This is a genomic window from Marinilactibacillus piezotolerans (assembly GCF_900169305.1).
Lineage (GTDB): Bacteria > Bacillota > Bacilli > Lactobacillales > Carnobacteriaceae_A > Marinilactibacillus > Marinilactibacillus piezotolerans_A.
In genome coordinates, this window is the sequence record NZ_FWDP01000004.1 from 57,672 (window position 1) to 173,014 (window position 115,343).

115 protein-coding genes, 1 other RNA gene and 4 other annotated features (2 of these 120 cut by a window edge) are annotated in these 115,343 nt (G+C 39.0%); of the genes, 101 read left to right on the forward strand and 15 right to left on the reverse strand.

Annotated features, from left to right (window positions below; translation table 11 throughout):
- The 12 genes from thrS to pepF all read left to right on the forward strand — a co-directional run.
- Positions 1–1,210 carry the 3' portion of a threonine--tRNA ligase gene (thrS, locus tag B6F02_RS04260; protein WP_080146134.1) on the forward strand. It extends 719 nt beyond the left edge of the window, so 1,210 of the gene's 1,929 nt are visible here — the last part of the coding sequence; the start codon falls outside the window, past its left edge; its stop codon occupies positions 1,208–1,210.
- 59 nt (positions 1,211–1,269) lie between these two features.
- Positions 1,270–1,450 (forward strand) — a sequence feature (ribosomal protein L20 leader region).
- A gap of 47 nt (positions 1,451–1,497) precedes the next feature.
- Positions 1,498–2,001 carry a translation initiation factor IF-3 gene (gene infC, locus B6F02_RS04265; RefSeq protein ID WP_080146135.1) on the forward strand — a complete coding sequence of 168 codons (504 nt, stop codon included), beginning with the start codon at positions 1,498–1,500 and terminating at the stop codon, positions 1,999–2,001.
- Between the two features lie 24 nt (positions 2,002–2,025).
- Positions 2,026–2,226, forward strand: a complete 201-nt coding sequence (rpmI, locus tag B6F02_RS04270) for a 50S ribosomal protein L35 (RefSeq protein WP_080146136.1) — start codon at positions 2,026–2,028, stop codon at positions 2,224–2,226.
- Between the two features lie 55 nt (positions 2,227–2,281).
- A complete protein-coding gene (gene rplT / locus B6F02_RS04275) occupies positions 2,282–2,641 on the forward strand; it encodes a 50S ribosomal protein L20 (RefSeq protein ID WP_080146137.1) in 360 nt (119 codons plus the stop codon).
- Between the two features lie 218 nt (positions 2,642–2,859).
- Positions 2,860–3,390: a GNAT family N-acetyltransferase gene (locus tag B6F02_RS04280; protein ID WP_080146138.1), complete on the forward strand. Its 531-nt coding sequence runs from the start codon at positions 2,860–2,862 to the stop codon at positions 3,388–3,390.
- A gap of 446 nt (positions 3,391–3,836) precedes the next feature.
- Positions 3,837–5,243, forward strand: coding sequence for a protoporphyrinogen oxidase (gene hemG / locus B6F02_RS04290; RefSeq protein ID WP_080146140.1), 1,407 nt, complete (start codon positions 3,837–3,839; stop codon positions 5,241–5,243).
- 107 nt (positions 5,244–5,350) lie between these two features.
- Positions 5,351–6,094: an MBL fold metallo-hydrolase gene (locus B6F02_RS04295; protein WP_080146141.1), complete on the forward strand. Its 744-nt coding sequence runs from the start codon at positions 5,351–5,353 to the stop codon at positions 6,092–6,094.
- Between the two features lie 15 nt (positions 6,095–6,109).
- A complete protein-coding gene (locus B6F02_RS04300; RefSeq protein ID WP_080146142.1) occupies positions 6,110–7,129 on the forward strand; it encodes a lipoate--protein ligase in 1,020 nt (339 codons plus the stop codon).
- Between the two features lie 382 nt (positions 7,130–7,511).
- On the forward strand, positions 7,512–7,919 hold the full coding sequence (spxA, locus tag B6F02_RS04305; protein WP_143745214.1) for a transcriptional regulator SpxA: 408 nt from the start codon (positions 7,512–7,514) through the stop codon (positions 7,917–7,919).
- Between the two features lie 298 nt (positions 7,920–8,217).
- On the forward strand, positions 8,218–8,877 hold the full coding sequence (locus B6F02_RS04310; protein WP_080146144.1) for an adaptor protein MecA: 660 nt from the start codon (positions 8,218–8,220) through the stop codon (positions 8,875–8,877).
- A 99-nt stretch (positions 8,878–8,976) separates the two neighbouring features.
- Positions 8,977–10,122 carry a competence protein CoiA gene (locus B6F02_RS04315; protein WP_179128521.1) on the forward strand — a complete coding sequence of 382 codons (1,146 nt, stop codon included), beginning with the start codon at positions 8,977–8,979 and terminating at the stop codon, positions 10,120–10,122.
- An 86-nt stretch (positions 10,123–10,208) separates the two neighbouring features.
- A complete protein-coding gene (gene pepF, locus B6F02_RS04320; RefSeq protein ID WP_080146146.1) occupies positions 10,209–12,026 on the forward strand; it encodes an oligoendopeptidase F in 1,818 nt (605 codons plus the stop codon).
- A gap of 53 nt (positions 12,027–12,079) precedes the next feature.
- On the opposite strand, the gene B6F02_RS04325 is transcribed toward pepF, so the two are convergent.
- A complete protein-coding gene (locus tag B6F02_RS04325; protein ID WP_080146147.1) occupies positions 12,080–12,709 on the reverse strand; it encodes a DsbA family protein in 630 nt (209 codons plus the stop codon).
- 223 nt (positions 12,710–12,932) lie between these two features.
- Complete coding sequence (locus B6F02_RS04330) at positions 12,933–13,520, reverse strand: CYTH domain-containing protein (RefSeq protein ID WP_080146148.1); 588 nt, start codon at positions 13,518–13,520, stop codon at positions 12,933–12,935.
- Between the two features lie 101 nt (positions 13,521–13,621).
- Between B6F02_RS04330 and B6F02_RS04335 the strand changes: the two genes are divergently transcribed.
- The 3 genes from B6F02_RS04335 to B6F02_RS04345 all read left to right on the forward strand — a co-directional run bounded on the left by B6F02_RS04335 (position 13,622) and on the right by B6F02_RS04345 (position 16,237).
- On the forward strand, positions 13,622–14,275 hold the full coding sequence (locus B6F02_RS04335; RefSeq protein WP_080146149.1) for a GTP pyrophosphokinase: 654 nt from the start codon (positions 13,622–13,624) through the stop codon (positions 14,273–14,275).
- Between the two features lie 5 nt (positions 14,276–14,280).
- On the forward strand, positions 14,281–15,090 hold the full coding sequence (locus B6F02_RS04340; protein ID WP_080146150.1) for an NAD kinase: 810 nt from the start codon (positions 14,281–14,283) through the stop codon (positions 15,088–15,090).
- 244 nt (positions 15,091–15,334) lie between these two features.
- Positions 15,335–16,237, forward strand: a complete 903-nt coding sequence (locus tag B6F02_RS04345) for an RluA family pseudouridine synthase (RefSeq protein WP_080146151.1) — start codon at positions 15,335–15,337, stop codon at positions 16,235–16,237.
- A 117-nt stretch (positions 16,238–16,354) separates the two neighbouring features.
- Here the strand turns inward: B6F02_RS04345 and B6F02_RS04350 are convergent, their stop codons facing one another.
- The gene (locus tag B6F02_RS04350) at positions 16,355–16,789 is read right to left on the reverse strand and encodes a GNAT family N-acetyltransferase (protein ID WP_080146152.1); all 435 of its coding nucleotides are present in this window, start codon (positions 16,787–16,789) and stop codon (positions 16,355–16,357) included.
- A 155-nt stretch (positions 16,790–16,944) separates the two neighbouring features.
- Here B6F02_RS04350 and B6F02_RS04355 point away from each other — a divergent pair, with 155 nt between their 5' ends.
- Together B6F02_RS04355 and B6F02_RS04360 are read left to right on the forward strand one after the other, a co-directional pair.
- Positions 16,945–18,039 carry an AI-2E family transporter gene (locus B6F02_RS04355; protein ID WP_179128522.1) on the forward strand — a complete coding sequence of 365 codons (1,095 nt, stop codon included), beginning with the start codon at positions 16,945–16,947 and terminating at the stop codon, positions 18,037–18,039.
- A gap of 103 nt (positions 18,040–18,142) precedes the next feature.
- The gene (locus B6F02_RS04360; protein WP_080146154.1) at positions 18,143–19,741 is read left to right on the forward strand and encodes a peptide chain release factor 3; all 1,599 of its coding nucleotides are present in this window, start codon (positions 18,143–18,145) and stop codon (positions 19,739–19,741) included.
- A gap of 73 nt (positions 19,742–19,814) precedes the next feature.
- On the opposite strand, the gene B6F02_RS04365 is transcribed toward B6F02_RS04360, so the two are convergent.
- On the reverse strand, positions 19,815–22,085 hold the full coding sequence (locus tag B6F02_RS04365; RefSeq protein WP_080146155.1) for an ATP-dependent Clp protease ATP-binding subunit: 2,271 nt from the start codon (positions 22,083–22,085) through the stop codon (positions 19,815–19,817).
- 372 nt (positions 22,086–22,457) lie between these two features.
- Here B6F02_RS04365 and B6F02_RS04370 point away from each other — a divergent pair, with 372 nt between their 5' ends.
- The 3 genes from B6F02_RS04370 to B6F02_RS04380 all read left to right on the forward strand — a co-directional run bounded on the left by B6F02_RS04370 (position 22,458) and on the right by B6F02_RS04380 (position 25,437).
- Positions 22,458–22,724, forward strand: coding sequence for a phosphocarrier protein HPr (locus B6F02_RS04370; RefSeq protein WP_080146156.1), 267 nt, complete (start codon positions 22,458–22,460; stop codon positions 22,722–22,724).
- The gene (ptsP, locus tag B6F02_RS04375; protein ID WP_080146157.1) at positions 22,724–24,448 is read left to right on the forward strand and encodes a phosphoenolpyruvate--protein phosphotransferase; all 1,725 of its coding nucleotides are present in this window, start codon (positions 22,724–22,726) and stop codon (positions 24,446–24,448) included. Before B6F02_RS04370 ends, ptsP begins: the two co-directional genes overlap by 1 nt.
- Before the next feature lie 122 nt (positions 24,449–24,570).
- Positions 24,571–25,437 (forward strand): NAD(P)-dependent oxidoreductase, encoded by an 867-nt coding sequence (locus B6F02_RS04380; protein WP_080146158.1) that lies wholly within the window; start codon positions 24,571–24,573, stop codon positions 25,435–25,437.
- Positions 25,438–25,482: 45 nt separating this feature from the next.
- On the opposite strand, the gene B6F02_RS04385 is transcribed toward B6F02_RS04380, so the two are convergent.
- Positions 25,483–26,673, reverse strand: a complete 1,191-nt coding sequence (locus B6F02_RS04385) for a pyridoxal phosphate-dependent aminotransferase (RefSeq protein ID WP_143745217.1) — start codon at positions 26,671–26,673, stop codon at positions 25,483–25,485.
- 189 nt (positions 26,674–26,862) lie between these two features.
- On the opposite strand from B6F02_RS04385, the gene B6F02_RS04390 reads away from it, so the two are divergent.
- From B6F02_RS04390 to B6F02_RS04525, 28 genes are all read left to right on the forward strand, one after another.
- The gene (locus B6F02_RS04390; protein WP_080146159.1) at positions 26,863–27,114 is read left to right on the forward strand and encodes a YkuJ family protein; all 252 of its coding nucleotides are present in this window, start codon (positions 26,863–26,865) and stop codon (positions 27,112–27,114) included.
- A gap of 134 nt (positions 27,115–27,248) precedes the next feature.
- The gene (locus B6F02_RS04395; protein WP_080146160.1) at positions 27,249–27,791 is read left to right on the forward strand and encodes a YqeG family HAD IIIA-type phosphatase; all 543 of its coding nucleotides are present in this window, start codon (positions 27,249–27,251) and stop codon (positions 27,789–27,791) included.
- Entirely contained in the window at positions 27,772–28,902 is a 1,131-nt protein-coding gene (yqeH, locus tag B6F02_RS04400) for a ribosome biogenesis GTPase YqeH (RefSeq protein WP_080146161.1), read from the forward strand. Before B6F02_RS04395 ends, yqeH begins: the two co-directional genes overlap by 20 nt.
- 32 nt (positions 28,903–28,934) lie before the next feature.
- On the forward strand, positions 28,935–29,243 hold the full coding sequence (yhbY, locus tag B6F02_RS04405; protein WP_080146162.1) for a ribosome assembly RNA-binding protein YhbY: 309 nt from the start codon (positions 28,935–28,937) through the stop codon (positions 29,241–29,243).
- A 45-nt stretch (positions 29,244–29,288) separates the two neighbouring features.
- The gene (locus B6F02_RS04410; RefSeq protein WP_306293713.1) at positions 29,289–29,930 is read left to right on the forward strand and encodes a nicotinate-nucleotide adenylyltransferase; all 642 of its coding nucleotides are present in this window, start codon (positions 29,289–29,291) and stop codon (positions 29,928–29,930) included.
- Complete coding sequence (gene yqeK / locus B6F02_RS04415; RefSeq protein WP_080146163.1) at positions 29,920–30,525, forward strand: bis(5'-nucleosyl)-tetraphosphatase (symmetrical) YqeK; 606 nt, start codon at positions 29,920–29,922, stop codon at positions 30,523–30,525. Before B6F02_RS04410 ends, yqeK begins: the two co-directional genes overlap by 11 nt.
- A gap of 14 nt (positions 30,526–30,539) precedes the next feature.
- On the forward strand, positions 30,540–30,902 hold the full coding sequence (rsfS, locus tag B6F02_RS04420; protein WP_080146164.1) for a ribosome silencing factor: 363 nt from the start codon (positions 30,540–30,542) through the stop codon (positions 30,900–30,902).
- A 35-nt stretch (positions 30,903–30,937) separates the two neighbouring features.
- On the forward strand, positions 30,938–31,621 hold the full coding sequence (locus tag B6F02_RS04425; protein WP_179128579.1) for a class I SAM-dependent DNA methyltransferase: 684 nt from the start codon (positions 30,938–30,940) through the stop codon (positions 31,619–31,621).
- Positions 31,622–31,631: 10 nt separating this feature from the next.
- Positions 31,632–32,834: a nucleotidyltransferase gene (locus tag B6F02_RS04430; protein WP_080146165.1), complete on the forward strand. Its 1,203-nt coding sequence runs from the start codon at positions 31,632–31,634 to the stop codon at positions 32,832–32,834.
- A 139-nt stretch (positions 32,835–32,973) separates the two neighbouring features.
- A complete protein-coding gene (locus B6F02_RS04435) occupies positions 32,974–33,537 on the forward strand; it encodes a YceD family protein (protein ID WP_080146166.1) in 564 nt (187 codons plus the stop codon).
- A gap of 99 nt (positions 33,538–33,636) precedes the next feature.
- The gene (gene rpmF / locus B6F02_RS04440; RefSeq protein WP_080146167.1) at positions 33,637–33,807 is read left to right on the forward strand and encodes a 50S ribosomal protein L32; all 171 of its coding nucleotides are present in this window, start codon (positions 33,637–33,639) and stop codon (positions 33,805–33,807) included.
- Between the two features lie 129 nt (positions 33,808–33,936).
- Complete coding sequence (locus B6F02_RS04445) at positions 33,937–34,299, forward strand: DUF3397 family protein (protein ID WP_179128523.1); 363 nt, start codon at positions 33,937–33,939, stop codon at positions 34,297–34,299.
- 283 nt (positions 34,300–34,582) lie between these two features.
- A complete protein-coding gene (mraZ, locus tag B6F02_RS04450; RefSeq protein WP_080146169.1) occupies positions 34,583–35,014 on the forward strand; it encodes a division/cell wall cluster transcriptional repressor MraZ in 432 nt (143 codons plus the stop codon).
- Positions 35,015–35,072: 58 nt separating this feature from the next.
- Entirely contained in the window at positions 35,073–36,026 is a 954-nt protein-coding gene (gene rsmH / locus B6F02_RS04455) for a 16S rRNA (cytosine(1402)-N(4))-methyltransferase RsmH (RefSeq protein ID WP_080146170.1), read from the forward strand.
- 29 nt (positions 36,027–36,055) lie between these two features.
- Positions 36,056–36,439, forward strand: coding sequence for a cell division protein FtsL (gene ftsL / locus B6F02_RS04460; RefSeq protein WP_080146171.1), 384 nt, complete (start codon positions 36,056–36,058; stop codon positions 36,437–36,439).
- Entirely contained in the window at positions 36,436–38,628 is a 2,193-nt protein-coding gene (locus B6F02_RS04465) for a penicillin-binding transpeptidase domain-containing protein (protein WP_080146172.1), read from the forward strand. The genes ftsL and B6F02_RS04465 overlap by 4 nt, the downstream gene beginning before the upstream one ends.
- Before the next feature lie 41 nt (positions 38,629–38,669).
- Positions 38,670–39,635 (forward strand): phospho-N-acetylmuramoyl-pentapeptide-transferase, encoded by a 966-nt coding sequence (gene mraY / locus B6F02_RS04470; protein WP_218672183.1) that lies wholly within the window; start codon positions 38,670–38,672, stop codon positions 39,633–39,635.
- A gap of 104 nt (positions 39,636–39,739) precedes the next feature.
- The gene (murD, locus tag B6F02_RS04475; RefSeq protein WP_080146174.1) at positions 39,740–41,125 is read left to right on the forward strand and encodes a UDP-N-acetylmuramoyl-L-alanine--D-glutamate ligase; all 1,386 of its coding nucleotides are present in this window, start codon (positions 39,740–39,742) and stop codon (positions 41,123–41,125) included.
- Between the two features lie 21 nt (positions 41,126–41,146).
- Positions 41,147–42,271, forward strand: a complete 1,125-nt coding sequence (gene murG, locus B6F02_RS04480; RefSeq protein WP_080146175.1) for an undecaprenyldiphospho-muramoylpentapeptide beta-N-acetylglucosaminyltransferase — start codon at positions 41,147–41,149, stop codon at positions 42,269–42,271.
- A gap of 21 nt (positions 42,272–42,292) precedes the next feature.
- Positions 42,293–43,144, forward strand: coding sequence for a cell division protein FtsQ/DivIB (locus B6F02_RS04485; RefSeq protein ID WP_080146176.1), 852 nt, complete (start codon positions 42,293–42,295; stop codon positions 43,142–43,144).
- Positions 43,145–43,375: 231 nt separating this feature from the next.
- A complete protein-coding gene (ftsA, locus tag B6F02_RS04490; RefSeq protein WP_080146177.1) occupies positions 43,376–44,698 on the forward strand; it encodes a cell division protein FtsA in 1,323 nt (440 codons plus the stop codon).
- A 24-nt stretch (positions 44,699–44,722) separates the two neighbouring features.
- Complete coding sequence (gene ftsZ / locus B6F02_RS04495) at positions 44,723–45,952, forward strand: cell division protein FtsZ (RefSeq protein WP_080146178.1); 1,230 nt, start codon at positions 44,723–44,725, stop codon at positions 45,950–45,952.
- Positions 45,953–45,983: 31 nt separating this feature from the next.
- Positions 45,984–46,460 carry a cell division protein SepF gene (locus B6F02_RS04500; RefSeq protein ID WP_080146179.1) on the forward strand — a complete coding sequence of 159 codons (477 nt, stop codon included), beginning with the start codon at positions 45,984–45,986 and terminating at the stop codon, positions 46,458–46,460.
- Between the two features lie 21 nt (positions 46,461–46,481).
- A complete protein-coding gene (locus B6F02_RS04505; protein WP_080146180.1) occupies positions 46,482–46,787 on the forward strand; it encodes a YggT family protein in 306 nt (101 codons plus the stop codon).
- 7 nt (positions 46,788–46,794) lie between these two features.
- A complete protein-coding gene (locus B6F02_RS04510; protein ID WP_080146181.1) occupies positions 46,795–47,580 on the forward strand; it encodes a YlmH family RNA-binding protein in 786 nt (261 codons plus the stop codon).
- A gap of 101 nt (positions 47,581–47,681) precedes the next feature.
- On the forward strand, positions 47,682–48,350 hold the full coding sequence (locus tag B6F02_RS04515; RefSeq protein WP_080146182.1) for a DivIVA domain-containing protein: 669 nt from the start codon (positions 47,682–47,684) through the stop codon (positions 48,348–48,350).
- 22 nt (positions 48,351–48,372) lie between these two features.
- Positions 48,373–48,620, forward strand: a binding site (T-box leader).
- A gap of 53 nt (positions 48,621–48,673) precedes the next feature.
- Positions 48,674–51,454, forward strand: coding sequence for an isoleucine--tRNA ligase (gene ileS, locus B6F02_RS04520; RefSeq protein WP_080146183.1), 2,781 nt, complete (start codon positions 48,674–48,676; stop codon positions 51,452–51,454).
- A 256-nt stretch (positions 51,455–51,710) separates the two neighbouring features.
- Entirely contained in the window at positions 51,711–51,911 is a 201-nt protein-coding gene (locus B6F02_RS04525; protein ID WP_080146184.1) for a cold shock domain-containing protein, read from the forward strand.
- Positions 51,912–51,985: 74 nt separating this feature from the next.
- Here the strand turns inward: B6F02_RS04525 and B6F02_RS04530 are convergent, their stop codons facing one another.
- The 3 genes from B6F02_RS04530 to B6F02_RS04540 all read right to left on the reverse strand — a co-directional run bounded on the left by B6F02_RS04530 (position 51,986) and on the right by B6F02_RS04540 (position 54,315).
- Positions 51,986–52,231 (reverse strand): GlsB/YeaQ/YmgE family stress response membrane protein, encoded by a 246-nt coding sequence (locus B6F02_RS04530; protein WP_080146185.1) that lies wholly within the window; start codon positions 52,229–52,231, stop codon positions 51,986–51,988.
- A 115-nt stretch (positions 52,232–52,346) separates the two neighbouring features.
- Entirely contained in the window at positions 52,347–53,555 is a 1,209-nt protein-coding gene (locus B6F02_RS04535; protein WP_080146186.1) for a toxic anion resistance protein, read from the reverse strand.
- 58 nt (positions 53,556–53,613) lie between these two features.
- Positions 53,614–54,315: a 5-bromo-4-chloroindolyl phosphate hydrolysis family protein gene (locus B6F02_RS04540; RefSeq protein ID WP_143745218.1), complete on the reverse strand. Its 702-nt coding sequence runs from the start codon at positions 54,313–54,315 to the stop codon at positions 53,614–53,616.
- Positions 54,316–54,552: 237 nt separating this feature from the next.
- Between B6F02_RS04540 and B6F02_RS04545 the strand changes: the two genes are divergently transcribed.
- The 7 genes from B6F02_RS04545 to B6F02_RS04575 all read left to right on the forward strand — a co-directional run bounded on the left by B6F02_RS04545 (position 54,553) and on the right by B6F02_RS04575 (position 59,469).
- Positions 54,553–55,107 carry an NUDIX hydrolase gene (locus tag B6F02_RS04545; RefSeq protein ID WP_080146188.1) on the forward strand — a complete coding sequence of 185 codons (555 nt, stop codon included), beginning with the start codon at positions 54,553–54,555 and terminating at the stop codon, positions 55,105–55,107.
- A 14-nt stretch (positions 55,108–55,121) separates the two neighbouring features.
- Entirely contained in the window at positions 55,122–55,367 is a 246-nt protein-coding gene (locus B6F02_RS04550; protein ID WP_080146189.1) for a hypothetical protein, read from the forward strand.
- A 33-nt stretch (positions 55,368–55,400) separates the two neighbouring features.
- Positions 55,401–56,096: a 5'-methylthioadenosine/adenosylhomocysteine nucleosidase gene (locus B6F02_RS04555; RefSeq protein ID WP_080146190.1), complete on the forward strand. Its 696-nt coding sequence runs from the start codon at positions 55,401–55,403 to the stop codon at positions 56,094–56,096.
- Between the two features lie 90 nt (positions 56,097–56,186).
- Positions 56,187–56,822, forward strand: a complete 636-nt coding sequence (locus B6F02_RS04560; RefSeq protein ID WP_080146191.1) for a DUF1054 family protein — start codon at positions 56,187–56,189, stop codon at positions 56,820–56,822.
- A 162-nt stretch (positions 56,823–56,984) separates the two neighbouring features.
- The gene (locus B6F02_RS04565) at positions 56,985–58,127 is read left to right on the forward strand and encodes a baeRF6 domain-containing protein (RefSeq protein ID WP_080146192.1); all 1,143 of its coding nucleotides are present in this window, start codon (positions 56,985–56,987) and stop codon (positions 58,125–58,127) included.
- 274 nt (positions 58,128–58,401) lie between these two features.
- A complete protein-coding gene (gene rpsD / locus B6F02_RS04570) occupies positions 58,402–59,007 on the forward strand; it encodes a 30S ribosomal protein S4 (RefSeq protein WP_080146193.1) in 606 nt (201 codons plus the stop codon).
- A 63-nt stretch (positions 59,008–59,070) separates the two neighbouring features.
- A complete protein-coding gene (locus B6F02_RS04575) occupies positions 59,071–59,469 on the forward strand; it encodes an NUDIX hydrolase (RefSeq protein ID WP_179128524.1) in 399 nt (132 codons plus the stop codon).
- 56 nt (positions 59,470–59,525) lie between these two features.
- Here the strand turns inward: B6F02_RS04575 and B6F02_RS04580 are convergent, their stop codons facing one another.
- Positions 59,526–59,987, reverse strand: coding sequence for a GAF domain-containing protein (locus B6F02_RS04580; RefSeq protein ID WP_080146195.1), 462 nt, complete (start codon positions 59,985–59,987; stop codon positions 59,526–59,528).
- Between the two features lie 190 nt (positions 59,988–60,177).
- Between B6F02_RS04580 and B6F02_RS04585 the strand changes: the two genes are divergently transcribed.
- The 18 genes from B6F02_RS04585 (at position 60,178) to B6F02_RS04670 (ending at position 78,015) form a co-directional block, all read left to right on the forward strand.
- Positions 60,178–61,890, forward strand: a complete 1,713-nt coding sequence (locus tag B6F02_RS04585; protein WP_080146196.1) for a septation ring formation regulator EzrA — start codon at positions 60,178–60,180, stop codon at positions 61,888–61,890.
- Positions 61,891–62,047: 157 nt separating this feature from the next.
- Complete coding sequence (locus tag B6F02_RS04590) at positions 62,048–63,187, forward strand: cysteine desulfurase family protein (RefSeq protein WP_080146197.1); 1,140 nt, start codon at positions 62,048–62,050, stop codon at positions 63,185–63,187.
- 14 nt (positions 63,188–63,201) lie between these two features.
- Positions 63,202–64,416 carry a tRNA uracil 4-sulfurtransferase ThiI gene (gene thiI / locus B6F02_RS04595; RefSeq protein ID WP_080146198.1) on the forward strand — a complete coding sequence of 405 codons (1,215 nt, stop codon included), beginning with the start codon at positions 63,202–63,204 and terminating at the stop codon, positions 64,414–64,416.
- A 69-nt stretch (positions 64,417–64,485) separates the two neighbouring features.
- The gene (gene tpx, locus B6F02_RS04600; protein ID WP_080146199.1) at positions 64,486–64,989 is read left to right on the forward strand and encodes a thiol peroxidase; all 504 of its coding nucleotides are present in this window, start codon (positions 64,486–64,488) and stop codon (positions 64,987–64,989) included.
- A 56-nt stretch (positions 64,990–65,045) separates the two neighbouring features.
- Positions 65,046–65,276 (forward strand) — a binding site (T-box leader).
- 73 nt (positions 65,277–65,349) lie between these two features.
- A complete protein-coding gene (locus B6F02_RS04605) occupies positions 65,350–68,001 on the forward strand; it encodes a valine--tRNA ligase (protein ID WP_080146200.1) in 2,652 nt (883 codons plus the stop codon).
- A gap of 1 nt (position 68,002) precedes the next feature.
- Entirely contained in the window at positions 68,003–68,656 is a 654-nt protein-coding gene (locus tag B6F02_RS04610; RefSeq protein WP_080146201.1) for an HAD family hydrolase, read from the forward strand.
- 106 nt (positions 68,657–68,762) lie between these two features.
- Positions 68,763–69,449, forward strand: a complete 687-nt coding sequence (radC, locus tag B6F02_RS04615) for a RadC family protein (RefSeq protein WP_080146202.1) — start codon at positions 68,763–68,765, stop codon at positions 69,447–69,449.
- 268 nt (positions 69,450–69,717) lie between these two features.
- Complete coding sequence (locus B6F02_RS04620; RefSeq protein ID WP_080146203.1) at positions 69,718–69,918, forward strand: cold-shock protein; 201 nt, start codon at positions 69,718–69,720, stop codon at positions 69,916–69,918.
- A 305-nt stretch (positions 69,919–70,223) separates the two neighbouring features.
- On the forward strand, positions 70,224–71,261 hold the full coding sequence (locus B6F02_RS04625; RefSeq protein WP_080146204.1) for a rod shape-determining protein: 1,038 nt from the start codon (positions 70,224–70,226) through the stop codon (positions 71,259–71,261).
- 188 nt (positions 71,262–71,449) lie between these two features.
- On the forward strand, positions 71,450–72,304 hold the full coding sequence (mreC, locus tag B6F02_RS04630; protein ID WP_080146205.1) for a rod shape-determining protein MreC: 855 nt from the start codon (positions 71,450–71,452) through the stop codon (positions 72,302–72,304).
- The gene (gene mreD, locus B6F02_RS04635; RefSeq protein WP_080146206.1) at positions 72,301–72,837 is read left to right on the forward strand and encodes a rod shape-determining protein MreD; all 537 of its coding nucleotides are present in this window, start codon (positions 72,301–72,303) and stop codon (positions 72,835–72,837) included. Before mreC ends, mreD begins: the two co-directional genes overlap by 4 nt.
- Before the next feature lie 72 nt (positions 72,838–72,909).
- The gene (locus B6F02_RS04640; RefSeq protein ID WP_080146207.1) at positions 72,910–73,599 is read left to right on the forward strand and encodes a septum site-determining protein MinC; all 690 of its coding nucleotides are present in this window, start codon (positions 72,910–72,912) and stop codon (positions 73,597–73,599) included.
- Entirely contained in the window at positions 73,592–74,383 is a 792-nt protein-coding gene (gene minD, locus B6F02_RS04645) for a septum site-determining protein MinD (protein ID WP_080146208.1), read from the forward strand. Before B6F02_RS04640 ends, minD begins: the two co-directional genes overlap by 8 nt.
- 52 nt (positions 74,384–74,435) lie before the next feature.
- Positions 74,436–74,511: a sequence feature (ribosomal protein L21 leader region), on the forward strand.
- A gap of 43 nt (positions 74,512–74,554) precedes the next feature.
- On the forward strand, positions 74,555–74,866 hold the full coding sequence (rplU, locus tag B6F02_RS04650) for a 50S ribosomal protein L21 (RefSeq protein WP_080146209.1): 312 nt from the start codon (positions 74,555–74,557) through the stop codon (positions 74,864–74,866).
- Positions 74,867–74,886: 20 nt separating this feature from the next.
- Entirely contained in the window at positions 74,887–75,225 is a 339-nt protein-coding gene (locus B6F02_RS04655) for a ribosomal-processing cysteine protease Prp (protein ID WP_080146210.1), read from the forward strand.
- 22 nt (positions 75,226–75,247) lie between these two features.
- Entirely contained in the window at positions 75,248–75,532 is a 285-nt protein-coding gene (gene rpmA, locus B6F02_RS04660; RefSeq protein ID WP_080146211.1) for a 50S ribosomal protein L27, read from the forward strand.
- 163 nt (positions 75,533–75,695) lie between these two features.
- Positions 75,696–76,805: a class I SAM-dependent methyltransferase gene (locus tag B6F02_RS04665; RefSeq protein ID WP_256864649.1), complete on the forward strand. Its 1,110-nt coding sequence runs from the start codon at positions 75,696–75,698 to the stop codon at positions 76,803–76,805.
- A gap of 19 nt (positions 76,806–76,824) precedes the next feature.
- On the forward strand, positions 76,825–78,015 hold the full coding sequence (locus B6F02_RS04670; RefSeq protein ID WP_080146213.1) for an acetate/propionate family kinase: 1,191 nt from the start codon (positions 76,825–76,827) through the stop codon (positions 78,013–78,015).
- Between the two features lie 64 nt (positions 78,016–78,079).
- Here B6F02_RS04670 and B6F02_RS04675 read toward each other — a convergent pair whose 3' ends face one another.
- The 3 genes from B6F02_RS04675 to B6F02_RS04685 form a co-directional block, all read right to left on the reverse strand.
- Positions 78,080–78,544: a universal stress protein gene (locus tag B6F02_RS04675; RefSeq protein ID WP_080146214.1), complete on the reverse strand. Its 465-nt coding sequence runs from the start codon at positions 78,542–78,544 to the stop codon at positions 78,080–78,082.
- A gap of 141 nt (positions 78,545–78,685) precedes the next feature.
- Positions 78,686–78,875: non-coding RNA, 6S RNA (gene ssrS, locus B6F02_RS04680), on the reverse strand.
- A 102-nt stretch (positions 78,876–78,977) separates the two neighbouring features.
- The gene (locus B6F02_RS04685; protein WP_080146215.1) at positions 78,978–80,246 is read right to left on the reverse strand and encodes a replication-associated recombination protein A; all 1,269 of its coding nucleotides are present in this window, start codon (positions 80,244–80,246) and stop codon (positions 78,978–78,980) included.
- A 191-nt stretch (positions 80,247–80,437) separates the two neighbouring features.
- On the opposite strand from B6F02_RS04685, the gene gshAB reads away from it, so the two are divergent.
- From gshAB to recD2, 5 genes are all read left to right on the forward strand, one after another.
- Positions 80,438–82,714, forward strand: a complete 2,277-nt coding sequence (gshAB, locus tag B6F02_RS04690; protein ID WP_080146216.1) for a bifunctional glutamate--cysteine ligase GshA/glutathione synthetase GshB — start codon at positions 80,438–80,440, stop codon at positions 82,712–82,714.
- A gap of 43 nt (positions 82,715–82,757) precedes the next feature.
- Complete coding sequence (locus tag B6F02_RS04695) at positions 82,758–83,906, forward strand: cysteine desulfurase family protein (RefSeq protein WP_080146217.1); 1,149 nt, start codon at positions 82,758–82,760, stop codon at positions 83,904–83,906.
- A gap of 21 nt (positions 83,907–83,927) precedes the next feature.
- Complete coding sequence (locus B6F02_RS04700) at positions 83,928–84,269, forward strand: hypothetical protein (RefSeq protein WP_080146218.1); 342 nt, start codon at positions 83,928–83,930, stop codon at positions 84,267–84,269.
- Between the two features lie 146 nt (positions 84,270–84,415).
- Positions 84,416–85,540, forward strand: a complete 1,125-nt coding sequence (gene mnmA / locus B6F02_RS04705) for a tRNA 2-thiouridine(34) synthase MnmA (RefSeq protein ID WP_080146219.1) — start codon at positions 84,416–84,418, stop codon at positions 85,538–85,540.
- Positions 85,541–85,684: 144 nt separating this feature from the next.
- Entirely contained in the window at positions 85,685–88,186 is a 2,502-nt protein-coding gene (recD2, locus tag B6F02_RS04710) for an SF1B family DNA helicase RecD2 (protein WP_080146220.1), read from the forward strand.
- A 72-nt stretch (positions 88,187–88,258) separates the two neighbouring features.
- Here the strand turns inward: recD2 and B6F02_RS04715 are convergent, their stop codons facing one another.
- Positions 88,259–89,170, reverse strand: coding sequence for a diacylglycerol/lipid kinase family protein (locus tag B6F02_RS04715; protein WP_080146221.1), 912 nt, complete (start codon positions 89,168–89,170; stop codon positions 88,259–88,261).
- Positions 89,171–89,346: 176 nt separating this feature from the next.
- Between B6F02_RS04715 and B6F02_RS04720 the strand changes: the two genes are divergently transcribed.
- From B6F02_RS04720 to B6F02_RS04770, 11 genes are all read left to right on the forward strand, one after another.
- A complete protein-coding gene (locus B6F02_RS04720; protein WP_080146222.1) occupies positions 89,347–90,234 on the forward strand; it encodes a YitT family protein in 888 nt (295 codons plus the stop codon).
- A gap of 355 nt (positions 90,235–90,589) precedes the next feature.
- Entirely contained in the window at positions 90,590–93,235 is a 2,646-nt protein-coding gene (gene alaS / locus B6F02_RS04725) for an alanine--tRNA ligase (protein ID WP_080146223.1), read from the forward strand.
- A gap of 224 nt (positions 93,236–93,459) precedes the next feature.
- Entirely contained in the window at positions 93,460–93,717 is a 258-nt protein-coding gene (locus tag B6F02_RS04730; protein ID WP_080146224.1) for an IreB family regulatory phosphoprotein, read from the forward strand.
- Positions 93,718–93,720: 3 nt separating this feature from the next.
- On the forward strand, positions 93,721–94,146 hold the full coding sequence (gene ruvX / locus B6F02_RS04735) for a Holliday junction resolvase RuvX (RefSeq protein ID WP_080146225.1): 426 nt from the start codon (positions 93,721–93,723) through the stop codon (positions 94,144–94,146).
- Between the two features lie 19 nt (positions 94,147–94,165).
- On the forward strand, positions 94,166–94,477 hold the full coding sequence (locus B6F02_RS04740) for a DUF1292 domain-containing protein (protein WP_080146226.1): 312 nt from the start codon (positions 94,166–94,168) through the stop codon (positions 94,475–94,477).
- Between the two features lie 213 nt (positions 94,478–94,690).
- Complete coding sequence (gene mltG, locus B6F02_RS04745; protein WP_080146227.1) at positions 94,691–95,773, forward strand: endolytic transglycosylase MltG; 1,083 nt, start codon at positions 94,691–94,693, stop codon at positions 95,771–95,773.
- Between the two features lie 86 nt (positions 95,774–95,859).
- On the forward strand, positions 95,860–96,495 hold the full coding sequence (gene udk, locus B6F02_RS04750; RefSeq protein WP_080146228.1) for a uridine kinase: 636 nt from the start codon (positions 95,860–95,862) through the stop codon (positions 96,493–96,495).
- Between the two features lie 183 nt (positions 96,496–96,678).
- Positions 96,679–97,152: a transcription elongation factor GreA gene (gene greA / locus B6F02_RS04755; protein WP_080146229.1), complete on the forward strand. Its 474-nt coding sequence runs from the start codon at positions 96,679–96,681 to the stop codon at positions 97,150–97,152.
- Between the two features lie 169 nt (positions 97,153–97,321).
- Entirely contained in the window at positions 97,322–98,059 is a 738-nt protein-coding gene (liaF, locus tag B6F02_RS04760; protein ID WP_179128525.1) for a cell wall-active antibiotics response protein LiaF, read from the forward strand.
- Positions 98,060–98,307: 248 nt separating this feature from the next.
- Complete coding sequence (locus B6F02_RS04765; RefSeq protein WP_256864650.1) at positions 98,308–99,114, forward strand: sensor histidine kinase; 807 nt, start codon at positions 98,308–98,310, stop codon at positions 99,112–99,114.
- Positions 99,111–99,743: a response regulator transcription factor gene (locus tag B6F02_RS04770; protein WP_080146232.1), complete on the forward strand. Its 633-nt coding sequence runs from the start codon at positions 99,111–99,113 to the stop codon at positions 99,741–99,743. Before B6F02_RS04765 ends, B6F02_RS04770 begins: the two co-directional genes overlap by 4 nt.
- Before the next feature lie 53 nt (positions 99,744–99,796).
- Here the strand turns inward: B6F02_RS04770 and rnjA are convergent, their stop codons facing one another.
- A complete protein-coding gene (gene rnjA / locus B6F02_RS04775; protein WP_080146233.1) occupies positions 99,797–101,467 on the reverse strand; it encodes a ribonuclease J1 in 1,671 nt (556 codons plus the stop codon).
- A gap of 413 nt (positions 101,468–101,880) precedes the next feature.
- On the opposite strand from rnjA, the gene B6F02_RS04780 reads away from it, so the two are divergent.
- Both B6F02_RS04780 and B6F02_RS04785 read left to right on the forward strand, forming a co-directional pair.
- Positions 101,881–102,660: a Cof-type HAD-IIB family hydrolase gene (locus B6F02_RS04780; RefSeq protein WP_080146234.1), complete on the forward strand. Its 780-nt coding sequence runs from the start codon at positions 101,881–101,883 to the stop codon at positions 102,658–102,660.
- Positions 102,661–102,965: 305 nt separating this feature from the next.
- Positions 102,966–104,303, forward strand: coding sequence for a DUF1576 domain-containing protein (locus B6F02_RS04785; RefSeq protein WP_179128526.1), 1,338 nt, complete (start codon positions 102,966–102,968; stop codon positions 104,301–104,303).
- 92 nt (positions 104,304–104,395) lie between these two features.
- On the opposite strand, the gene def is transcribed toward B6F02_RS04785, so the two are convergent.
- The gene (gene def / locus B6F02_RS04790) at positions 104,396–104,962 is read right to left on the reverse strand and encodes a peptide deformylase (protein ID WP_080146236.1); all 567 of its coding nucleotides are present in this window, start codon (positions 104,960–104,962) and stop codon (positions 104,396–104,398) included.
- Between the two features lie 497 nt (positions 104,963–105,459).
- Between def and pdhA the strand changes: the two genes are divergently transcribed.
- From pdhA to coaD, 10 genes are all read left to right on the forward strand, one after another.
- A complete protein-coding gene (pdhA, locus tag B6F02_RS04795) occupies positions 105,460–106,566 on the forward strand; it encodes a pyruvate dehydrogenase (acetyl-transferring) E1 component subunit alpha (RefSeq protein ID WP_080146237.1) in 1,107 nt (368 codons plus the stop codon).
- Positions 106,567–106,568: 2 nt separating this feature from the next.
- Positions 106,569–107,546 carry an alpha-ketoacid dehydrogenase subunit beta gene (locus B6F02_RS04800; RefSeq protein WP_080146238.1) on the forward strand — a complete coding sequence of 326 codons (978 nt, stop codon included), beginning with the start codon at positions 106,569–106,571 and terminating at the stop codon, positions 107,544–107,546.
- A 185-nt stretch (positions 107,547–107,731) separates the two neighbouring features.
- Positions 107,732–109,396 (forward strand): 2-oxo acid dehydrogenase subunit E2, encoded by a 1,665-nt coding sequence (locus B6F02_RS04805; protein ID WP_080146239.1) that lies wholly within the window; start codon positions 107,732–107,734, stop codon positions 109,394–109,396.
- 12 nt (positions 109,397–109,408) lie between these two features.
- Positions 109,409–110,815 (forward strand): dihydrolipoyl dehydrogenase, encoded by a 1,407-nt coding sequence (gene lpdA, locus B6F02_RS04810; RefSeq protein ID WP_080146240.1) that lies wholly within the window; start codon positions 109,409–109,411, stop codon positions 110,813–110,815.
- Positions 110,816–110,972: 157 nt separating this feature from the next.
- Positions 110,973–111,749 carry an inositol monophosphatase family protein gene (locus tag B6F02_RS04815; RefSeq protein ID WP_080146241.1) on the forward strand — a complete coding sequence of 259 codons (777 nt, stop codon included), beginning with the start codon at positions 110,973–110,975 and terminating at the stop codon, positions 111,747–111,749.
- Between the two features lie 208 nt (positions 111,750–111,957).
- Positions 111,958–113,787, forward strand: coding sequence for a translational GTPase TypA (typA, locus tag B6F02_RS04820; protein ID WP_080146242.1), 1,830 nt, complete (start codon positions 111,958–111,960; stop codon positions 113,785–113,787).
- A 138-nt stretch (positions 113,788–113,925) separates the two neighbouring features.
- Positions 113,926–114,195, forward strand: a complete 270-nt coding sequence (locus B6F02_RS04825) for a DUF1507 family protein (protein WP_080146243.1) — start codon at positions 113,926–113,928, stop codon at positions 114,193–114,195.
- 85 nt (positions 114,196–114,280) lie between these two features.
- Complete coding sequence (locus B6F02_RS04830) at positions 114,281–114,616, forward strand: YlbG family protein (protein WP_080146244.1); 336 nt, start codon at positions 114,281–114,283, stop codon at positions 114,614–114,616.
- Positions 114,617–114,624: 8 nt separating this feature from the next.
- A complete protein-coding gene (gene rsmD, locus B6F02_RS04835) occupies positions 114,625–115,185 on the forward strand; it encodes a 16S rRNA (guanine(966)-N(2))-methyltransferase RsmD (RefSeq protein WP_080146245.1) in 561 nt (186 codons plus the stop codon).
- Positions 115,182–115,343, forward strand: partial view of a pantetheine-phosphate adenylyltransferase gene (gene coaD / locus B6F02_RS04840; protein WP_179128527.1) — the 5' portion only. 327 nt of this gene lie beyond the right edge of the window; only the first 162 of its 489 coding nucleotides appear in the window; the start codon lies at positions 115,182–115,184; the stop codon falls past the right edge of the window. The genes rsmD and coaD overlap by 4 nt, the downstream gene beginning before the upstream one ends.

Below are 115,343 nucleotides of genomic sequence, written 5' to 3' on the forward strand. Positions count from 1 at the left end.
ACGTGACCACCGTAAGCTGGGCAAAGAACTAGATCTTTTCATGCTATCTTCAGAAGTTGGTTCAGGATTACCTTTCTGGCTTCCTAAAGGGGCAACGATCCGTCGCGTCATTGAACGCTACATTACAGATAAAGAGATCAGCATGGGGTATCAGCATGTTTATACTCCAATCATGGCAGATGTCGAATTCTATAAAACATCCGGACACTGGGATCACTATCACGAGGACATGTTCCCGCCAATGGACATGGGAGATGGGGAAATGCTGGTACTGCGTCCGATGAACTGTCCGCATCATATGATGGTCTTCAAAAACGACGTTAGAAGTTACCGTGACTTGCCGATTCGTATTGCTGAACTTGGTCAAATGCATCGTTACGAAAAAAGCGGAGCTTTATCTGGATTACAACGAGTTCGTGAGATGACACTGAATGATGCACACGTTTTTGTCCGTCCTGATCAAATCAAAGAAGAATTTCGTCGCGTAGTAGAATTAATGCTGGCGGTCTATGAAGATTTCGATATCCATGAATATCGTTTCCGTTTAAGTTATCGTGATCCCAAAAATACAGAAAAATATTTTGATGACGATGCTATGTGGAACAAAGCTCAATCCATGTTGAAAGATACATTAGATGAAATGGGACTTGAGTACTTTGAAGCTATAGGAGAAGCAGCGTTTTATGGACCAAAACTGGACGTACAAGTTAAAACGGCTTTAGGTATTGAAGAAACACTATCTACCGTACAACTAGACTTCTTGCTTCCTGAGCGATTTGATCTGACATACGTTGGGGAAGATGGAAATGATACTCATAGACCAGTTGTCATCCACCGCGGAGTTGTTTCAACAATGGAACGGTTCGTAGCTTACCTGATTGAACGATACAAAGGTGCATTTCCAACTTGGCTGGCTCCGGTCCAAGGGAAAATCATTCCGGTCAATTTGGATATCCATGCTGATTATGCTAATGAATTGAACAATGAACTGCAGTCTAAAGGATTACGAGTTGAGATTGATAACCGCAATGAAAAAATGGGCTATAAGATTCGCCATGCTCAAACATTGAAGATCCCGTATCAAATCGTAGTTGGAGATAATGAAGTCGAAAATAACAGTGTGAGCGTACGTAAGTATGGTGAAAAAGAAACGGTGACGTATTCTAAAGAAGATTTCATTAAAAAGATTGTCGCAGAATCAATAAAATAATAAAATAAAAAACACTTGTTGACAAAAATATGAATAAGTGGTAAGATATAAAAGTTGAGAAAACAAAGCAGAAGCACCCGCTTCTCGCCTTTAGGATTTTGGTCCTAGGGCAGATATCGAACGTATATAACTCAAGGCAGCCTTATGCAGGTCATTTGGTTGTCTTGAATATCAGATTATGATCTGATAGCGGAGATAAAGACGGGGCTTTTTATAAAGGCTCCGTCTTTTTTTCTGTCTGAGCTTTCTCGCAAATACTTTGGAGGTGAACCACCATAGCAAAAGACATGATTGTCAATGATCGTATTCGTGCTCGAGAAGTACGTCTGATCGGCAAAGACGGTGAACAGATTGGGGTAGTCCAACGCAACGAGGCAATGAGGTTAGCTGAAGATGCCAATTTAGATTTAGTTCTAGTTGCACCAAACGCTAAACCGCCAGTGGCTCGTGTTATGGATTATGGTAAGTATCGCTATGAACTGCAGAAAAAAGAACGTGAAGCAAGAAAGAATCAGAAAATCGTTAACGTCAAAGAGATTCGCTTGAGTCCGACTATTGATGACCACGATTTCAATACGAAATTGCGTAACGCTCGTAAATTCTTGGACAAAGGCGATAAAGTGAAAGTATCTATTCGATTCCGTGGACGCGCAATTACTCACAAAGAAATCGGTCGTGAAGTACTTGAACGTATGGCGGAAGAAACGTCTGACATTTCACAAGTCGAATCGAAAGCTAAAATGGATGGTCGTAGCATGTTCTTAATGCTTGCACCGAAATCTGAGAAATAAGATAAGTGTAGGAGGAAATCAACAATGCCTAAGCAAAAGACACATAAAGGGTTAGCAAAACGTTTCAAAAGAACAGGTACTGGCAAACTAAAACGCAGCCACGCAAAACGCAGCCACATGTTTGCAAACAAAACTCAAAAACAAAAACGTCACTTGCGCAAATCTACTTTAGTTTCACAAAGTGACTACAAACGTATCAGACAACAACTTGCAAAAATGAAATAAGAAATGGTAAGCGCGCTGCGGATCTATTGCAGCGTAACTAAGGAGGAAATCAACAATGGCACGAGTTAAAGGTGGAGTCGTTACTCGCAGACGCCGTAATCGCGTTTTAAAGCTAGCTAAAGGGTATTACGGAGCGAAACATCGCTTGTTTAAAGTTGCAAAACAACAAGTAATGAAATCATATCAATATGCATACAGAGACCGTAAACAAAATAAACGTAACTTCCGTAAATTATGGATTGCACGTATCAACGCTGCAGCACGTATGAACGGTTTAAGCTACTCTAAGTTTATGCACGGACTTAAACTTGCTGAGATCGACATGAACCGTAAAATGTTAGCTGAATTAGCAGTAAGCGATGCAGCTGCATTTACAACTTTGGCTGACCAAGCTAAAGAAGCACTATCTAAATAATAATTCTGTTAAAGACCTTGCTGGTAACAGCAGGGTCTTTATGTAATTACATAATAGTTAGATTCACTGATAACGCTCACCGTTCGTTGAACAGTCGATTTAAAAAGAAAAAAGGTTACGCTATTATGATACAATAAAGATAACAACTTTATCGACAAGGAGAACACATCCATCAGAGATTGTGAAGGATCAAGCATCGATATTTAGAAAGGAATAGTATGAATACATTACATGTTAGGATCATTGATCAAGAAAATGAAAAAGATTTGAGACTTCCAAACGAATCCTTTGAACAATTTGGAGAAATGATCGTCAATAGAATGGATCATCAATGGACGTACACGGAGAAGCTGTGGACACATAATAAAACAGAAAAATTCCCACAAGAAAACTATTCATATGAATCTATTGCAGAACAGGGGTTTGCTGTAGGACTCTATGACAAAGAACAGTGTATCGGCTTAGCAGTATTAGAATATCGCTGGAACCAGTATGTCTATCTCAGCGATCTGAAAATCAATCAAACTTACCGTAAGCAAGGGGCAGCATCTTTCTTGATGGATAAAGTCAAAGAAATCGTAATAGAAAAAAAGCAAAAGGGCATCACTACAGTCGCCCAAACGGACAATTTGGCAGCTAACCGTTTTTATTTGAAGTATGGTTTTGAAATAGGCGGTTTCAATACGCGAGACTATGATTTCACAAAGCTGAACGGCACAGGAGACATATATTATTATCTGGCTCTTTAGATGAAAAATCCTAATATAAATAGGTTTGTATAAATTCATAGTCTGTTGAATAAAAACGTATTACTGTATTACAATATTATAACCTCTTTAAAAAGACCGGATAAAATGTCTATTTCATGTTATAATGAAAGAGGATTAAAAGGTAAGGCATTGATAAGCACAGATAGAATTTCAGGTGGGTGAATTCCTGCCTATTGATTTATTACAGCTTGCATTGCAATACATAGAATTAAAAACTGATTGTATAAATATGTAGAATAATACTTTATGAAGTTGGACCAACCCGCTTTCTGCCTAAAGTGTGCTATGAGGTCGATTGTCAATTATGATGAAGCAGAGAGTCAAACTTCATTATCTAGCATGGCTATCATAGATACATGGAAAAGCTTTAAGAGACGATCAGCCAACAAGAAACTCCCTTATATAGATACGGAAGGTATGAGGCTATGAGAAGATCAAAGAAAAGAATCGCGATAATAGGCAGCGGTATTACGGGGTTAGTCACTGCTTATCGCTTGAAAAAAGCGATAAAGAAATACCATCTGCCTTTTGAACTAATCGTTTTGGAAGGGACGATTCGTCCTGGCGGAAAGATCCATACAATGAAAATTGGTGAAGAGTATGTGGATCTTGGAGCGGAGTCCATTGATATACGATCCGGTTCTGCAATGGAACTGATCAAAGAACTGAATTTAGATAATGAAGTTACTTATAGTCAGTCTGGGAAACAGGATATTTATGCATTCAATAAGTTATATCATTTTGATAATCCTTCTTATAACGGTATTCCAGCTAGGCGTTCGGATATCTGGAAATATGATATCTTATCTTTCCAAGGCAAACTCTCTTATTTAAGAGATACTTATTTTTCTTCAAGCGAAGTTCAGAAAAATACAAGTGTAATGGATTATCTAAAAACGAGAATTGGCTCTGAATTAACTGAGTATGTAGCAGAACCTTATTTTTCTGAAATCTATGTCAATGATATGGAAACAACCAGTATTGAAGTATTGAACAAGCAAATCGTTCAGTTGGAAAAGGAATATGGAAATCTGACGAATGCAATTGAAGCGAATCCTGAATTGCTGGATGGAAATGGCAACCAGATTTCATTTAAAAGTGGACTTGAAACCCTCATTACAGCACTTTTAGACGAAGTCAAAGAGCATGTATTATTCTCTAAAAAGGTTACAGAGATCCAAAAAAGTATTGAAGGCACGTATATATTGGATATTAACAAAAAAGAGCAAGTCAGAGTAGGTGCAATCGTTGTAGCTACCGACCCTGGTTCTTATCGTGAACTATTTAATGATCCTGAATTGATGGACCAGTTTAAAGGGATTAAGTCCAGTTCCGTAGGGTTTGCAATGTTCAGTTTTCCAAAAGGATCGATTGAAAACAAGCCTGAAGGAAATGGGATTTTCTGTTCTCGAAGAAATGACTCTCATATTTCAAGTATCGTTTGGCTGAACAAAAAATGGGAAAGCTTGAAAAATAAAGAAGAAGAAATGATCGGTGTCTATTTTGGTAGAGGGAATGAAGAGATCATGCTCTCTTTAAGCAACAAGCAAATCGAAGAGCTGCTTCTTAAAGATTTAGAAAAAATACTGGGCATTAAAGAAGCACCCATTTACCATATCTTAAAGCGCTGGACGAATTCTTATCTTAACTCTGCTTTCAAGACCGAGGAAGAGACCGTTGAGTTGACCAATGTCCTGAATCAGCAATACCCAGGTGTGTTTTTAGCTGGGAACGGTATTGCCGGATTCGGAATTAACAGTTGTATAGAGCAGGGAAATGAAGTTAGTAAGCTAGTGATTCAGCATTTAAAAAAACAAAATAGTATCAATTAATTGAATAATACTGTGAAAAACAACTAAACTATATGTAATATAGTGGTTTAGTTGTTTTTTTGTTTTCAAGTGGAGTATTCTGGAATAAAATAGAAAGGAAGAAAAAAATGAAAGTAACAGTTTTAGGTTATTATGGCGGGTATCCTACTCGAGACATAGGAACGAGTTCTTATCTAGTTGAGTCGGAAGGGTATCATTTATTATTAGACGCAGGCAGCGGTTCATTGTTAGCGCTGGAGCATCATGTTGATCCATTAGCACTAGATGCAGTACTGCTTTCTCATTATCATCATGATCATATTGCAGATCTTGGTGTTTTGCAGTTTACAAGACAACTGAAAAGAGACGAGCATGGAAACCGTGCACCTATACTTCCGATATACGGACACAGTGATGATGAGCAAGCGTTCGAAAAAACAACAATGGAAGATGTCAGTCAAGGGGTTGATTACACAGAAAGTGACCAGATTACAATAGGGCCATTTGAAGTTTCTCACTTAAAAACCCTTCATCCAGTGACATGTTATGCTTTCAGAATTGTTGAAAGAAATACAGGAAAAGTATTCGTATTTACAGCAGATTCTGGTTTCATTGAAGAACTGATCCCTTTTTCTGAGAATGCCGATCTGCTGATCACAGATACAAATTTATTTAGAGGAATGGAAAATCATCTGGTGCATATGACTTCTAAAGAATGCGGACAGATTGCGCATAAAGCAAATGTTAAAACTTTAGTACTGAGTCATTTGCCGCAACAAGGGAATCTGGACCAGCTCAGAAAAGAGGCAGCTGAAGAAGCGCCAAAGACCAAAACAATTTTAGCAGAAAAAGATTTAGAAATTATCGTCTGAAAAGGAGTCTGAATGATGTATTATGTAAAAAATGAAAGAAATGGAAAAGAAATTCATGACGCAAGAATCAATCTGGCAATCGAATACTATCTACTCAATGAAATCGAATTAGATGAACCGATTCTTTTGTTCTATATCAATGATAATGCGATCATTGTCGGGAAAAATCAGAATACATTTGAAGAAGTGAACACAGATTATGTCAATAAGCACGACGTAACGGTTGTCAGACGTTTTTCAGGCGGCGGAGCAGTATATCATGATTTAGGTGTCCTATGTTTCTGCTTTTTAACAAAAGACGACGGAGATTCATTCCGAGATTTCAAAAAATTCACAGCACCTGTGATAGATGCCCTGCATAAAATGGGTGTAGAAGGTGCGGAGCTCAGAGGAAGAAATGATCTTGTTATTGATGATAAGAAATTTTCTGGAAATGCAATGTATTCTAAAAACGGCAGATTAACGGCTCATGGGACATTGATGTTTGACTCTGAAATTGAAGCTGTTGTCGGTGCTTTGAAACCAAAGAAACACAAACTAGAATCTAAGGGAATCAAATCGATCAGAAGTCGAGTTACAAATATCAAGCCTTACTTGAATGATGACTATCAATATATGAATGCTAAGAACTTCAAAGAGAAGTTACTGCTGAATATATTTGATGTCGACAATGTTGCTGAAGTAAAAGAATATAAATTAACTGAAGAAGACTGGAATAAGATCGATAAGTTTGCTGAGAAATACACAGCGAACTGGGATTGGAATTATGGGAAATCACCAAAATTCGACTTAGAGCGCAGCGAACGTCTTTCCATCGGAACTGTCGAAGTTAAATTAAATGTTGATAGAGGGACAATCAAAGATATTAAAATTTATGGGGACTTTTTCGGTCTAGGAGAAATCTCAGATGTAGAAGAAAAGTTCATCGGTAAAACCTATGAAGAAAAATCAATTAGAGAAACTTTTACAGAGATTGATCTTAATAAATACTTTGGTAAAGTTGACATAGAAGAATTAGTTCAATTATTTTATTAAAAGTGTAGAAGAAAACCATTGCTGATTGACCAGCAGTGGTTTTTCTTTCATTATAATGCATATCATTACTTTGCAGTAAAGGCATTCTTACTGAATTCATAAGTGATATTTTTTAGTAACTGTGACAAAGAAAATATCTAAATTATAATGATTACAAATAATTGATTTAAGTAATTTAGATTTAAGAAAAGGCTTTACATATTATCATTAAGCATTTTATATTATTATTTACATTTAAGTTACACAAAAGAAATATATATTTTGACAAAAAAATGACAAAAAGGGGTTTACAAGTGTTCACAATTCATTTATAGTTATCAATGTAGTCAACAAACAAACCAATGATTAAAATATACAGAACAACTGAAGGGAGAAATACATAATGGTCACATTATTTACATCACCGAGTTGCGCATCATGCAGAAAAGCAAAGGCATGGTTAGAAGAATACGGAATCCCTTATGAAGAAAGAAATATAGCTTCCACACCTATCAGCATCCATGAAATCAAATCAATTATGCGTATGACAGAGGAAGGAACAGAGGAAATCATTTCCACTCGTTCTAAAGCTTATCAGCAATTAAATGTGGATATTGATGATTTATCAATGAGAGAATTGTATGAACTGATTCAAGAAACACCAAGTTTATTACGCAGACCGATTGTTCTGGACGATAAACGTATGCAGATCGGATACAATGAAGATGAAATTCGTCAATTTATACCAAGAGAAGTCAGAGCATTAGAACTTCAGAAAGCTCAAAGACTAGTGGCACTTTCCAACAGTTGATCAGAAGTGATCGATGATTCGCAATAAAGAACATTGAATTGGCAAGATTCGACTTTGTTGACAGCATAGTCGAATCTTTTTATATTCTCTGTTTCAGTCACTTGTATTCACCGGCGTCATTTTGTATAATATCAAGAGCGTAGGCTCTAAATATTTAGAGGCTTTAGCTTTATTTTTATACAAAAACCTCTACAATGGAGTTATAGAAATTTTAATAGAATCCCTGTCCTACGAAAGGCAATACAGTAACATGAAGTTTAATGCCTACCAATCAGTGAAGGAATGAGGTGCTGGAAATATGGAGATCGAACACATTAATGAAGACACGATCCGTGTCAAAATAGAAAATACGGACCTCGAAGAAAGAGGCATTACTTTTCTTGATTTATTAGGGAACCAGAAACAGATTGAAAGCTTTTTTTATAGCATTTTAGAAGAAGTTGATATTGATGAAGAATTTCAGGAGTCTGATGCTGTTACTTTCCAAGTCATGCCCAATAACAATGGATTAGAATTATTCATTAGCAAAGGTGCTCAGTTTAGAGATGAATTGAACAGTAATATTGAAGAATCTTCTATGGTGGACCCTGTTAAAATGTTAAACGAGAAACTTTCTCAAAATACAAAAGAAGACGGAGTAGAAGAGTATATGAATGCACAAGACACGAAAACAAAAGAAGTCGTATTCGTGTTTCAGAATTTCGAACAAGTGATCATGATGGCTCAAGAATATTATCTTGAAAGCGGACTGTCTAACCTGTACAAATTCAAGGACCAATATTATCTTCACTTAGTATTCTTTGTAGAAGAGATGACGTTCAAAACAGTTGATGAAGAAGTAGCTCAAGCCTTAGAGTTTGGCGAAAAAAGTACTATCTCTGGAGAAGTTCTAGACGAATATGCTGAAAAAATTATGGAAACAAGCGCTTTGGAATTAATCAGACATTATTTTAAGTAAAATAGGGACCGCAGAAGATTCTTCTGCGGTTTTTTTGATGACTTTTTACTGAAAAAGACAATAGTCTAGAAACAGGTAAAAAGGGTGACGGATATGTTAATGGCAATGACAGAAAAAAATCAATCTATTATGGCAAGTGATCTACAAGCAGATAGAACAGAACAATTATGGTGTCCCGGTTGTAAAAACAGGGTGTTTTTGAAAAATGGAAAGAACAAAGTTCCTCATTTTGCTCATTATGCAAAAGAAGCCTGTGATACTTTTTCTGAAGGAGAAACGTTAGAACATCTAAATGGGAAAACACAACTGTATACTCATTTTAAAAATTTAGGATACCCAGCAGAACTAGAAGCTTATTTAAAGGAATTGAAACAACGCCCAGATATCCTTATGGTGGTTGGAGAAAAGAAAATTGCAGTAGAATACCAGTGCAGTCCGTTGCCGATTGAACGAATGATTGAAAGAACAGTGCAGTATAATCGATTCGGATACACAGTCTGCTGGATACTTGGTGAAAAACTATTCAGAAAAGGCATGCCGCTTACAACTTTGCAGAAATCGTTCATTCAGTATTCTCCAGATTATGCTTTTTATCTGTTGCAGTACTCATCTACTAAACAGAAATTGATTTTACTTAGTCATCTTTCAAAAAAATATTCCCAAAATTGGCAGTACAATAGTAAACGTATTAAAATTCAGACTCTGATACAATTGCTTGGGCAATCCGATAACACGTTATCTGCGGTGAAAAGCAAAGTTTCTAAAGAGAATGTGCTGGAAAGGCATAAAAAACTGCTGCGAGCAGCTCGTTCCTCAGATCAATCCATAAGGTCTTTTTGTGAACGCTTATATATCAACAATGAAACCATTATGAGTATGCCGATCGAACTATATTGGGCAGTGGATCATGAATGGCTCATTGAAACGCCTGCCTTTGAATGGAAATATCTGCTCTTGTTGTGGGTCGAGTCGTATCCGCCAAGAACGATTATTACCTATAAAAAGCTGCAGCATAAATTATGTCAGTGGGTTGAAGCAGCAGAGGTGAAGCTGATAAGAAATGTACAGCTTTCGCCATGGTTTGTTGTGCAAGTTGCAGAACACTATTTAGATCAATTAAGTGAAAGCGGCGTGTTGAAGAAAATTAAGAAAGGCAAGTGGAGACTTTCTCAGTTTGCTGAGCGATACGACAATGAAGAAAGAAAATTCCAGAAACTCTGTGCTGACTATAATAATAGATCCTGAATAAACAATAATAATCATTTGCATATTCTAATGATTTTCAAATTATGTTATGATTATCTTATAGTTAAATATTAGGAGGGACTTCAATGTCAGAAGTGAAAACATTGCCAAAACGAGAAGAAGTTTCAAAAGAATTAACATGGGATCTAACCGTCATTTTCAAATCAGATGCTGAGTGGGAAGAAGCAATCAAGAAAACAGAACAAAAAGTTAAATCAATCTCCGATTTGAAAGGGACTTTAGGCAATGGATCAGGAGCATTCTTAAAAGCTCTTGAAACTTTGTTGGACGTCTATCGTTCGTTCGGATCTGTTTATGTGTATGCACACTTGAAAAATGACCAGGATACATCTAACAGTACTTATCAAGCGATGAATGACCGCGCCCGATTACTAGCAACAAAAGCCGGTGAAGCGACTTCATGGTTTGAACCTGAATTACTCTCCTTATCTGAAGAAACGATTCAACAGTATTTTGAGGAAGAATCTTCTCTGCAGCTTTATAAACATTACGTCGAAACGTTGACTTCTAATCGCGAGCACGTGCTGTCCGCTGAAATGGAAGCTCTGTTGGCAGGAGCTAGTGATATTCTTTCTTCCTCCAGTCAGACATTCAGTGTTTTGAACAATGCTGATTTGAGTTTTCCAAAGGTCAAAGGAGAAAACGGAGAAGAAGTCCAATTATCACATGGGATGTACGGCCAATTGCTGGAAAGTACAGATCGCGAAGTAAGAGCAGAAGCTTTCAAAAAAATGTATGAAATTTATGAAGGGTTAAAAAATACCTTTGCCAGTACATTATCTGCTAATGTTAAAAATCATAATTACCAAGCATCAGTGCATCATTTCAAGTCTGCACGTGAAAGAGCATTATCTGCTAACCATATTCCTGAAGCAGTACATGATACATTAATAGAAGTTGTCAATGATCATCTGCCTTTATTGCACCGTTATATGGCACTGCGTAAAAAGTTGTTAAATGTTGAAGAATTGCATATGTATGATCTTTATACACCGATTACAGGGGAAGCAAGTCTGAAATACACTTATGAAGAAGCAAAAGACGAAACCTTAAAAGGACTGGCACCATTAGGAGACGAGTACAAAGAAGTACTGACGACGGCTTTCGATAACAGATGGATCGATGTCGTAGAAAATAAAGGCAAGCGCAGTGGTGCATATTCTTCAGGAGACTATGATACTAATCCTTATATTTTATTAAACTGGCACGATTCATTGAATCATCTGTATACATTAGTTCATGAATTAGGACATAGTGCCCACAGTTACTTTACACGTTCGAATCAGCCGTTTGTGTATGGGGACTACTCTATTTTCTTAGCAGAAATTGCTTCTACAACCAACGAAAACATCCTGACAGATTATCTATTGAAAACAACAGATGACCCTAAGGCAAGAGCGTATGTATTAAATCATTATCTCGATGGATTTAAAGGGACTGTTTTCCGTCAGACACAATTTGCTGAATTCGAGCATTTTATGCATGAAGAAGCAGCAAAAGGAACGCCTCTGACAGCTGAATATCTTAGCCAGAACTATGCAGAAATCAACAGCAAATATTATGGAGAAGCAGTTGAAAAAGACCCTGAAATTCAATATGAATGGGCTCGTATCCCTCATTTCTACTATAATTACTATGTGTATCAATATTCAACAGGTTTCTGTGCAGCTACAGCACTAGCAGACAAGATTCTTGATGAAGAAGAAGGTGCATTAGAACAATATCTTGATTATCTGAAAGCTGGCAGCAGCGACTTCCCAATTGAAGTTATGAAAAAAGCTGGTGTGGATATGACAAATAAAACGTACATTGAAAAAGCAATGAAGGTTTTTGAAGAAAGACTGAATGAACTGGAAAGTGTTTTAAAAGAACTAAACCTTTAATATAAGAAGAACAAAAAAAGCCCGGGATTTTTTCCGGGCTTTTAATGATTCTATTAAACCGTTTGGAAACGGTATTTGGTTTTTATATCTGAATCTTCTGTAGAAAGTGCTTGATCGGAACATAAACCGTGCAGAAGTTGTTTAGAAATGACAGAGTCGATGCGGTATCCATATTCTTCATCAGAGTCATTGAAGAGTACACAAGCTGGTGTATCCTGTACAGCCATCTCTTGAGCTAACTTCTGATCTTTTGTAAATGCGCGTTTTGCTAAATCAGAGTTCAAGTCTTCCTCAAACATTTCCAGATCAAGCTTTGCAGATTGCGCGCTTTCCATTACTACATTTCTGGATAATACATTTCTATTTTCCATGATACTGTTTTGCAGGATCATCAAGAAATTTCGAGCCTTCTTTTTACCTTGCATAGAAGCAGCGGCAAATGCCAGACTAGCATTAAAAGAATCGGTATATAACTTGTTGCGGTGATCGACAGATGTTGGATTTGTTTTTTCATCCAGCAGTTGTTTTTTAACAGATCGGAAATTCAAAAGCGGGATGAAGCGAACTTTGACTTTTTCTTCGCGCTCTTTTGAAAATGATTCAATCATTTCTTCTGCTTCAAAACTTTTTCTGCCTAAAGGGTTGATAAATAAAAATATTTCGATTGTATTAGTTAAAGCCATTAAACTCACCTTATATTATAGATTTTTGTTGAGTGTGTTACTTATTTGAACACTCGGTATATTGTCTGTTAATCTAGCGTCTATTAATAGGACGGGTTGTCCTTTACAGTTAATAGATTAACAAAGACCATAACAGAATAATAATTATCTGCACGGATTTTGTCATAAAATTCTACAGGCTGTGACAATTTCGTCACAAATAACATCGAAACCATAAAAAGCACTAATATTCTATATTTAAGGCAGCAAATGCTCGAGCGATTTTATTCGGAGTTTCCCGTTTAGGTATATGGAGTTCTTTGAGTAACTGCTCAAAAAGTTCTGTTCCTTCTGCAGCAGTAGAGCTCTCTACTTCAAGTTCGTAGTCTACTTGATCGGCATACCAGCTTTTGTCTAAAACAATTAAACTATTCTTTTCCGCTTTTTCGACTCGTTTTGTTTTCAGCTGTGCAAAGACTTGTATTGGTAATGTTAAATCGATGTCATAACTGGTTAAGACTTCTGCAATTTTCCCTTCTGGTTTTAAAGTTCTATTTTTAATGAGAGTTCTTGCTTCATCTAACTGCAACATATGGTTGGTTTCTAACAGATGACCTTTATGAGGAGATTTTAGAGTCATCTCGGCCTGCTGATCTTTAATACGAATCCTTAAAGCCAATCGTTTTTGTTTTAAAGAAAAATCTTTCGTATCAAAATAAATATTTTCTTGTACAAAAGAGTTATCTTCTGCAAAGTTCAGCGTTTTATATAACCCAGCATATTCTGATTCAGTTAATAAATTTTTATATTCAATCTCAATATTCTGATTCATTAGTACCCTCGCTTTGTCGTCTCTGTTACGGATTTATCCTTAAATATGGTACAATAGAATTGACAAGAATGAAAGAAGGAAATGAAAAGAAGGTTATTTAAATGGACAGAGACTGGGAACTGTTTTTACTTCCTTATACACAAACGGTAAATGAATTAAAAGTAAAACTAAAAGGTATCAGAACGACTTATCAGCTAAATAAAATGCATGGTCCTATTGAATTTGTGACTGGTCGAGTGAAACCTATCAATAGTATTTTGCTGAAATCCAGAACACGCAATATATCCTTAGAAAAATTGGAAACTGATATGGAAGACCTTGCTGGCATTAGGATTATGTGTCCTTTTGTAGAAGACATCCATGATGTTGTAAGACTGCTTAAACAGCGGCACGATTTAAAAGTTGTGCAGGAAAAAGATTATGTTTCGCATAAAAAAGACAGCGGCTACCGTTCTTATCATTTAATCTGTGAGTACCCTGTACAATTGATTGATGAAGTGAAGTATGTTTTAGTTGAAATCCAGATTCGTACATTAGCGATGAACTTCTGGGCATCTATAGAGCATTCTCTAAATTATAAGTATCAGGGAGAGTTTCCCGAAGAAATTAATTTAAGACTGCAAAAAGCAGCTGAATCGGCTTTTCAGTTGGATGAAGAAATGTCTACCATTCGCGAAGAAATAAAAGAAGCTCAGCGAAATTTTATCTTCAAAGAGCAAGAGCCTCGTCATGATCAAACTCATTGGAAGGACTAGTTATTGTGAGAATAGCCATCGTATATAACTCAACGGGGAAATCAAATAAAGTTTATAAAAAACTTCAAGCTATGCTCGAAGAAAATCAGTTTACGATCGACCAGAAGCAGCCGGACATTGTCATTTCGATTGGCGGAGACGGAACTTTATTGTCAGCTTTCCATCGGTATGCTCATATACTCGATAAAGTGAGATTTATTGGGGTTCATACCGGTCACTTAGGCTTTTATACTGACTGGAGAGAGTATAATATCGGTGAATTGATTGAAAGTCTAAAAACCGATAATGGAGAATATGTACAGTATCCTTTACTGGATGTGGAAGTTTATTATAAGAATAAAATGAACCCTACTCACTTTCTGGCTCTGAATGAATCTACGATCAAAAGAGTGGATGGGACTCTGGTTTGCGATGTGCATATTCGCGATGAACAGTTTGAGCGTTTCAGGGGAGATGGACTTTGTATCTCTACTCCGACTGGATCCACAGGATATAACAAATCGATCGGCGGAGCCGTTCTGCATCCAAGGCTTGAGGCCTTGCAGCTGACGGAGATGGCATCCTTGAATAACCGTGTTTTCCGTACATTAAGCTCTCCTATGGTCATCGCACCGGATGAATGGATCAAGATTCGTCCTATAGATACAGATGATTTTGTACTGACCATTGATCAGGTTGTTACAAACGAAACTCAAGTTGAAGAGCTGAGATTCAAAATAGCAACTGAACGAATCCGTTTTGCTCGCTATCAACATACACATTTTTGGAGCAGAGTTGAAGACGCCTTTTTAGGAGCCAAACAAAGTAAATCGTGATAGTATTTTCATGTCGATTCTTTACATATGTATTGAATAGAAAGCTGAATCCTGAATCCACTTCTTGCAGCGATAGGAGAAGTGGATTCAGTTTTTTTATCATACATTTTCAATAGGGAAATTTGAGATGTTATAGAGTATCATTGTTACAAAAAATACGGAGTAAGTAAGAGAAGATATGTTAAAATAGTTGTCATTGTAAAAACTAAAGAAGCAAGTGTTTATTTAGGAGAGAGAATTAGTAATGATTATTGAATGGAAATACGAAGAAATAGAACCAAAACCCTTAAAAACCTTTTTAAAAGAAAAAGAAGTTTCTAAAAAAATGCTGGCTAAAGTGAAATTTCGAGGAGGAGAATTGGAAGTAAATGGTAAGGCTGTACGTGTTAGAGAAACACTGCATACCGGAGACACAGTGAAAATGTCTATCCCCGTTGAACCAGCTAATCCTTACTTGATTCCTTCTTACGAGCCGTTATCTGTCCTTTTTGAAGATGAGCATTTTCTTGTTGTAAATAAACCTGCCGGTACGGCTTCTGTTCCATCCTCGACCCATAGAGAAGATACGATGGCTAACCGGGTAAGAGGATATGTTGAGCAGAAAAATTATTCCCATAAAACCGTCCATGTTGTAACAAGGTTAGATAGAGAAACGTCAGGAGCCATGCTGTTTGCAAAAAATGCTTTTGCGCATTCAATGATTGACTTGAGGTTAAGAAGAGGGGAAATTCATAAACATTATCAAGCCGTTGTTTCTAATCAATTATCCAAGGAACACGCACTGATTGACGCTCCCATAGGAAGAACGGAAGATTCAATCATTACCAGAAAAGTCAGAACTGACGGTAAGCCGTCGTTAACAGAGTATTGGATAAAAGAACGATTCAGCCATGCGACTCTTGTCAATGTCAAACTCCATACTGGTAGGACACACCAGATCAGAGTCCATTTTGCACATATGGGTTATCCATTAATAGGTGATGATCTTTATGGAGAGACCAGCGGACAATTCGCTCGCCAAGCCCTGCACTGTGATGAACTTTCATTTCAGCATCCATTCACTAAAGCAGAGCTTACGATTCCGGCCTTGTTGCCGAGTGATCTGCAAAAGCTGCTTGAACAATTAAGGAAATCAGTAAACAAATAGCAATGAAAAAAGCAAATTTTGACAATAATACAACAGTGATAATAGAAGTGTCAGGTTAGTTGGACCCAAAAAAAACACTGTTTTGCAGAATTTCACAAAACAGTGCCATTTTAAAGCTTAGTCAAGCAGCTTAATCATAAAATGATGGGGAATTCCGGCATCCATAAATCCTTCGCCTTCAACGGTAAAGCCGGATTTTTCATAGAACGGACTCGCATGATCCTGCGAGTCTAGTATCAGTTTCTTGCCACTAAGAGATCGAGCCTTTCGTTCGATCTCTGCCATTAACTGTTTGCCTGCTCCAGTTTTTCTTGCAGATTGCATGACGGCTACACGCTGAATTTTAAACACACCGGGTGTCTTCTCATATATTCTGGCTGTGGCAGAAGGTGTTGAATCAATATAACCGACTAAATGTGTTGTTTTGTCTTCAAATTCATCAATTTCTAACTCTGCCGGCACGTTTTGTTCTTTTACAAATACCTCTTTTCGAATATGTACCGCTTCTTTGTATACATCGCTGGCTAAATCTTCAGTCCACTTAAACTCCATCTGATCCGCTCCTATCAAGTCTGATTTTTAATATCTTATCACTTTTTTTAGTTTTTAGTCAAAGAATCGCAACAACTGCCTCTTTAATTTAGGTGACAGCTGTCATATAATGAAGTGTACTATACGATTTACTAAAGCGTAGAGGAGAAATGCAAGTGGTCAATTGGAAAAATTCTAAAATAATGTTTTGGACGGTATGGTTTTTGGCTGTTGCTTTGCTGATCTTTATACTCCAACAAATTGATTTCATCTTAAATCCAGTACTTGCTATTTTAACCTCATTGTTTATGCCGTTATTAATTGCAGGGTTTTTATTTTACTTGTTAAATCCCATTGTAAGACTTTTAGAGCGAATAAGAGTAAAAAGAATTTATGGGATATCGCTCGTTATGATTCTCTTGATTGGAGTGGTGGTCCTAACGGTGCTGCTTGGTATTCCGATGTTAGTAGAGCAGACTAGTCTGCTGATTGCAGGAATTCCAGAATTCATTAATGAGTTAGATTTTTACTTCCATAAACTGGCAGAAGAACCTTATATGGCACAAGTAGACTTCGACACGATTCTTATGAATATCGATGTATGGCTGCGCAACTTAGGGTCTAACTTGTTAGGCGGTGTGATGACCAGTGTAGGCAGTGTCATACAAAGTTTAACAGATTTCCTTTTTATGTTCATTACTATTCCGGTTATTCTGTTTTATATGTTGTATGATGGTCATAAATTTCCGAAATATATTGAAAATGTCAGTCCTGAAAAATATAAAAAGTATTCAAAAGAGTTGGTCTTAAAGATAAATGACACGATTGCCAGCTATATTAGTGGAAAAGGAATGGCATCTTTGCTAGTCGGTGTTATACTGTTTATTATGTACACACTGGGAAGCATACCTTATGCATTTTTATTATCTGTATTTGCAGCGATAACCAATTTTATCCCTTATGTCGGTCCATTTTTAGGTGCAGCTCCTGCAATTGTGGTCGGTTTGATAGACTCTCCAGGAAAAGCACTGCTGGCAGCAGTATTCGTACTGATTGTTCAACAGCTGGATGGGAATCTGTTTACACCATTCTTAGTGGGAAAATCTTTATCCATACATCCTCTAACAGTGATTTTAATCTTACTGGCTTCGGCTAATATTGCAGGACTTCTAGGGATGTTAATTGGTGTGCCTGTCTTTGCTATTATCAAAACTGTTGTAGTGTATATATTGAAAATCAATAAAGAAAAAAAGATTACTTTAACCGAATAAAAAAATAATGGTGCAGGTGCAGAAAATGTAAAATTGAAAATTATAGAAACTCTTAATAGAAACTCTTATAAGAACAAGCAATTTATAAAAGAAGGAAGTTATTATGTCGAGTGAGATAAAAGAAAATAAACAATTGAAAAAAGAAGTGGATACACGACGCACATTTGCGATTATTTCCCACCCGGATGCTGGGAAAACGACCATTACTGAACAACTTTTACTGTTCGGCGGAGCTATTAGACAAGCTGGAACGGTAAAAGCAAAAAAATCCGGAAAATTTGCTAAATCAGATTGGATGGAAATCGAGAAGCAGCGTGGAATATCTGTTACCAGTTCCGTTATGCAGTTTGACTATGACGGAAAAAGAATCAATATATTGGACACCCCTGGTCACGAAGATTTTTCAGAAGATACGTATCGTACTTTGATGGCAGTGGATGCGGCAGTCATGGTAGTGGACAGCGCAAAGGGGATTGAAGAGCAAACGAAAAAACTTTTCAAAGTTTGTCGTATGCGCGGTATTCCTATTTTTACATTTATGAACAAATTGGATCGTGACGGTAGAGAACCGCTGGAATTAGTAGAAGAACTGGAAGAAGTGTTGGAAATCGATGCTTATCCTATGAATTGGCCGATTGGTTCTGGAAAAAATTTCCTGGGATTATATGATTTGTTCCACAATAGAATTGAAATGTTCCGTCCGGAAGCATCTAACCAAGGAGAACGGTTTGTGGCTTTAAATGATGAAGGGGAGATTGAAGGAGATCATCCTCTGAAACAAGAGAGCCTATACGACCAAGTTTTAGAAGAAGCCCTGCTGCTAAAAGAAGCTGGGAACGACTTTTCTGAAAAAGCTATATTAGATGGAGAATTGACACCGGTATTCTTCGGATCAGCTTTAACAAATTTCGGTGTTCAAACCTTTTTAGAAACATTCCTGCAATTTGCTCCAGCACCAGCTGAGCATATTGATGCAGACGGTAAAGAAATTGCACCGACCAAAGAAGAATTTTCAGGATTTATCTTTAAGATTCAAGCCAACATGGATCCTAAGCACCGAGACCGTATTGCCTTTGTAAGAATCTGTTCTGGAGATTTTGAACGTGGAATGGATGTAACACTGGCTAGAACCGACAAAAAAATGAAATTATCCAACTCGACTCAGTTTATGGCTGAGAACAGAGAGTCAGTCAAAGGAGCGGTTGCTGGAGATATCATCGGGCTATATGATACTGGGAATTTCCAGATTGGGGATACGATTTATGAAGGGAAACAATCCGTTCAGTTTGAAAGTCTGCCTCAATTCACACCGGAACTCTTTGTAAAAGTAGAACCGAAAAATGTAATGAAACAAAAATCATTCCATAAAGGGATTCAGCAGCTTGTACAAGAAGGTGCGATCCAGTTATATAAAACGTACCATACTGAAACGTATATTATTGGAGCCGTGGGACAATTGCAGTTTGAAGTATTCCAGCATCGTATGCTGAATGAGTATAATTCAGAAGTAGTGATGACGTCCATCGGCAGCAGGATTGCGCGCTGGATAGACCCTGAACAACTGGATGAGAATATGGGTTCTAGCCGGAATATGCTGGTAAGAGACCGATTCGATCGTCCGCTGTTTTTATTCGAGAACCAATTTGCAGAACGCTGGTTCAGTGATAAATATCCAGATGTAGAACTGACATCATTATTGTAAAAAATAAAATAAGTGAAAAAAACCTGCTTGTTTCGGATAGATTTCCGAAACAAGCAGGTTTTTGTATTTAAGATTATTCTTCTTCAGTTTGCGGGTTGTTATCTGATGATTGATTAGATTCATCAGAGGAAGATTCAGTTGTACGATATTCTGAAGCTTTCTTAATAACAATCGCGTCATCTTCAACGGTAGCAATGATTTGTCCTGTTTCTGGATGGTTCAGGTAGTATTCAGCTACTTTATCTTCGATCTGTTCTTCAATAACTCGGCGTAGCGGACGAGCACCCATTTTTGGATCGTATCCAAGATCAACGAGTTTTTCTTTTGCCTGGTCATCTACAGTGACAGTAATATCATGTTGCTTCAATGCATCATTAATATCGTTCAGCATCAAAGTGATGATCTCCATCAGGTTTTCTTTAGTGAGTGAGTGGAATTCTACAATGCCATCAAATCGGTTCAAAAATTCCGGCTTGAAGAACTCGCCTAGATTATTCAATAGAGAATGTTGGCGGCCACTCATTTGAGCTCCAAAACCGACACTGGATTCTACGTTTGTCGTTCCTGCATTACTGGTCATAATAATGATCGTTTCTTTAAAGTTGACTGTGCGGCCTTGAGCATCTGTCAACCGACCATCATCCAGAATTTGTAAGAACATATGCAAAACATCTGGATGAGCTTTTTCAACTTCATCAACTAAAATCAGGCTGTACGGATTTCTGCGGATTTTTTCGGTCAATTGACCGGCTTCTTCATATCCGACGTAACCAGGAGGAGAACCAATTAATTTAGACGTACTGTGTTTCTCCATAAATTCACTCATATCTAATCTGACATAAGATTCTTTGCTTCCGAATAGTTCTTGGGCCAGCGTTTTAGCCAGCTCAGTTTTTCCGACACCAGTAGGTCCGACAAATAAGAATGAACCGATAGGACGATTTTTCTGGCGCAGACCGATTCGGTTTCTGCGTATTGCTTTAGCCACTTTTTCAACAGCGTTATCTTGTCCTATAACATGTTTGCGCAGGGAATCTTCGAGATCGCGTAATTGTTCTTGTTCTTTTTCTTTTAAGTCTCCGACAGGGATACCGGTTTTTTGTTCAATAATATTTACCATATCAGTTTCTGTAACTTCCGGCAATTCAGAATCAGGGGTTTGCTGATTCAACATTTCTTTATGTTTTGCAACTTGATCACGATAGAAGGCTGCTTTTTCGTAATCCTCTTGTTCAAGTGCTTCTTGTTTTTGCTGCTCCGCTTCATTGATTTTCTGTTCAACAGCAGCAGGATCAACTGTACGGATTGTCAGATTCTTTTTAGAACCTGCTTCATCCAACAAATCGATGGCTTTATCCGGCAGGAAACGATCCTGGATATAGCGGTGAGATAACTCTACAGCACTTTTGATCGCTTTGTCTGTATATTTGACATGATGATAATCTTCATACTGTTTCTGAATACCTTTAAGAATGGTTTCAGTCTGTTCTACAGAAGGTTCCGCAACTCTTACTGGCTGCAAGCGACGCTCTAATGCCGGATCTTTTTCGATTTTACGGTATTCATTCAGTGTAGTCGCTCCAACCATCTGCAGTTCGCCGCGAGCAAGCGCAGGTTTCAAGATGTTTCCTGCATCCATGCTGCCTCCGTCTGCCGATCCAGCTCCTACTAATTCATGGACTTCATCAATGAATAGGATAATAGAATCATTCTCACGAAGTTCTTTTATCAATTGCTGCATGCGTTCTTCAAATTGACCACGAATACCCGTGCCTTGAACTAGGGCCGCGACATCTAAACGTATAACTTCTTTATTTAATAATTTTTGCGGTACTTCATCATTGACGATTTTTAAAGCTAATCCTTCAACGATAGCTGTTTTACCTACACCAGCTTCTCCTGTAAGAACAGGATTATTTTTAGTGCGGCGATTTAAAATCTCTATGACTCGTTCAATTTCTCTATCGCGTCCGATTACTGGGTCGATTTTACCTTCTTTTGCCATTTGAGTTAAATCTACTCCGTATTCACCTAATAAACCGCCGCGTCCTTGGTTTGGATTGCGAGGGGGTTGTTGTCCGTTGCCACGGAAGTTTTGTTGATTAGGCGGTGTTTGTTGATTTCCAGGCTGCTGACTGCCTTGAGAAAGCGCTCTGAACAAATCATCAAAATTACCGAATCCGAATGGGTCTTGTGCTGATCCTTGATTCATTCTACCTTGCTCCTCTTGTTGTCTGATTTCTCTATAGCATCTCTGACAAAGGTCAATGTCTCGTTTTTTTCCATTAATACTTGTTGTTAAATGAATAGTTGCATTGCGTTGCATACATCTTTGACAAATCATGCTGCTGCACAACCTTTCTTTAAATATTATCTTAACTTCATTATACAATGATTGAAGCAAAAGGTCAGTTAATACCATCTATTCTGTAACAGAACAGTAAGGAAAGTCAGCTGCTTATAATCTGAAAAGCGTTTTGACCAATTTTGACCTATTGCTAATTTATATTATACTCTGACCTATTTTGACTTTCAAGTGTTAAATCCCTCGAAATAGTAAAAAATAGTTGTAGGGTTTGGGAAAAAATGGTAATCTGTATAGGAAGAAAGGTGAATAATGGCTTAATATGCCTATTCTATAGTGTTTATACACTAAGAAGGTATAAGTCTTTTTTGCTATTTTCAAAACTACTATTTTGTAAAGGGGAAACTTACAATGGAAAAACGCACTTACAACGTAACAGCAGAAACAGGTATCCACGCTCGTCCAGCTACTTTACTTGTACAAACTGCAAGCAAATACAATTCAGATATTACTTTGGAATACAAAGGAAAATCTGTTAACTTGAAATCAATCATGGGTGTTATGTCTCTAGGCGTTGGCCAAGGAGCAGATGTAACCATTTCTGCTGAAGGTGCAGACGAATCTGAAGCAATCGAAGGAATCGACCAAACTATCAAAAACGAGGGAATGGCTGAATAATGGCATCACAAGTAACAGGTATTGCTGCAAGTGATGGAATTGCTCAAGCTAAAGCTTATTTGCTAGTAGAACCTGATTTATCTTTTGATAAAAAGACAGTTTCAGATGTAGATTCTGAAGTTGCTCGTTTACAGGCCGCTATCGATACAGCGAAAGAAGAGCTGGTCAATATCCGTTCTATCGCAGCTGAATCTTTAGGAGAAGAAGAAGCACAAGTCTTTGATGCACATACTATGGTGCTTTCTGACCCAGACTTGATCGATCAAACCAACACTGTGATCAAAGATCAGCAAATCAATGCTGAAGCTGCTTTACAACAAACATCTGATATGTTCATCAATATGTTTGAAGCAATGGAAGATAATCCATATATGCAAGAAAGAGCAGCAGATATTCGCGATGTACGAAAACGTGTGATGTCTCATCTGCTGAATGTTAAACTTCCGACACCTGCGACGATTGATGAAGAAGTGATCATTATCGCAGAGGATTTAACACCAAGTGATACTGCTCAATTGAATAAACAATTTGTAAAGGCTTTTGTGACGAATGTCGGCGGACGTACTTCTCACTCTGCTATCATGGCTCGTTCATTGGAAATTCCTGCGATTGTAGGAACAAATAATATTACGGAAATGGTTTCAGAAGGAGACTTTTTAGTCGTTGACGGTATGGAAGGCGATGTATTCATCGACCCTTCTGAAGAAACAAAAGAAACCTACAAAAAGAAAGCGGCTGACTTCGAAGCACTGAAGCAAGAATGGGAACGTCTGAAAGACGAGAAAAGTGTCACTAAAGACGGGAAACATGTTGAACTTGCTGCAAATATCGGAACGCCTAAAGATTTGAAAGGTGTTCTAGAAAATGGCGGAGAAGCTGTTGGTCTTTACCGTACTGAGTTCTTGTACATGGACTCTAAAGAGTTGCCTTCTGAAGATGACCAGTATGCGGCTTACAAAGCTGTGCTGGAAGGTATGGATGGTAAACCAGTAGTTGTCCGTACAATGGATATAGGTGGAGACAAAGAGCTTTCTTATCTAGAATTGCCGAAAGAAATGAATCCTTTCTTAGGATACAGAGCTATTCGAGTGAGTTTAGATCAAGACAACATCTTCCGTACACAATTACGTGCGCTACTACGTGCATCTGTACACGGAACGTTAAGAATCATGTTCCCAATGATCGCTACTCTTCCAGAATTCAGAGCTGCTAAAGCGATTTTAGAAGAAGAAAAAGCGAAATTGACTGCAGATAATGTTGAAGTAGCAGATGATATCCAAGTAGGAATCATGATTGAGATCCCAGCTGCTGCGGTTCTAGCAGATCAGTTCGCCAAAGAAGTTGACTTCTTTAGTATTGGAACAAATGATTTGATCCAATACACAATGGCAGCTGACCGTATGAATGAACGCGTTTCTTACTTGTATCAACCATACAATCCTTCAATCCTGCGTCTGATCAAGAACGTGATCGATGCTGCGCATAAAGAAGGTAAATGGGCAGGTATGTGTGGAGAAATGGCTGGAGACCAAACAGCAGTACCGCTGCTAGTTGGACTAGGTCTTGACGAATTTTCAATGAGCGCTACCAGCGTATTGAAAACACGCAGTTTATTAACACACTTAGATACAAATGAAATGAAAGAATTGAGCGAAAAAGCATTAAACGAATGTACAACTTCTGAAGAAGTGGTTGCACTAGTTGAACAATATACTGCTCAATAATCATATCCTTAAAAACACCTTAAATGACGAATTCGTCTTTTAAGGTGTTTTTTCGTAATGATTTCAATATCATTGAGTACTAATGCTATAATAAAAAGAAACGAGTATAAGGAGTGGACTGAATGGAAACAATAGGATTTATTGGAACAGGTGTCATGGGTGCATCAATCGTCAAGCACTTGCTTTCTTCCGGGTATAAGGTAAACGTTTATAATCGTACGAAGTCTAAAACAGATGAACTGGTCGATTTAGGTGCTGTTTGGAAAGAAACCCCCAAATCAGTCGCAGAAGCAAGTGAACTGATTTTTACCATGGTCGGTTTTCCAGAGGATGTCAAGGAAGTTTATTATGGAGAAAACGGGATATTTAACGGTGTACAGCCTGACAGTATTCTTGTAGACTTGACGACAAGCAAACCATCCCTTGCAGAGGAAATTTATCAAACGGCAAAAGAAAAGGGTGTTTCTTCCCTGGATGCACCTGTATCCGGCGGTGATCTGGGAGCTCGAAACGGAACGGTTACAACGATGGTTGGAGGAGACGAAGCGGCTTTCGAAAAAGTAAAACCTGTCTTCATGACGTTTTCTGGAACTTTGGAACTGCAAGGACCAGCGGGAAGCGGTCAGCATACCAAAATGGCCAATCAAATCATGATCGCCGGTACAATGACAGGGTTAACAGAATTATTAGTATATGCAAAGGCGGCAGGATTGAATTTGGAAAAAGTGCTTAAAACTGTCGGTGGTGGAAGTGCCGCAAACTGGTCACTTCAAAATTATGGTCCTCGTATTTTAAAAGAAGATTATTCAGCTGGCTTTTTCGTTAAGCATTACATTAAAGACTTAGGCATTGCCTTAGCTGAAGCAGAAAAACTGGGCATCCATCTTCCTGCGACGGAAAATGCTAAACGACTATATGACCAATTAAAAGAGGATGGTCACGCAGATGATGGGACACAAGCTTTGATTAAGTTATGGTGGGAAAACTGAGGAATCGTAAAAAAAGCAAGCAGCGAGTCATTCGCTGCTTGCTTTTTAATGGTTTGTAGCTTGTTCTTTCATATAAAGAACAAGGCGTTCCATGGCTTCTTTGATTTCTTCCATACTGGATGCGTAACTCAGTCGTACATAACCTTCACCGGCTTTTCCGAAAGCTACACCGGGCACAAAGCCGATTTTTGCTTTTTCAGCCAGATCATAACAGAATTTAAAACTATCTTGTATATAGCCATCTGGTATTTTGGCGAAAATGTAAAATGCACCATTCGGCTTGGCGATCTGAAAGCCTAACTGACTCATCGTATCGAATATAAAATCTCGACGTTTCTGATACTCTAACCGCATCGGAACTGCATCATCCATTCCGTTTTTCAATGCTTCTATTCCAGCATATTGCGTGATACTGGATGCGCTCGTAACGAGATTTTGATGAACTTTTTTGATTTGATCCGTAATCTCTTTCGGCGCTAAGGTAAACCCAAGCCTCCAACCTGTCATGGCATGTGATTTAGATAATCCGTTAATGACTATAGTCTGATCATGTAAATACTCTCCGAGAGAGACATGAGTACCTTCGTAAACGAGTTCGCTATAAATCTCATCACTGATGGCAAATACATTTGGATACTTTCTTAAAGTGTCGGCAATGGCGATCACTTCTTCTCTATTCCAAGTGACACCTGTTGGATTGGTAGGATAATTGAGCACGATTGCTTTTACTTTGTCACCATGTGTATCCATGGCTGTTTGAATCATTTCAGGAGATAAAATAAATCCATTTTCCGATGTATCAATGAATACAGGTTCACCTTTGCCCAAAATAACTAAAGGTTCATACAGTGAAAAAAAGGGAGAAGGGATCAGAACTTTATCTCCGGGATTTAAAATTCCGAATAAAGCAGCAGCAAGTGCCTCAGTAGCACCAACAGTAGAGAGAATTTCTGTTTCGGGATCATAGTCGATATTGTATTTTACTTTGACGAAATGAGCAAGAGCTTCTCTTAGTCGAATATCTCCGGCCATACCCGTGTAAAATGAAAAATTGTTATTGATCGCCTCAATTCCAGCATCTTTGATATGCTGCGGAGTAGGAAAATCCGGCTGTCCCAAGGTCAAGCGGATCATTCCTTCGATTGGAGCAACGGCCTCATCAAACTGTCTGATGCCGGAGATTTCGATTTCCTGTGTTTGAGCGTTGAAGAGCTTATGTAGATTAGACATATCCATTGTGCATCCTCCTTAATGGTATTAGGAACTATTCTACCATATTATGAGAAAAAAAAGAGGATATTATTTAAAAATTTTCATGAAAAAATCTCTCTTTAAAAAGAAGCAGCTATCTTACTGTAATTTATCCCAGAATCTGGTAAAATGAGTAAGTGAAAGTATCAAGAGAAGCAGGAAGGGGAATACAAAATGAAACCATCCCAACTTATACCTATTATAAGAAGATTAGATGCGATGAGAGAAGATGAAAGCGACGAAGTACAAGTAAGAAGATTTGAAAAAGACGGTAAAGAACAATGTATCGTTCGTTATGATAAAGCCTCTCGCATGTATGAGTTAGAAGATCGTACGAGTGACCAAACGTACGAATTTGATAATATTGACTATGTCGCTGTTGAGATTTTAGAGCTCGTGCAGCCTGCCAGCTCGACTGAGGACTAATGTCATGCACATAGGGAGTGCTTTTCAGTGCTTCCTATTTTTTTGAATTTTATTTTATATGAATGCTTCTCAACAAATGCCGTAAAATCGTATATAATAAATTGTTATCTCACAAATAGTAAAGGACGAAGAGGATGCTGAACAGCTTTAAACCAACATGGATGGTCCGATCAATTTATCAGATCACGCCACAGCAGTTGAAACAAAACAAAATCAAAGCAGTTCTGACGGATCTCGATAATACGTTAATAGCTTGGAATAATCCTGAAGCTACAGAAGAAACGTTAGAGTGGATCGAAAGAATGAAAGAACATGGTATAAAAGTTATCATTATTTCAAACAATAAAGCAAAAAGAGTCAGTAAAGTAGCGACGATCTTAGATTTAGAATTTATTCCTAACGCCCGGAAACCTTTTCAAAAAGGGTTTAAAGAAGCGCAGGAAATCTACGATTTGACAAAAAAAGACTTATTGATGGTCGGTGATCAGATCATCACAGACATCAAAGGCGCTAACAATGCGGGAATCCGCAGTGTATTGGTTAAGCCGATTCTAGATTCAGATGCATGGAATACAAGATTCAATAGAATGATTGAACTGAGAATCATGAATTATTTGATCAAAAAAAATCCAGATATGAAATGGAGAGATTCGTTAGATGAACCAATCGAACACTGATCAAGAAATGATTTGTATTGGATGCGGTGCAGTTCTTCAGTCAGAAGATGAAACAAAAGCCGGTTTCTTACCAGCCTCAGTGTTGAAAAAAGCGAACGCAGATGAAGACATTTACTGTAAAAGATGTTTCCGCTTAAGACATTATAATGAAGTGCAAGACGTAGAACTCACGGATGATGATTTTCTTAATATGCTCCATGAAATCAGCGATAAAAACGCCTTGATAGTTAATATAGTGGATATATTTGATTTTAATGGAAGTTTTATTTCCGGAATACAGAGATTTGCTGGTCAAAATCCTGTGATTCTCGTTGGAAACAAAGTAGATCTGCTGCCTAAATCTTTAAAAGAAGGCAAAATGAGACAGTGGTTGATAGAAAGAGCACATGAAGCGGGCGTACACCCTAAAGAAGTTATTCTGACAAGTGCCGTCAGAGGCGAATCTGTCAAGCAGTTAATGGACCTGATCGAAACAGAGAGAAAAGGGCAGGATGTTTATGTTGTTGGGACAACCAATGTTGGGAAATCCACCTTGATCAACCAAATCATTAAATTGGCAACTGATGCAGAGAATGTCATCACAACCTCGTACTTCCCGGGAACGACACTTGGGAAAATCGAAATCCCATTAGATGATGATCGAGTCATGGTCGATACACCAGGTATTATCCAGTCTTCCCAAATCGCTCATTATTTAACACCAAAAGAGTTGAAACTGGTCACACCGAGAAAAGAAATCAAGCCGAAGGTCTATCAGTTAAATGAAGAGCAGACGCTGTTTCTTGGCGGTCTTGCTCGATTAGATTATCTCTCAGGTGATGGTAAACAATCCTTTGTCTGCTATCTTTCCAATGAATTAACCATTCACCGGACAAAACTTGAAAAAGCTGATGTTCTTTATGCGAATCAGCGTGGACAACTGTTGACACCGCCTTTCGAAGAAAATCTGAATAATCTGCCAGAACTAAAAAGGTATGAGTTTCTAATCAAAGAACCGTCTGATATTGTTTTTTCTGGTTTAGGCTGGATTTCTATTGAAGAGCCGGGTACAAAAATAGCAGGATGGGCACCAAAAGGTGTAGATGTTCTGATTAGAAAGTCACTGATTTGATCGTATAGTTGAAAGAAGAGAGGAAACAAACAATGAACTTAACAGGAAAGCAAAAACGCTATCTAAGAGCACAAGCCAATGAAATGTCTCCATTATTCCAGATCGGAAAGAATGGACTGACAGCTGAGATGGTTGCTGAATTTGAAGAAGCGTTAGAAAATCGCGAGCTGATGAAGGTACAGCTTCTGCAAAATACAGATGTAGAACCAAAGGAAGCAAAAGATTTTATCGAAGAGCATTCATCGATCAATGTTGTTCAGACGATCGGAAAAGTGTTAGTGCTGTTCAAGCCGTCGACAAAAGAAAAGTATCAAAACTATTCAACGAAATTACCCTATTGATAAAACCTATTTCAGAAACAAATCGATTAAGGTAGGCGAATAAAGGTGACAAGAAAAACGTCCACAATAATTGAATCAGAAGTAAAAGTAGAATCCATACAAATGGATAAGAAAAGAAAAGTCGGTATTTTAGGCGGGACATTCAATCCTCCTCATTTAGGACATCTGATTATTGCTGATCAAGTAAAAGATCAGTTAGGGTTAGAGAAGATTCTGTTTCTTCCGGCTGCCAACCCGCCTCATGCAAAAGGCAAAAGAACTATTGCTGCTGAGCATCGTATTGAGATGGTCAATAAAGCGATTGAAGCAGAGCCCGAGTTCGAGTTGGAACTGGCGGAAATCAATCGCGGAGGCAAGAGCTATACGTATGATACGATGAAAGCATTGACGGAGAAGAATCCTGATGTCGAGTATTACTTTATTATTGGAGCAGATATGGTAGAAGATCTGCCATCTTGGTATAGAGTAGAAGAATTGCTGCAAATGGTCCAGTTTGTTGCAGTCAACCGTCCGGCTTATTCAGTTGCGACTCCTTTCCCACTGATTTTTATCGATGTACCTAATATCGAAATCAGTTCTAGTGTGATTCGGCAAAAAGTTGCTGATCAATGTTCCATTCAGTATCTGCTTCCCAACAAAGTGATTGAGTATATTGAGGAGAAAGGACTGTATCAAGATGAAGGCTAACCCTATAACTTTAACATACACGAAAAACTATGTAGATCGTTCAAGAGAAGAGCTCCTTGAAGCTGTTCGTCAAGTTATGAGCAGCAAGCGATTTACACATGTTAGAGGTGTAGAACAAGCGGCTTTGGAGTTGGCTGATCGGTATGGCGCTGATCTGGAAATGGTCAGCATTGCTGCACTTTTACATGATTACGCCAAAGAGCAGTCCGATGAAGAGATGCGGGATATGATCATCAGTGAGAATATGGATCTTGAGTTGCTGCAGTATGGTAATAATATCTGGCATGGACCGGTTGCTGCTGTAATGGCTAAAGAACGGTTTAATGTAGAACAGACTTCTATATTAGATGCAATTCGACACCACACCGTCGGTTCTGTGAATATGGATCTTGTAGAGCAGATTATTTATCTGGCTGACTTTATTGAACCGAACCGCAGTTTTAAAGGCGTCGACAAAGCGAGAGCGCTAGCAGAGAATAGTTTAGAAGAAGCGACTGCTTTTGCAACGTTGTTGACAATCAAGCATTTAATTGATAAAAAAGTAAAGATCTATCCTAAAGCAATTGAAACTTATAATGCATGGGTAGTTCAATAAACAGGAGGAATTATATGACTAAAACAGCAGAACAAGTACTGGAATTTGTTGTTAAAGCAGCAGATGATAAAAGAGCAGAAGATATTATGGTATTGGATATGAAAGGTGTATCTTTACTAGCAGATTATTTCGTTGTAACTCATGGAAACAATGATCGACAAATCGGTGCGATTACGGATGCCATTGTTGAGGCTGCACATAAAAACAATATAGAAATCAAACAAGTAGAAGGAAAAGACGGCGGAAGATGGATTTTGATTGATCTTGGAGATGTCATCGTTCATCTCTTTAACCAAGAAGAACGAGAGTTTTATCAGTTAGAACGTCTCTGGACAGATGCTGAGTATGTGGATGTTTCACAGTGGATAGAACAGTGAACTACAACTGGTTTGCTAAAGTCTATGATGAGCTGATGGACGATTCGCTCTATGCTAAATGGGCAGACTATACTGATCAATATTTAGATAAATCAGATCATATACTAGAGCTGGGATGCGGAACAGGTATCTTGGCAATAGAAATGACAAAGGCTGGATATGATATAACCGGATTGGATCTATCCGACGACATGCTGAGTTTAGCGTACAATCGTCAATTAGAGACAGGGATCAAATTTCCTCTGATAGAAATGGATATGCGTGATTTGTCGGAACTGGAAACTTTTGATGGTGTCATTTGTTATAGCGATGCTTTATGTTATATCCAGTCAGCCGAAGAAAAACTGCAGATCTTTAAAGAAGTCTACCAGAAATTGAATGAATCAGGGCACTTTCTGTTCGATGTCCATTCAGTCTATCAAATGGAACAGTTTGATCAGTTCTCTTATCATGATGAAGTGGAAAATATTGTTTTTATGTGGGACAGTTATGCTGGAGAAGACCCCTATTCGATTGAACATGAATTGACTTTCTTTGTAGAACAGCCGGATGGAAGCTATGAGAGATTCGAAGAAATTCATAAAGAATGGACGCATCCATTGGAAGAATACGTTGAACTGCTCAAAAGTGCCGGATTCCGTTCTGTAGAAATCTCAGCTGATTTCCAGCAGGACGTGACTGAAACCAGCCAGCGCTGGTTTTTTGCAGCAAAAAAGTAGGAGGCAAAGGATGAAAGCTTGCGGTATTATAGCAGAATATAATCCTTTCCATAACGGACACCTTTATCAATTGTCAGAAGCCAAGAAACGAAGCGGTGCGGATCTCATTATCGTGGTTATGAGCGGGAATTTTCTGCAGCGGGGAGAACCGGCGCTGGTTGATAAATGGAGGAGAGCTGAGATGGCGATTGCAGGCGGAGCAGACTTAGTGGTTGAATTGCCTGTCGCTTATAGTGTACAACCGGCAGATATCTTTGCCAGAGGAGCTGTACAAATATTAAAAGCGTTGGACTGTACCGTACTCAGCTTTGGAGCTGAATCAGGGACAGGAGACGAGTTCAAAGAAGCTGCAAAAATGCTGCTGGATCACAGTGAACAAATCGATACCGTATTTAAGGAAGCAACTCCAAAGAGCCAACCATATGCTGCGAGAATGGAAACAGCTGTAAATCAAGTGCTGCCGAACTTTTCTCTGGATGTTAATCGTCCCAACAATCAGCTAGGAATTGCCTATGCAAAAGAAAATGCACGCAGTGATCAGTTTCTTGATTTGGAAGTGATTACAAGAGTGCAAGCGGAATACCTGGACCAGTCGTTAAATAGCCAAGGAACGATCGCCAGCGCAACAGCTATCCGTAAAGCCCTCTTGTGCGAGCAGCCAGTACCCCATGAAGCTTTCTCCTATGTTCCTGACAGAACGGCTCAACTGCTGTCGAATCGTTCATACATGTATTGGGAAAAATACTGGAATTTGTTGAAATATCAGATTCTGACTTCGTCCATTGAAGAATTGAGAACAATTTATCAAATGGAAGAAGGACTTGAATTTCTGCTTAAAAAGGCTATACAATCAGCAAAGACTTTTGAAGGGTTTATAGAGGCCATCAAGAGTAAAAGGATGACACGGACTAGATTACAACGTCTGTGCACATACGTCTTGCTGAATCTTAAGAAAGAAGATATATTGGAAGCTCATTCAAATCCAGCTACTAGAATATTGGGGTTCAGTTCAGTCGGGCAGCAGTATTTAGGTAAAATAAAAGATCAGTCAGGAGTACACTTGCTTACGAAGATTGATAAAAAGACAAAAAAATTCTGGCGACTGGATATAAAAGCGGGGAATGTGTATCAGCTTGCCGATCAGATGGGTGATCAGCAACAGGATTTTGCGAGAATCCCAGTAAAAGATATTGACATTAAACTTCATCCCTAGTATAATAATTTTTGTTGCCTTGAAGACTGTGGGGACTTTGTATGAGTTCAACAACTATTACAGGTGAAGCCAACCTGGACAGCGATAGTTGCTTGATCCTGAAGAAACCATTTATAATAACGCTAAGAGGTGATGACACATGAAAATCAAATGGGCTTTGAACGAACTGAAAAAATTTAAAGAAGAATCGATCACATTGTCTGGTCAAGTAGACTTGACTGAGGCATTGAAAAATAGAAATCAGTTGATTCTTGATGCAGCGCCTTTAACAATGGATGGTTTATTAACGGTTGAGAGTGCAGATGAGTTTCTGGTTGATCTTAACTTGGAAATCCGTTTAGTTCTTCCGTCTTCACGTTCTCTTGAGCCTGTTGAGGTTGATTTGCGTATTCCATTTTCTGAAACTTATCTTACTTCCGGAACAGTTATTGATCCTGAAAAGTATGGTGAGCAAGAGATCATCGTTGAGCTCGATTCAGAAACACTTGATTTGCACAAACCACTCGAAGATGCAGTTCTTACAGCTATCCCAACTCAGGTTTTCACTCCAGAAGAGCTGAAAAGCGGGGAAATGCCAAGCGGCAGCGACTGGAAAGTTGTTTCAGAAGATGCCTACGGTGAAGGTGTAAGAGAGCGTTTATCAGAGAAAGAAGATCCGAGATTCGCAGCACTTAAAGGGTTGTTTTCTGAAGAAGATGAGTAACGCTGCAAGAGTCTGTTGATCATTTATTTTAAGATCATGTTATTAAACGAAGCATTAATAATGAGTATCTAAGTTACCTTTAAGGAGGTGTGTTGGAACATGGCAGTACCTAAAAGAAGAACATCTACATCTAGAAAAGCAAAAAGACGTACGCACATTAAATTGGATCTTCCTAACATGAGCGATTGTCCAAAATGTGGAGAAGTTAAACGTAACCACCACGTATGCCCGTCTTGCGGATTTTACGCTGGAAAAGAAACAGCAAAATAATCATTTGATCTCAAAAACCTCTATTTACTTATAAATAGAGGTTTTTTAGTATGATTTCATATAAAGAACGTGATAGGATTTGTACATAGAGAGTGTAAGTTTTTTATCCAGAACAAAGTAGGTGACAAATTGCAAGAACCGCATATTGATTTAACCTTTATTTTGATTTACCTGAGCCCATTTCTGCTGCTGCTTCCAAGTAAATGGGTAAATAAACAATTCAGAAAACAGAGAGTTTCTATCAAAGTTGTAGATGTCGTGACGCCTGTACTGATTTTAATGAATCACGTATTCAGTATGTTGATAACGGGCAGCAGTTATCTGCCGTATTTGTTCATTGCGGCTGCAGTAATCGGAATATTATTGACCAGTTATTTTACGTTCAAGCTTAAACGTTTGTCAATGATTAAATGCTTAAGAGTATGGTGGAGGTACGTGTTTATTTGTGCATTAATATTGCATATTTATTTGGGAATCATCATGTTGTTATGATTTGATTACTGATTTAAATTATTAATATCTTGAGTGGGGAAGAGTGTTCATATTTTTATGAGCGCTCTTTTTTATGGGAACGTATATACCGTTTTTGTATATCTTACAAGTGAGTGGAGACCTTCACGAATGCTTATAAAGTCATAAAGGGAACACCAGTTATTATTATTGGTTGAGAGTTATAAAAATTACATATTTTTTAATGATTTTCCTGATATTGGGTGGTAGAAAGTGGGGCATTGTGGTAGACTATGCCATATGAGTGGGGAGAGGGGGCAGTGAAATGTTAATGGGAGAATTTAAGCATAACATTGATGCAAAAGGACGCTTAATAGTTCCAGCCAAATTTAGAGATGATTTGGGAGAATATTTCATTGTCACAAGAGGATTGGATGGCTGTTTGTTTGGGTATCCCCAAAAAGAATGGGAGATTCTTGAACAAAAGCTGAAACAATTACCGCTCGCAAAAAAAGAATCTAGAGCATTTACTCGATTTTTCTATTCTGCTGCCACAGAATGTTCGCTCGATAAGCAAGGTCGTATCAATATACCACAAACCTTAAGACAGCATGCTGACTTGGAAAAAGTCTGTTATGTTGTTGGAGTATCTGAACGCTTTGAAATATGGAGTGAAGAAAGATGGCTGGCCTTTTCAGAAGAAGCGGAAGGTTCATTTGAAGATATGGCAGAAGAGATGGTTGACTTTGGGTTCTAACGATAATATTTAAAAATTTCAATCTTATAAATAAGAGAAAAAGACAGGAGGGTGAACGATGGCGTTTGAACACGAAACAGTTCTGCTGAAAGAAGCGACAGATGGGCTTGCGATTCGACCTGATGGTATTTATGTCGATTGTACATTAGGTGGAGCTGGACATAGTTCATTGATCCTTGAACAGTTGAGTGATAAAGGACACCTATATGCCTTCGACCAAGACAGCACAGCGATTGAACATGCAAAAAGTCAATTGAAATCAGCAGTCGATGAAGGAAAAGTAACTTTTGTACAATCTAATTTCAGATACATAAAAGAAGCTTTACAGGAATTGAATATCGACAAAGTGGATGGCATTCTATATGATTTGGGCGTCTCTTCGCCACAACTGGATGAAGCAGAGAGAGGATTCAGCTATCATCAAGATGCTGCTTTGGACATGCGAATGAATAGAGAGCAAGCGCTGAGTGCCTATGATGTGGTCAACAAGTGGTCTTATTCTGATCTAGTCAGAATCTTTTTCCGATACGGAGAAGAAAAATTCTCTAAACAGATCGCCAGAAAGATCGAAACTTATCGGGAAACGCAATCGATCGAGACAACTCAAGACTTGGTTGACTTGATAAAAGAAGCTATCCCGGCACCAGCCAGACGCAAAGGCGGACATCCTGCCAAGCGAGTATTCCAAGCAATTAGAATTGCAGTGAATGATGAACTCAGTGCACTAGAAGATTCTTTAGAGCAAGCGGTTGATTTGATTGATATTAAAGGAAGAATCAGTGTAATCACCTTTCATTCTCTAGAAGATCGTATTGTGAAGCAGATATTCAAAGATTATTCTAAGCTGCCTGATGTACCAAGAGGATTGCCTGTCATGCCTGACTTTAAACAACCACCGCTGAAACTGGTCAACAGGAAGCCGATTCTACCAAGCGAAAAGGAACTTGAACAGAATAATCGAGCTAGAAGTGCAAAATTAAGAGTTGCAGAAAAGCAAACAGAAAAAGAATAAACAAACAAACCTAGGAAAGGAGAATTTGTATGGCCATGAATGATAACCTGGCAAGAAAAGTCAATATGCAAGTCATGCCGAATCCAGTGCAGCAGCCAGAATCGCAGCCTGGTACACTACATACTAGAAAAACAGTAAAACGAGGCATTACTCGTTTAGAAGTCTGGGTAGTCAGCTTTTTCGGTATTATTTTATTTGGACTGCTGGTAGCAAACATCAGTATGGCGATGATACTGTCGACTACCAACCGTTCTGCTCAAGATCTGCAGCAGCAATCTGCTGATATTCAAGTCGTTAATGCGAATCTGGAACAAAATATTCAAGAACTTTCTCAATATGACAGAGTATTTCAAATTGCTGAAGAGAACGGTTTAAAGATGAACGAAGAACAGATTAGGAATGTTTCTCAATGAAAAAAATCAGTAAGAAAATAAAAGCTACGAATCCATTTCGTAATCGTAAAATGATTGCCATATTTTTATATGCCGCATGTTTTATTCTATTTGGATTTGTAGCTCTTCGTTTTTCTTGGATCATGGTCAAAGGCGAAATTAATGGAGAAAATCTGCTTCAAAATATAGATAAACTTTATACCCGCAGCAGTGTCATTCAGGCGAATCGAGGAACCATTTATGATAAGGATGGCAATCCGATCGCAATGGATGCAAACTCTTATAAGATTATTGCAGTCTTGACAGATGAATGGTCCAGCCCAACCAGACCTCAGCATGTACAGGAGCCGGAAAAGGTTGCTGATGTGCTGGCTGAATATCTATCGATAAGTAAAGAAGACATTTTAGAACGGCTAAACCAAGATGCAGCTCAGGTTGAATTTGGGACGGCAGGCAATAACTTGTCCTATGATATAGTCAGCCATATAGAAGAAGCGTTAAAAGAGCAAGATCTTACCGGAATCGCATTCCAAGACAAGAAGACTAGACTGTATCCAAATGGAACGTTTGCTTCTCATACGATCGGATTAGCACAATCTCAAAGTACGGATGAAGAGAGCGGTGAACAGCAGCTGACTGGAATTATGGGATTAGAGCAAACGTTTGATGATGTTCTAAGCGGTACGAATGGGTCAATCGAATATCAAAAGGACCGTTATGGTTACGTAATCCCAGGACAGGAAGTGGAGGAAGCGGCAGCTGTTGACGGCAGCGACTTGTATCTTACAATTGATCGTCGTCTGCAGATATATCTGGAGAGTATTATGGATGAAGTCGAAGAAGCCCATTCTCCTGAAAAAGTTACTGCTACACTGATGAATGCTAAGACAGGAAAAATTCTGGCTACAGCTCAACGACCTTCTTTTAATGCAACGACTAAAGAGGGAATTGATCAGTCCTGGCAGAATCTGTTAGTAGAATATGCGTTTGAGCCAGGTTCTACAATGAAAGTGATGACTCTGGCCGCTGCAATCCAGGAAGGAACGTTTCGACCTGGAGATTTTTATGAATCAGGTAAAATCTCTGTTGCCGGAGGAACGGTACATGATTTTAACCCGGCCGGATGGGGTACTATCAGCTACTTAGAAGGACTAGCTCGTTCAAGTAACGTGGCATTTGTTCATCAAGTAGAAGAAATGGGATATGATACATGGAAGAAATATCTGGACAACTTCGGATTCGGAACAGCAGTTGGAATGAATCTGCCTAACGAGTACAGTGGGAACAACAACTATGAATGGCCGCTGGAAAAAGTCAATACTTCATTCGGTCAAGGGTTAAGTGTTACACCAGCACAGATGTTGAAAGCTTTCTCTGCAATTGCCAATAAAGGACAAATGGTTACACCCTATCTGGTCGACCATATTACCGATCCTGACACCAACGAGACAACACAGTTTGAACCGGAATATACAGAAAGTCTGATAAGTGAAGAAACAGCTCGAAAAGCGCTGGATTATTTGACCGAAACGGTTACTAATGAGCATGGAACAGCCAAAAAGTATAAAATTGAAGGCTATGATATTGCTGCTAAGACCGGAACTGCTCAGTTGTACAATCCGGAAACCGGAAAATATTTTTCAGGAAACAGCAACTACGTTTATTCTGTTGTAGGGATGGCGCCAGTAGAAGATCCCGAGCTCATTTTTTATGTAACAGTCCAACAACCAGAACTGAATGGGTCTGGACATGGAAGTGAAGTTGTACAAAAAATCTTCAATCCAGTTATGAAAAGAGCGCTGGAGTCCATCAGTGCAGAAACCGCTGATTCAGAAGAAACGAAAACTACAGATATGCCGAATCTAATAGATCAAAGCACTAAAGAAGCTGCAGCAAAAGTAAAAGAACTTGGATACCCGAGTGCAGTCATCGGTTCCGGCGATAAAATTGTGCAGCAGTATCCTGCCGCAGGGACAGTATTGTATGATGACCAGCGCATTCTGCTCCTGACAGATGGAGCAATGACCCTGCCGGATATGACTGGATGGTCAAGAAGCGATGTAATGAAATTATCGGAAATGACTGGAGTAACTGCTGAATTCGAAGGGGAAGGGTATGTTTCGAATCAATCGCTTGACCCTCATTCATTTATAGAAACCGGTACAAATATTGAAATTACTTTGCGGCCGGTAACGGAAATTCAAGAATAACAAATTAATGAAATGGGTTAAAGGAGAAAAGGTAGCATATGTTGAATTTATTGAGAGTCATCGTTCCAGTTTTAGTTAGTTTTCTGATTACAATTTTATCAATGCCGTTTGTCATTCGATATTTTAGCAGAAAACAATTGGGACAGGTAACAAGAGAAGAAGGGCCGAAATGGCATGAAAGCAAATCAGGGACTCCCACAATGGGCGGTGTCTCGTTTTTGATAGCTGCTTCTGCAACAATCTTGTTTGCAAGCTATTTACTAAATGTCTTAACGACCGGTCTTATTTTACTAGTATTCATACTCGTTCTTTACGGATTGATCGGCTTCTTGGATGATTACATCAAGGTCATTATGAAGCGGAATCTAGGGCTGACGAGTCTGCAGAAGCTGATTGGTCAAATAATCGGAGCCATCGTTTTTTTCATCGGAATATACTTATTAGGATATCCGACGGCATTAACCCTGCCGTTTATCGGAACATTTGAACTTGGGGTATTCTATAGTCTATTCATTTTATTCTGGCTGGTTGGGTTTTCTAACGCAACAAATTTAACAGATGGCATTGATGGATTGATGGCCAGCACAGGAATGATTGCCTATGCAGCATATGCGATCATCGCAGCGATTCAATCTCAATGGGATGTAATGGTATTTACGTTAGCCGTATTTGGCGGACTGCTTGGATTCTTCTTGTTCAATAAAAAGCCGGCAAAGATTTTTATGGGAGATGTCGGTTCTTTAGCGTTAGGTGCTGGATTAGCAGGTGTCTCGATTTTATTGAATCAAGAGTGGACACTGTTGCTGATCGGACTGGTTTTTGTCTGTGAAACAGCAAGTGTGATGCTGCAAGTGGGGTCATTTAAATTAAGAGGAAAAAGAATTTTTAAAATGAGCCCGATTCATCATCATTTTGAAATGGATGGCTGGAGTGAATGGAAGATCGTAGGAATCTTTTCGACTATCGGATTTCTTATGGCTTTGGTCGTATTGCTGATTTTGGTATAATGAATTGATAAAAAAAGCTGGACGTAGAGTAATCTGCTTCCAGTTTTTAAACTATTTTACTTGGCCATCGAGATAAGGCAGTGTTTAGAAAAGAGGAATATGAAATGAAACAAGTCGACAAGTATACCAATAAAAAAGTACTCGTGCTGGGACTGGCGCTGAGTGGTGTAAGCGCAGCGAAGTTATTACATAGCTTAAAGGCATTGGTTACCGTTAATGATTATAAAGATCTAGATGATAATCCAGCTGCCAGAGAGTTGATCAACGAAGGATTGAAAGTCATTACTGGTGGACACCCAATCGATCTGCTTGATGAAGACTTTGAATTGATTGTCAAAAATCCGGGAATTCCTTACTCCAATCCAATTGTGAAAAAAGGGATTGAAAAAGGCATTCCCATCATTACCGAAGTCGAGCTGGCTTATGAAGTCAACGAAAGCCTGATGATCGGAATTACCGGTACTAATGGAAAAACAACCACAACGACAATGGTAACGGATATTTTGAATACAGACCGTCAGAGCGGCAGAGCTTTTGCGGCTGGAAATATCGGGACACCGGCCAGTCAAGTAGCGATGAAAGCAGAAGCATCTGATGTGACTGTTTTAGAATTATCTAGTTTCCAGTTACTTGGCACGCGTAAACTGAAGCCGGCTATATCAGTCATCACAAATCTTTATTCAGCGCATCTAGATTACCATGGGACAAGAGAAGAATATGTTAAAGCAAAACTGAAGATTACAGATAACCAAGATGCTGACGATTTTTTTGTCTATAATGCGGATCAGAGTGAATTAGCAGGATTGGCACGTCAGCATAGTCGGGCTCAGCTGGTTCCTTTTTCAAGAAAACAGCAGCTGGAAAAAGGTGTATATATCAATAACGGTATCATCTACTATAATACTGAAGCTGTTTTGAAGGTTGAGGACATTTTACTGCCGGGGAAACATAATCTAGAGAATGCATTGGCTGCAATAGCTGTCGCTAAATTGCTTGGACAGTCCAATGATGCAATTAAAAAAGCACTGAGTGCATTCAGAGGGGTTACACACCGTACTCAATTTGTATGTACATTTGAAGACAGGAAGTTCTACAACGATTCTAAAGCGACCAATTCTTTAGCAACGATCAATGCGTTAGAAGGGTTTAAAGAGCCGATTATCTTATTAGCCGGAGGTTTAGATCGAGGGGTTTCTTTTGATGAATTGATTCCGTCAATGAGAGAGCATGTCAAAGCGGTATTGGCATTTGGTGAAACTGCGGATGCTATAGTAGAAACTGCTGAACGTGCAGGCGTCTCAAAAACCATGAAAGTCGTCAATGTAGAACAGGCAGTCCCAGAAGCTTATAAACTCAGTGATCCTAATGATATTATTTTGCTTTCTCCGGCTTGTGCAAGTTGGGATCAATATCCGAGCTTTGAAGTGAGAGGGAATGCATATATGGAAAGCATCGAACGATTTATCCGATCCCGGCAAGAGGAGGCATAAAGCACCTTGTGTGTGTAAAGCATGAAAGTCATTTTAACAGGCGGAGGCACCGGCGGACATATTTATCCGGCGCTGGCTCTCAAAAAGAGAATTGAAGAAATCTATCCAACTGCAGAATTTCTTTATATAGGAACCAGTCGAGGTCTAGAAAGCAAGATAGTTCCAGACAATCAGGTTCCATTTAAAGCGATTGAAGTAGAGGGGTTTAAACGGAAACTGAATCTATCCGGCATACTCTATAATCTGAACACTGTGAAACTGTTCTTGACGAGTATCGGCAAGGCTAAAAAAATTGTAAAAGAATTTTCACCGGATATAGTGATCGGAACTGGCGGCTACGTTTGCGCTCCTGTTTGTTATGCGGCTGCAAAAGCCGGTTTTCCGACAATGATTCATGAACAGAACAGTGTCGCAGGAATCACCAATAAATTTTTGGCACGCTATGTAGACAAAGTTGCAATTTGTTTTGAGGAAGCAGCAAATCAATTTAAAGGCAATGAATCAAAGGTTGTCTATACCGGGAATCCGCGAGCACAGGAAGTAGCAGGTATTGAATGGTCGCCTATACTTAAAGAGTTTGATCTAGATCCTGTAAAAGAAACAGTGTTGATTTTTGGCGGCAGCAGAGGTGCTCAAAAAATCAATCAAGCCTTTATAGAAAGTTTTGACTTGCTTGAAGAACAGCACTATCAAGTGCTTTATGTTACAGGTGAGGTGCACTTTGAGGAAATCTCAAATAAGCTCAAGCAGAAGTATCCTTCTGTCTACCCTTCTGACACAGTGAAGGTTGTGCCTTATATCAAAGAAATGCCTAAAGTCTTTGCGGCAGTTTCTCTGGTTGTCGGCAGAAGCGGTGCTACAACTCTCGCAGAATTAACTTCTCTGGGAATGCCGAGCATCTTGATTCCCAGTCCGAATGTTACCGAAGACCATCAGACGAAAAATGCATTGAGTCTAGCAGATAAAGATGCAGCTGTCATGATAAAGGAATCGGAACTGACAAAACAGCGGTTTGTGGAAGAAATCAGTCAACTGATGAGCGACTCTAATAGAAGAAAACAAATGGCTGTCCACTCAAAAGAAATTGGGAAACAAAAAGCTTCAGACGAATTGATTGCCGTTATAAATACGATCAAAAAAACTTGAGACGAATAGGAGGAGAGTTTGTTGAAGCAGAATCAAGAACAACCAGTACAGTCTACCGTAACGGATATAAAAGATCTTTATTCAAAAAAAAATCATAACTCTCCTCGTCATGAAGACAAATATGGGAAAAGACTCAAGTTAAAATGGTCTGTACTAATGATTCTGTTTTCGATGATGCTGCTGATCTCTGTGTATTTTCTTACCCCATACAGCAAAATTGATACTCTGACGGTCCAAGGTTCAAATGAAGTGCTTGACCAAGAAATTATAGAGAGCAGTGAAATTCAATCTGGGCAATCCTTATGGGAAACCTATCTGGAGAGAGAGGCCATTTCTCAAAAAGTTAAAGAGTCACTGCCGCAGGTCGAAAGCATAGAGTTGAATATCAGCGGATTGAATCAATTGAATTTTGCAGTTAGCGAATACCAGACGGTAGCATTACTGATAAAAAATGACCAATATTATAAAGTGCTGGAAAATGGTGCTGTACTTGAAGAAGCCAATCCGAATACGAATGGTGGTCTGCCTATTATGCGGAATTTCAATGATAGTGAAGTGCTGGAACAGATGATGGCAGAATATAATACACTAAGTACATCCGTTCAAGCAATGATTTCTGAAGTTGAATGGGTGGAATCTGAAAGGAACTCGCTGCTGATCAAAGCTTATATGAACAATGGAAACGAAATCCTTGCTTCGATTCCGAGTTTTTCTGAAAGAATGCAGCATTATCCACAGTTGGTAAAAGCGGTTAAAGGCGAAAATGGTCTGTTCGATTTGGAAGCTGGAGCTTATTTCATCCCGTTTGCTTCTGAAGATGAACAATCTTATGATGAAGAAAACCAGGTTGATCTAAATGAGACTTCTGAATAAGTTCATATATTTCAGAGACTGTTACACAATCGTTATCTTTTGAAGGGATAAATCTCCAAACTATCTTCAATAACACTAGCGATGTGTGGTAAAATAAGCAGTAACTTCATGAAAAAATCAACTCGGATCCAATTTTTGGATTCGAGGCATTATAAATGTACAATTAGAAAAAAAAGATTTGTCCTTAACAGAATAAAAACTATCCTATAGAGAATGGAGGGTTAGCCAACAATGGAAAATGGAATTTATACAAGTTTAGATATTGGAACGACTTCTATAAAAGTCATTGTAGCTGAAGTCCTCAATAATCAAATGAATGTAATTGGAGTCGGCAGCGAAAAGTCTAAAGGAATAAACAAAGGCATGATCGTTGATATCGATGAAACCAGCAACGCGATTGCCCATGCTGTAAAGCAGGCGGAAGAAAAGTCAGGGTTAGAGATACAAGATCTAGTTGTAGGAATACCTGCAAATGGTGTAGAGATTATCCCGTTTAATGGTTATATCCAGATAGACGACAGCAGCCAGGAAATTTCTGATCAAGACGTCGAACAATTAATCAGAGAAACCTGTTTGACAAAGGTACCTTCTGATAAAGAGATGATCTCTATAATGGTTGAAGAGTTTCTTGTCGATGGATTCGATGAAATCAAAGATCCGCGCGGTATGGTGGGAGAACGACTGGAATTATATGGGACAATGTTGGCCATTCCTAAATCGATCGTCCATAACATCAAAAAATGTGTTCAAAAATCAGGTCATGGAATCCAGGATTTGATTCTGCAGCCGCAAGCAATGGCTCAGCTCGTACTTTCTGAAGATGAAAGACAATTCGGTACTGTACAGATCGATATCGGCGGCGGACAGACAACCGCTTCTGCGATCCACGACCATCAATTAAAATACGTCTATGTTGAACAGCAAGGCGGAGAATTCATTACAAAAGATATTTCTTTAGTCTTGAATACTTCTCTGCAAAATGCAGAAAGCCTAAAAAGAGAAGTTGGATACGCTTTTTCATCTCAAGCATCAGCAGATCAGACAGTTTTAGTAGATGTAGTGGGCGAAAAAGAACCGGTCAGAGTTAAAGAGTCCTATATCGCCGAAATTATTGAAGCTAGAGTGGAACAAATATTTGAAACATTAAAGGCTGAGCTGAACCGGATCGGGGCACTTTCCTTGCCTGGAAAAGTGAAGTTGACAGGTGGAGCAGCAGCGATTCCTGGAATCAGAGAACTGGCAGAAGATATATTCGAAGTTGAAGTAGCAGTGTACATACCAGATTATATGGGTGTACGGTACCCATCCTTTACAAACGCAATTTCATTAGTGTACTACGAAGGGAAATTAGAGGGTATTCAAAAACTGATCAATCAAGTCAGTTTATCTAATCATGGGTTGATTTCTGCTGGTCAAATCCAGCAGCCTCAGTCAAAGTCTGAGTATACTCAATCTTCATCGCATAACGAAACAAATGCACATTCATCAAATTCGTCAGAAAAACAACCTTTCACAGAAAAAATTAAAAACTTTTTCTCGACATTTTTTGATTAAATATCGTAAACAGGAGGAAAAAGAATGGATTTAGAATTCGATACGATTGCATCGCAAGGTGCGGTATTAAAAGTTATTGGTGTTGGAGGTGCCGGAGGTAACGCGGTCAACCGAATGATCCAAGACGGCGTACAAGGTGTAGAATTTATTGTTGCCAATACAGATGTGCAAGCACTGGATATGATGAGAGCTGAAACTAAAATTCAATTAGGGCCCAAATTAACAAGAGGTCTGGGCGCCGGCGCGAACCCGGAAGTTGGAAGAAAGTCAGCAGAAGAAAGTGAAGAAGCAATCGCAGAAGCGCTAAGCGGAGCAGACATGGTATTTGTAACTGCTGGAATGGGCGGCGGAACTGGAACAGGAGCTGCTGGTATTGTAGCTAGAATCGCAAAAGAACAAGGCGCTTTAACAGTTGGTGTCATTACTCGTCCGTTTACCTTTGAAGGGCCGAAAAAAGGGCGTTTTGCAGCAGAAGGAATTGCATCAATGAGAGAGCATGTTGACACCTTAGTAACGATTTCAAATAATCGTCTGCTTGAGATTGTAGACAAGAAGACTCCAATGATGGAAGCATTCAGAGAAGCCGATAATGTACTGCGTCAAGGTGTGCAAGGAATTTCAGACTTGATTACAAATCCAGGATATGTAAACTTAGACTTTGCTGATGTTAAAACTGTAATGGAAAATCAAGGTTCTGCCTTAATGGGAATCGGAACTGCAACAGGGGAAAACAGAACAGCAGAAGCAACGAAGAAAGCCATCTCTTCTCCATTGCTGGAAGTGTCTGTAGCCGGAGCCGAATCTGTATTGCTGAACATTACAGGTGGATCAGACTTGACGCTTTTCGAAGCACAAGATGCTTCCGATATTGTTTCTGCAGCAGCAACAAGCGACGTAAATATCATTTTCGGTACATCTATTAATGAGGAACTGGGAGACGAAGTTGTTGTAACAGTTATTGCAACAGGTATTGATGGAGAGAAGAAAGAGACGAAGAAACCTTCTGCAGCAAATAAAATCAATACTCAAGCAAGTACACCGAAAAAAGCAGAGAACGACCCTTTCGGAAACTGGGATATCAGAAAAGAACCTAACTTAAGAGACCGTCACAATGCTGATCTTGATCAAGCAAAAGAAGCGCCTGAAGAAACCAAAGAAAAAGATCTGTTTTCAAGAGATGATGCATCAAATCGTTCTGGATCAGATGATGAAGTCGATACACCGCCGTTTTTTAGAAGAAGAAGAAAGAGATAAGGATCAGGTCTTTTCGAAAGGAGTCTTATAAATGGGAATCAAAGACAAGTTAAATAACTTTTTCTTTTTAGAAGAAGATTCTGAAGAAGTGGAAGAGCCAGCTGAACAGTCTGCTGTTTCATCAAAAAAAGAACAGCCGAAGCCTAAAGCAGCCAAGCCTGTACTCAATAAAAGTCAACCTGTTAGAAAAACCGTTCAAAATCAAAATGTTGTCGCGATCAATCAACAGCAAGCAATGAAAAAACCTCGTATTCATGTGATGGAACCGCGCACTTATTCTGAAGTACAAGCTGTAGCTGATATTTTGCTGAATAATCAGTCTGTTATCTTGAACTTTAGAAGAATGGAAAAAGATCAAGCTAAAAAAGTTATTGATTTTCTCATGGGGGCTACCTATGCCATTAAAGGCGATATTGAAAGAATCGGTGAAGAAATTTTTGTTTGTACTCCTCAATCTGTTGAACTTGATGGAGCTGAGTTGCAGGCTTTGAAAAATCAGGATTTTTAACAGAAACGGAGACTTTATTAAATGGTGTCACAAATTTTAATTTCGATCTATAATCTGCTAAGCAGTCTAATCAATATTTATCGACTGCTGCTGGTTGTTTATTTCTTAATGTCATGGCTCCCAGGAGCTTATCAATCTGGCTTAGGACAGTTGTTGGCCCGGATCTGCGAACCTTATGTATCATTTTTCCGTCGATTCGTTCCGCCGATCGGTATGTTCAGTCTTGCTGGGCTAGTTGCGTTACTTGCCTTATCTCTAATCGAAATGGGATTAGGCCCACTCTTTAATATTATTTATCAATTGCTTTATCAACTAGGGATATCGTGAGGCAGATATGGATAATGTATACCAGCATTTCAGAAAAGACGAACAGCTCTTTATCGACTCAGTGTATGACTGGGTCCGTCAAGTAGAAGAACAGTATACACCTTATTTAACGCCCTTCCTCGATCCAAGACAACAATTCATGGTTGAATCCGTTGCTGGTCAGAATAGTGAGATTGTTTTGCATAGTTTTGGCGGATATGAGGCAGCAGAACGCAGACGGATCTTCCTTGCACCAGCTTATTATGAACCGGCGCAAGAAGATTTTAAGGTTTCTATTTGTGAAATCAGCTATCCGGTGAAGTTTGCTGACTTATCTCATGGTAATATTCTCGGATCGCTTATTGGAGCAGGGATCAGCAGAGATACCCTTGGAGATATTGTTACAGATGGTCTCAATTGGCAATGCTTCGTTGACGAAACGATCATGCCATTTCTAATTAGCCAAATCGACAGCATTGGTCGAATCAAAGTGAATCTTGAAGAAAAAGCATACAAAGATATACTTGTTCCAAAAGATAAGTGGGAGAGTACGAGTGTCATCGTTTCTTCTTTGAGAATAGACGTTGTTTTAGCCAATGCTTTTAACTTATCCAGACAACGATCAAAAGAATTGATTGCTTCTGGTAAAGTAAAAGTAAACTGGAATGAAATCGACCGGCCGGATATTGTACTGGGCATTTCAGACGTCCTTTCAATTCGGGGATTTGGCAGAATAAAGCTAAAATCGATCGAAGGAAAAACAAAAAAGGAAAAAATCAGATTAGAATTGGATATCCTGGACAGGAATCAATAAGGTCTTGTATTAATCCAGGATATTCATTATACTAATAAGCAAATCTAACCTAGTCATTTTTAAATAAATCGTTCATAAAAAAATTACGGAGGGACTCGACAATGGCTTTAACTCCAATGGATATACATAACAAAGAATTTTCTGTCAAGATGAGAGGTTACGACCAAGACCAGGTAAATGATTACTTGGATCAGATCATCAAGGATTATGAATTGTTATTGAAACAAAAGAAAGAAACTGAAAAGAAATTGGCTCTTGTAGAAGAAAAACTAGCGAACTATGACCAAATGCAAGATTCTCTGAATAAATCAATCATTGTAGCACAAGATGCCGCAGATCGTCTAAAAGAAAATGCTGAAAAAGAAGCGGAAATGATTACAAAAGAAGCAGAAAATACTGCGGCTCATGTTCGTCAGGATGCAGAGGACCACGCGGATGAGTTATTAAAAGAAGCGGTTGGAAAAGCTAGAAAAATCGAAGAAGAAACAGAAGCTTTACGTAAACAGAGTCGTATTTTTCGTCAGAGATTACAGTTGATGATCGAGTCACAGCTTGAACTTGTAAAAAAGGAAGAGTGGGATGATCTTCTGCAGCCACCTGCTTCTGAAAAAGTTGAAACAAATGTGATCAACGAAGTGAAAACTGAACTTGATGAAAGAGATGAAACGGAGACAGCTGATATCCCGGAAGAATCGGTTAATGAAGATGAACCAAAAGAGCCTCTGTACCAAGAAGGTATGACACCAGCAGTAGAATTACCGAATGTATAAGGTGTTTTTAACAATACTAATATAAATAGCGATCAACTGAAACAAGATAGTCAAAAGAACTTGACAGAGAGCTGAGGAGGGTGTGAACTCAGCAGTAACTTTTGACCGATCATCCTTCAGCAGCTTTTTCAGTGAATGCCAGTAACTGAAAACGTTACTCTGCGTTAAAGAGTCGAGAAAAACAAAGTACATTAAGGAAGACACATCTTCAGTATAAATGCAGACTTTGTTTTTGAAGTAAGGTGGTACCACGGAGATTTCGTCCTTTTTTAGGATGAGGTCTTTTTTTAATGTAAGAAAATATGAATAAAAGAGGGTAAAACATGGAAGTAAAAGATACATTGAATTTATTGAAAACAAAATTCCCTATGCGCGCAGGTCTTCCGAATAAGGAACCAGACCGCCAAGCAGAATGGGAAGAACTAAATATTTATGAAAAAAGACAAGAACTGAATAAAGATAAGAAACCATTTGTCCTGCATGATGGACCTCCATTTGCGAATGGAAATATCCATATGGGACATGCATTGAATAAAGTTTCCAAAGACATTATTGTAAGATACAAATCAATGTCTGGATTTCGTGCGCCTTATGTACCTGGGTGGGATACTCACGGACTGCCGATCGAACAAGCACTCACAAATGCAGGTGTTGATAGAAAATCTATGACAACAGCTGAATACAGAAAACTTTGTGAAGAGTATGCATTGGAGCAAGTTGATACACAGCGTGCTGATTTCAAACGACTAGGTGTTGGTGGAGAATGGGAACATCCTTATATTACTTTGAATAAAGAGTATGAAGCAGAACAGATCAAGGTATTTGGAAAAATGGCTGAAAAAGGATACATTTATCGAGGACTTAAACCCATTTATTGGTCTCCTTCAAGTGAATCTTCTTTAGCAGAAGCAGAGATTGAATATAAAGATGTTAAATCTCCGAATATCTATGTTGCTTTTCCTGTTAAAGACGGCAAAGGCATTTTAGATGAAGCAACTTCATTGATCATCTGGACGACGACACCTTGGACACTGCCTGCAAACTTAGCTATCGCATTGAATCCTGAATTCGATTATGCAGTGCTTAAAGCTGACGGTCGCAAATTTGTTGTTGCTTCAAAAATGGCTGAAGAAGTCGCTGAAACATTAGGCTGGGAAAACGTTGAGTTGATCAAAGAGGTTAAAGGATCTGAGCTGGATCGTGCTACTACTCAACATCCTTTTTACGACCGTGAATCTTTAGTGATCATGGGAGATCATGTTACGTTGGAAAGCGGTACTGGATTAGTACACACAGCTCCTGGACATGGTGAAGAAGACTTTATCGCGGCTCAACAATATGGTCTTAAAGTTCTTTCTCCTGTTGATGAGAAAGGTTGTTTCACAAAAGAAGCGCCTGGTCTTGAAGGTGTATTCTACGATGATGCCAACAAGATGATTACAGAATGGTTAAAAGAAAAAGACGCCTTACTGAAAATCGATTTCTTTACACACAGTTATCCGCATGACTGGAGAACGAAAAAACCTGTTATTTATCGTGCAACACCACAATGGTTTGCTTCTATTAAAGATTTCCGTGAAGACATTTTGGATTCTATTCAAGAAGTTGAATGGCTGCAGCCATGGGGAATGCAGCGAATCTACAACATGGTTCGCGATAGAGGAGACTGGGTTATTTCTCGTCAGAGAGCCTGGGGCGTACCGCTCCCAATTTTTTATGGTGAAAACGGCGATGCCATCATAACACCGGAAACCATTCAACATGTTTCAAAATTGTTTGCTGAACATGGATCAAATGTATGGTTTGAAAGAGAAGCAAAAGATCTTCTGCCAGAAGGATTTGAATCACCAGCAAGTCCGAATGGACATTTTACTAAAGAAACAGATATTATGGATGTCTGGTTTGATTCAGGATCCTCTCACCAAGCTGTATTGAAAACAAGAGATAATCTGACTTTCCCGGCTGATATGTATCTGGAAGGATCAGACCAGTATCGTGGCTGGTTCAACTCAAGCTTGACAACAAGTGTGGCAATCAATGGAGAAGCGCCTTACAGATCTGTGTTGTCTCAAGGATTTGTATTAGATGGCGAAGGGCGCAAGATGAGTAAATCACTTGGAAATACCATTGTGCCAAACAAAGTCATTAAACAAATGGGTGCGGATATTGTCCGCTTATGGGTATCTAGCGTGGATGCTCAAGCTGACGTTCGAGTCAGCATGGAAATCTTGAAACAAGTATCTGAAGTTTACCGTAAAATCAGAAATACGCTACGTTTCTTGATTCAAAACACTGAAGATTTTTCTTATGCTGAAAATAATGTACCTTATGAAGAATTGCGTACAGTAGATCAGTATATGATGAATCGCTTGAATAAGACCGTTTCAAATGTACTTGAAGCGTATGACCAATACGACTTCTCTGATATATACAAAGAAATCAATCAGTTCTGTACAGTTGACATGTCTAACTTCTACGTCAACTTCTCTAAAGATGTTTTGTATATTGACGCACCGGATGCGCACTCACGCCGTGCAATGCAATCTGTATTCTATCAGGTTATCGTGAAACTGACAAAACTATTGACACCTATTATTCCACATACTGCCGAAGAGCTCTGGACTTATCTTCAAGAAGAAGAGGCTTATGCTCAATTAACAGAGATGCCTCAAGTCGAAGACTATCCGGGATCAGAAGCGCTTGTTGAAAAATGGGATCAGTTCATGGACTTAAGAGATCATATTCTGAAAGCAAATGAAGTTGCACGAGAAAATAAAATAATCGGAAAAGATTTTGAAGCAGATACAACGTTATATGCTTCTGGTGAGGTACAAAAATTACTTGAGTCACTGGACACCAACTTGCGTCAAATCCTGATTGCTTCAAATATTACGATCAAAAATCTGTCTGATAAGCCAGAAGATGATGATCGAGTCCTAGACTTTGAGGGATTATCGATTAAAGTAGAGCATATGGAAGGTGAAGTCTGCGAGAGATGTCGAATTACTTCTCCTGACTTGATCGAAGTAGAAGGTGTCGGAAAATTATGCCATAGATGTCACCATATCTGCGAAGAACATTTTCCAGAATTATTCGAAAACTAAGCGATAAGCATTGGTCGAGATCATCTGATCTCGGCCTTTTTTCTGTTTCAATAGTGAGTTAATCCAAAATGAATAGGGATACAATGGAAATAAATGCTAAGCATTTAACAAAAAAACAAAGAAAGCCCTTGCATAGATTCGTGATCTTTTGTATACTTTTAAGTGTAATAGATGCAGTACAGTTGAATGGAAACGGATGATCAGCTCTTATATCATTGAAGTCTGTTGCAAGTATATACTTAGGAGGAAAAGCAGGATGGCAAGAGGAAACGTAAAATGGTTCAATGCAGAAAAAGGATTCGGATTTATTGAAGTAGAAGGCAGTGAAGATGTATTCGTACACTTCAGCGCAATTAACAGCGAAGGGTACAAATCTTTAGATGATGGTCAAGAAGTGGAGTTTGATATTGTAGATGGAGACAGAGGACCTCAAGCTGCTAATGTAAATAAAGTCTAATTGAAAAAACCTCTTTAAACCGGAAAGACCAGGTTTAAAGAGGTTTTTAAATTTAGTTATTAAAAGTTTGGTGATTAGGCTTTTTTAGCAATTAAGCTATATAGGAATACTAAAATAATTGCCCCAATAATTGCAGGGATGATAGCAATACCCCATATACTTGGTCCTAAGTCTCCTAATAAAAATCCACCTAGAGCAGAACCTAAGAACCCTAAAATAATGTTTCCGATGATACCGCCGGGTACTTCTTTACCGATGATTGCCTCACCGATTGCACCTACAATACCACCAATAATCAAACTTAAAATAAATCCTAACATAATTTTTACCTCTCCTTTGCTTCTTTATGTTACTACTATAAAACATTGAGATATTTAGTTCAAACATTTCAACTTATAAGAAAAACTCCTCATAATCATACGAGGAGTTTAAAGGTTAACGATCGTTGATTTTCAAGAGTTGATCTCTTAGGCGATCTTCCATACGAACCAATTGTTTTTCAGCTTCTTGACGTTTTGTACGCCCTTCTTGCTGGATCGATAAGGTCTCTTCTAAAGTTTCAACTAGATCTGTTTGAGTTTTCTCGAGCGTTTCAATATCTATGATGCCGCGCTCATTCTCACGAGCCGTTTCAATAGAAGACTGTTTAAGCATTTCTGAATTCTTAGTCAATAGATCATTGGTTGTCTCAGAAACCTGACGCTGAGCAGTTACGGCTTCTTTCTGACGAAGCAGAGTCAGTGCAACAACAATCTGATTTTTCCATAAAGGAATCGCTGTATTGATTGATGTCTGAATTTTCTCAGACAATGCCTGATTGGTATTTTGAATCAGACGAATCTGCGGGGCTTGCTGGATCGTCATTTGACGAGCCACTTTTAAGTCATAAACTCGTTTTTCTAAACGATTCTGGAACTGATTCAAGTCATTAACACGTTGAACATCCATTTGATTGGTACTGTTCTCAGCTGCTTTCATCGCTTCTGGAATCGTTTGGTTTTGTAGTTCTTCGAGTTTTACCTCTCCAGCTGCAATATAGATGTTTAAGGCTTCAAAGTATTCATAGTTTTTCTCATATAGTGCATCGAGCATTTCATTATCTTTCAACAGCAAATCTTTTTCTTTGTCTAGCTTTACTGCAATCTTATCGATCTGTGCACCGATTTTTTGATATTTTGCGGTCGTCTCATAAATAGAACGATTAATTTTACGGAACATTTTTTTAAAGATATTACGATCATCTGCTCTTAAGTCATCAGGATTACTTTCCTTTAAGCGAAACATCAGATCATTCAGTGTTTCACCAATATGACCTGTTTCCTGATTTTGAACGTGGTTCAATACAGAGTGTGAAAAATCGCCCAGTTTTTGCTGAGCTGTCGATCCATAATTGAGAACGGCGTCGATATCTGTATCTACAATTTGTTTGGAAAGTGCACGTGCTTGTTTCTGGCGTTCTTCCGGCAGTGTATCGATCAGCTTTCTATTTTCAGCTTGTTCAGCTGCAGAAGTATCCTCGGTCTGCATTTGAGGAGCTGGAGGATTTTCCATTGTATTGCCGAACGGGTTAGCCAGCAGATCGTCTAACTCGCTATTTGTTTTGTCTTGTACTTTTGTGGGATTCTGGTTCTGATTATCCACCATAAAAAGTAACATCCTTTCAGAAAAGAGTTTCGTCAGTTTTAATGAACATATTCAAAAGTTATACTTCTTCGTTATGAATAGATTCATGGTTAAATTCATTATCCTTGTCCAGTGATCTTTTTGCAAGCTCTACTTCAACTTCCATATCTTCGATATCATCAGACTTGAATTCCACATAATCTTCTGCGATCTGCTGGCACATTTTATCTAAAGTCTGGGAAGATTTATCCAGCATATCATAGGTCGCTTTGCTCTTAGCCTGATGGTTATCGATTTCCACGTACTTCTCAGAAAGATCAGCTAGAGAAGGCAAGTGGACATAGAGGAACTGATCGACTTCATGTAGTCGATTGGGCTCTTTAATGATTTCTTTGAATAGTGATTTTGTTAAGTGAATCGTGTTATTTCGGTTTTCAATGGCTTTAAGTTTTCCAGTTGCAGTCATATACGTCTCGATTTTTTTGATTTGGTGTTTTGCATTCTGCATCGTTTGACGGAAATATTGAATATCTTCTTTGCCTAATCCTTTTGACTCATAGAAAGCTTCTTTTTCTGAAGAGAGTTTTGGCAGCTTTTGTTTTGTATTATTCGACAAGTGTTTTCTTCCGCGCATATATAGCAGCAGCACTCCGGCAGCAGTACTGAAGAGAGCGGCAGGAATAATTGGGAAGTCAAGTGCAACAAGCATGATGAAAATAAATAAGATGGTTATACAGGTCAGTAAATAAATCAATGTTTCGGCTAATCGATTATTTTTCATTTTAAGTTCCTCCATAAGAATGTCCTTTTGATTTGTACCCTTATTTTATCACAAAATTGAATCATTATGACATAGGACCTAAGGATGATTTAACCGCTTATCATCTAACTAGGCTTTTCATATGCTGCTGGATATAGTATAACTAGAGTAGGCAAAAATACAGTTAGAACATAAAAAGTGTGTAAGTGCTCTAATGATAAGTTCAATTTAACAGATAAACGGAAAGAAGTGAACTAAATGGAATTTGAAGAAAAGACCCTCAGCAGTGAAGTGATCTATGATGGGAAAGTCACTAAATATGTAATAGAAGAGGTGCTGCTTCCAAATGGTCAGCATTCAAAAAGAGAGATCGTAAGGCATGATGGAGCAGCGGCTGTCATAGCATTGACAGAAGACGACAAAATGCTTTTTGTTAAACAGTACCGCAAAGCCATTGAGCAAATTAGTGTTGAAATACCAGCTGGTTTGAAAGATGAAGAGGATGAAGATGGCTTGGTAACGGCTAAACGCGAACTGGAAGAAGAAACTGGGTATCAGGGAGAACAATGGAACTTTGTCACTTCATTTTACAGCACGCCTGGTTTTACAGATGAATTTCTTGAAATCTATGAAGCAAGAGGACTGAAATTAGCGGAAAATCCTCTTCCAAAAGACGAGGACGAGACGATTGAACTGATGACACTCACATTTGAAGAAGCATGGACTGAATATGAAAAAGGAACTTTGAGAGACTCGAAAAGTGTTTTTGCATTATTTTATTGGAAAATGACCAGACTTCAAAATTTCAAATAAAAAGGTAGGAGCATATGCAATCTAGAAAAGACTTGAAACAACAGAAAAAAAAGCAAGAAAAAGAAGACGTTAAAGCAACCAGAAAACAGAAAAAGGACAGCCGTAAAAAAGAGCGGGAATTAGCTAAGCAAGGCAGAACAACCAAAAAGAGATTAGACGAGATGGAACGGTACCGAAAAGTGGAAAAACGACTGACCAGAGCCATTATCGTTGTCGCCTTATTGTTAGCTATTGTGCTCGTATATGCTTTTTATGGATAGTTTTAATCAGTATAAAAAAGGAGTGTTACATAAATGAAGATAGGCATTATAGCTGCTATGGAACAAGAAGTCAGAGTTTTGGTTGACCATATTGAGCATAAGGAAACACAAACGATCGCCAATCAGACTTTCTTTAATGGTACAATCAATCATCAAGAGGTAACGGTTGTCCAGTCAGGTATCGGGAAAGTCAATGCAGCAATCGCAACAGCTTTGTTGATTCAAACTTTTAAAGTAGATGCTGTTATGAATACTGGGTCAGCTGGCGGAATTAAAGAAGGTCTGCATGTAGGAGACCTCGTTCTTTCAACAGAGCTGACGTATAATGATGTGGATGCCCAAGTTTTCGGTTATGACTTTGGACAAGTCCCGCAAATGCCAACCCGCTATCAGGCTGATGCTCAGTTGATAGAGCAAGTTGCTGCAGCAGCTGAGCAGACTGGTTGGAGCATTATCCAGGGACTGATCGTTACAGGAGATTCTTTTATTGCAGATCAAAAGAGAACATCAGAAATCAGAGCAGCATTTTCAGAAGCACTGGTCACTGAAATGGAAGGAACAGCCGTTGCACAGACCTGTTATCAGTTCGATGTTCCAGTAATTGTTATTAGAGCGTTATCGGATACAGCTGACGAGGAAGCTTCAGTTTCCTTTGATACTTTTATTGAGCAAGCCGGGAAACAGTCTGCTGATATGGTCCTGCAATTTTTAACGAATCTATCAGCATAATTCAATACGTATTAACTGAAAATAACTCCGTATACTGGATAAACAGTGAATACGGAGTTATTTACTTAGAAAAATATAAAGGAAGATTCTATGCATAAGACATTCAGAAAAAAAGATTTTGAGATATTTGACATTCAGGGATTAGACGAACGGATGCAAACGATACGTGAGCATATCCAACCCGTTTTTCAGAGTATAGGTGAGCAATATGCTCCACTGGTTTCTGAAGAGACAGGGTATCCTGCCGCATTTCATATTGCTCAGCATATCCGCAGAACAACCAATCCGCCAGAGTCGACATGGAGTGCGATCGGCGGGAATAAACGAGGCTATAAAAAGTTTCCGCATCTTCAGATCGGAATCAACGAAGAGTATATTTTTATCTTTGTATCCATTATCGATCAACCTTTATACGAGCGAGAAATGGGAGAAGCGCTGCTGAATCATCAAGAAAACTGGAATGAACTATCAGAAGATTATGTCATTTCTGGGGACCATACTAAAACGAAAATAGAACCGCTAACGGAGCAGACAGGCATACGATTATTGGAAAGAATGCTGAAGGTCAAAAAAGGAGAAATGATGGTTGGAAGAATCATTTCTTCATCCAGCACTCTGCTGATGGATGCAAAAGCCCAGCGATCTTTTATTGAAGAAACGATAACTCAATTAATGCCTCTCTATAAACAATTATTGGATACTCATCATCGGTTAGAAGAAGCATAGGAGCGTACGTCGCCTGTTGCTTGGAATATAAGCTTTTTTTACAGGGAATAAACTGACATTGCATATCTTTAGACAATTAATAACGTATTCAGTATGATGAATTTATAGCATCCTTTTCATCCATACAAAATATAGGTATCGATGTATAAAGGAAATTAGACAATGGAAGGTGAAAATATGAAAGAATTATTTGCATTTCCAACCGATGAAATTTTGCAGACGGATGAGGTGTATCTGTCTATCTCCTTAAATGCACAAGCAAATGCATTTGAGACAGAGGCCAATCAGATTCAATTTCAGAATCTATTAAAAGAGGCAAAAGAAAAAATCTGCGATCTTTATGACGAAAAAACTTGTGAAACCTTTTTAGATCAAATTAAAGGAGTCAGAGATGATACAAATTTCTGGCGCAGAATATCTGCCAGCGTAGTGTTTTACGTTACAAAAACAGATGCTTATTTTTATAGATTGAGTGTTCCAATAGACAATGGTGTAGTGATTTCCAATCAGGCTTATGTCCTGCCGCTGATTGCCAATTTCCAATATGTCAGCTATTATCACCTATTGTGTCTGAACCATGACAAATTCAGGTTATTTAATGGTCGCGGAGCACAACTGCAAGAAATCCCGCTGCCGGATGATGCACCGACAGATCTTGAAAAAGCACTAGGGGAAGAACTGACTGGCGGACAGTTAAATGCTGCTGATTATAACGGCTCTGCTGGACAAGGAATGTTCCATGGTCATAATGAAAAAAGTAATGAAGTACAAATTGACCAGGATAATTATTTCCGTGTTGTCGACAAATATGTCTTCGAACACTACAGTAAACCGACAGGCTTACCGCTCGTGATTTTTGCTTTACCTGAAAATATTTCTGATTTTGAAAAACTATCTAAGAATCCTCATTTAGATGAGACAAAAGTGGAAGGGTCAACGGCTCAGTTGACTACTGCAGAGATTCAAGACAAAGCAAGCGAAGTAGTCAATGAGATCATTGATCGCCGCTATAAATCATTAGTCGAACGTTTCAATGAAACGACTCCGGAATACCGTCTGGAAGCCCAGTACAGCGACTTGGCGATGGCGAGTATCCAGGGACAAATCGAAACCTTGCTGATTGAAGACCACTATCAAGTAAATGGAACGATCGACGAGAATGGACAATATCACGAAGGCGCTGAGATCAATGCCTATGTTAACCAACTCGTACAAAATGTACTGAAAACAAATGGGAAAGTCTATGTTTTAGAAACAGCCAGCATGCCATCCGATACAGGTATCGCGGCTATTCTGAGATTCTAAACTGTCCAGATGATCTGAACTAAAACTGAGTCGCTCAGCTTTAAGGAGCGGCTTAGTTTTTTATTTGACTAAAACTTGACTTACTGAAGGATATCCGATATACTAGCCTTTGTGTAAAATAATGCAGCAAGAAATGGTAACCGCGTCAACAGTTTCTTAAGTCAGTTAATGAGTAACCTGCGGCTGCGATGGCGAAAGTTCAGAGAAACTGCACGTATTACTGAATTTCTATCCCGTTATTTTACTCCAAAAAAATTATTGGAGGAATACAATCATGGCACGTTTTACAGGGTCATCTTGGAAAAGATCTCGTCGTTTAGGCATTTCTCTTTCAGGAACAGGTAAAGAATTAGCACGTCGTCCATACGCTCCAGGGCAACATGGACCAACAAGCCGTAACAAAGTTTCAGAATACGGAAGTCAATTAAGAGAGAAACAAAAACTACGTTATATGTATGGCGTTAACGAACGTCAATTCTTTAACTTATTTGTTAAAGCTGGTAAAATCCGCGAAGGTAAACACGGTGTTAACTTCATGATCTTACTAGAACAACGTTTAGACAATGTTGTTTACCGTCTTGGTCTTGCGACTACTCGTCGTCAAGCTCGTCAATTGGTAAACCACGGTCACATCACTGTTGATGGAAAACGCGTTGACATCCCTTCTTACAGCGTAAAAGTTGGACAAGTTGTTGGTGTTCGCGAAAAATCTAAAGATGTTAAAGTCATTAGAGAATCTGTTGAATCATTATATGGACGTCCTGACTTCGTTACTTTTGACGAAGAAAAATTAGAAGGTTCATTGACACGTTTACCACTACGTGAAGAAATGCCTGCAGATATCGACGACTCTTACATTGTTGAATACTACAACCGTTAATCTTGATTTATACAAAGTCTGCGCTTTTGCGCAGGCTTTTTTTAGATGAAAAGCGGGAGAAAAATGTTATTAGATTTTGGAGTAAAGGGACTGATTTTTAAAGACGGAAAGTTCCTTGCTGTACATAAAGTAACCTTTCAAGACAAAAGGCTGGAATTGCCCGGCGGCAGAGTGGAGTATGGAGAAAGCATTGAAGAAACGCTGATAAGGGAAGTTAACGAAGAACTCGGACTGGAATTCGCCCCAGTCAAACTCATCGATACATGGAATTATATGAACGATACAAAAGACCATCAAGTAGCAGGGTTAATCTATTTGTGCAAAGTGATCGATGAAGAAAAAGCCATTCAGTTATCTGATGAGCACGATTATTACGAATGGGTATCGATATCAGAAGTATCAAGAATGAATGAAACTTTTTATCCGGTAATGAAAAACTGGAAGTGGACGGAGTTATATTAGCGTAAAAAAAGACTAGCTTGGCTACTCAGTAGTCTCAAAACTAGTCTTATTCAAGATTAAATATGTTTGATCAGTACGCGGACAAATTCTTCCAGCACTTCCTGATCTTCTTCGGTAAAACGATTTTTGATCGGCGCATCAATGTCTAACACACCAATCTGACGGCCGTCTTTAGTCACAGGGACGACAATTTCTGATTCGCTGGCAGCATCACAAGCAATATGGCCAGGAAAAGCATGGACATCAGGTACAAGATAAGTTTCCTGGTCTTTGTAAGCAGAACCGCAAACACCAGAGCCGTTCTTGATTCTTACACAGGCTACTTTTCCTTGAAAAGGTCCAAGAACAAGTTCTTTATCTGCCTCTTCCCAGAGATAAAATCCTGCCCAGTTGATATCCTTCAGTTGTTCGAAGAGCAGAGCAGAAGCATTACTCAGATTCGCAATCATGTTATTTTCGCCTTCAAGCAGTGCTTCCAGCTGTTTATTCAGCATATATTTAGGAGTGGAAGTTGACATCTAATCACCTTTTCATTCAGATTTATACAATAACTAAAGCTATCAACAAAAATGTTTAATTTTTGTAAAGCTATTTAATAGAATTTGCTAGTAAGTATAACATATTTCCTCAATGTTTGATATACTGTTAAGAAGAGAAAAGCAGGCAGAAAGTGTAGATGTTTCAAGAGCCTAGTCGGAGGGAATACAAATGACGTTAAGAATCGTCGTGATCGTTTTAGTGCTATTGATTGTGGCACTATACATAGCAACGTATATAATCAGAAAAAAATATTATCGAACCATTGACGAACTGGATGCAAAAAAAGCAAAAATCATGAAGGAATTTCCCATAGAAAAGATTCAGTCGATCAATCATAAAAGTATGACTGGCCAGTCTCAAGAAACGGCTGAAGAGTTGAAAGCTAAATGGGACCGCATTGAAACGAAAGAATTCCCAATGGTCGAAAGCCTTCTATTTGAAGCAGAGCAAGCAACTGATCGTTACCGGTTTAAAAAGTCCAGAACGGAACAAGAAGCGGCTGAAGGAAAAATACGCGAAGTTGGCGATGCTTTAAAGACGTTGAATCTCTCATTAGATGAACTGATGAAGCGCGAAGAAGACAATCTGAAAAAAATAGAAAACATTAAAAAACGGTATCATACGATTCGAAAAGAGTTACTAGCTAAAAGCTTTTCGTTCGGCAGAGCCGTCGATGCATTGGAAGAGAACCTAGGTACGATGGAACATGACTTCTCTGTTTTTTCTAATCTGACAGCTGAAGGAGATCATGAAGAAGCCAATCAGCTGCTGAGACAGCTGGAAGAAACGATCGACAATATGGAAACCTTGATGGAAGAAATCCCTGAACTGTTAACTGTGATTGATGATGAAATATCTGAACAGGTTCAAGAGCTTGAAGGCGGATATCAATCTCTTAAAGACGAAGGATATGTATTTCCGGATGATTCTATAAAAGAAGATTTGGCTCAAGTCTACGTGAAATTGGAAAGTATCAGTACACATATCGGTGCATTGGAAGTGAGTCATGCTAGATCTGAAATCAGCTCGCTGGAAGAAAAAATTGATCAGACTTATGACAAACTAGAACTTGAAATAGAGTCTAGAGAAGAAGTAAAGGAACTGACCGACCAAATAAGAAAAATCTTCCATTATTTGAAGGAACAAAATCGAAAATTATTTATCGAAATCGATCGGCTTTCTCAAAGCTATGTACTGAATCATGAAGAAGCTGAAAAATCTGATCAATCTCAGCGTATGATCGAAACAGAAGAATCTAAATATATGAAAATTGCAGAGCTGCTTGCTGAAGATCGCTTGCCTTTTTCAGAAGCGAGTCAGCAGTTGAACCATATATTCGATCAACTGGAAACGGTCAATGATCAAATCCAGGCAGTCAGCCAGAATCTGAAAGATTATCGAAACAGCGAACTGGAAATCAAGGCGGATCTGGAAGAAATGGAAAATGCCATGCGCGAAATGAAACGTTATGTAGAGAGCAAACACTTACCCGGTTTACCGGGAAGTTATTTAGACTTCTTCTTCTACACGACAGATCATATTGAGCAATTGAGTCAGTCGATCGCTGCACCGAAGCTGGATATGAAAGAAGTGTTCAGACTGCATGAAATGTGTGAAGATGATGTCGAGCAGCTAGCGAAAGACACGGACGAATTGGTAGACCAGGCTGTGTTAAGTGAATTAGTCAGTCAACGACTATACCGACATAAGACAGAGCATAGTGAAGTATTGGAAACCATTAAGTATAGTCGCAACCTATTTTCAGAAGAGTATGATTATGAAACCTCTTTGAAAATGGTCCGAGAAAAGCTGGAGGCTATTGAACCAGGTGCATTCCAAGAAGTAAAGGATCAATATCTAAAAGAAAAAAATTTCAATTAAAAGAGAAGCTCAGGAGCCTGAATGTGATATAAATTTCACATTCAGGCTCTTTTTTCTAGTTGAAGCTTTCTGAAAATTTGCTATAATGTATACCGTTTGATAATTAACAGCATCGGATGAAAGTTATAAATAGAAGAAGTATAGAAAGAGTGCAGATATGATATATTTTGATAACAGTGCAACAACGAAAATCGATTCTTCTGTATTGGATACCTATAATAAAGTCAGCAAAGCTTATTTCGGAAATCCATCCAGTTTACATGACCTTGGGGAAACGACGACAGGGTTGCTGACACAATCTAGAAAACTGATAGCCAATCTGATCGGTGTAAAAGAAGGAGAAATCTACTTTACCAGCGGAGGCACGGAAGGCGATAACTGGGTTATAAAAGGAACAGCGTTTGAAAAAGCCGCCTACGGTAAACATCTCATAACGTCAGAAATTGAGCATCCCGCAGTTAAAGAATCGATAAAACAGCTGCAAAGAATGGGATGGGAAGTCACTTATCTGCCTGTTGACAAGAATGGGGTCGTTTCAGTCAAGGAGTTAAAAGCCGCTTTAAGAGAAGAGACGGTTCTGGTTTCGGTAATGGCTGTTAACAATGAAACCGGCAGTATTCAACCCATTGATGCTATAGGAACTGTTTTAAAAGACTATCCTTCTGTTCATTTTCATGTAGATGCGGTACAAGCCGTTGGAAAAGTTGACTTTCGCATAGGAGAGAATAGCCGCGTAGATATGGCTGTCTTTTCAGGTCATAAATTTCATGGACCTCGTGGAACAGGGTTTGTGTATGTGAAACAAGGCCGCAAGCTGGAATCCTTAATGAGCGGCGGTGGTCAAGAGACAGGACAGCGCAGCGGTACAGAAAATGTTCCAGGAATTGTTGCCATGGCAAAAGCTTTGAAAATTGCGATGGAGCAGCAAAGCGAAAAGCAAGGAAAAATGCGTAAGTTGATGGATTCCCTTCGTCAGTATTTATCTTCATTAGATTTTGTCACCATCTTTACCCCTGAAGAAAGTGCACCGCATATTCTATGCTTCGGCATAAAAGGAATAAAGGGAGAAGTAACCGTTCATGCTTTGGAAAAAGAAGGGATCTTTGTTTCGACAACGAGTGCCTGCTCCAGTAAAAAGCAAGCTGAATCCAGTACACTTACTGCGATGGGCATCCCTAAATCAGTGGCTGAGACGGCTATCCGAGTTAGCCTGACGGATTTGAATACACAAGAGGAAATGAATAGATTTGTCGATACATTCAATACCATATATCAATCATTCAAAGTGATCCAATAGAATAGAGGGAAACCATGATTACAGAAGTAATGGCAAGATACGGTGAGTTATCCACAAAAGGAAAAAATCGTAAACAATTTATAAAACAGTTAGGCAATAATGTCAGAGCAGCTTTTGAAGGCTCTCCAAATTTGAAAATCAAGGCCCACAGAGACCGTCTGCATATCGAACTGAACGGAGAAGAAGCTGAACCCGTAATAGAACGCTTGAGTATGATCTTTGGGATTCAAACGATTTCCCCGGTCGTTAAAACGGAAAAATCAATTGAAGCAGCTAAAACAGCCGCATTATTTTTAGTACAATCTCAATTTTCACCTGGAAAGTCTTTTAAAATCACGACTAGAAGAGCAGACCATAACTGGGAATATGACACAAATGAAGTAAACCAGCTATTAGGAGACTATATTTATAAGGCCATTCCCGGTATTCAAGTTAAGATGAAAAATCCTTCTATCAATGTTCGAGTAGAAGTCAGATTGGATGGATTATTTATTTCTGTAGATTCTACTAAGGGTGCTGGAGGATTACCGACCGGAACAAGCGGAAAAGGTATGTTGATGCTGTCTGGTGGAATTGATTCTCCAGTAGCCGGATATTTGGCAATGAAAAAAGGAATCAATCTTGAGGCAGTACATTTTCATAGTCCGCCTTACACAAGTCCTCAGGCACTGCAAAAAGCAAAAGACCTTGCAGAAAAATTAACAAAATTTTCTGGACCGATACCCTTTATCGAAGTGCCATTCACAGAAATCCAAGAAACCATCAAGCAGCATGTACCTCAAGGCTATATCATGACGATCACTCGTCGTATGATGATGAGGATAACGGACCAATTGCGCGAGCAGAGAGAAGGTCTGGCTATTGTAAATGGAGAGTCGCTTGGACAAGTTGCTTCTCAGACAATGGAAAGTATGGCTGTCATCAACGAAGTTACTCATGCACCGATATTAAGACCATTGATATCAATGGATAAAACAGAAATCATTGAGTTGGCAGAAAAAATCGATACATTTGATTTAGCTATTTTACCGTATGAAGACTGCTGTACGATTTTCACACCGCCAAAGCCTAGAACAAAACCAAAGTTGAAACATGTTTTGGAAATTGAAGAAAAGATGGACGTCGAAGGTCTGGTGCAAAGAGCGGTCGCTGGTATTCAGATGGAAGAAATCTCTGAAAACACAAATCAGGATACTAAACAGAAACAGTTATTTGAGAATCTTCTGTAGTTTTTGTTGTACAATCTCTAGTTAGAACGTTAAAATAAATATAATACTAGATAGAAAGAGGTTGTTCACATGGATGTAATGATGAAAGGTAAACAGCTTGCGACAAATTCAACCGTTCCAAACAAAGGGGATCAGGCACCGGATTTTTCTTTAAAAGATCTGAATGATCAAACAGTCACCTTATCAGAGCATAAAGGAGAGGTTGTCTTGATCAGTACTTTCCCTGATATCAACACAAGTACTTGCTCCAGACAGACGGCACGGTTCAATGATATGGCAAGTTCTCTGGATAGTACCCGTATCTTGTCCATTTCTACAAATACTGTAGAAGAACAAAAAGAATGGTGTGCAGCTAAACAAATCGATATGGATCTGCTTCATGATAGCGATCGATCTTTTTCTAAAGCGTATGGATTGTATATTGAAGAACTGGATAAAACGGCAAGAGCTGTATTCGTTTTGAATCGAAGCGGTCAAATTGTTTATAGAGAAGTCGTTAAAGAAATGTCTGAAGATCCGAATTATGAAGAAGCCATTGCAGCTGCCAGACATGAAGAAGCGGAATTGTCTTAAAGAAAAGCTTTCTTTTCAAATGCTGGTCTGATAGAATATACAACATAATAAAATCACATTGAGCGATGATCAAGAGGAGTATCGAACAGATTCTGTTATAGAGAACGGGTGCATGGTGAAAATCCCGTATAGAATGGTTTGAGAAGTAGCTTGTGAGCCAACAGAGTGAACATTAGTAGCTTTGTTTGAAGTAACGGGTCATTACCCCCGTTTATGAAGAGGACTGAAAGGATAAATGTTTCAGTCAATTTAGGTGGTACCGCGAATGAGAAGCATTCGTCCTATTGTGAAAACATTAGGATGGATGCTTTTTTAATGCAGTCGTTCAATACTTAATGAAAATGAAGGAGTCGATAGACAATGGCAGAAGAACTAGAAATGTCCACAAAGTATCAGCCGACTGAAGTTGAAGCCGGCAGATATGAAAAATGGCTGGAAATGGATTTATTTAAGCCAAATGAAGATCCATCAGCGGAACCGTATTCCATTGTTATCCCACCGCCCAATGTAACGGGGAAACTGCATCTTGGACATGCTTGGGATACAACATTGCAGGATATTATTATCCGTCAAAAGAGAATGCAGGGTTACGATACTTTATGGCTGCCGGGGATGGATCACGCAGGGATCGCAACTCAGGCAAAAGTAGAAGAAAAATTAGCTCAAGACGGTATTTCCCGCTATGATCTGGGACGAGAAAAGTTCCTTGAAAAAGTATGGGATTGGAAAGAAGAATATGCAGGGAACATACGTGATCAATGGGCAAAAGTAGGGATTTCTGTAGATTACAGCCGTGAACGATTTACCTTGGATGAAGGACTGAATAAAGCTGTAAATAAGGTGTTTGTTGACTTATATAATAAAGGCTTGATCTACCGCGGCGAGTATATTATCAACTGGGATCCGAAAGCGCAGACTGCGTTGTCTGACATTGAAGTAGAGCATAAAGAAGTTAATGGCGCTTTTTATCATATGCGTTATCCTTTAACAGATGGATCAGGCGAAGTAGAGATTGCAACCACTCGTCCTGAAACGATGCTGGGGGATACAGCAGTAGCGGTCCATCCGGAAGATGAACGCTATCAGCATCTGATCGGGAAAACACTGACCCTTCCTTTAGTCGGCAGAGAGCTGCCGATCATAGCAGATGACTATGTAGAAATGGAATTCGGAACAGGTGTCGTTAAAATTACACCCGCACATGATCCCAATGACTTTGAAATCGGCAATCGCCACAACCTGACGCGGATAAATGTTATGAACAATGACGGAACGATGAATGATCAAGCTGGAGACTATGCCGGAATGGAGCGCTTTGCAGCTAGAAAACAAATCATCAAAGACTTGAAAGAACAAGAATATTTAATCAAAGTTGAAGATATGGTTCACAGCGTCGGTCACTCTGAACGAACAGGGGTTGTTGTAGAACCGAGATTGTCTACACAGTGGTTCGTTAAAATGGGGCCATTGTCTGAACAAGCCCTAAATAATCAGAATACAGAGAATAAGGTCAATTTTGTACCGGAACGTTTTGAAAAGACATTCAACAATTGGATGGAAAATGTCCATGACTGGGTTATTTCAAGACAATTATGGTGGGGTCATAGAATTCCGGCATGGTACCATAATGAAACTGGAGAAATCTATGTAGGAGAAGCAGCACCGGAAGATGCAGAAAACTGGTCACAAGATAATGATGTACTGGACACTTGGTTCAGTTCTGCTTTATGGCCATTTTCAACCATGGGCTGGCCAGATATAGATGCTGGAGACTTTAAACGTTATTTCCCTACCAGCACTTTGGTAACAGGATATGACATAATCTTCTTCTGGGTCAGCAGAATGATTTTCCAGAGTTTAGAATTCACTGACGAGCGCCCCTTTAAACATGTCTTGATCCACGGACTGATCCGAGATGAACAAGGCCGCAAGATGAGTAAATCACTTGGAAACGGAATCGACCCCATGGAAGTCATTGACCAGTATGGTGCTGATGCTTTGCGCTGGTTCTTATCTAATGGATCTGCTCCAGGGCAGGATGTTCGTTTCAGTTATGAAAAAATGGATGCTGCCTGGAATTTTATCAATAAAATCTGGAATGCCAGCCGTTATGTCATTATGAACTTGGAAGACTTCAAGTATGAAGACATCAACTTGACAGGCGAAAAAGGAATTGCAGATAAGTGGATCTTAGCGCGCTTGAATGAAGTCATCGGGCAGGTAACGGATCTTTTTGAAAAGTTCGAGTTCGGAGAAGCCGGACGTGCTTTATATAAATTCATTTGGGATGATTATTGTGACTGGTATATCGAAATGAGTAAAGAAATTCTCTTCAACGGTACCGACGAAGAGAAGAATACAACAAGAAGCGTATTAGTCCATGTTCTGGATCAGACATTACGCTTACTGCACCCAATTATGCCATTTGTAACAGAGGAAATCTGGGAAAATATGCCGCATGTCGGAGAATCACTGGTTGTGGCAGCTTATCCTGAACCAGAAGAAGACTTTGATGATTCTATTGCTATCTCAAATATGGATATGCTGATCGAACTGATTCGTGCTGTGAGAACCATCAGAGCAGAGGTAAATCGTCCATTATCGAAGCCGATCGATATCTTGATCAAAGCGAAAAGCGATCAAGAGAAAGCTTTCCTTACTGAAAACAGCAGCTTTATCGAACGCTTCTGTAATCCGGAAACACTGAGAATTGATACAGAGATCGATGTACCGGATGAAGTGAAGACAGCTGTTGTCAGCGGAGCTGAATTATTTTTACCTCTAGCAGGACTTGTTGATGTGGATGAAGAAATTGGACGCTTAGAAAAAGAGTTGGATAAATGGTCTAAGGAAATCAAACGAGTTGAAGGCAAGTTAGCAAACGAGAAGTTCGTGCAGAATGCACCTGAAAAAGTTGTCGAAGAAGAGCGCAGCAAAGGAGAAGAATATCGCCAGCGTCATGCAGCCGTTTCTGAGCAACTTGAAAAACTTAAAGGATTAAAAGGAGCTTAATATGAGCCGTGTAAAAGCTGTAATTTTTGATATGGATGGATTAATGTTTGATACCGAGACTATTTATTATCAATCCAATCAAGCCACTGCTGATTCAATCGGTCTGCCGTTCAATTATGCTTTTTATGAAAAGTATATCGGGACCAGTGAAAAAGACTTTTTCAATGCGCTTCACAATGAGCATCATGATGAAAAGCTGGTTCAGTTGTTCATTGAGAAAAGCAAGATTGATATCGAGACTGCATTATTAGCAAAACCGCTGCCTCAAAAGAAAGGCCTGCGCGCTTTGCTGGACTATCTTAAGGAGAAAGAAATCGAAATGGTGGTAGCTTCCAGTACTGAACACAGATTGGTAGAGACGTTGATCCAAAATGCAGACTTATCCCATTATTTTAGTGGAATCGTCGGCGGAGATGAAGTTGAAAACTCTAAACCTGACCCTGCTATTTTTCTTAAAGCACTCAGCAAAACCAAAGCAGAAAAAGCAGAAGCGCTTGTACTAGAAGACTCACTAAACGGTGTAAGAGCTGCGCATGCAGCAGGAATTCCAGTCATCATGGTACCTGACCTGTTGAATCCGGACGGAGAAGCCCAAGAAAAAGCGACAGCTGTATTGGAAGATTTGACTGAAGTTATTTCATATATTAAAAAGTAAAAAAATCACAATAAAAACATTACTTTTACTTTATCTTGCTAATATATATATTGAGGGGAGCCATTATGAGCTCCTCTTTTTATTGTATAGAGGAGGATAAGAATTGATGAATCCCGCACAAAAATTTTTAGATGTACCTACTCAATCCAGACCGAGAGAACGACTGGAAAATTATGGACCCAAAGCATTGGCTAATCATGAACTGTTGGCTATTTTACTGCGGACAGGAACTAAAAATATGAATGTACTGCAGCTTAGTATGAATGTATTATCTGAATTTGATGATTTATTTATGCTTAGACAAGTGACAGCAGAAGAATTGATGGCAATATCCGGTATAGGGAAAGCTAAAGCGATTGAAATGATTGCAGCGATCGAATTCGGAAACCGTGTGGCCAGGGCTTCACAAATAAAGGAAGGAACTGTAACTTCCAGTTCATATGTAGGAAGTCTACTATTAGACGAGCTAAGCGGGCTTAGCCAGGAACATGTAATGGCGCTGTATTTAAATACCAAAAATGAAATCATAAAAAAAGAAACAGTGTTCAAAGGCTCGCTGAATAGTTCGGTAGCGCATCCCAGAGAGATATTCCGCGGAGCGGTCAAGTACGCTGCCGCTAGAGTCATTATTGCGCATAACCATCCTTCGGGCAATCCTGAGCCTTCTGAAGCAGATCTGTCCTTTACGAAGAGAATGGCACAAGCTGGAGAAATGATCGGAATCGAAGTACTTGATCACATTATTATTGGGGAAGAAGCTTACGTTAGTTTAAGGGAACAAGGAATATTGTAATTATGGACAGCGTTTTCAGTTATTAGCATAAATTAGATTGGTTTAAGCGGCAGAAGAAAGAAATAGAGTTTATAAATTTCAAAAAAAAGCTAAAAAATAATTTAGATTAATTAAGCATTAAGCTTGCTTTATTTTTTTTAGCGTGTTATAGTTTAGTTAGCATTTTGTTAGGGAAAGAAAAAAGAGATGTGTAAGAACATTCCGATTCGTACCTATAGCAATAATGTGAAATATAATGTGCTTTACGGCACGAGGAGGAAAAAGTAACATGGAAAACGGTACAGTAAAATGGTTTAACGCAGAAAAAGGTTTTGGATTCATCGAACGTGAAGGTGCAGACGATGTATTCGTACACTTCTCAGCTATCAACGAAGAAGGATTCAAATCTCTAGAAGAAGGACAAGCAGTTTCTTTCGACATCGAAGAAGGCGCTCGCGGACCTCAAGCAGCTAACGTAGAAAAAATTTAATTTAATTTAACATTTTCAACCGAGAGAGCGATATTCGTTCTCTCGGTTTTTTAGTGTGTTCAATTACATATATAGGGTCTTTTAACTTTTAAAATCATAGTTTCAATCTACAAATATTAGATAAATCAAGAGCGCCTGTGTTAGAATAAAACAACAAATTATGTATCTTCTATCAAAATCATGTCAAATCATTAAAAAAAGAATTAAAGTGATAAACTAGTAGTGAAATTATTTGGATAAAAAGGTACAATAAAGCAATGAATCTTTGCAATTAAAAACTAAACAGCATAAACACAAAGATCGTTATGTTTTATTTGAGAGGGGAAAAACAAGTGCGTTGGTTTAATAAAAAAGGAATCGGAATCGATTTAGGTACAGCCAATACAAATGTATATGTAGAAGGTAAAGGGATCGCATTAGGAGAGCCGTCTGTTGTAGCAAAAGACAATACAACAGGAGAAGTCGTAGCGGTAGGAGCAGATGCTCAGAAAATGATCGGTCGTACACCAGGCAGTATCGTTGCCATTCGTCCAATGAAAGACGGTGTCATTGCAGATTATGACACTACGATCGCGATGATGGATTATTTTATCAGCAAAGGAACAGGTAAAAGAAATTCTAAGCCCAGCGTTATTGTTTGTGTTCCCGGCGGAGGAACCGAAGTCGAAAAAAGAGCCATCATTGATGCAACAAAAATGGCTGGTGCAAGTGAAGCCTTTTTAATTGAAGAGCCTTTTGCAGCAGCAATCGGTGCGGGACTGCCAGTAAATGAACCGACAGGTAGTATGGTGGTAGATATCGGAGGCGGAACGACAGATGTTGCGACAATCTCTCTTGGAGGTATCGTCAGCAGCCGTACAATCAAAATGGCTGGAGATCAGATGGATATTGCGATTATCCACTATATCCGTAACAAGTATAACTTGCTGATTGGGGAAAGAACTGCTGAATCTGTCAAAATGGAATTAGGCTGTGCTTCTATTGAAGCAGCAAGAGATTTAGGATCAACTGAGATTCGTGGACGCGATCTGTTGACTGGATTGCCTAAAACCATCGAAATCTCAGCTGTAGGAATCGCAGAGGCTATTCAGGAAGTGGTAGACAGTATAGTGGTTGCTGTAAAAGGGACTCTTGAAGATACATCTCCTGAGATCTCAGCTGATGTCATTGACAGAGGAATCGTTTTAACAGGCGGCGGCGCTTTACTGAAGAATTTAAGCGAAGTGATTGCAGAAGAAACAGAAGTACCTGTATTTGTTGCAAACGATCCATTGAATTGTGTGGCCATCGGTACGGGCGAAGCGCTTAATCACATAGAGGTATACCGCAAGCAAAGCAGATAAATACATTTTCTAATAATACTTGAGCGGGAAGAAATTCTTCCCGTTTCTTTATGGACAAAAATCAGCGAGAATGAGTTGTAAAGTTGTGCCATTTAAGTGAATTTTAGGATTTTTACTTTTAGAAAGCCTACGAATCTGTATTTAATTGTGGTAAAATAACCAGAGCTATAACATTAGAGGTGGAACAATTGAACCAATTTTTTACAAATAAAAAAATGATTGTCCTGCTGGTCAGTGTCATCTTGTTTGTATCCTTGTTGTCTTTATCTTTAAGCCAATCAGGATCTGGTACATTCATACAGCAATTTACAAATGATATCACAGCAGTTACAGGACGCATTTTTTCTAAACCAGTTAATGCAGTGAATAACGTATTTAGTTCAATCAATACATTACAAGATACTTTTGAAGAAAATCAGAGATTAAAGAAAGAAATAGATAGAATCTATGAAACGCAAGCTGAAATAGCAGTATTGAGAAATGAAAATGCACAACTGGAAGAAGAACTGGGATTGAAAAATTCTCTGACTGATTTCCAGACCATTTCTGGAACCGTCATTTCTAGAAATCCAGATTCATGGATTGATCAGATTGTTATCGATCGCGGCAGCCAAGATGGATTGGAGCAGGGAATGTCTGTGATGTCAAACAATGGACTGATCGGCAGAGTGACCGAGGTAAACCCTACTAGCTCTAAAGTCGTTTTGCTTACCAGCTTAGATGGAACTTCTAATCAAGTTTCTGCTGAAATTCTGGGAGATGAGGTCATTAACGGTCTGGTTTCCGGCTATGATGCCGAAACGAATCGTCTGATTATGACACAAATCACTTCTACTGCAGAAATAAAGACGGGAGAGCAAGTCATTACCTCAGGATTAGGCGGAACCATTCCACGGTCTTTAGTGATCGGAACAGTAGATGAAGTGACGATGGATGATCATGGATTAGCTCAGCAAGTCTATATTGATCCGGCAGCTGACTTTGAACATATCCGCTACGTCACGATTATCAATCGTTCAGCTGAAAGCGGGGTGCAAGAATGAGTCAATGGAAAAAGCACCTTTATCCTTTGCTCATGCTTGTAGCCGCCTTACTACTGGATGGCGCATTAAGTGCTCAGTTGAAGGGCGTTCTCAAAACGGATATTGGAATAATTGTTCCGCATTTGACCTTGATTGTGTTATTGATATTGACGTTTTACCTAAGCTTCCGGCATATTATTGTGCTGGCTCTAGTCATTGGATTTATGTATGATAGCTATTATTCAGGGATTCTAGGTATTTATATGACCGCCTTTACAGCACTGGTTTATATCTTGTTGCAATGCAGAAAAGCCTTGCCAGCGAATTTTATGATCTATACACTTTTAAGTATTATAGTCATCACCATATTAGAGTTTTTTATTTTTGGTGTTTATCGTGCCATTAATATGACGACATTGACAATTCAGGAATTTATGGTCGAAAGACTTGGGGTAACGATCCTGTTCAACAGTCTGGTCATGCTGGTACTATCCATACCGATCAGTAAACTAACACAGAAAATCGTACAAAAAGAGGAAATCAGATTTAAATAACAGCTGCCGAACTGATATAAAAAAATAGTGAGGCAGTTTATTCCAATTTTTTATATTACAGAGGTGAAAAACGTGCAGAAGATAGTTACATTAAAAGGGACAAAAGAAGGGTATCAGCTAATGATCGATCAGACGGCTTCTTTTCAGATTATAAAAGATGAAATAAAGAAATTAGTTGAACCGCTGAGAAAAGAAGCGACAGCTGATCATCCACTTGAGTTAACGATTAAATCAGGTAACCGGCTCTTTACAACTGAAGAAAAAAAAGAAGTAACCCAATTAGTTGAAGAAAAATCGCATCTTAAAATCAAAACAATAGATTCTGACGTTGTCACTATTAAAAGAGCCCTGGAATGGCACAATGAAGTGAGCACTAAAGTGGAAGTCAGTACGGTTCGCAGCGGTCAAATCATAGAAGCTGAAGGAGATCTCCTGCTGGTCGGCAGTGTTCATCCAGGAGGAACGGTTAAAGCGACTGGAAGTATTTATGTACTAGGAGATTTAAAAGGTATCGCACATGCAGGAGTGAATGGTAAAGAAAGTTCAGTAGTGATTGGAAACTTTTCTTATAATGCACAAGTCAGAATCGCAGATCATGTTCATGTAATCGATCAGGCTGATGTAGAGAAGAGAACAGTATCAGCTAATTTTGAAGTCGTTTATTTAGATGATTTACATATTTTGAGAGTATCACCGTTAAATGAAATCAAGCGGTTGAGACCAGAATTAGGAAATGTAACAGGAGGATTAATCAATGGGTAAAGCCATCGTTATTACATCAGGAAAAGGCGGCGTCGGAAAAACTACTTCGACTGCTAATATCGGAACAGCATTAGCATTGCAGGGAAATAAGATCTGTCTGGTCGATATGGATATCGGATTGAGAAACTTGGATGTTATATTAGGGTTGGAAAATAGGATTATATATGACATCGTCGATGTAATTGAGGGACGTGCTAAATTACACCAAGCCATTATCAAAGATAAACGGTTCAATGATCAGTTGTTCTTACTCCCGGCTGCCCAGCATGCTGATAAGAATGTGATCAATGAAGAGCAGATGGTTGAACTGATCACAGAACTTAAAAGTGATTATGATTATGTGCTGATAGATTGCCCTGCAGGAATTGAACAAGGATTTAAAAACTCCATTGCCGCTGCGGACGACGCCATACTCATTACTACACCGGAAATCTCTGCGATTCGCGATGCTGACCGCATTATAGGTTTAGTTGAACAAACAAAAATCGGATCACCGAAACTAGTCATCAACCGTATCCGAAAACGAATGATGCAAAAAGGTGAAGTAATGGACATCGATGAAATTACCAGACATTTATCCATCGAACTGCTGGGAATTGTTTTCGAAGATGACGAAGTTGTGCGTTCTTCTAATAAAGGTAACCCAGTTGCGCTGGATCCGGATAATGTCTCTTCACAAGGCTACCGAAATATTGCGAGAAGAATACTCGGTGAAACGGTACCGCTGATGACTTTAAAAGATGAGAAGAAATCTTTCTGGCAAAAGTTATTTAGCAAAAAGTAATTGACTCGTATTGTCTGTTCTGGTAGAATACTAATGTTGTATTTGTGAAGCACCACAGCTACAACCGCTCGTTTATAAGTTTTGAAGTACCGTTAAGGTCACTTATCACGGCGAGTCTAAGTGCAATAGAAAGCATGAGAATGCTTTACTAAATAAGGAGGTGCAACAAACATGTATGCAATCATCAAAACTGGTGGTAAACAAATCAAAGTTGAAGAAGGTAAATCTATCTACGTTGAAAAATTAAACGGAGAAGCTGGAGATACTTTCACTTTTGATGAAGTATTGTTTGTTGGAGGAGACAACGCAGTAGTTGGAACTCCAACAGTTGAGGGAGCTTCAGTTGAAGCTACGATCGAAAAACAAGGACGTGCTAAAAAAGTCACTACTTTCAAATATCGTCGTAGAAAAGACTCTCATACTAAACAAGGACATCGTCAACCTTACACTAAAGTGACAATCAACTCTATCAAGACTAACTAATTAGCGAAAGCAGGATTTAAATGATTCAAGCGCAGTTTCATCGTTTGAAGAATAATCAAATCAACTTTATTGAGATCTCAGGACATGCGGAATCCGGACCTTACGGACAGGACCTGGTATGTGCAGCAGTCTCAGCGCTGAGTATTGGTACGATCAATAGTCTGACAGAACTCGTTCAGTTGGATCTGGAGATTGAGATGGATCAGGAAAATGGCGGATACTTATCTGCTCGGTTACCTGAGTCACAAACAGACGAACAGGAACAAGCGGCCCAGACTTTACTGGAAAGTTTATTGCTGTCATTGAATAGTGTACAGGAAGAGTCCCCTGAATATATTAAAATCACTCAAATTAAATGATAATGATGGAGGTGCAAATACTATGTTGAAAATGAATCTACAATTTTTCGCTCACAAAAAAGGTGGCGGATCTACTACCAACGGTCGTGATTCTCAGTCTAAACGTTTAGGTGCTAAACGTGGTGATGGCCAAGTTGTAACAGGTGGTTCAATTTTATTCCGTCAACGCGGAACTAAAATCTATCCTGGAGCTAACGTAGGAAAAGGCGGAGACGATACTTTATTTGCTAAGGTCGATGGCGTTGTACGCTTCGAACGTAAAGGTAAAAACAAAAAGCAAGTTTCTGTTTATCCAGTAGCGAACTAATGAATTCAAAAAGAACCGAAAGGACAAGCACTTGTCTGTTCGGTTCTTTTTTACTGTCAGCTGATTTCTAAACCCTTGAGAAAAGCTTAAGAATCAGTTAAAATAAGTATGTTAATGAGATATCTATTCATAGATATGACCTAGTAAGCAGGTCATCGACCGTATGATCGTGAAACCATTCTTTTTCTCGATTCCAAACACGATTATCCGGTCTTTAGCTTGTAGACAAGGGCATATAGAAAGGTGGGCTAAAGTGTCGACAGAACGAATTGAAACTGTCTACCACACACTTGATCAGTCTTCAGAGATCTTAAAAGAAGCGCTGCAGACTTCTTATCTGGAAGCTTTGATCGAGTCAGGAGAAAACCTGTTAGAAAATCAATCAGCTCGAGTGATAGACGGGAAGCCTTCAGAAGAAGCTGTAAAGGCATTGAATCACCTTTATACACAGCTTGACCTTTCTGAAATATCTCCTAGCGAAAAAAGACAAGGGGTACAACTTGCCATTCTTAAGGGAATGCGGGAAGATTTTATACAAGCCAATCATCAGATGACTCCTGATTCCATCGGCTCATTAATGGCTTATCTAGTCGAAATCATCGCCCCTCCCGGTGAACAACCGTACCACTTATTAGACCTATCTGTAGGGACAGGTAATCTAATCTATACGATCTATCACTTCTTGAATAAAGAAGGAAAAACGATCAACCTCTCTGGTATCGATAATGATGATTTATTATTATCTATTGCGGCAACCAGTGCAGCTTTGCAGGAACTCGACGTGAAATTGACACTTCAGGACGCTTTAAGCAACTTGCTGACAGAGCCGGCAGACAGTATCGTATCTGATCTTCCTGTAGGCTATTATCCAATAGACGAACAGGCAAAGCGATTCGAAACGTCATTTGAAACCGGACATTCTTACACACACTTTTTGCTGATTGAACAAGGCATGAAGTATTTAAAAGAAGGCGGGTTTGGATTTTATCTGGTTCCGTCAAATATTTTTGAATCGGAAGAAGCGAAAACTCTGCTTTCTTACATTCAAAAATCCGGGCACTTTCAAGGAATGGTCAGTCTTCCTAAGGAATTGTTTAAATCTGAACAGTCTCGAAAATCAATATTAATTGTTCAGAAAAAAGGGGAGGAAACCCAGCAGGCGAAAGAAGTACTGCTGGCTGCAGCACCGGATTTTAAAAATATCTCGGCAATGCAAGAATTAATGACAGAAATTACTGAGTGGAAAAAAACACAGTTTAAACAAAAATCTTAACTCAAAAGGAGAGACATGCATGACTAAAACAATCGCAATCAACGCTGGAAGTTCCAGCTTGAAATGGAAATTGTTCGAAATGCCTGAAGAAACAGTATTAGCTTCTGGTATTGTAGAACGTATCGGATTAAATGATTCGATCTTCACTATTAAATACGGTGATGGACAGAAATATGAAGAAGTTTTAGATATTGATGACCATGAAGTAGCTGTTGAAATGTTATTGAAACAGCTGACAGAATTAAACATTATTGAAAACTTTGATGAAATTACGGGTGTTGGACACCGTGTAGTTGCCGGTGGAGAAATCTTTGACGAGTCTGCTTTAGTAAATGATGAAGTAATCGAACAGATCGAAGAATTATCAGAATTTGCTCCCCTTCATAACCCGGCAAATGCTACTGGAATCAAGGCGTTCCGCAAAATCTTACCGGATATCACATCTGTGGCTGTCTTTGATACTTCTTTCCATCAAACAATGCCAAAAGTCAATTATCTATACAGTATTCCAAAAGAGTATTATACAAAATACAATGCTCGTAAGTATGGTGCACATGGTACCAGTCATCGATATGTAGCTGAACGTGCAGCAGAAATGCTTGAAAAGCCAATTGAAGATCTTAAAATCATCACTTGTCACTTAGGTAATGGTGCTTCAATTACAGCGGTTGATGGTGGTAAATCCATCGATACTTCAATGGGTTTCACACCTTTAGCAGGAGTAACGATGGGGACTCGTTCAGGAGATATTGATCCGTCACTTTTACCATTCTTAATGGAAAAAGAAGGGATCGACAATATTAACGATATGATCTATATCTTAAACAACAAATCAGGTCTTAAAGGGCTTTCTGGTATTTCAAGCGATATGCGAGACCTTGAAGACGCTGAAGAAACAAACGAAGATGCGGCTTTAGCATTGCGTATATTTGAAGACCGCGTTAGAAAGTATATCGGTTCTTATGCCGCTACAATGAACGGAGTAGATGCTATTGTGTTTACTGCCGGAATTGGAGAAAACGGCTTGGAAACCCGTGAAAACATTATTAACGGATTGACATTCCTAGGTGCTGAAATCGACACTGAGAAAAACAATGTTCGCGGAAAAGAACGATTCATTTCTACAGATGATTCTAAAGTCAAAGTTTTGCTTGTACCGACAGATGAAGAAGTCATGATCGCTCGCGATGTAGAAAAACTAAAAAAGTAAAATAACCATGTAAAAAAGCTTCTCTTGAAAAAACAAGAGAAGCTTTTTTACATGGATTTATCTATTATTCATCAATGGCTTCGTTTTTCAGGTCAGTTCTCACGACGAGTACGTCACAGTTCGCATGTCTGATGACATATTCAGAGACAGAGCCGACGAAAAGGCGCTCTACAGCATTCAATCCTGTTGCCCCCAACATGATCAGGTCAATTTCATGCGTTTCAGGCATTTGTTTGGCAATCATCACTTTAGGAGAGCCGTACTCCAGATCGACTTTGACATTGCTTAATGATTCTTTTTCAGCGTATGATTTATAATCATCCAGTGTACGTTGGGCTTCTTCACGTGCGTTATCTGCAATGGAACCGTCAAAAGTAGAAAATGACTGATAGGCTTTCGTATCAATGACATGGGCTAAGATAAGTGTAGCGTTATTCCGTTTAGCAACTTCTACGGCTTTTTTGAACGCTTTTTCTGCCGCTTCTGAACCATCTACGGCAACTAATATTTTCTTATATTCCTGCAACATACTGATCCGCTCCTTTAAGAAATGTTTTATAGGTTTATTATACAAGAAAAAAAGAAAAGCTTATAACAATATGTAAAGGAAACTAAAATAGAGCAACTAAAAAGCCGCTCTATTTATTAGAGCGGCTAAAAGACTAAGTATAAGAAATCCGATGGTGCCGGTAGATTGTCGTGTTTGGTTGAACCCGCAAATTAGCAGGTGGGCTTCCCCAGAAAAATATCTGACTACCAAGTGATAGGGCATGTCATCAATTCTTCCTTTAGAATCCCAAGTTTTAATAAAAATGTTCGGTCAACACAGTAAGTCGACAACGCGTACACCTCAGAAATCTTATCTTTATATTAGCACGGCTTCTGCTTTTTGTCAATCTAGAAAATCCACCGACTTAAACAATATAAACGGGTATTATAATTGTAATCGTACAATCGTTTGATTAATGGTTCGAGTTGAACTTTTCATACTGTTTTGCCAAAGCTTGCTCGAATTTACTGGATGGATTTGGACTGTAATATTTAGCAGACTTCAAGCTGTCCGGCAGATATTGCTGCTCAACCCAAGCATCTGGATAGCTGTGAGGATATTTGTAGGTTGTGCCGCGGTTCAATTCTTTTGCGCCTTTATAATGTGCATCTCTTAAATGAGCAGGGACCGTTCCGCTTTTTCCATTTCGTACATCTGACAGGGCCTTGTCTACTGATGAAATTGCAGAGTTTGATTTTTGAGATAAAGCTAGTTCGATTACAGCATTGGCCAATGGGATTCTTGCTTCAGGGAAACCAAGCTTTTCAGCAGCTTGAACAGCAGTTACTGCTCTGGCTGCACCGGCAGGATTTGCCAGCCCGATATCTTCATAGGCAACGACCATCAGCCGCCTGCAGATAATCTGCAATTCGCCGGCTTCAATCAATCTAGAAAGATAATGCAGGGCACCATGAACATCACTTCCGCGTATGGATTTTTGAAAGGCAGAAATAACATCGTAATGAGCATCTCCATCTTTATCATGCGTAAGGACTTTTCGCTGAACACATTCTTCAATAATATCAAGCGTTAAATAAACCTGACCATCTTGATCTGGTTTAGTTGATTCAGCAGCTAACTCCAGAGCATTTAAGGCGCTTCTCAGGTCGCCGTTGGTCGCTCTAGCCAGATGAGTCAATGCCTGTTCATTTACTGTCAGAGGCAATGAACCAAGACCTTTTTCAGTATCTGAAATAGCACGCTGCAGTGCTGATTTGATTTGCTGTTCATTCAATGGGTACAGCTCAAAAATCTGGGATCGACTTCTGATGGCAGGGTGGATCGATATATACGGATTTTCAGTTGTGGCACCAATCATAATGATTCTTCCATTTTCCAAGTGTGGAAGCAAAAAGTCCTGCTTTGGTTTATCAAGCCGATGCACCTCATCTAGTAATAAGATCACTGTGCCGCTCATTTTTGCTTCTTCTGCAACGATCTGCAGATCTTTTTTGGTATCTGTTGCTGCATTCAGCATTCGAAAAGCATACTTTGTAGAACCTGCTATGGCACTGGCAATGCTGGTTTTCCCTATTCCTGGCGGTCCATATAATATCATAGAAGAAAGACGTTTTGCCTCAACCATTCTCCAGATAATTTTTCCTTCCCCCACAAGGTGTTCTTGACCAACAATGGTTTCAATAGAAGTCGGCCGCATTCTATACGCTAGCGGTTGGCTCAATGTAGTGGCTCCTTTCTGTAAATGACCTTAATATTATAGCATGGCTGAAATAATATCTCTAACACTTTGAACGTTTGTTTGTGTTTGCGCAAGCTTTTAAACCTATGTAATCTTCTACTGTCTCATCTACTTACTTTATGATAATATGTAAGTTGAATTAGTTTCACAATAGAAATAGATGAGGGTAAAGTATGATCAATATAAAAGAAATCATTCAAAATAATCAGATTGAAAGCTTAGCACTTCAAGGAACCTTTGGTATTGAAAAAGAGGGAATAAGAGTAATAGGGCAGAAGCTGGCTCTTACCGACCACCCGGCATTATTAGGCGATCGTGCTTATCATCCTTATATTCAAACAGATTTCAGTGAGGCTCAATTAGAGTTAGTTACACCGCCTCAATCATCTTTAGAAGAAGCCTTTTCATGGCTCCAAGCACTTAATGATGTTGTACAAAGGTCAGTCCAGGAAGAAGAATATATCTGGCCATTCAGTATGCCGGCTATATTGCCTGAACCAGAAGATATTCCGATTATTCGGGTAAAGGATCAGAAAGAAGTCCAGTATAGAGAAAAACTGGCAGATAAGTATGGAAAGAAAAAGCAGCTGATCAGTGGAATACATTATAACTTTGCTTTTTCAGATTTATTCATCAAGCGAATTTATGAGAATCAAACTGTGTTTTCATCCTTTCAAGAAGTAAAAGATGAATTGCATCTGAAAATGGCAAGAAACTTTTTAAGATATCAGTGGATCCTGACTTATTTGTATGGTGCATCCCCTTATGCCGATACCTCGTTTTATAGAAAAGACGAATTAAACACAAGCATTGCTGATCCAATGAGAAGTGTACGAAATAGTGCCTACGGATACCATAATACAAATGATATTACTGTTCACTATGATTCGCTTGAGGATTATGTTGAAGATATCGAGCGTTTTGTGGCAGACGGCATACTCAGTGAAGAAAGAGAATTTTATGGGGCAGCTAGAATCCGAGGAAAAGGAAAAGAGATCAGTTTCTTAAATAAAACAGGTGTTGAGTATGTTGAATTCAGACCATTTGATCTGAATCCATTTGATGAACTGGGCATCACGAAAAAACAGGCAGAGTTCATTCATTTGTTTTTTGTTCTGATGATTTGGTTAGAGGATACCAAAGGAAAAGAGCAGATTCTCGAAGGAACGCGCAAAAACGAACGAACAGCAGCGGAATCACCATTTGATCAATCAGAATTTTATGAAGAAGGTCTCACCCTGTTAGAGACAATGCAAGAAATGGCCAGCCATTTGAAACTGGACAGAGAACAGCAAAAAAGTATCGAGGAAGCTATTGATGCGTTTAACGATCCATCTAAAACCTTAGCTGCTCAACTTGCCGAGCAAATTGATTCGTCTGAACAGTATTTAGCATTTGGAGAAATGCTTGGCAGACAATATAAACGTCAATCATTTGACAAGCCTTATCTTACAAGAGGGTTTGAAGAAATGGAGATGTCTACGCAGCTGCTGATCTTTGATGCCTTGCAAAAAGGATTGAAGATAGAGATATTAGACAAGCAGGATCAGTTCTTGAAGCTTCAGTACAGAGATCATGAGGAATATGTCAAAAATGGAAATATGACGGCTCAGGATACGTATATCTCGCACTGGATCATGGAAAATAAGACTGTGACGAAAAAAATATTGAAAAGTAAAGGATTCAATATCCCGGAAGGGGAAGAGTTTCAATCAGTCGATGAAGCCATGGCGGCGTTTGAGTTATTCAAAAACCAAGAGATCGTAGTCAAGCCTAAATCCACAAATTATGGATTAGGGATCTCCGTCTTTAAACAGGCACCCAAAGCAGAAGATTTTAAAGAGGCACTAGACATTGCGTTCAAAGAAGATCAGTCAGTTTTAGTGGAAGAATATGCTGCCGGTACTGAATATCGGTTCTTTGTGCTAAATGGAGAAGTGAAAGCTGTCTTACTTCGTGTACCAGCAAATGTTAAAGGAGACGGCAGACAGACAGTGGAAGAGCTGATCGATCAGAAAAATGCTGATCCTTTAAGAGGCAGACATCACCGCGCACCATTGGAAAAAATCCAAAAAGGCAACATTGAAAAGTTGATGCTGAAAGAGCAGAACTATACACTGGATAGTGTACCGAATGATGGTGAAATCGTTTATTTGAGAGAAAATTCCAATATATCGACCGGTGGGGATTCAATCGACTTCACTGATAAGATGCATGACAGTTATAAAAAGCTGGCATCTGAAATGGCTGAACAGATAAAAGTAAAGGTAACAGGAATCGACCTGATCATACCCGATTACACAAAAGAAAGTACAGAACGAGAACCGGGCTATACAGTGATCGAAGCGAATTTCAACCCTGCTATGCATATGCATACGTATGTATCGCAAGGCAAGGGAAGAAGATTGACCATTGAGATTTTAAAAATGCTTTTCCCTGAGTTATACTAAAGGTAATCAGACGCTAAGGAATTCACAGAAAGAAAGTGGAAAAATGAAAAAAGCCATTTATTTAGATTATGCAGCGACAAGCCCCATGTACCCAGAAGTTGTCGAGACCATGAGTGAAGCAATGCACTCGACCTTTGGAAATGCTTCAAGTACACATCAGTTTGGCAGAAAAAGCCGAGGCTATCTGGATGAAGCTCGTATCATACTTGCCAGCAGTATTCACGCAAAACCTAATGAAATCATTTTGACAAGCGGCGGGTCGGAAAGCGACAATATGGCAATCATTAAAACGGCTGAAAAGTTTCAATCTTCTGGTAAGCATATTATTACTACGAATGTAGAACATCAAGCAGTTTTGAAGCCGATGCAATATCTGGAAAAAAGAGGGTTTAATATCACTTATCTGCCCGTTGATCAAAATGGCAGAGTGACTGCGGAACAAGTGGCAACCGCTCTGACAGAAGAGACGATTTTAGTCTCCATCATGTTCGGAAATAATGAAGTAGGTTCCGTCATGCCGATTGCAGAAATCGGAGAATCCATCAAAAGCTTTCGTTCAGATATCGTGTTTCATACGGATGCAGTACAGGCTTACGGCTCTCAGGAAATCGATGTACAAGCCTTAAATGTTGACCTGCTTTCAGTTGCTGCCCACAAAATCGGCGGTCCTAAAGGAATCGGATTTCTTTACTGCAGAACAGGAATCGATTTGCCAGGACTGATTTTAGGCGGCGAGCAAGAAACCAAACGACGCGCTGGGACAGAGAATATTCCGGCAATCATCGGTTTTCAGAAAGCTGTTGAGAAGATGGTGACTGAAAAAGAGTCGAAACAGAACGACTATCTTCAGCTGAAAAGGCTATTGTTAGAGCAACTGGCCGAAAGTCAGGTGGAATATAAAATAAATGGGTCGGAAAAATATACCTTGCCGCATATTGTCAGCTTATATCTTCCAGGAGTCGATGCAGAAAAACTTTCGATTCGATTAGACTTGGCGGGAATCGCTGTTTCGATCGGTTCCGCCTGTACTGCAGGCAATGTAGATCCCAGCCATGTCTTAGTAGCTCTATATGGTAAAGATCATCCTGCCATTTCTGAAACCATTCGAGTCAGCTTCGGCATTGCTTCAACTCGAAAAGAAGTTGAACAAGCAGCTGCAGAAATTGCAAAAATCGTTCACTCATTAACTTAAAATGTTGAAAGGAAGATCATTATGGCAACGAAACCAATGGATGGATTGTTGGGCAGTAAAGATAAATACAAAGTAAATAAAGAGGCAAAACGGTATACACTGAAAGACCATGGCTTCATTGAAGGAAAAAACGGTGCTTTTCAATATGAAAGAACATTGAGCAGATCTGTTTCGGATAGTACGGCTCCAAAATTGAAGATTACGATTTCCAGAGATTTATCTGAGTTGAAAATCGTGACCGTGTCAGCTAACGGATTGAAAAAAGTCGATATTCATAAAGATGAAAACCTGGAACAAGCTCGACTGATGGTCAAAGGGATTTTTGAAACATTTTTAGAAGAAAACGTACTGGAAAGAGCGTAATAAGATAAAAAAGTGATCAAGTTGTATGAAAGTCTTTTAATACAACTTGATTTCTTTCTTTAAGTAAGTATAATGGTACAGACTGAACCTTACGAACCTTCAATTCGTGCAGAATTCAGAATCTAAACTGAAATGATGGTGATCAAATGACAGACAACTCGAATACTAGAGTCGTTGTCGGAATGAGCGGAGGAGTGGATTCTTCTGTAACGGCACTGCTGTTAAAAGAACAAGGCTATGACGTTATTGGAGTCTTCATGAAAAACTGGGATGATACAGATGAATTTGGCGTTTGTACAGCAACAGAAGATTATAAAGATGTTGCTCTCGTTGCAAACAAAATCGGCATTCCGTATTATTCGATCAATTTTGAAAAAGAGTATTGGGACAAAGTATTCACCTATTTTTTAGATGAGTATAAAAAAGGCAGAACACCAAATCCTGATGTCATGTGTAATAAAGAAATCAAATTTAAAGCTTTTCTTGATTATGCTATGGAATTAGGGGCAGACTATGTGGCTACCGGCCATTATGCTCGCGTTAGACGTGATGAAAATAACGTAGCGCACATGTTAAGAGGTGTGGATAACAATAAAGATCAAACATACTTTTTAAACCAATTATCACAAGAGCAACTGTCTAAAGTAATGTTCCCATTGGGAGAAATGGATAAAAAAGAAGTACGCAGAATCGCTGAAGAAGCGGGTCTAGCTACAGCGAAGAAAAAAGATTCTACTGGAATCTGCTTTATCGGTGAAAAAGACTTCAAACAATTCTTGATGAACTATCTGCCAGCACAACCGGGAAATATGGTTACGCTGGATGGAGAAGTTGTCAAACAACACGATGGATTAATGTACTATACAATCGGACAAAGAAAAGGACTGGGCATAGGCGGGAACGGAACGTCTAACGAGCCATGGTTCGTCATTGGAAAAGATTTGGAAAAAAATGAGCTATACGTTGGGCAAGGGTATGAACACCCTGCGCTATATGCAACACATTTGGAAGCCAGTGACTTCTCATTCACAACGCATAGTGAAATGCCTGAAACGTTCCACTGTACGGCTAAATTTAGATACAGACAATCAGATGTTGGTGTGACCGTCCATTTAAACAAAGAAGACAGCACAGCTAAAATCGAATTTGATGAACCAGCTCGTGCGATTACACCGGGACAAGCTATTGTACTGTATGATGGAGAAGAATGTATCGGCGGCGGTATAATCGATGCTGCTTACAGTGAAGAAAGAGAACTGCAATACGTTTAATTGAACAGAGAAAAGGACAGATGGTACGCCGTTTGTCCTTTTTTACATATACTGCGACTGAAAAACCAGAAAAGAATATCAGAAGACTAGAAAAACAAAGGATTCTTCGTTAAAATAAAAAGTGCTGAAAAGAGGAGGCTGGCTATGGAAAATGAGACACTTCAAGTAGAAGTAAATGAAGAAAAATATATTAAAGGAGAAGTGTTGGCAATCTATTTTTCCAATCCTTCTAATTTTTATAAGGTAATGTTGGTTTCACTGACAGAAACCAATACAACATATGACAGTACCCAAATTACCGTTACGGGAAATTTCGGACAGATTCATGAAGGCGAATCTTATGAATTCTTTGGGAAGTTGACAGACCATCCAAAGTACGGATTGCAGTTTCTCGCGGATCGATATGCAAAAGAAAAGCCATCAAGCGGACAAGCTGTGGTTTCTTATTTATCCAGCAGCCGCTTTAAAGGGATAGGAAAGAAAACCGCTGAGCGTATTGTTGATACACTAGGGGACAATGTTTTGGATCTGATTTTAGATGACCCCGATCAGCTGGACAAAGTATCTGGACTAAATCAAACCAAAAAACAGGTAATTATGGATGTTCTTGGAAAAGAGCAGGGGATGCAGCGGGTCATTCTGGCGTTGAATAAGTATGGACTGGGAAATCAGCTGGCTTATAAAGTCTATCAGAAGTTTGAAGGACAGACACTGCAAGTGATTCAGGAGAATCCGTATCAGCTGATCAAAGAAATTGAAGGAATCGGCTTTAACCGTGCGGATCTGATTGCTGAAGAAATGGGCATACAAGCTGATGCGCCAAGTCGGGTTCAGGCAAGTATCCTTTACTCCATACAAGATCTGACGATTGGAGAAGGAGATACTTACGTTTTAACAGAGCCGCTGCTGCAAAAAAGTATTCAGATACTGGAATCAAGCCGCTCTTTTATTATTGATCCAGAGATTGCAGCGGATAATATCATTGAACTGGTAAAGCGTCAGGAAATCATACAAGATGAAGACCGATTTTACGTACCGTCTTTATATGCATCTGAATGGGGTATTGCTTCAGCTGTTGAAAGACTGAAAGATTTTTCAGGACATCAAAAGCATTCTGCTAAAAAAATCAAAAAAAAACTGGAACGTCTTGAAAAAAGACTAAACATCCAGTATGGCGATTCTCAGAAGAAAGCCATTGAAGAAGCCTTGAATTCACCTGTGTTTTTATTGACAGGTGGTCCGGGTACAGGAAAAACGACAGTGTTGAATGGAATTGTCTCGCTTTTTGCAGAACTCAATGATCTGTCTCTTGATCCAACGGAATATAAAGACGAAGCCTTTCCGATTTTGCTGGCTGCGCCTACTGGGAGAGCGGCGAAGCGAATGAAGGAAACGACTGGACTGCCGGCTTCTACGATCCATCGCTTGCTGGGGCTGACTGCAACGGAAGATGAAGAATCTTTAGATAATGATCCGGATCGCAACCTTAAAGGTCGTTTGCTTGTTATAGATGAAATGTCTATGGTAGACACTTGGCTGGCCTATCAATTGTTTAAAGCTGTACCGAGTGATATGCAGATTATTATGGTCGGGGATAAGGATCAGCTGCCGTCTGTGGGACCCGGCCAAGTCTTGAGAGACTTTCTGGAAAGTGAAAAGATTCCCAAGAAAGAATTAAAAGATATTTATCGCCAAGGCAATCATTCCTCGATTATCCCACTGGCTCACAAGATCAAAGCCAATGAATTGCCGGATGATTTCAGAGCGAAAAAAGCGGATCGCAGTTTCTTTCCGTGTTCTACAGGGAAGGTACTGGAAGTGATCACTCAGGTGGTGTCTAAAGCGATTGAGAGAGGATTCACAGCTCAAGACGTGCAAGTCTTGGCGCCAATGTACAAAGGACCGGCTGGTATCAATACATTGAATCAGCACTTACAGAATCTGTTCAATCCCAATAAGGATAATCAAAAAAAAGAAGTGAAATTTCTAGACAGTGTCTACCGAATTGGAGACAAAGTTCTGCAGCTGGTCAATGACCCGGAAAGAAATGTTTTCAATGGTGATATGGGGATTATCACAGGCATTATTCCTTCAAAAGATTCAGAATCTAAAACGGATAACCTGGTGATTGATTTTGAAGGCAATGAAGTCACATATTTAAGAAACGAATGGAATAAGATTACACTAGCTTACTGCTGTTCGATCCATAAATCTCAAGGCAGCGAATATAAAATGGTCATTCTGCCTATGGTCAATGGATACAGGAGAATGTTGAAAAAAGACCTGCTATATACCGCGATTACTCGAGCGAGTGAATTGCTGATTTTATGTGGAGAAGAAGAAGCTTATCTGAGAAGCCTGCATTCTACTAGTATGCTTCGAAAAACAACATTGAAAGAACGGCTGTTAGCAGAGGACAGCGATTCTTTTGAGTCAGCTTTTAACAAATCGTCTGAAGCAGAAGAAATGGACAAAACAGAAAAGAGTGCTCAATCGGCCCCTCAAGCAGTCAGTCATTCTGCTGCAGCTGTTTCTGATGAAGGAACAAAACAAAACAGACGCTATATTTTGACACCTGAAATGGTTGAGAAAGCAGCAGTTGATCCGATGGTCGGCATGTCTGGTATTGATCCTTATCATAGTTAATATAAATGCAGAATAAAAAACGATCTGTTCAGTGATTCAAGCATGAATCAGCTGCCATACAGATCGTTTTTTTCATGCAATCCAAAATAATCGCTGCTTTATTTGTATTTGGTAGTTTCCATTCATTTCCAGCCATTCCCCATCTGTCTGACCATATTGAGAGGTATCTGTATTTAATGTACAAGCACTGATTTTGAAAGTGTGCAGTTTTTTATGCGAAAGATGACTTTGATTCATTAATACTCTGGCTAAAATAATCATCAACTCTACCCAATTGACTTTTTCAGCAACCACCAGCTCGAATTCGCTGTCTTCAGGATCTGCTTCTGGATGAATAGGAATACCCCCGCCAAAGTATTTGTGATTCACACAGACGGCTAGTAAAATCTCCGGAAACTGAACAGTTTTATTTTCAATTTGCGCTTTTAAAGAGAAAGGAGATTGAGAACGATAAGCAGATAATATAGCTGCAAAATAAGCAAATTGACCAAGTTGAGACTTGTTCTTTGACCGATCCAATGAAGCATTTACCCGTCCATCCAGACCAATGCCAAAACTGTTGACAGCTGCATACTTCTTTTCTTCGTGAAGAATCGTCAGAATATCCAAAGATTTGGGATGTTTTAGAGAAAGAATTCTGTTAATGGCTGTTTCTGCTTTAGATGATAACTGATGTGATCTGGCAAAATCGTTTCCTGATCCTGCTGGGATATAGCCGACAGGCAGTGAAAGCCCGGCTTGTTCCAGACCGCTGATGACCTCATTCAAGGTACCATCACCGCCGACAATAATTAAACGCATATGGTTATTCTGTGAAGCAGACAAAGACTGTGCGATTTCAGCAGCATGTCCTTTATATTCAGTAAGATACAGCTGATGAGTACCGGAATAGTCATTCAAAAAAGACTGGATTTCACCTAAAATCTTTCTGCCTTTTCGAGCATGTTCATTTAAGATTATAATCAAATGTGGATATTCAGTCATGGATGTTCTCCGTTCTAGTAATGAATACAGTATACGCTAACCTGAAAAAAATAAAAATAAAGAATTCGAGAAGATAACAAATTACTGATAGTTGCGGTCGCAGGGTTGAGATTCAGGTCAATAGAGTGATAAAATGGTTCGAGTTCACTTAAGTAGGATTGTAATGGAGGAATTAAATGTATAAACTAGCCAATCATTTCAAATTAAACCTAGCAGATTATTTATATATCATTATAGGTTGTATGATCGTAGCTTTATCGTTTCAATGGTTTTTGTTGCCTAATAATATCGTATCGGGTGGTGTGACAGGATTATCGATTGTCGCCAATGCATTATATCAATGGTCGCCAGCTGTTTTCCAGTATGCACTGAATATTCCCTTGCTGGTACTTTGCTTCTTGCTGCTGGGAAAAGCGGTTGGGTATAAAACAATACTGGGCAGTCTGTTGCTGCCATTCTTTCTCAGTTTTTTAGGACAAGTTTCTCCTGCAACGAATGATCCTATACTGGCATCACTGTTCGGCGGGGTATTTACCGGCATTGGTCTGGGAATTATTTTTCGGGCAAAAGGATCGACTGGAGGAACCAGTATTGTAGTTCAGGTTTTACATCGTTATGCTCGTCTTCCTTTTGGGGTTAGTACCATACTAGTCGACGGATCAGTCATTTTTACGGCTTTGATTGTTTTTGATACTGAAACTGTAATGTATTCAGTCATTGCCTTATTCATCATCTCGCGTACGATCGATTTGGTTCAATTAGGGTTCAGCCGGAATAAAAATGTGTTTATCATATCAGACAGTCCAGAAAATATAAAACATGAGATATTACATTCACTAGAGCGAGGGTTCACCAATCTTGGTGTCCGCGGCGGATTTGATGATGCAGAAAAAGAGATGCTGATGGTCGTCATACCAGAAAGAGAGTTTACCTTACTTAAAGAAACGGTATTGAAAGCTGATCCAGATGCTTTCGTTGTAGCGACAAGTGCCAGCGAAGTATTGGGAAGAGGGTTTTCGCTTCATAAGCAATTTCAGATGGAAGAAGAACATTTCCCAGGTTAATGCAGCGTGAAAAGAAGCGAAATCTATCTTGCACCCTCATATTGACTAAATCAATAAACTAAGCTATACTCAAAACTGCAAGGGTTCAGGATATACTGAATGTTTACACTAATATAAGAGAGGTTCTCAGACGCTGAAAGAGAATTATTAGCCTGCATTTCGTGCTCCCTGAACAAATTGTATGAGAAATCATACCGTTTCTTGGCGTTAACAAGACTTAAGAGGTAATGGCAGACTGAATAGCGTCATTGCAATCAAGGTGGTACCGCGTGTAGACGTCCTTGAGCGCAATGATCGTTGTTCAGTCTTTTTAATTGCAATCATTAATTAGGCTGAAAAAGAAAGGAAAGATTATATGAAAATGTTAAATAGTTCTGAACTAAGACAGCTTTATCTAGATTTTTTCGAAGCGAAAGGGCATAAAATTGAAAGAAGCGCTTCTCTAGTACCCATAGACGACCCTTCATTGTTATGGGTCAATTCCGGTGTAGCAACGATGAAAAAATATTTTGATGGTACTGTCAAGCCGAGCAATCCTAGAATGGCAAGCTCTCAGAAAAGCATTCGTACGAATGATATTGAAAATGTCGGAAAAACAGCGAGACACCACACATTATTTGAAATGCTGGGGAATTTCTCAATTGGCGATTATTTTAAAGAAGAAGCAATTGTTTGGGCATGGGAATTTTTGACAGATGAAAAATGGATGGCGATGGATCCGGAAAAACTGTATGTGACCATCTATCCAAATGATGAAGAAGCCCATAAGATCTGGCATGAAACAGTTGGGTTATCTGAAGACCATATCATTAAAGAAGAAGGGAATTTTTGGGATATCGGCGAAGGTCCATGCGGTCCGAACTCTGAGATTTTCTATGACCGCGGACCGGAATACAATGATCTGTCAGAAGATGACCCGGAAAGCTACCCTGGTGGAGAAAATGAACGCTGGCTGGAAATCTGGAACTTAGTCTTTTCTCAATATAATCATAAACCAGATAATACGTATGATCCGCTGCCAAATAAAAATATTGATACGGGCATGGGACTGGAACGAATGCTATCTGTTGTTCAAGACGTGCCGACAAACTTTGAGACTGATCTGTTTATGCCGATCATTCATAAAGTAGAAGAGATTTCTGGTGAAGAATATCTTAAAGGTTCAGAAAAACAGACTAGCTTCAAAGTCATTGCTGATCATGTTCGTGCGATCACCTTTGCAGTTGGCGATGGTGCACTGCCTTCCAATGAAGGTCGCGGATATGTACTGCGCAGACTTCTTCGTCGCGCGATCATGCATGGACGCAAGCTGGGAATCGAAAAGCCGTTCATGACGCAGCTGGTTCCTGTAGTCGGAGAAATCATGCAGGAACATTATCCAGAAGTGCTGGAAAAAACAGCATTTATCTCCAAAGTCATCTTGAATGAAGAAGAAAGATTCCATGAAACACTTGCTGAGGGACTGGGACGTTTAAATGAAATCACTTCTCAAATGAAAGAAACTCATCAAACCGTCATCAATGGTGCAGATGCATTCCAGCTGTACGATACCTTCGGATTTCCAATTGAATTGACAGAAGAAGTGGCTCAAGAGCAGTCATTGACAGTTGATTTTTCTGGGTTTGAAGCAGAGATGGAAAAACAGCGGGAGCGAGCTAGAGCAGCGCGAAGCGATGAAGGTTCTATGTCTGTTCAAAGTGATTTGCTGACGGATCTGAATGATGAAAGTGAATTTATCGGTTACGGAAACGTGACTTCTGAAGGAACCTTGGAAACGATCATTGTAGAAGACCAATTCTCTGAAGAAGCGGATAAAGGACAAACCGCACGTTTGATTTTCGATGTTACACCATTCTATGCTGAAAAAGGTGGTCAAATCGGGGATACAGGAGTTATTAAGAATGAATTGGGAGAAGTTGTCGCTAGAGTATCCAACGTGAAATCTGCTCCTGCTGGACAGCCGCTTCATGAAGCAGAAGTATTAGCTGAAATAAAAACGGGAGAGCTGTATACCCTAGAAGTAGATTCTTTACGCAGAAAACTGATCGAACGAAATCATACGGCAACGCATTTGCTGCATCAGGCATTGAAAGATGTTTTAGGAGACCATGCTAATCAAGCTGGATCTCTGGTTTCACCAGATCAGCTGAGATTTGATTTCACTCACTTTGGTCAAGTTACTGAACAAGAATTAAAACAAATGGAAACACTTGTCAATCAGAAGATTTTTGATGCTGTTCCTGTTTCGACTGTTGTGACTTCCATCGAAGAAGCGAAAAAGTTAGGTGCAATGGCTTTATTCGGTGAAAAATATGGCGATCAGGTCCGTGTTGTTATGATCGGCGAATACTCAAAAGAGTTCTGCGGCGGTACACATGTGACAAATACTTCAGATATTGGATTGTTCAAGATCGTATCAGAGTCAGGAATCGGTGCTGGAACAAGAAGAATCATTGCTAAAACCAGCGAAGGCTATTACAAGTGGATGGAAAGTCAGCTAAGTTTGCTTCAAGAAGCTCAATCTTCTGTCAAAGCTCAAACGATAGAAGAAGTTCCGCATAAAATCGAACAGTTGCAAAAAGAATTGAAAGAACTGAAACAAGAAAATGAATCATTGAATGCTAAACTTGCGAATGCTCAAGCAGATGATGTATTCAAACAAATAGAAGAAAAGGCTGGTATTTCTTATATTGCGCAAGAGGTTCAAGTGAAAGATATGAATCAGTTGCGCCAGTTGGCAGATAACTGGAAACAAGAACAATATTCTGATGTGTTAGTGTTAGGATTAAAAAATGAAGATAAGGTTAACTTGATTGCAGCTATGAGTGATTCAGCGGTCAAAAACGGATATAAAGCCGGAGACTTGATCAAAACCATTGCACCGCTCGTTGGCGGCGGCGGCGGCGGTCGTCCTGATATGGCACAAGCCGGCGGTAAAAATCCAGATGGATTATCAGATGCTTTGTCAGCTGTTGCAAATTGGATCGAAAAAACCAAGTAAAGATTGTCAGATAGCCCAGTGCTGTTAAGCAGAATGATCGGCAGATCAAAAAAAGGCATCATTAAGAAGATTGCCGATTTTATCTGTGATCTGCCGATTAATTTTGGAAAACCATTTCAATCGTTATTGTACTTTCTTCTTGTTTCTTGTAAAATAGTAACAAATGAGCTTGTTGACCAGTAATCAATGATTTTAAACTGCTCATAAAGTACGGAGGGACAGTTATGACTTCAAATGATCATACAGTAAGATTTAGTGTGGACAATAACGAAGCGCACAATGTAGAAGATACATTGAAAATTGTATATAAAGCTTTGGAAGAAAAAGGATACAATCCGATCAATCAGATTGTCGGTTATCTGTTATCTGGAGATCCTGCTTACATCCCGAGACATAATGATGCCAGAAACCTGATTAAACGGCATGAGCGAGATGAGATCCTGGACGAATTAGTAACAAAGTATCTAGAAAGCGACAAATAAAACATGAGAATAATGGGATTAGATGTCGGTTCAAAAACAGTCGGCATAGCAGTAAGCGACCCGCTGGGCTGGACAGCTCAGGGGATTGAAATAATCCAGATCAATGAACATAAAGAAAACTATGGGATTGAGCGGATGACCGAATTGGTAGACCAGTATGAAATTGAAACCTTTGTTGTAGGTTTGCCCAAAAATATGGACAGTTCAATTGGTCCCAGAGCAGAAGCTTCGCTGAAATATGGTAAACTATTAGAAGAGACATTTGATTTGCCAGTCATTTATCAAGACGAACGATTAACGACTATGCAAGCGAACCGAATGCTGATTGAAGAAGGCAATGCGTCTCGAAAAAAACGAAAACAAGTAATTGACAAATTAGCTGCTGTAATGATATTGCAGAGTTATCTAGACAGACAGTCCAATACATGACAAGGAGATGAATGAGTAAATGGCACATGAACACAACCACGATCATGAACATGATCACCATGACCACGAACACATTACTATTATTGATGAAGAAGGTAATGAAGAACTCTATGAGATCTTATTTACATTCGATTCAGAAGATTTTGATAAGTCATATGTTTTAGTATACCCGGCCGGAACAAGCGAGGGAGAAGAAGTTGAATTAACAGCTTTTTCTTACACAGAAGCTGATGGCGGTTTAGAAGGTACTCTAAGTACGATTGATTCAGATGAAGAGTGGGAAATGATTGAAGAAGTTCTGAATACCTTTATTGAAGAAGAAGAAGAATAGAAGAATGTCTGAAAATAGCCATGTGAAATGAGGTCAAGATTTCTCATGGCTATTTTATTTTGCAGTAAAAGTGAGAACAAACCAATAGAGATACCGAATCGTTCAGTAAAAACAGCGGATCAAAATACTGGTTATTAAAATTGTCTTTAATTGATTCATTGATTTGTGTATAATAAAAAAGATGTAACTATTAAAAAAAGGAATGGATCAAATATGCCTGATAATGAATCAACGCATACAGTACGTAAAATCGTGTTGAGTATTGTAGCGATTTTAGTATTCTTAATCTTTGTATTAGGATTTTCTGGTTATCGCTATTATACGTCTGCTTTACAACCCTTAGATCCAGACAGTATAGAAGAAATTCCGGTAGAGATACCGATAGGGTCTTCGCGTACTCAAATTGCCAGGATATTAGAAGAAGAAGGCGTGATTAAAAGTGCGTTTGTCTTTAATTATCACTTGAGGTTCAATGGTGATGAAGGATTCCAAGCAGGATACTATCAGTTATCGCCATCTATGTCTTCTGATGAAATTGTGGAAAGACTGAAAGAAGGCGGGGAACCGATTACAGAAGATGCTATAGGAGCTGTTATAATTCCGGAAGGATTTACAATTGAGCAGATCGGCACAGAAATTAGTGAACAAACTGATTACACGATTGATGATTTTTTTGAATTAGTAGAAGATGAAACCTTTCTGCAGCAGAAAACAGAAGAGTTTCCTGAACTGCTTACGACAGCCTATGAAGTAAGAGAGCAGACGCTTTACACGTTAGAAGGCTATCTTTATCCAGCAACTTATGAGCTCTATGAAGATACTTCGTTGGAAACTATCGTGACCAATATGCTTGCTAGAACCAATGAAGTCATGCAGGATTTCTATTCACAGATAGAAGCTCAAGATAAAACGGTGCATGATATCTTGACAATGGCCTCTTTTATAGAACGAGAAGGAATTACCCTTGAAGATAGAAAAATTATCTCTGGTGTATTCTACAACAGACTTGAAATAGGAATGCCGCTGCAAACGGATGTTAGTGTCACCTATGCGTTAGGGGAGCATCAAGAACGAATCACGTATGATGATTTGGAAACAGAATCTCCTTATAATCTTTATCAAAATACTGGAATCGGTCCGGGACCAGTCAATAGTCCGGCGGTAGATTCCATTCGAGCAAGTGTAGAACCGGCTGAAACGGAATATATGTATTTCATCGCCGATCTTTCTACCAAAGAAGTCTATTTCTCAGAAACCTATCAGCAGCATTTAGATAAAAAAGAGGAATTAAATTAAAAGCATTGAGTCTTCAGACTCAGTGCTTTTCTTGAGAACAAAATCGTTTTTTCCCTGTAAAACAGCAAACTGAAAGGAACATAAAAATGACTAAGACTAAACCCATCGTAATCGGCGTAACAGGAGGATCAGGAAGTGGAAAAACAAGTGTAAGCCAGGCGATCTATAACCATTTTCCTGGAAGATCGATCATGATGTTAGAGCAGGATTCATACTATAAAAATCAGGATCATCTTGCATTTGAAGAACGATTAAGTACGAATTACGACCATCCTTTTGCCTTTGATACAGACTTATTGATTCAGCACTTATTTAAACTAGTCAACTATGAAACAATCGAAAAACCTGTATATGATTATAAGCGGCACACACGCAGCAGGGAAGTAATTGTCCAGGACCCCAAAGAAGTCATTATTCTGGAAGGAATCCTGATCTTAGAAGATCCTAGATTGAGAGAAATGATGGACATAAAAGTTTACGTAGATACAGATGACGATATTCGAATCATCCGCAGAATCAAACGAGATATTGAGGAACGCGGACGTACGTTAGATCATGTTATCGAACAATATCTTGGTGTAGTAAAACCCATGCATACGCAGTTTATTGAACCAACCAAGAAATATGCCGATATTATTATTCCAGAAGGCGGAAGAAATCAAGTTGCGATTGATTTAATGACGACGAAAATCGATACCATATTCAAAAAGCGTTCTCTCTGATAGGAAAAAGACACACAGTATTTGCCAAAAAAACGCTTTACAAGATGTTAAGTTCGTGGTATCTTGTTTCCATTGAGATGGCAAACAGATCGTTTGAATCGTTCAATGGAAATATAGTACAATAGTATAATGCTTGTTTGTTTAGATCTTATAAAGAAATCAAATGATGAGGTGAAGCACTTGATGACAGAAAAAGTATATCCAATGACTTTAGAAGGTAAAGAGAAATTGGAAAAAGAGCTTGAAGAACTAAAAACAGTAAAACGTAAAGAAGTTGTAGAAAGAATCAAAATTGCACGTGGATTCGGAGACTTATCTGAGAACTCAGAATATGAATCAGCTAAAGATGAACAAGCTTTTATTGAAGGTCGTATCAGTACGGTTGAAAATATGCTTCAGCATGCTGAGATTATTGATAATTCAAATGCTGAAACTGGAGAAGTTGCTTTAGGACGTTCAGTTATTTTTAAAGAACTTCCAGATGGTATTGATGAGGAATATACGATTGTCGGTAAAGCAGAAGCAGATCCTTTTTCAGGTAAAATCTCCAATGAATCTCCTATTGCCCAAGCACTTTTAGGTAAAAAAGTAGGAGACAAGGTTTCTATTGATACACCGGGCGGATCTATGGAAGTAGAAATTACAAAAGTATATTAAAAAAATCAGTTTAAAATCAGTTCTTTAAAGATGGCGTTGGTGATTTATCACCGACGTCATTTTTTGCGATTCAGCGTCATACTTTAGACTGATTTTTAAGAAAGCGTAGTGCTATTACTGACAATATTCGATATACTATACATACAATCCAATGCAAGGAGCATGTAAAATGAATCGTCCATTATTCAAATTAATTATGGGTTTGCTTGGAATCTGGCTGTTGTTTGATATCATAACAACTCGTTCGATTCTAATTTTATTTTTTTTAGGAATCGTCTTAATGCTGTTTTCTGACAGACTATCAAGATCAAACAAACGACAAGGGAATCTTTTTTGGCTCGGTCTGATTATTTTTGTTCTTTCTATCTTCTTTACCAGTGCTGCCTGGGTCATTCTCATTGTGCTGCTCATTTTTAAAGTTGGAGACGATCATAAAATGTTCCAGACAGTAAAAGATCCATTGACAAAGAAGCAGCCAAAGTGGCGCGAAAAAGAATTTGTTTCTGTGAAGTTCAAAGAAAACCGAGAAGAATCTGTTCAAATGTCTAGAAACAAATGGTTCGGCGATCATTCGATCGGTAAAGATATCTACGAATGGGAAGATGTGAACTTTTCTAAAGTGCTCGGTGACACAGTAGTCGATCTGGGAAATACGATTTTGCCGAAAAAAGAGAATATCGTTATGATCAGACAGGGAATCGGGGATATTAAATTGCTCATTCCTGAGGAAGCAGGTGTATCGTTGGATGTCTCTTTGCTTTTAGGCAAAGTAAAGGTAGATAACGACGTTTTGGATCTTAAGAACGAAACACTAAAATGGCAATCTCCAGCTTATGCTGAAAATTCAAGAAATATTAAGATAGTCTTGAATTTATTGGTGGGTGAAGTAGAGGTGATTTTTATATGAGAAAAAATGCTATGCAGTTCAGCAAATATTTTTTCTTATTTTTCCTTCTTATTTTTCTCTTCACCTTATTTATCTGTTTTGTATTTACAGATGAGAATGGGTTGTTCATGATTTTTCAGTATCATTTTGCCGGCTTCTCTTTGATTTCCTATTTAATCTTTTTTTCTATATTTTTAACGTTTATTATGTTAGCCTATATGAAATCATTCGAAAGAAAGAAACTCAAAAAGGTAGAAGAAGGGCTCAAAATGATGTCGAAAGGACATTACTCTGCTTCAATCTTTTTGGATATGTACTCTTTAGATACACCGCTTCAAGTTAATAAAGAAATTGACCGTCAATTTATTCAGCTTCATGAAAAGCTGATGGGAATGGCAGAAGAAGCCATCAGTGCCAGTCAGCGTTCTACACAACTGAACAATGAAACAAAAGTTGAGATTCTTGAACAGGAAAGACACCGCATTGCGAGAGAACTCCATGACTCGGTGAGTCAGCAGCTGTTTGCTGCTTCTATGATGTTGAGCGCCGTGAATCAACAATATGATCAAATAGAGGATCAATTGAAAACGCAATTGAATTTAATTGAAAAAATCATCAATGATTCCCAGACAGAGATGCGGGCCTTATTACTCCACCTGAGACCGGTTAAGCTGGACGGTAAAACACTCAAACAAGGTATCGAGCAGCTGCTGAAAGAGTTATGTACTAAAATCAATACAGACATAAAGTTTGAAATTGAAAATGTTCGATTGGCAGATGGAATTGAAGATCATCTATTCCGTATCGTACAAGAACTGCTTTCCAATGTTTTAAGACATGCGAAGGCGGATGAACTGGAAGTCTATTTAAAGACAGTTCGAGAGACAGTGTTATTAAGAGTCATAGATGATGGAATCGGCTTTGATATGAGTGAAAAGAAATCTGGCAGTTATGGGCTGGAAAATATTCGCGAGAGAATCAATGGAATTGGCGGCAACGTCAAAATTATCTCATTCCCAGAAAAGGGGACAAGCATAGAGATCAGCATACCAATCGTAACAGGAGGAGAAAAATGATACGACTTTTATTAGTAGATGATCATCAAATGGTACGCTTGGGATTATCATCTTACTTTTCTATTCAAGAAGATATTGCTGTAGTCGGAGAGGCAGAGAATGGACAACAAGGGTACGAGTTGTCGTTAAAAGAGAAACCGGATATTATTCTGATGGATTTAGTTATGGAAGTAATGGATGGGATTGAAGCGACTCAAAAGATCTTACAAGACTGGCCGGAAGCCAAAATTATTATTCTGACCAGTTTTATTGATGACGAAAAAGTTTTCCCGGCAATGGAGGCTGGTGCTTCAGGGTATTTATTAAAAACTTCTTCAGCAAGCGAGATCGCTGAAGCGATCCGTTCTACATATAACGGTGATCCTTATTTTGAAACAGAAGTAACAGAAAAGATAATGGACCGCGAGACTAGTCAGCCGCAGATGATCCTTCACGATGATTTGACGAATCGAGAAAAAGAGGTACTGCAATTAATTTCTCAAGGCTATTCAAACCAGGAGATAGCAGATTCTTTGTTTATCACGCTGAAGACGGTGAAGACTCATGTATCGAATATTTTATCTAAGCTGCAAGTAGAAGATCGTACACAGGCAGCCATTTATGCCTTCAGACATGATTTAGTAGAATAGCAGAAAACGCCTGACAGACTTTTATCTGTCAGGCGTTTTTTCATTTGTTCAACTTATTTCGTCAGAATAACAGGTAAGATGATCGGTCTGCGTTCTGTTTCAGCAAATAAGAATTGCTTAATATCGTCAATCAGATCATTACGCATTTTATATTCATTGACTTGTTTATATTCGAAAGAACGCTGAATACTTTCAAAAGCAACTTTCTGAGCTTGATGAATCAATTTCTCGGATTCTCGCATGTAGATGAAGCCTCTAGAAATAATATCTGGTCCTGCCAGAACAGTACGCTTATTGGTATCAATCGTGGCTACTACAACTACCAATCCGTTATCAGATAGTAATTTACGGTCTTTCAACACCACATTACCAATATCTCCGATTCCGCTGCCGTCGACATACACATCTTGAGCATTGAATTCTCCGGCTCTTCTTGCACTGTCTTCGGTAAAAGCAACAATTTCTCCATTATCTAAGATAAAACAGTTTTCTTCTGGAACACCAGTCTGTTGCGCAAGATTTGCATGGATACGTTGCATACGATGTTCGCCATGGATAGGAATAAAGAATTTAGGTTTCATTAGGCGAAGCATTAGTTTCTGCTCCTCTTGACCACCGTGACCGGAAGTATGAATATTATTGACTTTACCGTGGATCACGTTAGCACCAGCTTCAAGCAGCTGATTGATGACACGATTTACGCTCACAGTATTACCGGGAATCGGTGAACTAGAGAAGATAACAGAATCACCGGGCTGAATGGAGATCTGACGGTGCGTTCCGTTTGCAACACGACTCAAAGCAGCCATCGGTTCCCCTTGAGAACCGGTACATAAAATCAGTACTTCGTTATCTTTATAGCGTTTTAGTTCATTTGGGTGGATGAAAGTGCCTTCTTCAGCTTCAATATATCCTAGTTCTTGACCAGTTTCTAAAGAAGTCACCATACTTCTTCCGAATACGGCGATTTTACGTCCAGTTTGATTCGCTGCCTTGACAACTTGTTGTACTCTGGAAATATTAGATGCAAAGGTAGCGAAAATGATACGGCCATCAATTTTCTTCAGCAGATTCTGAATAGAATCTCCTACCATTTGTTCAGATTTCGTGAAATTCGGTACTTCAGCATTTGTACTATCAGAAAGTAAGGCTAGTACACCTTCTTCACCGATCTTAGCCATTTTATGCAAGTCAGCTGGTTCACCGACTGGTGTGAAATCAAATTTGAAGTCACCGGTTTGAACAATATTACCATTAGGGGTCTTAACAACAATACCAAACGATTCCGGCACACTGTGTGTCGTACGGAAAAATGAGACAGACGTTTTTCTGAACTTAATCACGACATCTTCATTGATTTCATGAAGTTCTGCAGATCTCAATAGTTGGTGTTCATTTAATTTGTTGCGAATCAGTGCCAAAGCCAATTTGCCTGCGTAGACAGGAATATTCAACTGTCTCAGTAAGAACGGTACACCACCCACGTGATCTTCATGACCATGTGTGATAAATAGTCCCTGTATTTTGTCTTTGTTCTCAATAATATACGAGTAATCTGGAATCACATAATCGATTCCCAGCAAATCATCTTCCGGGAACTTGATTCCAGCATCGATCAGTATAATTTCGTCTTGGAACTGAACACCATAAGTGTTTTTTCCAATCTCATTCAAGCCACCTAGAGCAAAGATGGCCGCTTCATTGTTTTTGATATTCGGCTTCATTAATAAATCTCCTTCTTAACATTGTTTTCATTCAGATTTTATAAGAGTTTATTCTAAGACAAATAAACCTATATACAAAGGCAGTTCATCAATAGACTGGTTTTGTATATTATGAAAAAAGCCAGTTTGATAGATGATCAGAAAATGGCTCGTTCATTCCTTTTCACTTTTTATATCCGTCCGATGGGTTGGTATAAGATTACCAACAGCTGATTGTATTTTACCATACTAATGTAAATAAGTATAGAAGAAGCGTGGGAGGCTCATATAACAAGGTTGATTAAGACGGTTTTATCATAAAGAAATCAGCAAGTGAAATAAACAAGGGTTGTGTGAAATGGATTACACGCCGTAAACTATTTTGTGTATACTGATATAAACGGATCATAAACAAATCAATTAAGGAGTACGCAATGACTAAAAAATTTATTTATTTTGATATTGACGGTACATTACTGACGGATGAAAAGACTATTTTAGACAGCACCAGAGAGGCTATTAAATCGCTGCAAGAAAAAGGACATGAAGTAGCGATTGCAACAGGCCGGAATGCATTGATGGCTAAAGAGCTGATCGAGGAACTGGATATGCATAACTACATTGTCTGCAATGGAGCAGCAGGATTCTTTCACCATGAAGAAGTCTTTCTTAATCCATTGGATCCTGATGCAGTAGAACGTCTGATCAAAATTGCGGATCATAATGGTCATCAGCTGATATACGAAACAGCCGTGACCCTAAAGAGACGAAGTCAAGAGATATATCCTGAAGTTCAAGCAGGAATGAACCATGTTGGATTTGCAGTTCCAGAACAAGATCGATTATTCTATAAAAATCATTCTCTGACTCAAGCGCTTGTTTTTTACAGTGAAGAAGAAAGACACTTATATGAAGACGGACAGTTTCCGGAGTTCAGGTTCGTCAGATGGCATACTTCCGGCGTAGATGTATTACCGGCGGATGGTTCTAAGTTTGAGACCATCTTAAAGTTATCGACGGATAAAGGATTCGCAAAAAAAGATATCATTGCCTTTGGAGACGGATTGAACGATTACGAAATGATTAAAAACGTCGGATTAGGTATAGCAATGGGCAATGGAGAAACGATTGTAAAAGAAGTTGCTGAGATGGTGACAGATACCAACAATCAGGATGGTATTTACAAAGCACTTAAGAAACTGGAGCTTATTTAAGACTAAGCTTTAAAACAGTAGAAATAATCAGAAGACAAAATTAGAAAACAAATCGAACAAGTGAACCGCATTCATTTAAATCGCATTACCAAAGAAATGATCCATAGGCTTTTCATACAGAAACAAAGTAAAAAGTAGCAGAGAGAGAACATCTAAATAAGTAAAGGCTTGCAGTATAGAGGACGTAAATATCATGAATTTGTTGAAACGATCACGAACGTTCGTTATAATCAATATTCACTTACTATTTGTAGTTAATCGATTTTAATCAGAATAACTGTCAGATGATAAAAAAGGAGATGTTTATGGATATCAATAGTGAAAGGTCGATTTTACCTTATAGTCATGTGTCACAGAAGACACTGCTTAGATTCCTACTAGGATTTGCTTGTATATTTGTGTTCATTGCTTTCTTTTTCAATTCTGTTGAAGAGATTATTATGGGTCAAGTAAAAATACTGACGACCCCTTCAAATTTAACGACAGATTATTTTGCTTTAACGAGTGCAGGGGCAGCATTCTTTAACTCAGGGATTCTGACTATACATGCAATTTTACTCATTAAAATGACAAAGGCCAGAATTAATGGAACCTTGATTGCTGCTGTTTTCACTGTTGCCGCCTTTTCTTTGTTCGGAAAAAACCTCTATAATTCTATGCCGATCGTGGCGGGAGCCTTCTCATATGCCTGGATGACAAAAGTCTCTGCCAAGAAGTCGCTGCTGGCTGCTCTTTTTGGAACAGCTCTTGGACCGCTCGTTAATGAAATTACATTCAACATCGGATTGCCGATTGTCCCCGGTATCCTTATGGGTAGTGCAGCAGGCTTTGCAGCGGGATTCATTTTACCTCCGTTAGCTCATCATTTTGTTTTATTCACCAAAGGTTTCAGTTTATATAATATTGGATTTTCCAGCGGTGTCGTCGGGACCGTTTTTACTTCAATACTGAGATCCACCGGAGTCGTCATTGAACCTGTTTCCCTCTTATCGAGCGGATATAATGTTCCTTTGTCGATCCTGTTTTTTCTGCTGTTCGCTATCAGTCTTGCTTATGGATTATATTTGAATGAATGGTCCTTTAAAGGGTACAGTTCAATCACAAAACATTCCGGACAACTTTCGACGGATTACTTAGATAAAACAGGATTCAGTCTAACGCTGATCAATATGTCTTTGTTGGGGTTTATTTCAATGGCGTTTGTACTTTGTCTTGGAGGAGAACTGAATGGACCGACAATCGGCGGCATTTTAACGGTTGTAGGTTTCGGAGCTTTTGGAAAACATGTTAAAAATGTATTGCCGATTTTACTAGGAGTAGCACTGATTGGATATGTAAATGGTTATGATATGAGTGATACATCTGTTATTATAGCTGGATTATTTGGTACAACAATTGCTCCTATTGCCGGAAGGTATGGTCTGATAATGGGGATGCTTGCAGGAGGACTCCATTTGACTGTTGTCAGCAATACCAGTTATTTGCACGGCGGGATTAATCTATACAACAATGGATTTGCTGGCGGTTTTGTAGCGGCTTTAATGATTCCGCTTCTTGAAGCTGTTCAATACCATAGAGAGAAAAGACGCGAGATGAGAGAACCGGTGGATCCTGCAGAAGAAATAGAACAAGAACAGTCTTAATAAAGAATAAAAAAGCTGAGAACTCGACTGCACAGGTCTAGAAAACTTTCATTCTAAACTGCGTGAGTCGATCTGTTCTCAGCTTTTTTTAATCAACTGCCTAAAACGTCGATGCCATCTGGAAGAGCAAGGGGGTTCTCAGGATCAATACGGTCATAAAACATGACACCATTCAAGTGATCAATCTCGTGCTGTACGACGATTGCCGGATATCCTCTTAAACGTTCTTTGTGTTTTTTACCGTTAAGATCAATATATTCCACTGTAATGCGTTTATGTCGGGGAACGATTCCTGGTACTTCTCGATCAACCGACAAACATCCTTCACCGTCAGGCAGACAAGTCTGCTGAACAGAATGGCTGACAATTTTAGGATTAATCAGAATGGCACTGTATTCTGGTTCGTCAGATTCTTCATCAGTAGAAGGAACGTGGACAGCTAATAAACGTTTAGAGACATTTACTTGAGGAGCTGCAATTCCAACACCGGCACGCAAAGCATGCTGCTCAGCAATTTCAGGATCTTGGCTGTTTTTTAAAAATTGTAACAGATCTTCCGCTAACTGTATTACTTCTTCTGATAATGGTGTTTCAACCTCTTCAGCTGTTAATCGTAATGTGGGATGTCCTTCGCGGATAACATCTTCCATGGTAATCAATGCAAACACTCCTTAATGAATCCAGTATATTATATAATCATCTGTAATAGTTTAACAGGTTTCGCATTTGATTGCACGCTGGTCTGGACTTGAATTGGGAATCATCAGTATAAATGGGTAAGTGTAAAATCTAAAAAAAGATAATATGTTAAATAGTGAAAATAATCACATGTAGTATAGCTTTAAGAATTTGAAAAACAGATAAAGGGATTCAAAAAATATTATATAACAGATGAAAACTCTGTATTACTTTTATTTCTTTCAGCATCTGTTTTAAAAAAAATTAAGATTGAAACACAATTTTAGTGATTAAATTCACAAACTGCATATAACCTTATAATATCAATGTTTTGCCGTATAAATATGAATGGTTTGACTTGCAAAAAAAACGGATGCATGGTAGATTAAAAAAGGAATCGAGAAAATTGATACAGTTATTTGGAGCTGTTTCAATACAAAAATAAAACTTTTAATAACAAGAGAGGAATGGGTAGTCTATGGCAAAGCAACCAGTTGATTACGAAGCACTATTAAGCTCAATTGAAGCTTCGTTTCCGATGGTTCAGATTCTTGATAAAGATGGAAAAGTCGTAAATGAAGACATTATGCCTGATTTATCAGATGAACAGTTAGTAGAATTAATGGAGAGAATGGTGTGGTCACGTGTGTTACATGATCGCTCTATGGCTTTAGCTCGTCAAGGACGTCTAGGGTTCTATGCACCTACTATGGGACAAGAAGCATCTCAATTAGCAAGTCACTTCGCATTCAAGAAAACAGATTGGTTATATCCTGGGTACCGTGATGTCCCTCAATTGATCCAACACGGTTTACCTGTATCACAAGCGTTCTTGTGGTCACGTGGACACGTAGAAGGAAACAACTTCCCTGAAGATCTTAAAGCTATTCCACCGCAAATCATCATTGGAGCGCAATACATCCAAGCGATGGGGAATGCAGTAGGACAAAAACTTGCTGGTAAAGAAGACGAAGTAACGTTCACTTATACTGGTGACGGCGGTTCTTCACAAGGTGACGTTTACGAAGGTATGAACTTTGCCGGACGTTACAAAGCGCCGATCGTATTCTATATCCAAAACAACGGATATGCAATCTCAACGCCGCGAGAAAAACAATCAGCAGCTAATGCATTAGCTCAAAAAGCAGCAGCAGCAGGAATTCCTGGTATCCAAGTAGATGGTATGGATCCTCTAGCAGTTTACGCTGTATCAAAACAAGCTCGTGAGTGGGCAGCAGCAGGAAATGGTCCTGTTCTTATTGAAACGATTACTTCTCGTTTCGGACCTCACTCAACTTCTGGTGATGATCCTACTCGTTACCGTGAACAAGAATCATTCGATTACTGGGAACAACGCGATCCACTAATCCGTTTCCGCAATTTCTTAACTGAAAAAGGCCTATGGTCGACAGAACGTGAAGAAGAATTGATCGAACAAACAAAAGAAGAAATTAAACAAGCTGCTAAACAAGCTGACCAAGCACCAAAAATGAAAGTTTCTGAATTCTTGGAAAATATGTATGATGCTCCTGGTCAAAACATCAAAGAGCAGGTTGAGAAATATCAAGCAAAGGAGAGTAAATAAGCATGGCGAACCTAACTATGATTCAAGCAATCACTGAAGCTTTAGATCAAGAATTAGCTCGTGATGAAAAAGTCTTGATTTTCGGAGAAGATGTTGGAAAAAACGGCGGTGTTTTCCGTGCAACTCAAGGTCTTTACGATAAACACGGCGAAGATAGAGTAAACGATACTCCACTTGCAGAATCTGGTATCGGCGGTATGGCATTTGGTCTTGCTGTTCAAGGATTCCGTCCAGTTGCTGAAATCCAGTTCTTCGGATTCGTATTCGAAGTAATGGACTCAATCGTTGGTCAAATCGCTCGTACTCGTTACCGTATGGGTGGAAAAATGAATATGCCGGTTGTTATCCGTTCACCGTTCGGTGGCGGAGTTCATACTCCGGAAATGCATGCAGATAGTTTAGAAGGTTTAATGGCTCAATCTCCTGGATTGAAAGTTGTTATTCCATCAAACCCTTATGATGCTAAAGGACTATTAACTCAAGCAATTCGTGAAAACGATCCGGTTGTATTCTTAGAGCATATGAAACTTTATCGTTCATTCCGTGACGAAGTACCTGAAGAACAATACACTGTTCCAATTGGAAAAGCAGCAGTAGCTAAAGAAGGTACTGATGTAACAGTTGTAGCTTATGGATATATGGTTCGTGAAGCTCTTAAAGCAGCTGAAAAACTTGAAGCAGATGGAACTTCTGTTGAAGTGATCGACTTGCGTACAGTTTCTCCGATCGATTATGAAACAGTTGTAGCTTCTGTTGAGAAAACCGGCCGTATGATTATGGTTCAAGAAGCTCAACGTCAAGCTGGTGTTGGTAACACAGTAATCTCTGAAGTTTCTCAACGTGCAGTTCTTTCACTTGAAGCACCAATCGGATTTGTATCTGCACCAGATACAATCTATCCATTTGGTCAAATCGAAAACACTTGGTTGCCAAGTGCAGATGATATTACTGAAGCAATCAAAGAAGCAGTTAACTTTTAATTAAACCTGATTTTGTTATACTGATTTCGAAACAAACACTATAACGACAAGAGGAGAAAAACTGGGCCAGCATCCTAGGCAGTCTGACTTGGTTTTTCTTCCTATCGTTGTATAGAGTGCAGAACGCAAAGTAAATACAACCTTATATGATAAAAATCATTAATTAAGAAGGGAAGAGCGCAAACATGGCTTTTACATTTAAACTCCCTGACGTTGGAGAAGGAATGGCAGAAGGCGAAATCGTCAGCTGGTTAGTCTCAGAAGGAGACACAGTAGAAGAAGGCGACTCAATCGCTGAAATTCAAAATGACAAATCTGTTGAAGAACTAGCATCTCCAGTAGACGGTACAATCAAAAAATTCTTGGTAGAGCCAGGAACAGTGGCTGCAGTAGGCGATCCAATCGTTGAAATCGATGCAGAAGGATATGAATCTGAAGAAGATTCAGCTCCGGCACAAGCTGAACAACCGGCTGCTGAAGCATCATCCAACGCTTCAGGTTCAACTGGAACATTTACATTCAAACTTCCAGACGTTGGAGAAGGAATGGCAGAAGGTGAAATCGTCAGCTGGTTAGTCTCAGAAGGAGACACAGTAGAAGAAGGCGACTCGATCGCTGAAATTCAAAACGATAAATCTGTTGAAGAACTGGCATCTCCAGTAGATGGTACAATTCAAAAATTCTTGGTAGAGCCGGGAACAGTAGCTGCAGTAGGCGACCCAATCGTTGAAATCGCTGCTGAAGGACACGGAACTGAAGAAACAGTGACTGAAACTGCAATGTCTTCATCTGAAGCTGCAGCAGGAACAGCCAAAAATGATCCAGCTGGTTCTGAAGGCGCAACTTCAGGAGAAATTGTTAAAACTTCAAACCCTGACAAACGCGTTCTAGCTATGCCGTCTGTACGCCAATACGCTCGTGAAAAAGATGTAGACATCAGCTTAGTTGATGCTACAGGTAAAGGCGGACGTACAACTCGTGAAGATATCGATAACTTCGTATCTGGCGGTGGAGCTTCTGCTCAAGCATCACCTGCACAAGAAACAGCTGCACCAAAAGAAGAAAAAGCTCAAGCAAGCTCTCAGGCTGCTGGTTCTTCAAAAGCAGTTTCTGCTGATGTTAAACCGTTTAAATCTGGTCGTTCAGATCAAGAAACACGCGAGAAAATGAGTACGACTCGTAAAGCGATCGCTAAAGCAATGGTCAACAGCACGTTGACAATTCCTTCAGTTGCATTGTTTGACGAAGTAGACTTTACTAAAGTCATTGCTCACCGTACTAAATTTAAAGCGATCGCTGCTGAACGCGGTACTAAATTAACGTTCTTACCATATATCGTCAAAGCATTGATTTCTGTAATGAAAAAATACCCAGCATTGAATGCATCAATCGATGATACGACTGATGAAGTTGTGTACAAAAACTACTTTAATATTGGTATTGCTGCTGATACTGAACAAGGACTTTACGTTCCAGTTGTAGCTGATGCGAATACTAAATCAATCTTTGATATCGCTGATGAAATCAACGAATTAGCTGCTAAAGCACACGACGGAAAACTTAAAGGAAGCGACATGGCTGATGGATCAATTTCTATCTCTAACATTGGTTCAGTTAACGGTCAATTCTTTACACCGATCATCAACCACCCAGAAGTGGCGATTTTAGGTGTTGGACGCTCATTCAAGAAACCGATCGTAAATGCTGAAGGTGAAATCGTAGCTGCTCCAATGCTTCCATTGTCTCTTGTATTTGACCACCGTATTATTGACGGTGCAACTGGTCAAGCAGCAATGAACGAATTGAAGAGATTACTTTCTGACCCTGATTTACTATTAATGGAAGGCTAAGGTGAAATTTAAATGGTTGTAGGAGATTTCGCAATTGAACTAGATACAGTTGTAGTTGGTGCTGGTCCTGGCGGCTATGTAGCTGCCATCCGCGCTGCGCAAATGGGACAAAAAGTTGCCATTGTAGAAAAAGAATATATTGGCGGTGTTTGCTTGAACGTAGGATGTATTCCTTCTAAAGCATTAATCACTGCTGGTCACAAATATCAAGAATCATTAGATTCTGAAGTATTTGGTGTATCAACTGAAAACGTAACACTTGATTTCAGTAAAACACAAGAGTGGAAAAAAACTCAAGTTGTTGACAAATTAACTAAAGGAGTAGAAATGCTTCTTAAAAAGAATAAAGTTGAGATCCTTATGGGAGAAGCTTTCTTCAACGACGAACACACTATGCGTGTTATGGGCGAAGACAGTGCTCAAACTTACTCTTTCAACAATGCGATTATTGCCACAGGCAGCCGTCCGGTGCAAATACCTGGATTTAAATTCAGTGATCGTGTATTAGATTCTACTGGTGCATTAAACTTAACTGAAGTGCCTAAAAAAATGGCAATCGTTGGTGGTGGATACATCGGTTCTGAATTAGCAGGTGTATATGCTAACTTAGGTACTGAAATCACGATCCTTGAAGGTTTACCTTCAATTCTTAACGGCTTTGATAAAGACATGGTTAAGTTAGTTGAGAAAAACTTTAAAAACCGCGGCGTAAATATCGTTACAAATGCAATGGCTAAAGAAGCCGTTAAAAACGACGATGGCGTTACAGTCACTTATGAAGCAAATGGTAAAGAAGAATCTCTTGACGTTGACTACGTACTTGTTACTGTTGGCCGTCGTCCTAATACTGATGAACTTGGACTTGAACAAGCGGGCGTTAAAATGAGCGATCGCGGTTTAATCGAAGTAGATAATCAAGGTCGTACAAGCGTTGACAGCATTTACGCTATCGGAGATGTTGTTCCTGGACCTGCACTTGCTCACAAAGCAAGCTATGAAGCTAAAATTGCTGCAGAAGCAATTTCTGGTAAAAAAGTTGCTGTTGATTACCGTGCACTTCCTGCTGTTGCCTTTACTGATCCTGAAATCGCATCAGTTGGTTTAACTGAATCAGAAGCTAAAGAAAAAGGTTTAGACATCAAGACAACTAAATTCCCTCTTGGAGGAAATGGACGTGCACTGTCTCTAAACGCAACTGAAGGATTTGTACGCCTAGTAACAACAAAAGAAGACCATGTAATCCTTGGAGCTCAAGTTGCTGGACACAGTGCATCAGACGTGATCGCTGAACTGGGCTTGGCTATTGAAAGTGGGATGAATGCAGAGGATCTTGCATTGACCATCCACGGACACCCTTCTCTAGGTGAAACAGTTATGGATGCTGCTGAAGCAGCTCTAGGACTACCAATCCACATGTAAGAACTCAATATCTGGATGATCGAGTGTCGGCGCCGGCACTCGATTTTTCTATACATAGAATAAATAAAAATAGACTAAATAAACGGCGACCTATCTTTTGAAACGACAAATGAATTCCACTACAATAGAAATGAGAAAGAAGAAAAGAGGGAAAGCAATGGCAGATATTCAAGAAAGAGATAAATTAATCAAAGAATGGATAGCAGAAACTGCTGAAAAAATTGAAGCAGCTAAATCAGAAAGATTGAACATAGAAGAAAAATCAGCCCGAAATGATTTAGTGACGAATATGGATAAGCAAATTGAAAAAGCATTGACAGATAAAATCAGAACCCAATTCCCAAATGACCGGATTTGTGGAGAAGAAGGATTTGGGGATGAGTTAGAAGACTTGGATGGAACAGTCTGGTTTATTGATCCAATTGACGGAACCTTAAATTTTGTTCTGCAACAAGAAAATTTTGCTGTTATGATTGGCGTTTATGAGAATGGTATTGGACAGCAAGGCTACATTTACGATGTTACTCAAAAGCGTTTGTACCATGCGGTTAAAGGACAAGGAGTCTACTGTAACGAGGAACCTGTCGAGAAACCTGAAAACAAATCTCTGACAGAAGGATTGCTGGCTACCAACAGTCAACTGATGACCAAAGATCAGTTTAGTGAATATCGTAAACTAGCTGATCAGTCAATGGGTGTTAGAATGTTAGGTTCAGCTGGGCTCGAAGTCATTGAATTAGCTAAAGGAAATGTCATTGGCTATATTGCCTCCAAATTAAGCCCTTGGGATATTGCTCCTGGAAAAGTCATTTTAGAAGAATTCGGATTTAAAATTAGGCAATTTGACGGTACAGAGGTTAATTTACTGAATAGAAACAAGACAATTTTTGCAACACCGCGTGCTTACGACGAAATTATGACAAATATTTCTTAATAGTTTGAAAAAAGATTATGTTTTTCAGAAAATAGCTGTTATAATAAGAAGTGGTTACAAAGGTCCAATGACTTAAGCATTTATTCTTGCGTAAGAGTCACACCAAGAATAAGTGTTTTTTTGTGTGGAAATTCATTCGGTTTCACTGGACAGGTTGAATTAAGATATAAATGGAAAGCCTCATCGCAACGATTAAGGAGAGAATAATATGGAATTAAGAAATGATATTCGTAATATTGCAATTATTGCCCACGTTGACCACGGTAAAACAACGTTAGTGGACGAATTACTAAAACAGTCTGATACACTTGATACTCGTAACAAAATGGGTGAACGTGCAATGGACTCAAACGATTTAGAAAAAGAACGTGGTATCACGATTCTTGCTAAAAATACAGCTGTAAAATATCAAGATACTCGTATCAATATTTTGGACACACCTGGTCACGCCGACTTCGGTGGTGAAGTAGAACGTATCATGAAAATGGTTGATGGGGTTATTCTTGTTGTCGATGCGTACGAAGGTACAATGCCGCAAACACGTTTTGTACTGAAAAAAGCCTTAGAACAGAAACTGCGTCCAATCGTAGTTGTGAATAAAATTGACAAGCCAACTGCTCGTCCTAAAGAAGTTCTGGATGAAGTATTAGATCTATTGATCGAACTAGATGCTGATGAAGAACAATTAGAATTCCCGGTTATCTATGCTTCTGCTTTGAATGGAACAAGCAGCTTCTCTGATGAGCCAGAAGATCAAAAAGATACAATGGATCCTATTTTTGAAACTATTCTTAAAGAAACTCCAGCACCAGAAGATAACAGTTCTGAACCATTGCAATTCCAAGTTTCTTTACTTGATTACAATGACTATGTAGGACGTATCGGAATTGGACGTGTATTCCGTGGAACGATCAAAGTTGGAGACAACGTTACTTTAAGTAAATTAGATGGTACAACTAAAAACTTCCGTGTAACTAAATTATTTGGTTTCTTCGGATTAGAGCGTGAAGAAATTCAAGAAGCTAAATCTGGTGATTTGATTGCCGTATCTGGTTTTGAAGACATCTTCGTTGGAGAGACAGTAACGCCTACAGATCATGTGGATCCATTACCGATCCTTCGTATTGATGAACCAACGTTACAAATGACTTTCTTGGTCAACAACTCTCCATTCTCAGGTCGTGAAGGTAAATGGGTTACTTCAAGCAAATTGAATGAAAGATTGAACATGGAATTACAAACAGATGTTTCTCTTCGAGTGGACCCTACGGATTCACCTGATGCATGGATCGTTTCTGGTCGTGGAGAATTACACTTGTCTATTCTGATCGAAAACCTGCGTCGTGAAGGTTTCGAGTTGCAGGTTTCTCGTCCTGAAGTGATTATCCGTGAAATCAACGGTAAAAAACACGAGCCTTTTGAACGTGTTCAAATTGATACTCCTGAAGAGTATATGGGTTCTGTTATTGAAAACCTTGGACAACGTAAAGCAGAAATGCAGGATATGGTCCATACTGGAAATGGTCAAGTTCGTTTGATCTTCCAAGCACCTGCTCGTGGATTGATTGGATTTACTAATGAATTCCTTTCAATGACTCGCGGATACGGTATCTTGAACCATACATTCGATCAGTATCTTCCAATGGTAGCCGGCGGAGCTGGCGAACGTCGTAATGGTGCGCTGGTCTCTATGGAAAATGGTACAGCAACAACTTATGGTATCATGAACTTGGAAGACCGTGGAGTCATCTTTGTTGAACCAGGTACAGAAGTATACGAAGGTATGATTGTTGGACAACACAACCGTGACAACGACTTGTCTGTAAACTTAACAAAAGAAAAACAAAAAACAAATATTCGTTCTGCAAATAAAGACCAGACGAACGTCATTAAACGTCCGCGAATCTTGACGCTTGAAGAATCATTAGAATTCTTGGCAGAAGATGAGTATTGTGAAGTTACACCTGAGTCCATCCGACTACGTAAAAAAATCCTAAACAAAAACTTGCGTGAAAAAGCAAGCAAACGTTCTAAATAATTAAAAATCAGGAAAAAACCAGCAGATTTTACTCTGCTGGTTTTTTGCGTGTGTAAGAGGATCAGTGTTCGAAGCACCTTGTAACCCAATACTTTTGTGATATAATACAGATAATAGTAGACTAAAGGAGTTGGCCATATGGATCGATTACAACATGCATTGGCTAAAGATGTATTAATGGAAGATGCCAACAATATTTCAAGTTTAATTTTAAACCAGAAACATTTATGTATGACTTGTCCTGCATTTGAAGAAGTGATAGATACGCAGATGTTCGGATTTTCAAAAAAAGTTGAGTTTGCAATCACCATGAACTTGATTGAGGAACAAGAAGGTCAGCTGCTCCTTAGTGAATTAGAAAAGCATCTAAATGATATGATGAATGATGCCTTTAGTGAATATGAATGATTTTAATTAAGTTATAAAAAAATCCTCTCTATTCGAGTGGTTTTTTTTATAAATTCGACGAATTAGAATAAAGGAGAAAAGCAAAATGTTAACACAGGAACATGAGAGAACCGGACTTATTGTTTGGGTCTATACTACAAAATATATCAATAAATTAAAACGATACGGACTGGTCCATTACGTTTCAAAAAATATGAATTATGCGCTGCTGTATGTCGATAAAAAAGATAAAGACACTACTCAGCAAAATTTATTGAAGCAGCATTTTGTTAAAAATGTAGAAGAATGTTATCAGTGTGAGATGCCTAAAACATTTGACGGTGTATTAGACGAAGTCAGAATATTGGCAGCACAGCGGAAAAAAGAAGAGGAAAGTAAAGAAATCTCTATTTTCAATCAGCTTTCTTCTGGATGGAACTGAGGGGACCTATGAGAGTAATATCAGGAGAATATGGCGGTAGACGATTGAAAGCCGTACCGGGTGATTCAACTAGACCGACAACGGATAAAATAAAAGAAGCAGTATTTCATATGATCGGTCCGTACTTCGATGGCGGGAATGTCTTGGATCTTTATTCAGGAAGCGGATCTTTAGGCATCGAAGCCGTATCGAGAGGAATGGATCATGCTGTTCTCGTTGACTCTAACTATAAAGCAATTCAGATTATAAAAGAAAACATCCAAATGACGAAAGAACCAGATAAGTTTACGGTATTAAAAAAGAAAGATCGTCAAGCCCTTGCAGAGTTAGAAAGTAAAGGGACTGCTTTTGACCTTATCCTGTTAGATCCTCCTTATGCGCTGCAGGAAATCTCTGACATCATCAATGAACTCAGCTCAAAAAAACTGATTAGTCCAAAAGCACTGATCTTATGCGAAACGGATAAATCAATTGAACTTCCACAGCGCTCAGCTGGAATGGAAGTCATTAAAGAAAAAGTGTACGGCACGACTAAAATTACGGTTTATGAAGCGGGTGAACTATCGTGAAAATAAAAGCTCTATATGCAGGCAGCTTTGATCCGTTTACTTACGGGCATTTAAACATTGTTGCTAGAGCCGCAGCCTTATTTGATGAAGTATATATTTCAGTTAGTGAGAATACCTCAAAACAATCGCTTTTTACAATGGATCAGAGAATAGAAATC

Coding starts and splice junctions, on each gene's coding strand:
- B6F02_RS04770 (WP_080146232.1), top strand. CDS start 99,111: ATGATACGACTTTTATTAGTAGATGATCATCAAATGGTACGCTTGGGA.
- B6F02_RS04580 (WP_080146195.1), bottom strand. CDS start 59,987: ATGTCAACTTCCACTCCTAAATATATGCTGAATAAACAGCTGGAAGCA.
- radC (WP_080146202.1), top strand. CDS start 68,763: ATGAATCCCGCACAAAAATTTTTAGATGTACCTACTCAATCCAGACCG.
- B6F02_RS04565 (WP_080146192.1), top strand. CDS start 56,985: ATGGAAGGTGAAAATATGAAAGAATTATTTGCATTTCCAACCGATGAA.
- infC (WP_080146135.1), top strand. CDS start 1,498: ATGATTGTCAATGATCGTATTCGTGCTCGAGAAGTACGTCTGATCGGC.
- B6F02_RS04605 (WP_080146200.1), top strand. CDS start 65,350: ATGGCAGAAGAACTAGAAATGTCCACAAAGTATCAGCCGACTGAAGTT.
- B6F02_RS04825 (WP_080146243.1), top strand. CDS start 113,926: ATGGATCGATTACAACATGCATTGGCTAAAGATGTATTAATGGAAGAT.
- thiI (WP_080146198.1), top strand. CDS start 63,202: ATGATTACAGAAGTAATGGCAAGATACGGTGAGTTATCCACAAAAGGA.
- ftsL (WP_080146171.1), top strand. CDS start 36,056: ATGGCCATGAATGATAACCTGGCAAGAAAAGTCAATATGCAAGTCATG.
- B6F02_RS04730 (WP_080146224.1), top strand. CDS start 93,460: ATGACTTCAAATGATCATACAGTAAGATTTAGTGTGGACAATAACGAA.
- B6F02_RS04435 (WP_080146166.1), top strand. CDS start 32,974: ATGAAAATCAAATGGGCTTTGAACGAACTGAAAAAATTTAAAGAAGAA.
- B6F02_RS04425 (WP_179128579.1), top strand. CDS start 30,938: ATGGACGATTCGCTCTATGCTAAATGGGCAGACTATACTGATCAATAT.
- pdhA (WP_080146237.1), top strand. CDS start 105,460: ATGGCAAAGCAACCAGTTGATTACGAAGCACTATTAAGCTCAATTGAA.
- B6F02_RS04655 (WP_080146210.1), top strand. CDS start 74,887: ATGATTCAAGCGCAGTTTCATCGTTTGAAGAATAATCAAATCAACTTT.
- B6F02_RS04780 (WP_080146234.1), top strand. CDS start 101,881: ATGACTAAAAAATTTATTTATTTTGATATTGACGGTACATTACTGACG.
- B6F02_RS04740 (WP_080146226.1), top strand. CDS start 94,166: ATGGCACATGAACACAACCACGATCATGAACATGATCACCATGACCAC.
- B6F02_RS04390 (WP_080146159.1), top strand. CDS start 26,863: ATGAAACCATCCCAACTTATACCTATTATAAGAAGATTAGATGCGATG.
- B6F02_RS04610 (WP_080146201.1), top strand. CDS start 68,003: ATGAGCCGTGTAAAAGCTGTAATTTTTGATATGGATGGATTAATGTTT.
- gshAB (WP_080146216.1), top strand. CDS start 80,438: ATGATCAATATAAAAGAAATCATTCAAAATAATCAGATTGAAAGCTTA.
- B6F02_RS04505 (WP_080146180.1), top strand. CDS start 46,482: ATGGTGTCACAAATTTTAATTTCGATCTATAATCTGCTAAGCAGTCTA.
- B6F02_RS04785 (WP_179128526.1), top strand. CDS start 102,966: ATGGATATCAATAGTGAAAGGTCGATTTTACCTTATAGTCATGTGTCA.
- ruvX (WP_080146225.1), top strand. CDS start 93,721: ATGAGAATAATGGGATTAGATGTCGGTTCAAAAACAGTCGGCATAGCA.
- alaS (WP_080146223.1), top strand. CDS start 90,590: ATGAAAATGTTAAATAGTTCTGAACTAAGACAGCTTTATCTAGATTTT.
- B6F02_RS04500 (WP_080146179.1), top strand. CDS start 45,984: ATGGGAATCAAAGACAAGTTAAATAACTTTTTCTTTTTAGAAGAAGAT.
- mraZ (WP_080146169.1), top strand. CDS start 34,583: ATGTTAATGGGAGAATTTAAGCATAACATTGATGCAAAAGGACGCTTA.
- B6F02_RS04345 (WP_080146151.1), top strand. CDS start 15,335: ATGATTATTGAATGGAAATACGAAGAAATAGAACCAAAACCCTTAAAA.
- rpsD (WP_080146193.1), top strand. CDS start 58,402: ATGGCACGTTTTACAGGGTCATCTTGGAAAAGATCTCGTCGTTTAGGC.
- rpmF (WP_080146167.1), top strand. CDS start 33,637: ATGGCAGTACCTAAAAGAAGAACATCTACATCTAGAAAAGCAAAAAGA.
- minD (WP_080146208.1), top strand. CDS start 73,592: ATGGGTAAAGCCATCGTTATTACATCAGGAAAAGGCGGCGTCGGAAAA.
- B6F02_RS04350 (WP_080146152.1), bottom strand. CDS start 16,789: ATGGAGTTTAAGTGGACTGAAGATTTAGCCAGCGATGTATACAAAGAA.
- B6F02_RS04430 (WP_080146165.1), top strand. CDS start 31,632: ATGAAAGCTTGCGGTATTATAGCAGAATATAATCCTTTCCATAACGGA.
- ptsP (WP_080146157.1), top strand. CDS start 22,724: ATGGCATCACAAGTAACAGGTATTGCTGCAAGTGATGGAATTGCTCAA.
- ftsA (WP_080146177.1), top strand. CDS start 43,376: ATGGAAAATGGAATTTATACAAGTTTAGATATTGGAACGACTTCTATA.
- B6F02_RS04545 (WP_080146188.1), top strand. CDS start 54,553: ATGGAATTTGAAGAAAAGACCCTCAGCAGTGAAGTGATCTATGATGGG.
- B6F02_RS04800 (WP_080146238.1), top strand. CDS start 106,569: ATGGCGAACCTAACTATGATTCAAGCAATCACTGAAGCTTTAGATCAA.
- B6F02_RS04560 (WP_080146191.1), top strand. CDS start 56,187: ATGCATAAGACATTCAGAAAAAAAGATTTTGAGATATTTGACATTCAG.
- pepF (WP_080146146.1), top strand. CDS start 10,209: ATGTCAGAAGTGAAAACATTGCCAAAACGAGAAGAAGTTTCAAAAGAA.
- B6F02_RS04360 (WP_080146154.1), top strand. CDS start 18,143: ATGTCGAGTGAGATAAAAGAAAATAAACAATTGAAAAAAGAAGTGGAT.
- B6F02_RS04280 (WP_080146138.1), top strand. CDS start 2,860: ATGAATACATTACATGTTAGGATCATTGATCAAGAAAATGAAAAAGAT.
- B6F02_RS04720 (WP_080146222.1), top strand. CDS start 89,347: ATGTATAAACTAGCCAATCATTTCAAATTAAACCTAGCAGATTATTTA.
- B6F02_RS04675 (WP_080146214.1), bottom strand. CDS start 78,544: ATGTTGCAGGAATATAAGAAAATATTAGTTGCCGTAGATGGTTCAGAA.
- murD (WP_080146174.1), top strand. CDS start 39,740: ATGAAACAAGTCGACAAGTATACCAATAAAAAAGTACTCGTGCTGGGA.
- mltG (WP_080146227.1), top strand. CDS start 94,691: ATGCCTGATAATGAATCAACGCATACAGTACGTAAAATCGTGTTGAGT.
- B6F02_RS04530 (WP_080146185.1), bottom strand. CDS start 52,231: ATGTTAGGATTTATTTTAAGTTTGATTATTGGTGGTATTGTAGGTGCA.
- rplT (WP_080146137.1), top strand. CDS start 2,282: ATGGCACGAGTTAAAGGTGGAGTCGTTACTCGCAGACGCCGTAATCGC.
- B6F02_RS04385 (WP_143745217.1), bottom strand. CDS start 26,673: ATGGATATGTCTAATCTACATAAGCTCTTCAACGCTCAAACACAGGAA.
- murG (WP_080146175.1), top strand. CDS start 41,147: ATGAAAGTCATTTTAACAGGCGGAGGCACCGGCGGACATATTTATCCG.
- spxA (WP_143745214.1), top strand. CDS start 7,512: ATGGTCACATTATTTACATCACCGAGTTGCGCATCATGCAGAAAAGCA.
- tpx (WP_080146199.1), top strand. CDS start 64,486: ATGGATGTAATGATGAAAGGTAAACAGCTTGCGACAAATTCAACCGTT.
- B6F02_RS04700 (WP_080146218.1), top strand. CDS start 83,928: ATGGCAACGAAACCAATGGATGGATTGTTGGGCAGTAAAGATAAATAC.
- rsfS (WP_080146164.1), top strand. CDS start 30,540: ATGACTAAAACAGCAGAACAAGTACTGGAATTTGTTGTTAAAGCAGCA.
- rpmI (WP_080146136.1), top strand. CDS start 2,026: ATGCCTAAGCAAAAGACACATAAAGGGTTAGCAAAACGTTTCAAAAGA.
- B6F02_RS04370 (WP_080146156.1), top strand. CDS start 22,458: ATGGAAAAACGCACTTACAACGTAACAGCAGAAACAGGTATCCACGCT.
- udk (WP_080146228.1), top strand. CDS start 95,860: ATGACTAAGACTAAACCCATCGTAATCGGCGTAACAGGAGGATCAGGA.
- B6F02_RS04670 (WP_080146213.1), top strand. CDS start 76,825: ATGACTAAAACAATCGCAATCAACGCTGGAAGTTCCAGCTTGAAATGG.
- B6F02_RS04325 (WP_080146147.1), bottom strand. CDS start 12,709: ATGGCTTTAACTAATACAATCGAAATATTTTTATTTATCAACCCTTTA.
- ftsZ (WP_080146178.1), top strand. CDS start 44,723: ATGGATTTAGAATTCGATACGATTGCATCGCAAGGTGCGGTATTAAAA.
- B6F02_RS04585 (WP_080146196.1), top strand. CDS start 60,178: ATGACGTTAAGAATCGTCGTGATCGTTTTAGTGCTATTGATTGTGGCA.
- yqeK (WP_080146163.1), top strand. CDS start 29,920: ATGAAGGCTAACCCTATAACTTTAACATACACGAAAAACTATGTAGAT.
- B6F02_RS04540 (WP_143745218.1), bottom strand. CDS start 54,315: ATGAAAAATAATCGATTAGCCGAAACATTGATTTATTTACTGACCTGT.
- B6F02_RS04300 (WP_080146142.1), top strand. CDS start 6,110: ATGTATTATGTAAAAAATGAAAGAAATGGAAAAGAAATTCATGACGCA.
- rsmD (WP_080146245.1), top strand. CDS start 114,625: ATGAGAGTAATATCAGGAGAATATGGCGGTAGACGATTGAAAGCCGTA.
- B6F02_RS04625 (WP_080146204.1), top strand. CDS start 70,224: ATGTTTTATTTGAGAGGGGAAAAACAAGTGCGTTGGTTTAATAAAAAA.
- lpdA (WP_080146240.1), top strand. CDS start 109,409: ATGGTTGTAGGAGATTTCGCAATTGAACTAGATACAGTTGTAGTTGGT.
- B6F02_RS04365 (WP_080146155.1), bottom strand. CDS start 22,085: ATGATTTGTCAAAGATGTATGCAACGCAATGCAACTATTCATTTAACA.
- B6F02_RS04510 (WP_080146181.1), top strand. CDS start 46,795: ATGGATAATGTATACCAGCATTTCAGAAAAGACGAACAGCTCTTTATC.
- B6F02_RS04380 (WP_080146158.1), top strand. CDS start 24,571: ATGGAAACAATAGGATTTATTGGAACAGGTGTCATGGGTGCATCAATC.
- B6F02_RS04575 (WP_179128524.1), top strand. CDS start 59,071: ATGTTATTAGATTTTGGAGTAAAGGGACTGATTTTTAAAGACGGAAAG.
- B6F02_RS04535 (WP_080146186.1), bottom strand. CDS start 53,555: ATGGTGGATAATCAGAACCAGAATCCCACAAAAGTACAAGACAAAACA.
- B6F02_RS04555 (WP_080146190.1), top strand. CDS start 55,401: ATGAAGATAGGCATTATAGCTGCTATGGAACAAGAAGTCAGAGTTTTG.
- liaF (WP_179128525.1), top strand. CDS start 97,322: ATGAATCGTCCATTATTCAAATTAATTATGGGTTTGCTTGGAATCTGG.
- B6F02_RS04465 (WP_080146172.1), top strand. CDS start 36,436: ATGAAAAAAATCAGTAAGAAAATAAAAGCTACGAATCCATTTCGTAAT.
- yqeH (WP_080146161.1), top strand. CDS start 27,772: ATGAACCAATCGAACACTGATCAAGAAATGATTTGTATTGGATGCGGT.
- B6F02_RS04550 (WP_080146189.1), top strand. CDS start 55,122: ATGCAATCTAGAAAAGACTTGAAACAACAGAAAAAAAAGCAAGAAAAA.
- recD2 (WP_080146220.1), top strand. CDS start 85,685: ATGGAAAATGAGACACTTCAAGTAGAAGTAAATGAAGAAAAATATATT.
- mreD (WP_080146206.1), top strand. CDS start 72,301: ATGAGTCAATGGAAAAAGCACCTTTATCCTTTGCTCATGCTTGTAGCC.
- B6F02_RS04805 (WP_080146239.1), top strand. CDS start 107,732: ATGGCTTTTACATTTAAACTCCCTGACGTTGGAGAAGGAATGGCAGAA.
- rsmH (WP_080146170.1), top strand. CDS start 35,073: ATGGCGTTTGAACACGAAACAGTTCTGCTGAAAGAAGCGACAGATGGG.
- B6F02_RS04295 (WP_080146141.1), top strand. CDS start 5,351: ATGAAAGTAACAGTTTTAGGTTATTATGGCGGGTATCCTACTCGAGAC.
- B6F02_RS04310 (WP_080146144.1), top strand. CDS start 8,218: ATGGAGATCGAACACATTAATGAAGACACGATCCGTGTCAAAATAGAA.
- B6F02_RS04330 (WP_080146148.1), bottom strand. CDS start 13,520: ATGAATCAGAATATTGAGATTGAATATAAAAATTTATTAACTGAATCA.
- B6F02_RS04590 (WP_080146197.1), top strand. CDS start 62,048: ATGATATATTTTGATAACAGTGCAACAACGAAAATCGATTCTTCTGTA.
- rplU (WP_080146209.1), top strand. CDS start 74,555: ATGTATGCAATCATCAAAACTGGTGGTAAACAAATCAAAGTTGAAGAA.
- rnjA (WP_080146233.1), bottom strand. CDS start 101,467: ATGAAGCCGAATATCAAAAACAATGAAGCGGCCATCTTTGCTCTAGGT.
- B6F02_RS04665 (WP_256864649.1), top strand. CDS start 75,696: ATGATCGTGAAACCATTCTTTTTCTCGATTCCAAACACGATTATCCGG.
- mnmA (WP_080146219.1), top strand. CDS start 84,416: ATGACAGACAACTCGAATACTAGAGTCGTTGTCGGAATGAGCGGAGGA.
- yhbY (WP_080146162.1), top strand. CDS start 28,935: ATGAACTTAACAGGAAAGCAAAAACGCTATCTAAGAGCACAAGCCAAT.
- B6F02_RS04335 (WP_080146149.1), top strand. CDS start 13,622: ATGGACAGAGACTGGGAACTGTTTTTACTTCCTTATACACAAACGGTA.
- B6F02_RS04765 (WP_256864650.1), top strand. CDS start 98,308: ATGATGTCGAAAGGACATTACTCTGCTTCAATCTTTTTGGATATGTAC.
- typA (WP_080146242.1), top strand. CDS start 111,958: ATGGAATTAAGAAATGATATTCGTAATATTGCAATTATTGCCCACGTT.
- rpmA (WP_080146211.1), top strand. CDS start 75,248: ATGTTGAAAATGAATCTACAATTTTTCGCTCACAAAAAAGGTGGCGGA.
- B6F02_RS04395 (WP_080146160.1), top strand. CDS start 27,249: ATGCTGAACAGCTTTAAACCAACATGGATGGTCCGATCAATTTATCAG.
- B6F02_RS04620 (WP_080146203.1), top strand. CDS start 69,718: ATGGAAAACGGTACAGTAAAATGGTTTAACGCAGAAAAAGGTTTTGGA.
- hemG (WP_080146140.1), top strand. CDS start 3,837: ATGAGAAGATCAAAGAAAAGAATCGCGATAATAGGCAGCGGTATTACG.
- greA (WP_080146229.1), top strand. CDS start 96,679: ATGACAGAAAAAGTATATCCAATGACTTTAGAAGGTAAAGAGAAATTG.
- B6F02_RS04830 (WP_080146244.1), top strand. CDS start 114,281: ATGTTAACACAGGAACATGAGAGAACCGGACTTATTGTTTGGGTCTAT.
- B6F02_RS04515 (WP_080146182.1), top strand. CDS start 47,682: ATGGCTTTAACTCCAATGGATATACATAACAAAGAATTTTCTGTCAAG.
- B6F02_RS04525 (WP_080146184.1), top strand. CDS start 51,711: ATGGCAAGAGGAAACGTAAAATGGTTCAATGCAGAAAAAGGATTCGGA.
- B6F02_RS04715 (WP_080146221.1), bottom strand. CDS start 89,170: ATGACTGAATATCCACATTTGATTATAATCTTAAATGAACATGCTCGA.
- B6F02_RS04815 (WP_080146241.1), top strand. CDS start 110,973: ATGGCAGATATTCAAGAAAGAGATAAATTAATCAAAGAATGGATAGCA.
- B6F02_RS04695 (WP_080146217.1), top strand. CDS start 82,758: ATGAAAAAAGCCATTTATTTAGATTATGCAGCGACAAGCCCCATGTAC.
- ileS (WP_080146183.1), top strand. CDS start 48,674: ATGGAAGTAAAAGATACATTGAATTTATTGAAAACAAAATTCCCTATG.
- B6F02_RS04315 (WP_179128521.1), top strand. CDS start 8,977: ATGGCAATGACAGAAAAAAATCAATCTATTATGGCAAGTGATCTACAA.